The sequence below is a fragment of the Klebsiella grimontii genome (assembly GCF_900200035.1).
Taxonomy (GTDB): domain Bacteria; phylum Pseudomonadota; class Gammaproteobacteria; order Enterobacterales; family Enterobacteriaceae; genus Klebsiella; species Klebsiella grimontii.
This window is the reverse complement of the sequence record NZ_FZTC01000019.1, coordinates 624,933-737,074: the sequence shown is the minus strand read 5'-3', so window position 1 is coordinate 737,074 and position 112,142 is coordinate 624,933. Positions and strand designations below refer to the sequence as shown.

111 protein-coding genes, 3 tRNA genes and 1 pseudogene (1 of these 115 only partly in view) are annotated in these 112,142 nt (G+C 57.0%); 43 read left to right on the top strand and 72 right to left on the bottom strand.

Translation table 11 applies throughout. The annotated features are described in order from the left end of the window. Window positions 1–141, bottom strand: partial view of a TonB-dependent siderophore receptor gene (locus KOSB73_RS18305; RefSeq protein ID WP_165775016.1) — the beginning only. Its footprint begins 1,881 nt before the window's first position; 141 of the gene's 2,022 nt are visible here — the first part of the coding sequence; it begins with the start codon at window positions 139–141; its stop codon lies off the left edge, out of view. Between the two features lie 556 nt (window positions 142–697). Between KOSB73_RS18305 and KOSB73_RS18300 the strand changes: the two genes are divergently transcribed. The 8 genes and pseudogenes from KOSB73_RS18300 (at window position 698) to KOSB73_RS18265 (ending at window position 7,852) form a co-directional block, all read left to right on the top strand. Then, window positions 698–1,519, top strand: a complete 822-nt coding sequence (locus KOSB73_RS18300; protein WP_049088721.1) for an ABC transporter ATP-binding protein — start codon at window positions 698–700, stop codon at window positions 1,517–1,519. Further along, on the top strand, window positions 1,516–2,541 hold the full coding sequence (locus KOSB73_RS18295; RefSeq protein WP_064411018.1) for a FecCD family ABC transporter permease: 1,026 nt from the start codon (window positions 1,516–1,518) through the stop codon (window positions 2,539–2,541). Before KOSB73_RS18300 ends, KOSB73_RS18295 begins: the two co-directional genes overlap by 4 nt. After that, entirely contained in the window at window positions 2,538–3,590 is a 1,053-nt protein-coding gene (locus tag KOSB73_RS18290) for a FecCD family ABC transporter permease (RefSeq protein WP_098140773.1), read from the top strand. Before KOSB73_RS18295 ends, KOSB73_RS18290 begins: the two co-directional genes overlap by 4 nt. Further along, a pseudogene (locus KOSB73_RS18285) lies at window positions 3,581–4,554 on the top strand (ABC transporter substrate-binding protein); the annotation flags it as partial. The gene KOSB73_RS18290 and the pseudogene KOSB73_RS18285, both read left to right, overlap by 10 nt. Then, a complete protein-coding gene (locus KOSB73_RS18280; RefSeq protein WP_004139584.1) occupies window positions 4,551–5,450 on the top strand; it encodes a MurR/RpiR family transcriptional regulator in 900 nt (299 codons plus the stop codon). The pseudogene KOSB73_RS18285 and the gene KOSB73_RS18280, both read left to right, overlap by 4 nt. Window positions 5,451–5,545: 95 nt before the next feature. Then, the gene (locus KOSB73_RS18275; protein ID WP_004139585.1) at window positions 5,546–6,313 is read left to right on the top strand and encodes a basic amino acid ABC transporter substrate-binding protein; all 768 of its coding nucleotides are present in this window, start codon (window positions 5,546–5,548) and stop codon (window positions 6,311–6,313) included. A 65-nt stretch (window positions 6,314–6,378) separates the two neighbouring features. Then, window positions 6,379–7,143 carry an amino acid ABC transporter permease gene (locus KOSB73_RS18270; protein WP_004113535.1) on the top strand — a complete coding sequence of 255 codons (765 nt, stop codon included), beginning with the start codon at window positions 6,379–6,381 and terminating at the stop codon, window positions 7,141–7,143. Further along, window positions 7,130–7,852 (top strand): amino acid ABC transporter ATP-binding protein, encoded by a 723-nt coding sequence (locus KOSB73_RS18265; RefSeq protein ID WP_024357923.1) that lies wholly within the window; start codon window positions 7,130–7,132, stop codon window positions 7,850–7,852. The genes KOSB73_RS18270 and KOSB73_RS18265 overlap by 14 nt, the downstream gene beginning before the upstream one ends. 100 nt (window positions 7,853–7,952) lie before the next feature. Here the strand turns inward: KOSB73_RS18265 and KOSB73_RS18260 are convergent, their stop codons facing one another. Next, complete coding sequence (locus KOSB73_RS18260; RefSeq protein ID WP_004139588.1) at window positions 7,953–9,158, bottom strand: MFS transporter; 1,206 nt, start codon at window positions 9,156–9,158, stop codon at window positions 7,953–7,955. Window positions 9,159–9,441: 283 nt separating this feature from the next. On the opposite strand from KOSB73_RS18260, the gene KOSB73_RS18255 reads away from it, so the two are divergent. After that, window positions 9,442–10,593: a M20 aminoacylase family protein gene (locus KOSB73_RS18255; RefSeq protein ID WP_064342815.1), complete on the top strand. Its 1,152-nt coding sequence runs from the start codon at window positions 9,442–9,444 to the stop codon at window positions 10,591–10,593. 151 nt (window positions 10,594–10,744) lie between these two features. Here KOSB73_RS18255 and fdhF read toward each other — a convergent pair whose 3' ends face one another. After that, on the bottom strand, window positions 10,745–12,895 hold the full coding sequence (gene fdhF / locus KOSB73_RS18250; RefSeq protein WP_024357925.1) for a formate dehydrogenase subunit alpha: 2,151 nt from the start codon (window positions 12,893–12,895) through the stop codon (window positions 10,745–10,747). Window positions 12,896–13,132: 237 nt separating this feature from the next. After that, window positions 13,133–14,215, bottom strand: coding sequence for a malate/lactate/ureidoglycolate dehydrogenase (locus KOSB73_RS18245; protein ID WP_049087086.1), 1,083 nt, complete (start codon window positions 14,213–14,215; stop codon window positions 13,133–13,135). Window positions 14,216–14,712: 497 nt separating this feature from the next. Here KOSB73_RS18245 and KOSB73_RS18240 point away from each other — a divergent pair, with 497 nt between their 5' ends. From KOSB73_RS18240 to KOSB73_RS18230, 3 genes are all read left to right on the top strand, one after another. After that, window positions 14,713–15,801, top strand: a complete 1,089-nt coding sequence (locus KOSB73_RS18240; RefSeq protein ID WP_004136699.1) for an ABC transporter substrate-binding protein — start codon at window positions 14,713–14,715, stop codon at window positions 15,799–15,801. Between the two features lie 71 nt (window positions 15,802–15,872). Next, window positions 15,873–17,642: an ABC transporter permease gene (locus KOSB73_RS18235; protein ID WP_049099218.1), complete on the top strand. Its 1,770-nt coding sequence runs from the start codon at window positions 15,873–15,875 to the stop codon at window positions 17,640–17,642. Continuing rightward, window positions 17,635–18,705, top strand: coding sequence for an ABC transporter ATP-binding protein (locus KOSB73_RS18230; protein WP_049085105.1), 1,071 nt, complete (start codon window positions 17,635–17,637; stop codon window positions 18,703–18,705). Before KOSB73_RS18235 ends, KOSB73_RS18230 begins: the two co-directional genes overlap by 8 nt. Window positions 18,706–18,762: 57 nt before the next feature. Here the strand turns inward: KOSB73_RS18230 and KOSB73_RS18225 are convergent, their stop codons facing one another. The 3 genes from KOSB73_RS18225 to budA are packed head-to-tail and all read right to left on the bottom strand — an operon-like array spanning window position 18,763 to window position 22,026. Continuing rightward, window positions 18,763–19,533 (bottom strand): (S)-acetoin forming diacetyl reductase, encoded by a 771-nt coding sequence (locus tag KOSB73_RS18225; protein WP_049085106.1) that lies wholly within the window; start codon window positions 19,531–19,533, stop codon window positions 18,763–18,765. A 23-nt stretch (window positions 19,534–19,556) separates the two neighbouring features. Beyond that, complete coding sequence (alsS, locus tag KOSB73_RS18220) at window positions 19,557–21,275, bottom strand: acetolactate synthase AlsS (protein WP_155551938.1); 1,719 nt, start codon at window positions 21,273–21,275, stop codon at window positions 19,557–19,559. Beyond that, window positions 21,247–22,026 carry an acetolactate decarboxylase gene (gene budA, locus KOSB73_RS18215; protein WP_004136703.1) on the bottom strand — a complete coding sequence of 260 codons (780 nt, stop codon included), beginning with the start codon at window positions 22,024–22,026 and terminating at the stop codon, window positions 21,247–21,249. Before budA ends, alsS begins: the two co-directional genes overlap by 29 nt. Window positions 22,027–22,132: 106 nt before the next feature. On the opposite strand from budA, the gene KOSB73_RS18210 reads away from it, so the two are divergent. After that, on the top strand, window positions 22,133–23,005 hold the full coding sequence (locus tag KOSB73_RS18210; RefSeq protein WP_024357944.1) for a LysR family transcriptional regulator: 873 nt from the start codon (window positions 22,133–22,135) through the stop codon (window positions 23,003–23,005). 48 nt (window positions 23,006–23,053) lie between these two features. Here the strand turns inward: KOSB73_RS18210 and cspF are convergent, their stop codons facing one another. Both cspF and KOSB73_RS31170 read right to left on the bottom strand, forming a co-directional pair. After that, entirely contained in the window at window positions 23,054–23,266 is a 213-nt protein-coding gene (gene cspF, locus KOSB73_RS18205) for a cold shock-like protein CspF (RefSeq protein WP_004136705.1), read from the bottom strand. Window positions 23,267–23,436: 170 nt separating this feature from the next. After that, window positions 23,437–23,607, bottom strand: coding sequence for a YnfU family zinc-binding protein (locus KOSB73_RS31170; RefSeq protein WP_216356110.1), 171 nt, complete (start codon window positions 23,605–23,607; stop codon window positions 23,437–23,439). A gap of 467 nt (window positions 23,608–24,074) precedes the next feature. On the opposite strand from KOSB73_RS31170, the gene KOSB73_RS18200 reads away from it, so the two are divergent. Both KOSB73_RS18200 and KOSB73_RS18195 read left to right on the top strand, forming a co-directional pair. Beyond that, the gene (locus KOSB73_RS18200; protein ID WP_024357945.1) at window positions 24,075–25,262 is read left to right on the top strand and encodes a trans-sulfuration enzyme family protein; all 1,188 of its coding nucleotides are present in this window, start codon (window positions 24,075–24,077) and stop codon (window positions 25,260–25,262) included. Further along, a complete protein-coding gene (locus tag KOSB73_RS18195; protein ID WP_004136708.1) occupies window positions 25,255–26,673 on the top strand; it encodes a Na+/H+ antiporter NhaC family protein in 1,419 nt (472 codons plus the stop codon). The genes KOSB73_RS18200 and KOSB73_RS18195 overlap by 8 nt, the downstream gene beginning before the upstream one ends. A 92-nt stretch (window positions 26,674–26,765) precedes the next feature. Here the strand turns inward: KOSB73_RS18195 and KOSB73_RS18190 are convergent, their stop codons facing one another. Both KOSB73_RS18190 and KOSB73_RS18185 read right to left on the bottom strand, forming a co-directional pair. Further along, window positions 26,766–28,103, bottom strand: coding sequence for an L-cysteine desulfidase family protein (locus KOSB73_RS18190; protein WP_004136709.1), 1,338 nt, complete (start codon window positions 28,101–28,103; stop codon window positions 26,766–26,768). A 278-nt stretch (window positions 28,104–28,381) separates the two neighbouring features. Beyond that, window positions 28,382–28,522 carry a hypothetical protein gene (locus KOSB73_RS18185; RefSeq protein WP_004102786.1) on the bottom strand — a complete coding sequence of 47 codons (141 nt, stop codon included), beginning with the start codon at window positions 28,520–28,522 and terminating at the stop codon, window positions 28,382–28,384. Window positions 28,523–28,828: 306 nt separating this feature from the next. Between KOSB73_RS18185 and KOSB73_RS18180 the strand changes: the two genes are divergently transcribed. Continuing rightward, window positions 28,829–29,737: a DUF535 family protein gene (locus KOSB73_RS18180; protein WP_004136711.1), complete on the top strand. Its 909-nt coding sequence runs from the start codon at window positions 28,829–28,831 to the stop codon at window positions 29,735–29,737. Between the two features lie 793 nt (window positions 29,738–30,530). Continuing rightward, window positions 30,531–32,936 (top strand): membrane-bound PQQ-dependent dehydrogenase, glucose/quinate/shikimate family, encoded by a 2,406-nt coding sequence (locus KOSB73_RS18170; protein WP_098140771.1) that lies wholly within the window; start codon window positions 30,531–30,533, stop codon window positions 32,934–32,936. 74 nt (window positions 32,937–33,010) lie between these two features. Here KOSB73_RS18170 and KOSB73_RS18165 read toward each other — a convergent pair whose 3' ends face one another. The 11 genes from KOSB73_RS18165 to KOSB73_RS18115 form a co-directional block, all read right to left on the bottom strand. Beyond that, entirely contained in the window at window positions 33,011–33,976 is a 966-nt protein-coding gene (locus tag KOSB73_RS18165; protein WP_049103580.1) for an ABC transporter ATP-binding protein, read from the bottom strand. After that, a complete protein-coding gene (locus KOSB73_RS18160) occupies window positions 33,973–34,953 on the bottom strand; it encodes an ABC transporter ATP-binding protein (RefSeq protein WP_098140770.1) in 981 nt (326 codons plus the stop codon). Before KOSB73_RS18160 ends, KOSB73_RS18165 begins: the two co-directional genes overlap by 4 nt. Beyond that, window positions 34,950–35,897, bottom strand: a complete 948-nt coding sequence (gene opp4C / locus KOSB73_RS18155; protein WP_032711019.1) for an oligopeptide ABC transporter permease — start codon at window positions 35,895–35,897, stop codon at window positions 34,950–34,952. The genes KOSB73_RS18160 and opp4C overlap by 4 nt, the downstream gene beginning before the upstream one ends. Continuing rightward, on the bottom strand, window positions 35,897–36,856 hold the full coding sequence (locus tag KOSB73_RS18150) for an ABC transporter permease (protein ID WP_004136715.1): 960 nt from the start codon (window positions 36,854–36,856) through the stop codon (window positions 35,897–35,899). The genes opp4C and KOSB73_RS18150 overlap by 1 nt, the downstream gene beginning before the upstream one ends. A gap of 42 nt (window positions 36,857–36,898) precedes the next feature. Next, complete coding sequence (locus KOSB73_RS18145) at window positions 36,899–38,602, bottom strand: ABC transporter substrate-binding protein (protein WP_064411041.1); 1,704 nt, start codon at window positions 38,600–38,602, stop codon at window positions 36,899–36,901. 149 nt (window positions 38,603–38,751) lie between these two features. After that, window positions 38,752–39,798 (bottom strand): methionine ABC transporter ATP-binding protein, encoded by a 1,047-nt coding sequence (locus KOSB73_RS18140; protein ID WP_049088706.1) that lies wholly within the window; start codon window positions 39,796–39,798, stop codon window positions 38,752–38,754. Between the two features lie 62 nt (window positions 39,799–39,860). Continuing rightward, on the bottom strand, window positions 39,861–40,637 hold the full coding sequence (locus KOSB73_RS18135; protein ID WP_004136719.1) for a MetQ/NlpA family ABC transporter substrate-binding protein: 777 nt from the start codon (window positions 40,635–40,637) through the stop codon (window positions 39,861–39,863). Window positions 40,638–40,659: 22 nt separating this feature from the next. Further along, on the bottom strand, window positions 40,660–41,334 hold the full coding sequence (locus KOSB73_RS18130; RefSeq protein WP_004136721.1) for a methionine ABC transporter permease: 675 nt from the start codon (window positions 41,332–41,334) through the stop codon (window positions 40,660–40,662). A 1-nt stretch (window position 41,335) separates the two neighbouring features. Beyond that, the gene (locus KOSB73_RS18125; RefSeq protein ID WP_098140769.1) at window positions 41,336–42,559 is read right to left on the bottom strand and encodes an SfnB family sulfur acquisition oxidoreductase; all 1,224 of its coding nucleotides are present in this window, start codon (window positions 42,557–42,559) and stop codon (window positions 41,336–41,338) included. A 308-nt stretch (window positions 42,560–42,867) separates the two neighbouring features. After that, complete coding sequence (locus KOSB73_RS18120; RefSeq protein ID WP_024357953.1) at window positions 42,868–43,506, bottom strand: CatA-like O-acetyltransferase, family 1; 639 nt, start codon at window positions 43,504–43,506, stop codon at window positions 42,868–42,870. Window positions 43,507–43,536: 30 nt separating this feature from the next. Beyond that, a complete protein-coding gene (locus KOSB73_RS18115; protein WP_004136727.1) occupies window positions 43,537–43,920 on the bottom strand; it encodes a VOC family protein in 384 nt (127 codons plus the stop codon). Between the two features lie 93 nt (window positions 43,921–44,013). Here KOSB73_RS18115 and KOSB73_RS18110 point away from each other — a divergent pair, with 93 nt between their 5' ends. Next, complete coding sequence (locus KOSB73_RS18110; RefSeq protein ID WP_004136729.1) at window positions 44,014–44,784, top strand: DeoR/GlpR family DNA-binding transcription regulator; 771 nt, start codon at window positions 44,014–44,016, stop codon at window positions 44,782–44,784. A gap of 9 nt (window positions 44,785–44,793) precedes the next feature. Here the strand turns inward: KOSB73_RS18110 and KOSB73_RS18105 are convergent, their stop codons facing one another. Further along, a complete protein-coding gene (locus tag KOSB73_RS18105) occupies window positions 44,794–45,423 on the bottom strand; it encodes a LysE family translocator (RefSeq protein WP_049131263.1) in 630 nt (209 codons plus the stop codon). 225 nt (window positions 45,424–45,648) lie between these two features. On the opposite strand from KOSB73_RS18105, the gene KOSB73_RS18100 reads away from it, so the two are divergent. Together KOSB73_RS18100 and KOSB73_RS18095 are read left to right on the top strand one after the other, a co-directional pair. Beyond that, a complete protein-coding gene (locus tag KOSB73_RS18100; protein WP_004136733.1) occupies window positions 45,649–46,284 on the top strand; it encodes a carbonic anhydrase in 636 nt (211 codons plus the stop codon). Between the two features lie 88 nt (window positions 46,285–46,372). Continuing rightward, window positions 46,373–47,179: an MBL fold metallo-hydrolase gene (locus KOSB73_RS18095; protein WP_024357955.1), complete on the top strand. Its 807-nt coding sequence runs from the start codon at window positions 46,373–46,375 to the stop codon at window positions 47,177–47,179. A gap of 18 nt (window positions 47,180–47,197) precedes the next feature. Here the strand turns inward: KOSB73_RS18095 and KOSB73_RS18090 are convergent, their stop codons facing one another. Continuing rightward, entirely contained in the window at window positions 47,198–48,082 is an 885-nt protein-coding gene (locus tag KOSB73_RS18090; protein ID WP_004136738.1) for an SDR family oxidoreductase, read from the bottom strand. Between the two features lie 373 nt (window positions 48,083–48,455). On the opposite strand from KOSB73_RS18090, the gene KOSB73_RS18085 reads away from it, so the two are divergent. Then, the gene (locus KOSB73_RS18085) at window positions 48,456–48,848 is read left to right on the top strand and encodes a YdeI family stress tolerance OB fold protein (protein ID WP_004136740.1); all 393 of its coding nucleotides are present in this window, start codon (window positions 48,456–48,458) and stop codon (window positions 48,846–48,848) included. A 21-nt stretch (window positions 48,849–48,869) separates the two neighbouring features. Then, complete coding sequence (locus tag KOSB73_RS30875) at window positions 48,870–49,019, top strand: hypothetical protein (RefSeq protein ID WP_165775015.1); 150 nt, start codon at window positions 48,870–48,872, stop codon at window positions 49,017–49,019. Between the two features lie 27 nt (window positions 49,020–49,046). On the opposite strand, the gene KOSB73_RS18080 is transcribed toward KOSB73_RS30875, so the two are convergent. Further along, window positions 49,047–50,657, bottom strand: a complete 1,611-nt coding sequence (locus KOSB73_RS18080) for an FAD-NAD(P)-binding protein (protein ID WP_024357957.1) — start codon at window positions 50,655–50,657, stop codon at window positions 49,047–49,049. A 182-nt stretch (window positions 50,658–50,839) separates the two neighbouring features. Further along, entirely contained in the window at window positions 50,840–50,989 is a 150-nt protein-coding gene (locus KOSB73_RS18075) for a carbohydrate porin (RefSeq protein WP_223226848.1), read from the bottom strand. A 325-nt stretch (window positions 50,990–51,314) separates the two neighbouring features. Between KOSB73_RS18075 and KOSB73_RS18070 the strand changes: the two genes are divergently transcribed. Genes KOSB73_RS18070 through KOSB73_RS18055 form a run of 4 tightly spaced genes read left to right on the top strand, consistent with a single transcriptional unit; the run spans window position 51,315 to window position 53,819 of the window. Next, complete coding sequence (locus tag KOSB73_RS18070) at window positions 51,315–51,818, top strand: hypothetical protein (protein ID WP_024357958.1); 504 nt, start codon at window positions 51,315–51,317, stop codon at window positions 51,816–51,818. A gap of 9 nt (window positions 51,819–51,827) precedes the next feature. Beyond that, entirely contained in the window at window positions 51,828–52,274 is a 447-nt protein-coding gene (locus KOSB73_RS18065; protein ID WP_004136748.1) for a DUF421 domain-containing protein, read from the top strand. A gap of 12 nt (window positions 52,275–52,286) precedes the next feature. Next, window positions 52,287–52,805: a 2-oxo-tetronate isomerase gene (locus KOSB73_RS18060; protein ID WP_004136749.1), complete on the top strand. Its 519-nt coding sequence runs from the start codon at window positions 52,287–52,289 to the stop codon at window positions 52,803–52,805. Between the two features lie 24 nt (window positions 52,806–52,829). Beyond that, window positions 52,830–53,819 (top strand): SDR family oxidoreductase, encoded by a 990-nt coding sequence (locus tag KOSB73_RS18055; protein WP_049131260.1) that lies wholly within the window; start codon window positions 52,830–52,832, stop codon window positions 53,817–53,819. Here the strand turns inward: KOSB73_RS18055 and KOSB73_RS18050 are convergent. The 11 genes from KOSB73_RS18050 to mdtK all read right to left on the bottom strand — a co-directional run bounded on the left by KOSB73_RS18050 (window position 53,816) and on the right by mdtK (window position 62,391). After that, window positions 53,816–55,441, bottom strand: a complete 1,626-nt coding sequence (locus KOSB73_RS18050; protein WP_004136754.1) for an alpha-amylase family protein — start codon at window positions 55,439–55,441, stop codon at window positions 53,816–53,818. The genes KOSB73_RS18055 and KOSB73_RS18050 overlap by 4 nt on opposite strands. 8 nt (window positions 55,442–55,449) lie before the next feature. Then, the gene (gene cydB, locus KOSB73_RS18045; RefSeq protein WP_024357961.1) at window positions 55,450–56,460 is read right to left on the bottom strand and encodes a cytochrome d ubiquinol oxidase subunit II; all 1,011 of its coding nucleotides are present in this window, start codon (window positions 56,458–56,460) and stop codon (window positions 55,450–55,452) included. Next, the gene (locus tag KOSB73_RS18040) at window positions 56,460–57,863 is read right to left on the bottom strand and encodes a cytochrome ubiquinol oxidase subunit I (protein ID WP_098140768.1); all 1,404 of its coding nucleotides are present in this window, start codon (window positions 57,861–57,863) and stop codon (window positions 56,460–56,462) included. The genes cydB and KOSB73_RS18040 overlap by 1 nt, the downstream gene beginning before the upstream one ends. 71 nt (window positions 57,864–57,934) lie before the next feature. Continuing rightward, window positions 57,935–58,807 carry a manganese catalase family protein gene (locus tag KOSB73_RS18035; RefSeq protein ID WP_004136760.1) on the bottom strand — a complete coding sequence of 291 codons (873 nt, stop codon included), beginning with the start codon at window positions 58,805–58,807 and terminating at the stop codon, window positions 57,935–57,937. A gap of 19 nt (window positions 58,808–58,826) precedes the next feature. Next, on the bottom strand, window positions 58,827–59,333 hold the full coding sequence (locus KOSB73_RS18030; RefSeq protein ID WP_098140767.1) for a ferritin-like domain-containing protein: 507 nt from the start codon (window positions 59,331–59,333) through the stop codon (window positions 58,827–58,829). Window positions 59,334–59,365: 32 nt separating this feature from the next. Continuing rightward, window positions 59,366–59,863 carry a YciE/YciF ferroxidase family protein gene (locus tag KOSB73_RS18025; protein WP_004136765.1) on the bottom strand — a complete coding sequence of 166 codons (498 nt, stop codon included), beginning with the start codon at window positions 59,861–59,863 and terminating at the stop codon, window positions 59,366–59,368. Window positions 59,864–59,953: 90 nt separating this feature from the next. Beyond that, window positions 59,954–60,139, bottom strand: a complete 186-nt coding sequence (locus KOSB73_RS18020) for a con-10 family general stress protein (RefSeq protein ID WP_004136767.1) — start codon at window positions 60,137–60,139, stop codon at window positions 59,954–59,956. Between the two features lie 442 nt (window positions 60,140–60,581). Beyond that, a tRNA-Val gene (locus KOSB73_RS18015) sits at window positions 60,582–60,658 on the bottom strand. Window positions 60,659–60,662: 4 nt separating this feature from the next. Then, window positions 60,663–60,739: transfer RNA gene (locus KOSB73_RS18010), tRNA-Val, on the bottom strand. 4 nt (window positions 60,740–60,743) lie between these two features. Then, window positions 60,744–60,820 (bottom strand) — tRNA-Val (locus KOSB73_RS18005). A 197-nt stretch (window positions 60,821–61,017) separates the two neighbouring features. Further along, the gene (gene mdtK, locus KOSB73_RS18000; RefSeq protein ID WP_024357964.1) at window positions 61,018–62,391 is read right to left on the bottom strand and encodes an MdtK family multidrug efflux MATE transporter; all 1,374 of its coding nucleotides are present in this window, start codon (window positions 62,389–62,391) and stop codon (window positions 61,018–61,020) included. 230 nt (window positions 62,392–62,621) lie between these two features. On the opposite strand from mdtK, the gene KOSB73_RS17995 reads away from it, so the two are divergent. Next, complete coding sequence (locus tag KOSB73_RS17995; RefSeq protein WP_049086300.1) at window positions 62,622–63,263, top strand: riboflavin synthase subunit alpha; 642 nt, start codon at window positions 62,622–62,624, stop codon at window positions 63,261–63,263. A 31-nt stretch (window positions 63,264–63,294) separates the two neighbouring features. Here the strand turns inward: KOSB73_RS17995 and cfa are convergent, their stop codons facing one another. Together cfa and punC are read right to left on the bottom strand one after the other, a co-directional pair. Continuing rightward, complete coding sequence (gene cfa, locus KOSB73_RS17990; protein WP_098140766.1) at window positions 63,295–64,446, bottom strand: cyclopropane fatty acyl phospholipid synthase; 1,152 nt, start codon at window positions 64,444–64,446, stop codon at window positions 63,295–63,297. A gap of 298 nt (window positions 64,447–64,744) precedes the next feature. Beyond that, window positions 64,745–65,929: a purine nucleoside transporter PunC gene (punC, locus tag KOSB73_RS17985; RefSeq protein WP_024357966.1), complete on the bottom strand. Its 1,185-nt coding sequence runs from the start codon at window positions 65,927–65,929 to the stop codon at window positions 64,745–64,747. Between the two features lie 111 nt (window positions 65,930–66,040). Between punC and punR the strand changes: the two genes are divergently transcribed. Further along, entirely contained in the window at window positions 66,041–66,952 is a 912-nt protein-coding gene (gene punR, locus KOSB73_RS17980) for a DNA-binding transcriptional activator PunR (protein WP_004119464.1), read from the top strand. A gap of 18 nt (window positions 66,953–66,970) precedes the next feature. Here punR and purR read toward each other — a convergent pair whose 3' ends face one another. Next, on the bottom strand, window positions 66,971–67,996 hold the full coding sequence (gene purR, locus KOSB73_RS17975) for an HTH-type transcriptional repressor PurR (RefSeq protein ID WP_004119465.1): 1,026 nt from the start codon (window positions 67,994–67,996) through the stop codon (window positions 66,971–66,973). 296 nt (window positions 67,997–68,292) lie between these two features. On the opposite strand from purR, the gene cydH reads away from it, so the two are divergent. Together cydH and KOSB73_RS17965 are read left to right on the top strand one after the other, a co-directional pair. Next, window positions 68,293–68,382, top strand: coding sequence for a cytochrome bd-I oxidase subunit CydH (gene cydH / locus KOSB73_RS31355; protein WP_049250536.1), 90 nt, complete (start codon window positions 68,293–68,295; stop codon window positions 68,380–68,382). Window positions 68,383–68,547: 165 nt separating this feature from the next. Then, window positions 68,548–69,714 (top strand): MFS transporter, encoded by a 1,167-nt coding sequence (locus tag KOSB73_RS17965; RefSeq protein ID WP_098140765.1) that lies wholly within the window; start codon window positions 68,548–68,550, stop codon window positions 69,712–69,714. 56 nt (window positions 69,715–69,770) lie between these two features. Here the strand turns inward: KOSB73_RS17965 and sodB are convergent, their stop codons facing one another. Together sodB and KOSB73_RS17955 are read right to left on the bottom strand one after the other, a co-directional pair. After that, window positions 69,771–70,352: a superoxide dismutase [Fe] gene (sodB, locus tag KOSB73_RS17960; RefSeq protein WP_098140764.1), complete on the bottom strand. Its 582-nt coding sequence runs from the start codon at window positions 70,350–70,352 to the stop codon at window positions 69,771–69,773. Window positions 70,353–70,473: 121 nt separating this feature from the next. Beyond that, entirely contained in the window at window positions 70,474–71,328 is an 855-nt protein-coding gene (locus KOSB73_RS17955) for a C40 family peptidase (RefSeq protein ID WP_049086259.1), read from the bottom strand. Between the two features lie 339 nt (window positions 71,329–71,667). Between KOSB73_RS17955 and grxD the strand changes: the two genes are divergently transcribed. Next, window positions 71,668–72,015: a monothiol glutaredoxin 4 gene (gene grxD, locus KOSB73_RS17950; RefSeq protein WP_004119469.1), complete on the top strand. Its 348-nt coding sequence runs from the start codon at window positions 71,668–71,670 to the stop codon at window positions 72,013–72,015. Window positions 72,016–72,067: 52 nt separating this feature from the next. Here the strand turns inward: grxD and rnt are convergent, their stop codons facing one another. The 4 genes from rnt to KOSB73_RS17930 form a co-directional block, all read right to left on the bottom strand. Then, window positions 72,068–72,712: a ribonuclease T gene (gene rnt / locus KOSB73_RS17945; protein ID WP_004136784.1), complete on the bottom strand. Its 645-nt coding sequence runs from the start codon at window positions 72,710–72,712 to the stop codon at window positions 72,068–72,070. Between the two features lie 106 nt (window positions 72,713–72,818). Further along, a complete protein-coding gene (gene gloA / locus KOSB73_RS17940) occupies window positions 72,819–73,226 on the bottom strand; it encodes a lactoylglutathione lyase (protein WP_004119471.1) in 408 nt (135 codons plus the stop codon). Window positions 73,227–73,305: 79 nt separating this feature from the next. Continuing rightward, the gene (gene nemA / locus KOSB73_RS17935; RefSeq protein ID WP_024357970.1) at window positions 73,306–74,403 is read right to left on the bottom strand and encodes an alkene reductase; all 1,098 of its coding nucleotides are present in this window, start codon (window positions 74,401–74,403) and stop codon (window positions 73,306–73,308) included. 53 nt (window positions 74,404–74,456) lie between these two features. Further along, a complete protein-coding gene (locus KOSB73_RS17930) occupies window positions 74,457–75,056 on the bottom strand; it encodes a TetR/AcrR family transcriptional regulator (RefSeq protein WP_024357971.1) in 600 nt (199 codons plus the stop codon). A 121-nt stretch (window positions 75,057–75,177) separates the two neighbouring features. Between KOSB73_RS17930 and KOSB73_RS17925 the strand changes: the two genes are divergently transcribed. The 3 genes from KOSB73_RS17925 to sodC are packed head-to-tail and all read left to right on the top strand — an operon-like array spanning window position 75,178 to window position 76,964. Continuing rightward, window positions 75,178–75,438 carry a DUF1289 domain-containing protein gene (locus KOSB73_RS17925; protein WP_155551950.1) on the top strand — a complete coding sequence of 87 codons (261 nt, stop codon included), beginning with the start codon at window positions 75,178–75,180 and terminating at the stop codon, window positions 75,436–75,438. Window positions 75,439–75,486: 48 nt separating this feature from the next. After that, the gene (locus KOSB73_RS17920) at window positions 75,487–76,383 is read left to right on the top strand and encodes an aldo/keto reductase (protein WP_049130936.1); all 897 of its coding nucleotides are present in this window, start codon (window positions 75,487–75,489) and stop codon (window positions 76,381–76,383) included. Window positions 76,384–76,442: 59 nt separating this feature from the next. Continuing rightward, a complete protein-coding gene (gene sodC, locus KOSB73_RS17915) occupies window positions 76,443–76,964 on the top strand; it encodes a superoxide dismutase [Cu-Zn] SodC (RefSeq protein ID WP_049085879.1) in 522 nt (173 codons plus the stop codon). Here the strand turns inward: sodC and KOSB73_RS17910 are convergent. The 3 genes from KOSB73_RS17910 to KOSB73_RS17900 are packed head-to-tail and all read right to left on the bottom strand — an operon-like array spanning window position 76,957 to window position 80,124. Next, entirely contained in the window at window positions 76,957–78,981 is a 2,025-nt protein-coding gene (locus KOSB73_RS17910; protein ID WP_098140763.1) for an FUSC family protein, read from the bottom strand. The two genes, sodC and KOSB73_RS17910, sit on opposite strands and share 8 nt — an antisense overlap. Further along, complete coding sequence (locus KOSB73_RS17905; RefSeq protein ID WP_004136796.1) at window positions 78,981–79,877, bottom strand: efflux RND transporter periplasmic adaptor subunit; 897 nt, start codon at window positions 79,875–79,877, stop codon at window positions 78,981–78,983. Before KOSB73_RS17905 ends, KOSB73_RS17910 begins: the two co-directional genes overlap by 1 nt. A 10-nt stretch (window positions 79,878–79,887) precedes the next feature. Then, complete coding sequence (locus tag KOSB73_RS17900) at window positions 79,888–80,124, bottom strand: DUF1656 domain-containing protein (RefSeq protein ID WP_004119481.1); 237 nt, start codon at window positions 80,122–80,124, stop codon at window positions 79,888–79,890. 171 nt (window positions 80,125–80,295) lie between these two features. On the opposite strand from KOSB73_RS17900, the gene slyA reads away from it, so the two are divergent. Beyond that, the gene (gene slyA / locus KOSB73_RS17895) at window positions 80,296–80,736 is read left to right on the top strand and encodes a transcriptional regulator SlyA (protein WP_029669661.1); all 441 of its coding nucleotides are present in this window, start codon (window positions 80,296–80,298) and stop codon (window positions 80,734–80,736) included. 41 nt (window positions 80,737–80,777) lie between these two features. Here the strand turns inward: slyA and KOSB73_RS17890 are convergent, their stop codons facing one another. Together KOSB73_RS17890 and slyB are read right to left on the bottom strand one after the other, a co-directional pair. Further along, window positions 80,778–82,130, bottom strand: a complete 1,353-nt coding sequence (locus tag KOSB73_RS17890) for a sensor domain-containing diguanylate cyclase (RefSeq protein WP_098140762.1) — start codon at window positions 82,128–82,130, stop codon at window positions 80,778–80,780. Window positions 82,131–82,355: 225 nt separating this feature from the next. After that, window positions 82,356–82,823 (bottom strand): outer membrane lipoprotein SlyB, encoded by a 468-nt coding sequence (gene slyB / locus KOSB73_RS17885; RefSeq protein WP_004851450.1) that lies wholly within the window; start codon window positions 82,821–82,823, stop codon window positions 82,356–82,358. Between the two features lie 270 nt (window positions 82,824–83,093). Here slyB and anmK point away from each other — a divergent pair, with 270 nt between their 5' ends. The 5 genes from anmK to pdxY all read left to right on the top strand — a co-directional run bounded on the left by anmK (window position 83,094) and on the right by pdxY (window position 87,797). Beyond that, window positions 83,094–84,218, top strand: a complete 1,125-nt coding sequence (gene anmK / locus KOSB73_RS17880; RefSeq protein WP_004136807.1) for an anhydro-N-acetylmuramic acid kinase — start codon at window positions 83,094–83,096, stop codon at window positions 84,216–84,218. Between the two features lie 92 nt (window positions 84,219–84,310). Next, window positions 84,311–84,634, top strand: a complete 324-nt coding sequence (gene mliC, locus KOSB73_RS17875; RefSeq protein WP_004136809.1) for a C-type lysozyme inhibitor — start codon at window positions 84,311–84,313, stop codon at window positions 84,632–84,634. Window positions 84,635–84,691: 57 nt separating this feature from the next. Continuing rightward, window positions 84,692–85,348: a pyridoxamine 5'-phosphate oxidase gene (gene pdxH, locus KOSB73_RS17870; protein WP_004119519.1), complete on the top strand. Its 657-nt coding sequence runs from the start codon at window positions 84,692–84,694 to the stop codon at window positions 85,346–85,348. A gap of 252 nt (window positions 85,349–85,600) precedes the next feature. Beyond that, window positions 85,601–86,875 (top strand): tyrosine--tRNA ligase, encoded by a 1,275-nt coding sequence (tyrS, locus tag KOSB73_RS17865; protein ID WP_024357979.1) that lies wholly within the window; start codon window positions 85,601–85,603, stop codon window positions 86,873–86,875. Between the two features lie 61 nt (window positions 86,876–86,936). Then, a complete protein-coding gene (gene pdxY, locus KOSB73_RS17860) occupies window positions 86,937–87,797 on the top strand; it encodes a pyridoxal kinase PdxY (RefSeq protein WP_064342800.1) in 861 nt (286 codons plus the stop codon). 47 nt (window positions 87,798–87,844) lie between these two features. On the opposite strand, the gene gstA is transcribed toward pdxY, so the two are convergent. The 13 genes from gstA to blr form a co-directional block, all read right to left on the bottom strand. After that, window positions 87,845–88,450, bottom strand: a complete 606-nt coding sequence (gstA, locus tag KOSB73_RS17855) for a glutathione transferase GstA (RefSeq protein ID WP_004136813.1) — start codon at window positions 88,448–88,450, stop codon at window positions 87,845–87,847. Between the two features lie 108 nt (window positions 88,451–88,558). Continuing rightward, window positions 88,559–90,064, bottom strand: a complete 1,506-nt coding sequence (dtpA, locus tag KOSB73_RS17850) for a dipeptide/tripeptide permease DtpA (protein ID WP_024357981.1) — start codon at window positions 90,062–90,064, stop codon at window positions 88,559–88,561. A 596-nt stretch (window positions 90,065–90,660) separates the two neighbouring features. Next, entirely contained in the window at window positions 90,661–91,296 is a 636-nt protein-coding gene (gene nth, locus KOSB73_RS17845; protein WP_004132317.1) for an endonuclease III, read from the bottom strand. A gap of 1 nt (window position 91,297) precedes the next feature. After that, complete coding sequence (locus KOSB73_RS17840) at window positions 91,298–91,996, bottom strand: electron transport complex subunit E (protein ID WP_004132319.1); 699 nt, start codon at window positions 91,994–91,996, stop codon at window positions 91,298–91,300. A gap of 3 nt (window positions 91,997–91,999) precedes the next feature. After that, window positions 92,000–92,620 carry an electron transport complex subunit RsxG gene (gene rsxG / locus KOSB73_RS17835; RefSeq protein ID WP_004132321.1) on the bottom strand — a complete coding sequence of 207 codons (621 nt, stop codon included), beginning with the start codon at window positions 92,618–92,620 and terminating at the stop codon, window positions 92,000–92,002. 10 nt (window positions 92,621–92,630) lie between these two features. Next, window positions 92,631–93,683: an electron transport complex subunit RsxD gene (rsxD, locus tag KOSB73_RS17830; RefSeq protein ID WP_049086142.1), complete on the bottom strand. Its 1,053-nt coding sequence runs from the start codon at window positions 93,681–93,683 to the stop codon at window positions 92,631–92,633. Beyond that, on the bottom strand, window positions 93,684–95,855 hold the full coding sequence (rsxC, locus tag KOSB73_RS17825) for an electron transport complex subunit RsxC (RefSeq protein ID WP_098140761.1): 2,172 nt from the start codon (window positions 95,853–95,855) through the stop codon (window positions 93,684–93,686). Then, window positions 95,848–96,426 carry an electron transport complex subunit RsxB gene (rsxB, locus tag KOSB73_RS17820; RefSeq protein ID WP_024357985.1) on the bottom strand — a complete coding sequence of 193 codons (579 nt, stop codon included), beginning with the start codon at window positions 96,424–96,426 and terminating at the stop codon, window positions 95,848–95,850. Before rsxB ends, rsxC begins: the two co-directional genes overlap by 8 nt. Continuing rightward, window positions 96,426–97,007 (bottom strand): electron transport complex subunit RsxA, encoded by a 582-nt coding sequence (rsxA, locus tag KOSB73_RS17815; RefSeq protein WP_004102633.1) that lies wholly within the window; start codon window positions 97,005–97,007, stop codon window positions 96,426–96,428. The genes rsxB and rsxA overlap by 1 nt, the downstream gene beginning before the upstream one ends. A gap of 77 nt (window positions 97,008–97,084) precedes the next feature. Further along, on the bottom strand, window positions 97,085–97,525 hold the full coding sequence (locus KOSB73_RS17810; RefSeq protein ID WP_024357986.1) for a DUF2569 domain-containing protein: 441 nt from the start codon (window positions 97,523–97,525) through the stop codon (window positions 97,085–97,087). 79 nt (window positions 97,526–97,604) lie between these two features. Further along, window positions 97,605–97,820, bottom strand: coding sequence for a transcription modulator YdgT (gene ydgT, locus KOSB73_RS17805; protein WP_004134363.1), 216 nt, complete (start codon window positions 97,818–97,820; stop codon window positions 97,605–97,607). A gap of 220 nt (window positions 97,821–98,040) precedes the next feature. After that, the gene (locus KOSB73_RS17800) at window positions 98,041–99,411 is read right to left on the bottom strand and encodes a GH1 family beta-glucosidase (protein ID WP_024357987.1); all 1,371 of its coding nucleotides are present in this window, start codon (window positions 99,409–99,411) and stop codon (window positions 98,041–98,043) included. Between the two features lie 103 nt (window positions 99,412–99,514). Continuing rightward, on the bottom strand, window positions 99,515–99,664 hold the full coding sequence (blr, locus tag KOSB73_RS17795; RefSeq protein ID WP_004119556.1) for a division septum protein Blr: 150 nt from the start codon (window positions 99,662–99,664) through the stop codon (window positions 99,515–99,517). Window positions 99,665–99,841: 177 nt separating this feature from the next. On the opposite strand from blr, the gene KOSB73_RS17790 reads away from it, so the two are divergent. Beyond that, on the top strand, window positions 99,842–100,882 hold the full coding sequence (locus KOSB73_RS17790) for an oxidoreductase (protein ID WP_098140760.1): 1,041 nt from the start codon (window positions 99,842–99,844) through the stop codon (window positions 100,880–100,882). A 56-nt stretch (window positions 100,883–100,938) separates the two neighbouring features. Here KOSB73_RS17790 and add read toward each other — a convergent pair whose 3' ends face one another. Next, complete coding sequence (add, locus tag KOSB73_RS17785) at window positions 100,939–101,940, bottom strand: adenosine deaminase (protein WP_098140759.1); 1,002 nt, start codon at window positions 101,938–101,940, stop codon at window positions 100,939–100,941. 272 nt (window positions 101,941–102,212) lie between these two features. Between add and metQ the strand changes: the two genes are divergently transcribed. After that, window positions 102,213–103,025, top strand: a complete 813-nt coding sequence (gene metQ, locus KOSB73_RS17780) for a methionine ABC transporter substrate-binding lipoprotein MetQ (RefSeq protein WP_024357990.1) — start codon at window positions 102,213–102,215, stop codon at window positions 103,023–103,025. A 77-nt stretch (window positions 103,026–103,102) separates the two neighbouring features. Here metQ and yedF read toward each other — a convergent pair whose 3' ends face one another. The 5 genes from yedF to malX form a co-directional block, all read right to left on the bottom strand. Beyond that, window positions 103,103–103,336 (bottom strand): sulfurtransferase-like selenium metabolism protein YedF, encoded by a 234-nt coding sequence (yedF, locus tag KOSB73_RS17775; RefSeq protein ID WP_004134369.1) that lies wholly within the window; start codon window positions 103,334–103,336, stop codon window positions 103,103–103,105. After that, window positions 103,333–104,544 carry a selenium metabolism membrane protein YedE/FdhT gene (gene yedE / locus KOSB73_RS17770; protein WP_004134371.1) on the bottom strand — a complete coding sequence of 404 codons (1,212 nt, stop codon included), beginning with the start codon at window positions 104,542–104,544 and terminating at the stop codon, window positions 103,333–103,335. Before yedE ends, yedF begins: the two co-directional genes overlap by 4 nt. Window positions 104,545–104,732: 188 nt before the next feature. Then, complete coding sequence (ydfZ, locus tag KOSB73_RS17765) at window positions 104,733–104,936, bottom strand: putative selenium delivery protein YdfZ (RefSeq protein ID WP_004134374.1); 204 nt, start codon at window positions 104,934–104,936, stop codon at window positions 104,733–104,735. Between the two features lie 315 nt (window positions 104,937–105,251). Then, the gene (locus tag KOSB73_RS17760; RefSeq protein WP_098140758.1) at window positions 105,252–106,430 is read right to left on the bottom strand and encodes a MalY/PatB family protein; all 1,179 of its coding nucleotides are present in this window, start codon (window positions 106,428–106,430) and stop codon (window positions 105,252–105,254) included. A 48-nt stretch (window positions 106,431–106,478) separates the two neighbouring features. Further along, complete coding sequence (malX, locus tag KOSB73_RS17755; RefSeq protein WP_004134377.1) at window positions 106,479–108,071, bottom strand: maltose/glucose-specific PTS transporter subunit IIBC; 1,593 nt, start codon at window positions 108,069–108,071, stop codon at window positions 106,479–106,481. 174 nt (window positions 108,072–108,245) lie between these two features. On the opposite strand from malX, the gene KOSB73_RS17750 reads away from it, so the two are divergent. Continuing rightward, window positions 108,246–109,274, top strand: coding sequence for a Mal regulon transcriptional regulator MalI (locus KOSB73_RS17750; RefSeq protein WP_024357992.1), 1,029 nt, complete (start codon window positions 108,246–108,248; stop codon window positions 109,272–109,274). A 25-nt stretch (window positions 109,275–109,299) separates the two neighbouring features. Here the strand turns inward: KOSB73_RS17750 and KOSB73_RS17745 are convergent, their stop codons facing one another. Together KOSB73_RS17745 and manA are read right to left on the bottom strand one after the other, a co-directional pair. Then, window positions 109,300–110,862 carry a YdgA family protein gene (locus KOSB73_RS17745; RefSeq protein WP_098140757.1) on the bottom strand — a complete coding sequence of 521 codons (1,563 nt, stop codon included), beginning with the start codon at window positions 110,860–110,862 and terminating at the stop codon, window positions 109,300–109,302. Between the two features lie 98 nt (window positions 110,863–110,960). Then, window positions 110,961–112,139, bottom strand: coding sequence for a mannose-6-phosphate isomerase (gene manA, locus KOSB73_RS17740; protein ID WP_024357994.1), 1,179 nt, complete (start codon window positions 112,137–112,139; stop codon window positions 110,961–110,963). Window positions 112,140–112,142: the final 3 nt, after the last annotated feature.

Here is a 112,142-nt window from a genome sequence, read left to right as displayed (position 1 = left end):
CTCGAGCACCTGCTCGCTGACGGTGTTGACCACCTGCGGAATATCCAGCATCGGCATGGTGGTCAGCGTGGCGGTCGAGGTATTGACCGGCTGATAACCGTTGGTAGCGCTCTGCCGTGAACCGTCGGCGACGACCGTCATCGTTTCGTCAGTCGTTTTTTTTGTCTGAGTGGCGCTATTTTCCGCGGCCACTAATCCCGGTGAGGTAAAAAAAATCAGTGAAAAAAGCGCACGCCCTTTTAATGCCGAAAAAGGGACATTTAATGGAATCATTTTTGTGTCTCGTGAACGAACCTCGCCTTTGCGCAGAGGTAAAGCCAATAAAATCATTGCCCTGAAAAAGAAAGCTATCTGTTATTAACGCCAGAAGGCGTGCAGATATGTAATTGAGAATCATTCAATCACGAAGGAATGTAGTAGTAAACGTTATGTAAGATAAAAAAGTGCTGGCGTAAACAATCACGCAATCAGCGCTGAATAAGTAGAGTGGATATAAATTAATTTTTTGTTTTTATTGGTTATTAATTCATTTTCTGGAGGTGCGGTTGTCGGTAGTAGACCGCCGTTATCGATGCGGTCTCGGGGTATTGACTACTACATTCATCCGCCGCATGATCAAAAGAGAATGAGATTTATTTTTGTTTGAGTGCGGAACGAGCGGGCCTGGCGCCACGCCGTTGCGGCGCGGGAGCGAGTTATGCCACAGCGGGTGTTGCCTGCAGAGCAGGGGATCGTCCTCGATTCCCTGTCGGCCGGATATGGCCAGACGCTAATTGTCGATAATATTCATCTGACCATCCCCCACGGGAAAATGACGGTACTGGCCGGCGCCAACGGCTCGGGGAAATCGACGCTGCTGTCGACCATCGCCCGGATGCTCAAGCCGCTGGGCGGCTGCGTACGTCTGGACGGCGAGGTGATTCATCAGATGCCGACCCGTGAGGTCTCCCGGCGGCTGGGGATTCTGCCGCAATCGCCGCTAACGCCGGAAGGGTTGACGGTGTTTGAACTGGTTTCCCGCGGGCGCTACCCCTGGCAGGGTCTGATGCGTCAATGGTCCGAGGCCGATGAACGGGCGGTCGAAGAGGCGCTAATGCTCACCGGCACCGCCGAATTTGCCCATCTAGCGGTTGATAGCCTCTCCGGCGGCCAGCGTCAGCGCTGCTGGATCGCGATGGCCCTCGCTCAGCAAACGGCGACAATTCTGCTGGATGAACCCACTACCTGGCTCGATCTGCGCTATCAGGTCGACATTCTCGAACTGCTGCAAACCTTAACCCGCGATCACGGCCGCACGGTGGTCACCGTCCTGCACGACCTGAACTTCGCGGTGAACTACGCCGACCTGCTGGTGTTTCTTAAAAAAGGGCAGATCGCCGGGGTGATTAATGAACAGGAGATCTGTACGCCGGAACTGATCAAAACTGTTTTTGACGTGGACGTGCAGATGTCGCTCAACCCGCAGACCGGCAAGCCCTTTTTTATGCCGTTCCGCGCCCGTGAGGAGAAGGCGTTATGAGCGCCTCCGCGCTACTGCTGCCGCGCCGACAATCCCGGCCCCGGCTGGCGCTGGTACTGCTGAGTTTACTGCTGCTGGGCGGCTCGCTGGTACATCTCGGGCTCGGCGCGCGCTGGATTGCGCCGCAAACGGTGCTTCAGGCGCTGTTTCACTACGATCCGCGCAACTTTGACCACCGCATTATCGTTGATTTACGCCTGGTACGTCTCGCGGCGGCGCTGCTCACCGGCGCGGCGCTCGGCGTGGCGGGGCTGCTGCTGCAAACCGTGATCCGCAATCCGCTGGGCGAGCCGCATATTCTCGGCCTTAACGCTGGCGCTTCGCTGGCGGTGGTGGCGACGTCGGCGCTCGGAATCAGCCTCGGCGGCTTGGCGTTAGCCAGACCGCTCACCGCCGCCTGCGGCGCGGCGCTGCTGTTTGGCGGCGTGATGCTGCTGTCGTCATCCGGGCGCGGTGGCGTGACGCCGCTACGCATTACCCTCTGTGGGGTAGCGCTGTCGGCGTTTGCCTCGGCGGTCACGGCGGCGATTCTGATCCTCGATGAACAAACGCTACTGGCGATGCGTACCTGGCTGGCGGGCGATCTTGCCGGACTGAACTGGCAAACGCTGCGCGCGGCGCTGCTCCCGGCGCTGGCGGGAGTGACGGTCGCGCTGGCCATCGCGCCGCGTCTGAACGTGCTGGCGCTGGGCGATAAAGTCGCGCTGGGGCTGGGGGTGAAGATTGTTCAGACCCGCCTGCTGGGGCTGGCCGCCATTGCGCTATTGTGCGGCTCCGCGGTGGCGGTGGCCGGGCCGATCGGCTTTGTCGGGCTGGTGGTCCCCCACGCGGTGCGTCGGCTGATTAGCGAAGATATTCGCCTGGCGCTGCCGCTGGCCGCCCCGGTTGGCGCCCTGGTGCTGCTGCTGGCGGATATCGCCGCGCGTACCCTGGTCGCGCCCCAGGAGCTGGCAACCGGCGCGATGACCGCGCTGGTGGGGGCGCCGGTATTTATTTTTATCGCCGCGAGGTTTTTTAAATGAAAAGCGCCGCCCGTCGCGCCGGTTTTCAGCCGCTTGCCTGCGGCGGCCGGCATTTTTTGCTGCGGCCCGCGGCGTTAAAAATCGCAGCCGGCATGCTGCTCGTTATTCTGCTGCTGGCGCTGTTTGGCCTGACCCGCGGCAGTTTCCCGATGCCTTCCGGTACCCTGTTTCGCGCGCTGCTGGGCGTGGAAAACGTCGCCGAACAGCCGCGTTTTATCCTGTTTGATATCCGTCTGCCGAGGCTGTTGATGGCGCTGCTGTGCGGGGCGATGCTCGGCCTCGCCGGCGCGGCGATGCAGAGCATTACCCGCAACGGTCTGGCGGACCCCGGGCTTATCGGAGTGAAGGAGGGGGCCAGTATTGTGGTTCTGGCGCTGGTGCTGTTCTTTCCGGCAGTGGGCGTCATCTGGCGGCCGCTGGCGGGGATGCTCGGCGGCGTGCTGGTGGCGCTGCTGGTTCTGGCGCTGGCCCGCGACTGTTCGCGCCCGCGCTTTATTCTCATCGGCATCGGCGTCTCCTGGACGCTGGCGGCGGCGGTCGGCATTTTTATGACCACCGCCGACGTGCGCGATGTACAGACGGCGATGATCTGGCTGGCGGGCAGCCTGCACGCGGCGACCTGGCCGCTGTTGGCCGTCGCTTTCTGCTGGGCGCTACCCGGGGCGATGATCCTTTTTTTGACCGCCGGGGCCGCCGATGCGGCGCTGCTCGGCGACCGCACGGCCATCGGCCTCGGGGTACGTCTGCAGCAGCTCACCCTGCTGCGCTTTTTCGCGCCGGTGCTGCTCACCTCCGCCAGCGTCTCCTGCGTCGGTAGCCTTGGCTTCGTTGGCCTGATGGCGCCGCATATGGCGCGTTTTCTGCTGCGCGGCGGCCAGGTGGCGCTGCTCTGCGGCAGCGCGTTGATCGGCGCGCTGCTGGTGTTAGCCACCGATACCATTGGCCGGCTGGCGTTCGCGCCGCTGCAGATCCCTGCGGGGATCGTGATTGCTCTGGTCGGCTGTCCGTTTTTTATCGTTCTGCTCTGGCGTCGCCGTGACGCCCTGTAAATCAAAAAGGATCGCTATGCGTTGGTTCGTTTCTCTGCTGGTGCTGCTGGCGGGCGTCGCCTCGGCCGCCGATACGCAAACCTTCACCGACGACTTAGGTCGCACGGTGACCGTTCCGCTGCACCCGCAGCGCATTGTGTCGATGCACGACCTGGATATCACCATTCCCCTGATTGAGCTTGGCGTCCCGCCGGTCGCCAGCCACGGGAGGACCCGTCCGGACGGCAGCCACTTTTTACGCTCCAGCGCACAGCTGACCGGGATTGATTTCGATAACAGTGCGATTCAGTTTATCGGCACGGCGGATATCGACCTCGAAGCGGTGGCCGCCGCGAAACCGGACCTGATTATTACCGAACCGAGCCGCCACGTCTCGGTGGAGCAGCTGGAGAAGATTGCGCCAACGGTCAGCATCGACCATTTGCAGGGCAGCGCGCCGCGCATTTACCGCAAGCTGGCGCAGCTCACCGGTACCCAGCCGCGGCTCTTAATCCTCGAACGCCGCTATCAGGCGCAGATAGCCCAGCTAAAGGCGATGGTGGATACGCAAAACATCGTTGTCTCGGTGATTCAGGCCAACAACGGCAAGGTGACCGTGCATCACTCCTATCATGCGCTGGGCCGCGTGCTGCGCGATGCCGGATTCCGCTTCCCGCCGCTGATTGACAACATCCCCGAGGGCCAGCGCATTGACGTCAGCGCCGAGCAGCTACCGGAGCTGGATGCCGATTTTGTGTTTGCCACCTGGCGCTCCGATACCGGCGGTAAGCCGCAGGATGAGCTGCGGGCGATGGAGGGCGTGATGCCTGGCTGGTGCGACTTTATGCGCGCCTGCCGTACCGGGCGCTATATTCTGCTGCCGCGCGAGGAGGTTATCTCTAACTCCTACGCCGCGCTGTCGCTGATGGTCACCCAGGTGCAGTCGCACATCGCCGGGCGTCCTCTACCCGAGGGGCTGAAATGAAAATGGCGGTTAAGAGAGAGAAGGGGCGGGTTGACCTGTTCGGCGAACGTTTTCGCGCCCGCGCGCATCAGCTTTCGCCGCGTCTGCTGGCGGTGGCGAGCTATATCAACGATAACCGGGAAGCGGTGCTGGAGCGCACGGCCATGGAAATCGCGAGCGCGACCAACACCTCGGACGCCACGGTGGTACGCGCCATCCAGGCGCTCGGCTTCGCCGGACTGCGGGAACTAAAGCAGACCATGGAACGCTGGTTTGGCCCATCGGCGACCTCGTCGGAAAAGATGATTTCAACGGTGAGCGCGCTCTCCAGCGATGTCCATTCGAGCATTGATTTTGTCCTTGAGGGGCATCAGCGGGCCTGCGAAGTGCTGTCGCGACCTGACAACCGCGCGGCGGTGGCTCAGGCTGTGGCGCTGCTGACCGGCGCGCGCCAGGTGGGCATTTTCGGGATCGGCGCCTCGGGCATACTGGCGGAATATACCGCCAGGCTACTGAGCCGCATCGGCCTGCCTTCGTACGTGATGAACCGCACCGGCTTTAGCCTCGCCGAGCAGCTGATCGGCCTGCAGCGCGGCGATGTGCTGATTATGATGGGGCAAAAGTCGCCGCACCGGGAGGGGATGACTACCCTGCGCGAGGCCCGGCGCCTGGGGATCCCGACGATCTTGCTGACTCAGGCGCTGGACTCCCGCTTTAGCCAGCAGGCGCAGGTGGTGATTGAGGTGCCGCGCGGCGGCGATAACGGGCGGGTGCCGCTGCACGGGACGGTGCTGGTATGCCTGGAGATGATCGTGCTGTCGGTGGCCTCCACCGCGCCGCAGAAGACGGTGAAATCGATGAAGCGGATCAATGAATTGCATCGGGCCATCGGGAAATCCGGCGGTAAACGAAGCTAAACGGCAGATAATTTACTCTCGGCAAGGTTTCCGGTTGCATGCCATGCTGACTCTGTGTATTTTTATGCAAAATTAATGCATAAAACGGAGTTGTCATGGTTAAGAACTGGATGAAAGCATGCTGCCTGGTCGCGGCGATGATCGGCACCGCCCACGCGGCTCAGCAAACATACGTGGTGGGCTCCGGCGGCACCTATCGCCCGTTTGAGTTTGAGAACAGCCAGAAACAGCTGGAAGGTTTTGATATCGATATCATTAAAGCGATCGCCAAAGCGGAAGGCTTTGATATCAAACTGGTCAATACGCCGTGGGAAGGGATCTTCGCCACCCTGAGCACCGGCGATCGCGACATTATTATCTCCGGGATCACCATCACCGATAAGCGTAAGCAGATGGTGGATTTCTCCGCCCCTTATTTCCCGGCCGAGCAGTCCATCGTCGTGCCGGCGGATTCAAAAGTCACCTCCCTTGAGGCGCTGAAAAGTGAGAAAGTCGGGGTGGTGAACTCCAGCACCGGCGATATCGTGGTCTCCGACGTGCTGGGCAAGAACAGCACCTCGATCAAGCGTTTTGATAATACCCCGCTGATGCTGCAGGAGCTGTTTGAAGACGGCGTCAGCGCGGCGGTTGGCGACGTCGGCGTGGTGAAATACTACATCAAGCAGCACCCGGAGAAGCAGTTCAAGCTGGTGCCGGATGCCAAATTTGAGCGCCAGTATTTCGGTATCGCGGTGGCGAAAGGCAACAGCGAGCTGCAGGCGAAAATCAACGCCGGTTTACAGAAAATCATCGCTGACGGCACCTACGCCAAAATCTATAAAACCTGGTTCGACGACAACGTCCCGACGCTGCCAGCGCAATAATTCGCATATTTGTTTTCATCACGGCTATCGACTCTGGCGATAGCCGTATTTTTTAGGGAAGGGTTATGACGGGATTCCGTTGGGAGATCATTGAGGAGTACGGTCCGCTGTTTATGGACGGTGCCCTGATGACCATTAAATGTACCATTATCTGCGTGATCCTTGGCACCCTGTGGGGGCTGACTCTCGGGCTGGGGCGGATGGCGAAAGCTGAGCACGGGGTATGGAAATACGTTCTGCGTTATCTGGTGCAGTTTCCGGTGCGTTTTTACGTCAGCGCGTTTCGCGGCACGCCGCTGTTCGTGCAAATTATGGTGGTGCACTTCGCGCTGGTGCCGCTGTTTATCAACCCGCGCGACGGTCTGCTGGTGACCAGCGGCATGATGAGCGCCGATTTCGCCCGCGAGCTGCGCTCGAACTATGGCGCGTTTCTCTCCTGTATCGTGGCGATTACGCTGAACGCCGGGGCCTACGTCTCCGAAATATTCCGCGCCGGGATCCAGTCGATCGATAAGGGGCAGATGGAAGCCTCCCGGGCGCTGGGAATGCCGTGGTGGAAAACCATGCGTCAGGTGATTTTGCCGCAGGCGTTTCGCCGCATTCTGCCGCCGCTGGGCAACAACGCCATCGCCATCGTCAAGGACTCCTCGCTGGCGTCGGCCATCGGTCTGGCGGACCTGGCCTACGCCGCGCGCACCGTTTCCGGCGCCTACGCCACCTACTGGGAACCCTACCTGACCATCTCCCTGGTTTACTGGGTCATTACTTTCCTGCTGGCGCAGCTGGTTAACCGTCTGGAAAAGAGGTTTGGCAAAAGTGATTCACATTAACAATCTGCACAAGCGCTTCGGCGATAGCCACGTTCTGCGCGGCATCAGCTGCGATATCAAACCGCAGGAAGTGGTCTGTATTATCGGCCCGTCCGGCTCCGGGAAAAGCACCTTCCTGCGCTGCATGAACGCGCTGGAAACCGTCAGCGAAGGCGAGGTGGAGGTGAACGGCTTTGCCGCCCACGATCGCGCGACCGATCTGAATAAGATGCGGGAAAGCGTCGGCATGGTGTTTCAGCGTTTTAATCTGTTCCCGCACAAAACGGTGCTGGAAAACCTGATTATGGCCCCGATGAACCTGCGCGGCATGGCGCGCGCGGAGGCGGTGCGTCTGGCGGAAGAGCTGCTGGCGAAGGTCGGGCTGAGCGACAAGCGCGACGCCTGGCCCTCCAGCCTCTCCGGAGGGCAGCAGCAGCGGGTGGCCATCGCCCGCGCGCTGGCGATGAAGCCGTCGATTATGCTGTTCGATGAGCCCACCTCGGCGCTCGATCCTGAGCTGGTGGGCGACGTGCTGGAGGTGATGAAAAACCTCGCCAGCGAAGGGATGACCATGGTTATCGTGACCCACGAAATGGGCTTTGCCCGCGAAGTGGCCGACCGGGTTATCTTTATCGACCAGGGCATCATTCAGGAAGAGGGAAAACCGGCGCAGATCTTTAGCGCGCCGACTAACCCGCGCACCGCCGCGTTTTTAAGTAAAGTGCTGTAATCGATAACGACCCCGGCGCGCGGCTGCGCCGCCGGGGAGAAGATCTTGCGCGGGCGATGAGGGCGCTTTCGTTTTGTCGAACCGTGACGGCCCTTAAGCGCTACTGCGCCGCCTCGCTAATATCATCCATCTCTTCTTCGCGCTCGCGTTCGTCCGCCAGCAGCGCTTTTTCGCTTTTACCCAGGCACTGGATCAGCAGGAACAGCGCGCCGCTGACAAACAGCGTCATCAGCAGACCATCATAGCCCGCGACGCTGATTAACAATCCGCTGACTACCGGCCCGGCCACGCTGCCCGCGGACCAAAAGAATCCCAGCAGGGCGTTGATCATAATCAGCTTTTGCCCGGAGAAGGTTTTCCCGGCGCGGACCAGCGACAGGGTATAGAGCGCCCCCGCCGCGGCGCCGAGAAGCAGGCAGCCGACAATCAGCTGGATATGCGACGCCAGCAGAAACGGCAGGGCCAACAGGGCGAGGCAGAAGACCACCGCACAGGTCAGATGTACGCGGCGGATGCCGAAGCGGTCGGCAATCCAGCCCAGCGGCGCCTGGAATACGGCGTCGCCGGTCAATACCACCGTCACCAGCAGCACCGCCGTGACTTCACTTAGCCCTTTATCCATACCGTACAACGGCAGCAGCGCCAGAATGCTGGCATCAAAAAAGGCAAAACAGAATACGCCGGAAGCCAGTACCGGCAAAAAAGCGCCGAGGCTGCGCCAGCTGGCGCGTTCCGCCAGCCGTTCGCGGCTGCCGGAGGGCAGATGGCGGAGCATCAGCAGGCAGGCGAGGGTCACCAGTCCGACGAGCAGCAGCGTCCATGATTGATACGCTTCTCCGGCGGAGATCAGCAGCGGCCCCGCCAGCTGACAGCCGGTAAAGGCGGAGGCATAAATGCCGGTCAGGGTTGCCCGGTTTTTCCCCGCCGCGCCGCCGGTGATCCAGCTTTCGCCAATGACGATAATCACCCCCGACGCCAGGCCGGTAACCAGCCGCGGCAGCAGGAGATGAACCATATCAAACGACAGGCAGGAGGCGATGGTTGCCGCAGCCAGCGCCACCAGACTGACGGAGAGCAGAAGCCCCATCTCAAAGCGTCGGCACAGCGCGGGTGAGAGGAAGGAGGAGATCATCATCCCCGCTGGCGGTAGCGCGGCCAGCAGGCCGACGTAAACGGTATCAATCTGCTGCTGCGCCAGCTCCAGACTGATTAAGGGCACCGTGTATCCGGTGATAAATCCCACTAATGAAGCCGCCATGATCATCGCCAGCGTGGGGGCAAGGCGATTCTGCTCTGGGTTGAACATTTTATTTCCGGTTAAGGAGGTATGAAGAGTGAATTATTCGGTAAAACGCCAGTATAGCTGCATAATAATTAATCGCACGCCTTATGTCACCGTTGATATCACTACAAAAAAGGACGGCGCTGGCGAGGGGGCCGCGTAAAGGCGCGCCGGCGCAGGGTTTGGCGGAAGTTGTCAGCGAGCAGGCGAAAGGATATAACCAATAGGCTGGCGGACTACCTGTAGCCCCAATTTATTGAATAACACACTCGTTCAGCGCTGATGCTGTGCAGGAAAGGAGTATGACATGGCAGTATCCTCTTCACTGATCGCCGAGGCCATTCGCTGGCGACGTGATTTTCATGCTTGCCCTGAGCTGGGGTATCAGGAACAGGAAACCTCGCGTCGGGTGGCTGAACTGCTCGCGTCGTTTGGCCTCCAGGTGCATCGCGGGCTGGCGGGTACCGGCGTGGTCGCGACCCTGGAGAACGGCCCCGGTCCGGTGATTGGCCTGCGGGCCGATATGGACGCGCTGCCGATCGCCGAGCAGAGCGATGTCGGCTATAAATCGCGCAATCCTGGCGTGATGCACGCCTGCGGCCATGATGGTCATAGCGCGATGCTGCTGGCGACAGCGGCGCATCTGGCGCAGACCCGCCGCTTTCGCGGTACCGTGCACTTTGTTTTCCAGCCCGCCGAGGAGAACCTGGGCGGCGCGCGGAAAATGGTAGAGGAGGGGCTGTTTGAGCGCTTCCCGATGGATGCCATTTATGCGCTGCACAACTGGCCGGGTATGCCGCTGGGCCAGGTGGCGATCGGCAGCGGGGCGATGATGGCCTCTCTCGACGCGTTTGAAATTACCCTGACCGGCAAAAGCTGCCATGCGGCGATGCCGGAGCGCGGAGCGGACCCGATTGTCGCCGCGGCGCAGCTGATTATGGCGCTGCAAACCATTCCTTCGCGCCGCCTGTCGCCGCAGGAGTCGACGGTGGTGAGCATTACCCAGATTGCCGGCGGAGAGGCGATCAACGTGCTGCCGGATAAAGTGGTGCTGCGCGGGACCTTCCGCTGCCTGGACAACCAGGTGCGCGCGCGGGTCAGGGGGCTGATTGAGAGCTATGTCGCCGCCCAGCCGCAGGTGTCAGAGGTGGAAGGCGCAATCGCCTGGTATCCCGGTTATCCGGTGACCACTAACCATCCGGCCGAAGCGCAAAAGGTGCGCGAGGTAGCGACCGCGCTGCTGGGGGAGTCGGCGGTGAGCTGGAACGGGAACCCCTCCATGGCCTCGGAAGATTTTGCCTGCATGCTGGAGGCTTGTCCTGGCGCCTATTTTTGGATTGGCGCCGATGGCGAGACGGCGTCAAAGCCGTTGCATAACGCCGGCTATGATTTTAACGATGAGCTGCTCCCTCACGGCGTGGCGCTGTGGACGGCGCTGGTGGAGAAACTGCTGGCGTAAGAGGGCGATCCCGGAGGCGGCGCTGCGCATCTGTCCGGGCTACCGCTCCGCAGACGGCACTGAACCTGTAGCCCGGGCAAGGCGCGTTGAGCGCCGCCCCCGGGAACAAAAGTGGCTATGCAGGGAGACGCGCGCATCTCCCTGCGTTGTTTTACACGTTAACCGCCGCTTTCAGGCGGGCTTTCATCTCGCTATAGCTTGTCCAGGCATACTGTTCGGCCCAGCGCTGATCCGCGATAGCCTCCACCTTCACCGCGCAGTATTTGGTTTCCGGCGTTTTCGAGATTGGGTCGAGATTATCCTGCGTCAGCTCATTACAGGCGCCGACCCACCACTGATAGGTCATGTACACCGCGCCTTCATTAATGCGATCGCTGATGTCGGCGCGGGTAATCACCTTGCCGCGCCGCGAGCTGACCCACACCAGCTGCTGGTCGGCGATCCCGAGGCGCTGCGCGTCGGCGCGGTTGATTTGCACCCGTCCTGGCTCATCGGCAAGCGACTGCAGAGCCGCGCAGTTGCCGGTCATCGAACGACACGAGTAGTGGCCGACTTCGCGCACGGTACACAGCACCAGCGGATACGCTTCATCCGGCGTCTCGGCAGGCGCACGCCACGGGGCGGCGAACAGCTGACCTTTACCGGTCGGCGTATCGAAGAGGTTATCTTTATACAGCCACGGAGTACCGGGATGATCCAGCGTCGGGCACGGCCACTGGACGTGGTTCATATCGCCCATTTTCTCGTAAGTGACGCCGTAGAACAGCGGGCAGAGTTCGCGCATTTCGTCCCAGATCTGCTGGTTATTATCGTAATGCATCGGATAGCCCATTTCGCTGGCCAGCAGGCTGATGATTTCCCAGTCGCGCTTAACGTTACCGGTGGCGATAATCGCCTGCTCAAAGCGCTGGAAGCCGCGGTCGGCGCAGGTAAAGACGCCGCCGTGTTCCCCCCAGGAGGTGGCGGGCAGCAGCACATCGGCGATTTCGGCGGTTTTGGTCATAAAGATATCCTGCACCACCACAAAATCGAGCGCCTCAATCCCTTTACGCACCAGACCCAAATCGGCTTCGGTTTGCAGCGGATCTTCACCCATGATGTAGTAGGCTTTGATCTCGCCGGTCAGCGCTTTGTGCGGCACTTCGGTGATCCGGGTACCGACCTGGTCGTCCATGCTCGCCGGATCAATCCCCCAGGCGTTGGCGAATTTGGCGCGAACGCCGGCGTCGGTGACGTCCTGGTAGCCGGGGAACATATTCGGCAGGACGCCCATATCACAGGCGCCCTGGACGTTGTTTTGCCCGCGTACCGGCCCCACGCCGACGTTGGCGCGCCCGAGGTTGCCGGTTAACAGCGCGAGGCTCGCCAGCCCTCTGACAACGTCCACCGCCTGGCCGAACTGGGTGACGCCCATGCCCCACATAATGGTGGCGGAAGGCGCGGCGGCAAACATGCGCATCGCCTGGCGAATTTCAGCGGCCGGGACGCCGACGATGCCTTCGACGGCTTCAGGGGAATAGTCTTTCACCATCTCACGATAGGCATCCAGCCCCTCGGTAAAGCGGTCGACGTAGTCGTGGTTATACAGATCTTCTTCCAGCAGGACGTGAGCGAAGGCGTTGACCAGCGCCATGTTGCTGCCGTTATTGAGCTGCAGATGGCGATCGGCGATGCGGGCGGTTTCGATACGACGCGGGTCGCAGACGATGATTTTTGCCCCGTTTTCGCGGGCCTTAATCACCCGGCGGGCGACGATTGGGTGGGAGTCGGCGCAGTTATAGCCAAAGACCAGCAGGCATTTTGAGTTCTCAATATCGCTAATCGAGTTGCTCATCGCGCCGTTGCCGAGCGCCAGCTGCAGGCCGGCGACCGACGGGCCGTGGCAGACGCGGGCGCAGCAGTCGACGTTATTGGTGTTGAGCACCCCGCGGGCGAACTTCTGCATCACGTAGTTGGTTTCATTGCCGGTACCGCGCGATGAACCGGTCGTCATAATGGCGCGCGGGCCATGCTTCTCCTTTATTTCACGCAGTTTTTTCGCCGTATAGCGGATGGCTTCATCCCAGCTTACCGGGGTGAACTTGCCGCCTTTCTGGTAGCGAATCATCGGCTGCTGCAGACGCGGCGTCAGCAACTGGGTGTCGTTGAGAAAATCCCAGCCGTAATAGCCTTTCAGGCACAGCTGATTTTGGTTGGTAACGCCATCAGCGGCTTCGGCTCGGATAATCTTATTGTTTTCGACGACCAGCTTAAGTTTGCAACCGGCCCCGCAATAAGGGCAAACGCTCGTGATTTTTTTCATCAGTAACAGACCTGTTAACAGAGAATAAACAACAATGGACAGGCCGGGCCCGGCCCGCCCTTGTCAGGGCGTCATGCGCCAGCGTACCGGCAGATGACGGGAGCGTTATGCATAGGATGTGCCAAATTTTAACTTATTGAATTAATTTAGAATAATCGGGAGGTGCAGGCGGGGCGGCGGCGATGTCGACACTAATGACGATGACATGACGCCCGCTCGGGCGTCATCAAGGGACAATCAGGCTAGCTTCTGGCGTAGCTGCGCGAGGGTATCGGCGGGTACTCCTACCTCCTCGGCGGCGGCGCAAATCGCCTGCCAGCTTCCGGCGTCCAGCGGAATGCCCTGCGCCAGACGCTGCCGACGGTTCGCCTCTTCCCACTCCCCCGGCGCCAGAATGGGCGCGTCCGGCTCGTGCGGCGACTGTTTACACCAGTCGATAAACGCTTCGGTCTCGCGCTGCATATCCGGCGCATCGAACGCTTCTGGGCTGAGAATAATGGTGGTCATGCAGTTGAAGATGGCGTCCACGCTGCCCTGCAGCGTCTCCTGATGCGAGGTTTTGCCGCCGGATACCGCGCCGCCGATCGCTTCGCACAGCGTCGCCAGCGCGTAGCCTTTATGTTCGGCAAAGGTCAGCAGCGCCCCCAGCGGCGAGGTCTGCATCACCGCCGGGTCGGTGGTGGGGACGCCGCGAGCGTCGATCAGCGACCCTGCCGGTACCGGAACCCCTTTATGCCAGGCAACGCGGGTTTTACCGAAGGCGATGGCGCTGGTGGCGTAATCCAGCAGCAGCGGCGGATGGCCGACGCGCGGGAACACCACGCACAGCGGGTTGGTGCCGAAGCGGCTGTCTTTCCCACGGAACGGGGCGACCATCACGTTGCCAACGACGTTAACGAAATGGATAGAGATCATTCCGGCGGCCGCGCACTGTTCCGCCCAGTAGCCGATGCGGCCAATATGGTGCGCGTTGCGCAGCGCCACGGCGGCCAAACCGTGCTGTTTTGCCTTCTCAATACCGATCTGCATGGCTTCATGGGCCACCACCTGGCCGAATCCGCCGTTGCCGTCCAGCGTGACCACCGCGCCCGCGTCCTTCATCACGCTAGCGTGGCGGTTGAGCTGGAGATAGCCCTGCGCGTGGGAGCGTACGTAGCTTGGGATCATACCGACGCCGTGGGAATCGTGCCCGGCCAGGTTGGCGGCAATAAGGTGGTCGGCGATAAGCGACGCTTCGGTGGGGGAGCTTCCCATATGGGTGAAAAGGGTTTTAACAAATTGATGCAGATCCGTGGCCTGGAAGCGATGTCCTGTTTGCACTGATTCTCTCCTGTGAATGGGTTGCGGATTATTGTTTTAGCGTGTTTGCATTTCCATGCTGCGCTGAGCAACGGCGAAGATCAAGGTTTTGACTTTTGTATTAAAGGCTTTTCGCTGGCGGTTATTGCTGCGGAGAGGATGGAGACAAATCCTTGAAGCTGGTGATATATAAACCACGCCATGGCGGTCAAGCCCCTGTGTTAGCGGCAGAGTGAGACGCGTTATACCTTTCTTTGCAGGTAAAACGGAGCGTCACTTTTATTATTCTAGTTAATCAAAGCCAAAATTCGGCGAGCCATATATGCAAAAAAACTTAATGTTTTCTTAATATTCCCGCCGCAGAGCGTTAATCGCTTTCGCTTTATCCCGCGAATCTTCCTTTAAATTACGCCAGCGTCACAAAAGCCGTAAAAAAACAAAATCCGGCGTTGCAAGGCTCTGGCGTCCCGCTATATGTTAAAATTACGTTTAATAATTGATACCTAAAGGTTGATTTTATGTATATGAAAATTAGTGGGTTAATGATTTCACTGACGGCAATATTCTCCGGTCAGGTTCTTGCCACAGTCCCTGAGGGCTACCCGGCGGATTATCAAAAAGTGGTGGATGCCGGGATTAAAGAAGGCAAAGTGGTTATCTATTCAACGACCGATACCAAGGCCGCAGGCCCGTTAATTAAAGGCTTTGAGGCGCAATATCCCGGCATTAAAGTTGAATATAACGATATGAACAGTACCGAATTGTACAACCGTTATATCAGCGAACAGGCGGCGGGCGGCGGCAGCGGCGATGTGGTCTGGAGCTCTTCCATGGATACGGCGCTGAAGCTTGCCACCGAATACGCCGAAGAGTACGCCTCGCCGGAGCGGGATAAGCTGCCAAAATGGGCGGTCTGGCAACAAAAAGCTTACGGCACGACCTACGAGCCGGTGGTCTTTATCTATAATAAACGGCTGATCCCGCAGGGTGATGTTCCGGACTCGCATACCGCGCTGGCGAAGCTTATCTCCGCTCAGGCCGATAAATTCAAAGGCAAGGTCACCACGTACGATATTGAAAAATCAGGGCTGGGTTTTATGCTGGCGGTGCAGGACAGCAAAGCCGATGCTAACTACTTTAACGATCTGGCGGGCATTGCGAAAGGCGGCCTGACGGTGCAATCATCCACCGGTACGATGATGGAGCGCGTCTCCTCCGGTGAAAACCTGATTGGCTACAATATTCTCGGTTCCTACGCGGAAGCGCGGGCGAAAACCGACCCTTCGCTTGGCATCTCATATCCGAAAGATTACGTGCTGGTGCTCTCCCGGGTCTCCTTTATTACCGCAGAAGCCGAGCATCTTAATGCGGCGAAGCTGTGGTTTGACTACGTGCTGTCGGAAAAGGGGCAAAGCATCCTCGCGAACCAGGCCGATATTCCCTCCCTGCGCAATGATATCGAAGGTAAAAATGATATTGACGGCATGACCAAAATGCTTGGCAGCGCGCTGAAGCCGATTCCGGTCGATGAAACGCTGCTGGCGTATCTTGAGCCGAAGCAACGTCTGGAATTTATCAAACAGTGGCGTACCGCCGCGGCGAAATAACCCCCCGGCGCTGCGCCTCTTTTCCGGATGCGCAGCCCGCTTAATGCCCGCCAGATTTAAAGGGATCGCTTATGAATGTCTTACGTCGAAAATGGCAGGGTTTGCCGCGCGGTATCATCGTCGTGATGACGGCGCTGGCGATTTATGTCCCGCTGTTGTTTATCGTGGTGCAGAGCTTTCTCTCGGCGCCTTTTTTTGCCCGCTCGAAGTCGTTCAGCCTCGAAGCCTTCGCGTTTATCTTTAGCGACCCGGATTTTTATCTGGCGCTAAAATCCGGTTTTATTCTCGCCTTCGGTCTGGTGGCGATCGCCATCCCCCTCGGCGGGATCCTCGCTTTTTTAATGGTGCGCACCGATTTACCCGGGCGGCGGTTTATTGAGCCGCTGATTCTGGTGCCGATTTTCGTTTCGCCGATGGTGCTGGGCTTTGGTTACGTGGTGGCGGCCGGACCGGTAGGTTTCTTTTCGCAATGGGCGGAACAGCTGATCGGTTTCGTACCGTGGAATATTTACTCAATGTTCAGCATCGTGGTGATTGCCGGACTGACGCACGTTCCGCATGCCTATCTCTATATCTCATCCGCCCTGCGCAGCGTCGGGTCGGACGTGGAGGAGGCCGCGCGCACGGTGGGCGCATCGCCGCTGCAGGTGATGACGGCGGTGAGCTTGCCCATGGTGCGACCGTCGATACTCTACGCCTGCGTGCTGCTGTTTTTCCTTGGTCTGGAAGTGTTTGGCCTGATGTTGGTGCTGGGGGACCCGGAGGGCAACATGGTGCTGGCGACCTATCTTTATAAGCTGACCAACAAGCTCGGCACCCCTTCCTATCACCTGATGGCGGCGGTAGCGGTGGTGCTGATCTGCATCACCATTCCGCTGGTAATGCTCCAGCGCCGCCTGATGCGCACTGCCAACCGCTTTGTCACCATGAAGGGGAAAGCGTCCCAGGCCCGCGCGCTGCCGCTGGGGAAATGGCGCTGGGTCGCCGGGATTGTGGTGGTGGCCTGGCTGACGGTCACTATCGGCGTGCCGCTGCTCGGCGTGGCGCTGCGGGCCTTTATTTCAAACTGGGGCGTAGGCGTTTCGCTATGGGATGAGCTCTCGCTGGCGACGTTCCGTAGCATCTGGCAGCAGCCGAACCTGCTGCGCGCCATCGTTAACTCCATGGCGATTGGCGTGTTCGGCGGCGCGCTGGCGGTGGTCTGCTATCTGTTCGTGGGCATCGCCATGCACCGTAAACCGGATAACGTCACGCGCTTTCTTGACTACAGCGTGCTGGTACCGCGCGCCGTGCCGGGGCTGCTGGCCGGGCTGGCGTTTCTGTGGGTGTTTCTGTTTCTGCCGATGTGGCTCGATCAGTCGCTGAAAAACGGCTGGCTCTCGGCGCTGCCGGTGGCGGACTGGCTGCGCGAGCACCTGATCGTTCAGCTGCGCGCGCTGCGTAATACTATTTTTAGCGTCTGGCTGGCTTATACCGTGGTGTGGATGGCCTACGGCCTGCGGCTGATCTCCTCGACGCTGCTGCAGGTGGCGCCGGAGCTGGAAGAGGCCGCGCGCAGTACCGGCGCATCGCGCGGGCAGATTACCCGTCACGTCACGGTGCCGCTGTCGCGCTACGGCTTAATCGGCTCATGGCTGCTGATGTTTCTTATCTTCGAGCGCGAATACTCAACCGGGGTTTATCTGCTTTCGCCCGGAACCGAAACGATCGGTTCGATGCTGGTCTCGCTGTGGGCGGCGGGGGCTATCGATATTGTCGCCGCGCTCTCCTTCATCAATATCCTGCTGGTGGTCGTGGGGCTGGGTATCGCGCTGCGCTTTGGAGTGAAATTACATGATTGAATTATCGGTAGAAAACCTGCATCTGACCTACGGCGATAATCCGGTGCTTAAGGGCGTGTCCATGGAACTGAAGCGGGGAGAGGTGGTGTCGCTGCTAGGGCCATCGGGCAGCGGAAAAACCACGCTGCTGCGGGCGGTCGCCGGGCTGGAGAAGCCGACCGGCGGCATTATCACCATTGGAAAATCCCGCGTCTATGACGGCAACCCGCGTAGCGAAATTCCGGCCGAGGAGCGCAACCTGGGGCTGGTGTTTCAGTCCTACGCGCTGTGGCCGCATAAAACAGTGTTTGAAAACGTCGCTTACCCGCTGAAGCTGCGTAAGGTTGCCGCCGCGGAGATCAAGCAGCGGGTCCAGACCGTACTTGAACAGCTGGGGCTGGGGCATCTTGGCAATCGCCATCCGCATCAGCTCTCCGGAGGACAGCAGCAGCGCGTGGCCATCGGCAGGGCACTGGTTTACAACCCGCCGGTGATCCTGCTGGATGAACCGCTGTCGAATCTGGACGCCAAGCTGCGGGAAGAAGCGCGGGTCTTTTTGCGCGAGCTGATCGTCAAGCTGGGACTGTCGGCGCTGATGGTCACGCACGATCAGAATGAGGCGATGGCGATTTCCGATCGCATTCTGCTGCTTAATAACGGCGTGATCGAGCAGCAGGGCACCCCGCAGGAGATGTACGGCAGCCCGAAAACGCTGTTTGCCGCCGAGTTTATGGGCAGTAATAATCGCCTGCATGGCACCGTCAGCGCGCTGGAGAACGGTCGGGCGCGCATTGAGGGAGCCAGCTGGGCGCTCTGGGGAATGGCGGGGGAAGGGGTCAGCGTGGGGGAAGAGGCGACGGCGGTGATCCGCGTTGAGCGCCTGCGCATCGCTTCGGCGCCTGAAGAGAACATGCTGGCGTTGCCGCTGTTGACCAGCATGTACCTCGGCGACCGCTGGGAGTATCTGTTTCGCACCGAAGGCGATGATTTCGCCATACGCGCCTACGGCAGCGCGCTGCGCGATGCCGAGCGTTGCCATCTGGCGTTGCCCGTCAGCGACCTGTGGATCTTCCCGAAAGGTTGAGATAAAAAAAGCCCCGGCGGTGAAGCCGGGGCAAACCATGTCAGAGCTTATTTATTATTAGTTAAATACCATGCCGCCATCGATCAGCAGCGATTGGCCGGTCATATAGTTGGAGTCTGGACCGGCGAGATAAGAGACGCAGGCCGCGACGTCTTCCGGCTCGGATAGCCGTCCAAGGGTAATGCGTTTGGCGAACTCCTGGGTTCCGTAACCCAGCGGTTTACCCGCCGCTTCGGAAACCTGGCGGTCAATCTCCGCCCACATTGGGGTTTTGACGATCCCCGGGCAGTAGCCGTTAACGGTAATTCCCAGATGCGCCAGATCGCGGGCGGCGGTTTGCGTCAGGCCGCGCACGGCAAACTTACTGGAGCTATAGACCGCCAGCTCCGGGTTACCTACATGGCCCGCCTGGGAGCAGGCGTTGATGATTTTGCCGCCGTGGCCCTCTTGTTTAAACGCCTCGACCGCGGCCTGGATGCCCCAGATAACGCCTTTGACGTTGATATTGTAGACTTTATCGATCACGTCCTCGCGAATCTCCTCGATTGGCGTGGAGGGCGCAACCCCGGCGTTGTTGACGATCACGTCAAAACCGCCGAGGCCCTTGCGCGCCTGTTCGACGGCGGCAAAAACCTGATCGCGTTGAGACACATCCACCTTCACCGCCAGCGCCCGGCCGCCGCTGCGGTTAATTTCATCAGCGACCGCCTGTGCGGTGGCGTCGTTATAATCGGCGATAGCCACGGCAAAACCATCTTTCACCAGGCGAAGGGCGATAGCTTTACCGATACCCTGGCCCGCGCCGGTGACGAGTGCGACTTTTTTCATTGATAGATTCCTTCTGTAGTGACTCAAAGTATTTGACTGAGATGGAGCTGGCCCATCAGCAGCGGGTTATCGCGGTAATCCACGGGGATGGCCACGACGGCGGGGCCGTCAACGTCCATCGCCGCCCGCAGCGTCGGCTCAAGGGCTTCGGCGCTCTCTACCGCAAACCCTTTGGCGCCGAAGGCTTCGGCATAGACTTTAAAATCCACCGGGCCGAACTCAACGCCGGAGAGCCGCTGGTATTTTTTCTCCTCCTGAATCGCCACCATGTTGTAGCCGTTATCGACCCAGATGATATGCAGGACGTTCGCTTTCAGCCGTACGGCGGTCTCCAGCTCCATGCTGGACTGCAGGAAACCGCCGTCGCCGGAAACGGAAACCACTTTGCGCTGCGGATTGACCAGCCAGGCGCCAATCGCCCACGGCAGCGCCACCCCCATGGTCTGTTGACCGTTGGATATCATCACCTGACGGGCGCGGAAGCTGTAGAGATAGCGGGCGATCCAGATATGAAAGCTCCCCATATCGACGGTCAGGGTGACATCGCTATTGACGATGTCCTGCATGGCGCGAACGATGCGCAGCGGATGCAGGGCGAACTGGTTCAGCTGCGCGCCGCGGCGGTTGAGGAGCTCCCGCTGATGCTGGCGATCGACCAGGATCTCGGCGGCCTGCGGCGACAGCACCAGCTGGTGGTCGATGCGCTGAGACAGTTTGTTCAGGGTGGCGGCGATATTGCCGACCAGCTCGACGTCCGGGGTATAGTTACGCTCTTCGTAAGCGGGCAGCACGTCGATATGCACCAGCGTAGCGTTACCGTTATTCCACATGGCCGGCTCGTACTCCACCGGACTATAGCCGATGCAGATGACCAGGTCGGCGAGATGCAGGAGTCGATCCCCTGCCTGGTTGTTGAACAGCCCAACCCGCCCGGCGAAGCGAGTAAAGTGGTCCTGATTGACCGCGCCGGCGGCCTGATAGGTGCTGGTTACCGGGATATGGCTTTTTTTCAGTAATTCGCGCAGCGCCGCGCTGTTTTCCGTCTGGCTGGCCATCAGGCCGAGCAGAAATATCGGATTTTTCGCGCCGGCAATCATCTTCGCGACTCGCGCAATGGCTTCGTCCGGCGCCGCGCCGGTCTGCGGCGCATCGCCGGCGGGCAGAACCCTGGCGTGGACCGGCCCGTCGACCACGTCCTGCGGCAGGCTGACGAAGGCGCTGCCGGGGCGTCCCTGCTCGGCTGCGCGAAACGCGTTGGAGACAACCTCCGCCAGCGCTTCCGGCGCGGTGACTTCCACCGAGTATTTGGTCACCGGGCTAAACATCGCCACCGTATCCATACTCTGATGCACCTGTTTGGCCTTATCGGCGCGTTTTACCGCGCCGCCCAGCGCCACCACCGGGTCGCCCTCGCTATTGGCCGTTGCCATCCCGGTAATCAGGTTAGAGCAGCCCGGTCCGGACGTGACCAGCGCGACGCCCGCTTTGCCGGTGATGCGGCCAACCGCGGCGGCCATAAAGGCGGCGTTGGCTTCGTGGCGCACCGGGATAATGCGAATGGAGGAGTCGAGCAGCGAATCGAAGACTTTATCGATTTTGGCCCCCGGAATGCCGAACACCTGGCGTACTCCCTGGGCCTCAAGCTGGCTGACGATGAGGTCGGCGCCGTGCGCCCACTGGCGCGGTTGATGTTGATTATCCACGAGAATCTCCTTAGTTTTCGACTGAGCGAATGGCGGCATCAAGATTGTCTGGATGCAGATCCGCCTGCAGGAAGGCGCTATCGGCAGGAAGGTCAATCATCAATTTGTGGATCTCGCCAAAGGTCAGCACGCCGTGGTCGAGCTGATAATCGAGCAGATGGCCGCCGCCCTGGCGGTCATCGGTGATGAAGTGTTCGTGGTAGCCGGCCACGTTAATGCCCTGCATATGCTGCGGCGTTCTGAACCCAACCAGGACCCCCTCGCGCTGGTTGAAGCGAAAAACCGGCTGGTCGTCGAGTACGTCGGTCATCGCCCGGTAGGGCGGCGTCTGGCGCGGTACCGTGCGGGTATGGGCGTGGCGAAAATGGCCGTTAATACGCAGGGCGCAGAACAGATTGTCCGACGGGATTTGCTGGTCGATGATGTTGTGCAGCTGTTCGCGGCTGACCGGTTTATCGAACGTTTTGCGATACTGCGGCTGAAACCAGGTCATCACCGCGAACGGCGTACGCTGTTCCATACGGGCTTTGCGGGCGCTGCCGTCGGCGCGCAGCTGGTAAACTTCGCTGCTAAACGCGATCAGCTCGCCGTCCAGTTCATTAAAGGTCCCGAGGCCGAAATCACCGTGGGTGAGCAAATCGGCGATGGTCGTATTACCTTCATAAACGCCGCTAAGCAGCGCGCTCATCAGAGAGGTCTGGTAGATGACGCTATCGGGATGTTGCGCGGAAAATCCTCGTAGAGTTTCACACAGGCTCTCTTCACAAGAGCATTCAACAGAATGGTTCATTGCCCACTTCCTCGTTCAACGAATATCAGAAAGGTTAAATAAATGTTGACCCGATTCAGCTCACAGTTCCAATATAGAATCTATGATTGTTTGAGACGTTTTCGATATGGAACTTCGTTATCTGCGCTACTTCGTCGCCGTCGCCGAGGCGCGGCACTTCACTAAAGCGGCAAAAGAACTTGGCATCTCCCAGCCCCCGCTAAGCCAGCAAATTCAAAGGCTTGAAAGAGAAATTGGCACACCGCTTTTCCGCCGTTTAACGCGGGGCGTCGAGCTGACGGAAGCGGGGGAGTCGTTCTATGAGGATGCCTGCCAGATTCTGGCGTTAAGCGACGCGGCGCTGGAAAAAACCAAGGGAATTGCCCGCGGGCTGAACGGTCGCCTCTCGCTGGGCATTACCAGCTCCGACGCTTTTCATCCGCAAATCTTTAGCCTGTTACAGCAATTTCAGCAAAGTTACCCGGGGGTGACGTTACATCAGGTCGAGGGCAATATGGCGACGCTGATGGGGGCGCTTGGCGAAGCGGAGCTGGATATTGCTTTTGTGCGCCTGCCCTGTGAGAGCAGTAAAGCGTTCAATCTGCGGATTATCGATCAAGAACCGATGGTGATTGCCCTGGCGCGTTCGCACCCGCTATCGTCCCACCGCGAGCTGACGCTGGAGCAGTTGACGGACGTGGCGCCGATTCTTTTCCCGCGTGAAGTGGCTCCCGGACTCTACGAACTGGTGTATAACAGCTATCTGCGCGCCGGTATTGATATGCAAAGCGCCTATCAGTCATCGCAAATTTCATCGTCATTGAGCATGGTGGAGGCCGGATTCGGCTTTGCGCTGGTGCCGCAGTCGATGACCTGCATCACGCTGCCCAACGTGAGCTATCATCCGCTGATGGGGACGCCGCTGAAAACCGATATCGCTATCGCCTGGCGGCGCTACGAGCGCTCGCGCACGGTGAAGCGTTTTTTGGCCATGTTTTAACCGGCGGGGTGACGACGACAGGAAATATTTAACGCTTTTTAAAACTGTTTAAGAAAGGTAGACGTTGGCGGCGGTTGGGCCTCGCAGTCCGTTGACTCGACGAAATTCGACGCGGATTCCGGGGCTGATTGTGGTTGGTTCGCCGGGCGATAATGCGGAAATATGAACCTGAACATCTTTACGACCATCGGAGGGGATTATCAGGCCTTTGCCTGTTTTATTATCAAACGCTTTGACAATACCTGTCATTTTTTGGAACAAATAAATACCTTTTAAATATGAAAACCGGCACGACTATACCGTAAGCGCGCGGGAAGTCTATTCAAATCAAAATAAAACCCGCGCAGGCGGGCTTTTTTTGCCAAATGAGTTCGGCGCTGGCTGATTATTGCGCAATCACGCGCGGCAATCGGCATCTGGCAAGGGAATAATTATGCAGCGGATCGTGATGAGGACTGAAAGAGTTTATGGCAGTAGGGGCAAATGAGTTGCGCACCTTTTTGGACTCGGCTGAAGCTGTGTTCTGAGTCCTGAGAGCAGTTAGGGCAGGAGCATTTAACGAGATAATTACGGCGAGTTTTAGCGTCTTTGCGTTCTGACATATGATATTTCCTGATTTAAGAGTGTATGACCATACAGCATTTCGCGGCAAATAGCTCTAACTCATTCTGTGCAGCCAGCGGCGCGGGTGACGAGCGGAAGAGCGCGCAAACCCAGGCCTGGCCAGGCGCGCAAGAGAGGAATTTTCCCCTATTTTTTGTGATTACCATCACCCTCTAAAATTAAATCGTTTTATATCAATGCATTAAAAGATACGAGTTTTGGTTGCCAGAGAACGTTTTTCTCCATTTTTCCCTGATTAGAGGGAAAATAGGCAAAATTTTCTTTCGCGCCTGATATATATTTTAACGGTAGTCGGGCAACGCAAATCACGCTGTTAATGATGCGCTAGTCATATTTTTTAGGCTATTAAACGGAGTTTTGGCGGTTGTTTTATTCGCCAGCTGCGCTGACCATGACAATAAGAGCTCATGACATTTTATATCTGATAATAATTTGAGTGTACCCTATGAAAACCAGAACTAAAGATATTGCTACCCTGGCGGTTCATGCTGGAAATCAATCCGATCCGGTAACCCATGCTATATTTACCCCGATCGTCACGGCCAGCTCATTTATTCAACCTAATCTGTATGAAGGTGGCGATTTTTGTTATTCCCGGGTCTCTAATCCAACGCGTAAAGCTTATGAATCGGCTCTCGCCGAACTGGAAGGCGGCATTTACGCCACCGCCACCGCCTCGGGAATGGCGGCGACCAATATCGTTATGGAGCTCTTACCCAAAGACGCCCATATTATCGCGATGAAAGGCGTCTACGGCGGAACCTGGCGGCTGTTTGAAAAATTAAAAACGCATACCACCGGCGTCACGATTTCTTATATCGATCTGAATGATGAGCAATGCCTGATAAACACTATTCAGGAAAATACGGCGTTAATCTGGATTGAAACGCCGACGAATCCCTTACTGGAACTGGTCGATATTGCGAAGGTTTGTCGTATTGCCAAAGAACGCGCTATTACTACCTGCGTCGATAATACCTTTGCCAGCGCCTGGAACCATAAGCCGCTTGAAATGGGTGCGGATATGGTCATGCTCTCTACCAGTAAATATGTCGGCGGGCATTCAGATTTAATTGGCGGCGCGGTGATCACTAATAATGAAGCGCTGGCGTCCCGTCTTGATTTCATTAAAACCACACTCGGCTCTATTGCTTCGCCATTCGATGCCTATCTTGCCCTGCGCGGCATGAAAACGCTGGATCTGCGCATGGCGCGTCAGTGCGGCAATGCGCTACGGGTAGCGCAATATCTGGAAAATCATCCGGCGATAGCCAGCGTCTACTACCCGGGCCTGCCGTCGCATCCGCAGCATCAGCTTTGCAGGCAGCAAATGCGTTCGGGCGGCGCGGTGGTGACCGCGACGCTGAAGGGAGATATCCAGAGCCTGAAACGCTTTATTGGCGGTCTGCACTATTTTGTGCTGGCGGAATCGCTGGGCGGAGTGGAGAGCATGATCAACCATTCGGCTTCCATGTCCCACGGGGCGATGTCAAAAGAGGAGCGGGAAGCCATCGGGGTTTACGACACGACGCTGCGTTTCTCCGTCGGCATCGAACATATCGATGATTTGCTGCAAGACCTGGAGAGCGCTTTCGCCGCTATGGACATCACACAGGATAATCATCATGCATGACTACGGTATCTGGACGATTATTACCCCGCTGGTCACGATTATTCTGGCGATCCTGACCCGCCAGGTGATCCTCTCGCTGCTGACCGGTATTTTTGTCGGCTACGCGGTGATTAACCACAGTATTATTCAGGGGATTGGCGGCACCCTGAACGGGATTATCGAAACCTTCGCCTCCGCCGGTAACGCGCGAACGATTGTGTTTATGGTGATGATCGGCGGCATTATGCGGCTGATCGTGGTGACCGGCGGGGTGCGTAAACTGGTGCAGTTTCTCTCGGAAAAAAACGATTTTGTCACCAATAAAAAATCGGTACAGCTGCTGGCGATGCTGGTGACCTCGTTGATTTTTATCGAGAGCTCGATAAACCAGCTGATCGCCGGCGCTTCGACAAAAAACCTGGCCCGGCGCTATAAAGTCTCGCCGGAAAAGATGTCCTATATTATCCAGACCTCCTGCGTATCGGTCTGCTCGTCGGTGATGATCAACGGCTGGGGGGCGGCGATGATGGGCGTTATCGGGGTGCAGATTGCGCAGGGTTACCTGACCGGCGAGCCTTTTGAAGTCCTGGCAAGCTCGATGATCTGGAACACGATGGCCTGGTTTTCATTAGCCTCGGTGCTGTTTTATATTCTCTCCGGCTGCAGCTGGGGGCCGATGAAAAAGGCGGAGCTAAAGTTTGAAACCGCGCTGATGGAAATCGAGCAAGAGCAGGGGGCAGACGAAGCGGACCCGGTTATCGATCACCCGGCCTGTCACTCGCTGCTCAACTTCTTTATTCCGATTCTTTCCACCGTCTTAATGGTTCCGGTGGTGCTATATATCACCGGCGATGGACAGTTCTCCAAAGGCAGCGGTTCGATGTCGGTCTACTCCGGCGTCATGTTTGGTACCGTCGTCTCTTTTATCTGGTTCCGCGCGCGCGGTATTCTGAACGTTGAGAACTTTTTCAAAGAGCTGTATATCGGCTACGCCAGCATGGTGAAAATTAGCTCAATCATGATCCTGGCTTTCCTGATGGGGCATATTTCAGCGGAACTGAATACCGGGCAGTATATCGCTTCCATTACCTCCGGCGTGATCCCCTCCGGATTCTCGATCGGCTTTATCTTTCTGATTGCTGCGGTCATGTCGCTGGCGACGGGCACCTCATGGGGAACCTTCGCCATTATGATCCCGATCGGCGTTCAGCTGGGGGTCTCATTAGGCATCGATCCGCACTTTATGATTGGCGCCGCGATTTCCGGCTCAATTTTTGGCGATATGACGTCCCCGATCTCCAGCGATGCTATCGTCGCCTCGATGGCGACCAACTGCGACCATATTGAGCATATTCGTACCCAAATGCCCTATGCCCTGGTGACGGGGAGCCTGGCGCTCATGGTTTATTTAATCGTCGGTTTTACTCTTTAATTCATAGGGTTAAGAACGGGTTACGCCTAAAGTTATTGCTCCAAAAAATGCGCCGCGGTAAATAACGCCAGTGTAGAATATTTCACCCCGCGTTATGCTTCGTTCCCGGCGCTTACCGCCTGATAACGCTTGTGCGCCATAATTTCGATGATTTGCCGGTCGGTGTGCTGCATGGCCCGCCCGGCAATGGCGCAAAGATTAGCAATCGAGTTTTCCACATCGCGATCGACGATGCCGTCGTTGCCGGAAACGACGGAGTTATCCAGCGCCAGCAGAATCGCTTTCCAGGCGGAAGAGATGCTGGTGGAGACCTTCATGGCGCAGCTGCCGGAAGCGCCATCGCAAATGATGCCGCTGACGTCGCCGATCATGTTGTTGATCGCCATGGCGATGGTGTCAAAGCTGCCGTTCATTAACCAGATAATCCCCGCCGCCGCGCCCATCCCGGCGGTGGTGGTGGCGCACAGGGCCGACAGGCGCGGGAGTTTACAATGGATATAGATGGCGACCAGGTGCGAGAGCGCCAGCGCGCGGGCCAGCTGCTGCCGGCTGGCGTTAAGACGTTCGGCGGCCACCACCACCGGCATGGTCGCCGTAATGCCCTGGTTGCCGGAACCGGAGTTAGTCATCGCCGGTAGCGATGCGCCGCCCATCCGGGCATCCGACGCGGCGCTGGTACGGTAGAGGATCTCGGTAAACATATCGTCGGAAACCAGCCCGTTGTCGACCTGGCGCTTCAGAGTCGGGCCGATATGCAAACCCCACTCCTTAACCAGGCCCTTCTTTGACAGGGCGTCGTTCATCGCGCCCGCCTCGAGAATAAACGCGATCTCGTGCGGCGGAACCTCGCAAACGAAATCATAGATATCGCGCAGTGAGCTGCGGGCAACCAGCGTCAGCGGGTCGACGCCACGATCGCTGGCCGCGCTTTCGTGCTTGATAAACAGGGAGTGGCCCATTTTTTCAATGGCCACGACGTTGGTGTGGTCGCCGATGATGGTCACCGTCGCGTGCTCATCCCCCGCGTAGACCTTAGCGCGAACGTACAGAATCTCATCGCAGGGCTCCTGCAGTACCACGCGCACGGCGCCGGCCTCAAGCAGCGCCCTGGCGGCTTCCATTTCCCGCCGGGTGGCTCTCTTCAGCACCTCGAGCTTTGCCTGCGGATCGCCGGCGATGGCGCCGAGGGCCGCGGCGATAGGCAGGCCGGTCATTCCCGTCCCCGGGATAGTCACGCCCATGCCGTTTTTCATTAAATTCGGCGAAACCGCCGCTTCAATACGCACCACCGCGCCGGAGAGCTGCCGCGCGGCCACGGCGCAGGCGAGGGCGACGGAGACCGGTTCGGTACAGCCCAGCGCGGGTTTGACTTCCTGTTTCAGGGCGTGAATAAAGGCGTTCCATTGAGCATGATTTTCCCGGTATGACATGACTGAGCCTCTGGGTCGGTACAGAAAAATGTCCGTCGAGCGAAGACGTCCTTTCCCGACGTGGATTTACGCCTGTGGGCCGAGGGAGGGCAGTATGGCCGACAGGGACGATAGTCAGAATATTACCGCACCCGGCAGAGAAAAAAGTTGCAGGTTAAATTTGTAAAATGGCGTATCCGGAGAAAAATTTTCTTTGAAAGACGCGCTGAAGACGCTTTTAAGGCCGACGGGGGGCGGCGAGGCGGGCAAAAAAACCGGCAGGATTGCCGGTTTAGCGGTTAGATCTTACAGGCGTCGCCGCAGTCATCGTCGGCAACAATGGCCTGCGCTTTTTTATCGGCATCTTCAAGACGTTCAGCGTTGCGCTCTTGCGCTTCTTCCAGTCCGCTAAAGACCAGGTTATCGAGATCAATTTCCATGCGTTACCCACTTAAGTTCAGTTTTGACCGTGAGCAAGTATAGGCAAAACGGCTGGGGGATGCACCCGGCGCGCGCGCCGGCCGCACAGAGCGGTAAGTGCGGGTAGGTTCTGTTAAAGCAGGAAATAGCCGGCAACCTACCAATAATAATAGTTGAAAGACTATTTCAGAATCTGGCGGCGCTTATTTTAGCGCTGAGCAAATTATTTATTAAACGAATCGACAACGACCGGTAAGTTAAACATTGACTTGTATAAACTATGCTAATATTGGCGGGCTTATGGATGTATCTATGGATTATGGTCAATGGCTTCGACAACCGCAGTAGCCGCTATCAAAGAATGGCGGAAAAATAATAAATTTATTTGTCACGTTAAACTCAACTATAAAAAGGCATTGCGTAAATGCCGCGAGATATCGCTAATCGGAGGGAAATATAAGGAATATCAGACATTATGTGAAAACTACGCTTGCGCGAAATTAACCGGCGCAACCGAGGGGCTGGTTAACTTTGAAGATAAACCCTTCAAAGCCTATTTAAATAAAAAAATGTCAAAAAGAGCGAAACTCAATATTGCTCATGGCGCATTGAATTTTATAGAGAAAACCTTCCGTCCCGAGGCGTTGCCGCAGCTGTACGATATGGCGGCGTTCGGTCGTTCATTAATCGCTATTCCGCTGAAAAACGGTACCTGTATTGATGTGAAGCTTCTGGCATCGCCTTTTCAGGAGGAGGGGGAGCTGATGCTGTTAATGTTCCTCGGCGATAGGCGCGTCTACAGTATCTGTTTTTCCTGTACCGCAGATGGTCAGGCGTGGATTGGCGGGATCCAGGGGGGGAAAGACATTGATAATGAAGAAGTGAAGGCGCTGACCAAAGAGCTTTACGGCATCCGCCCTAAAAACTTAATTATCACGCTGCTGTACGGCTTTTTATCGCATTTCAATATCAAGGAGATCTATGCGATTGACAGCCATTATCATGTTAAAAGTGAGAGAGTAAAAACCAGTTATTCTGAGCTTTGGCTGGAAATTGGCGGCGAGAAGCATCGTCGCGGCTGGTATAAATTACCGCCGAGCGAGATAAAGAAAAGCCTGGAAGAGGTTAAAAGCAAGCACCGCAGCCAGTTTATCAAGCGAGAAGGCTTGAAAGAGCTCGCACAGCTGGATCTTGCCGCCGCGCTACGCGATATTTGCGTCAAGCGTAACGGCTAATTACCCTCGCTGCGTATTTGCCGGCGGGCGGGGGGCTGCCCACCGGCAATATCGGGGTAAACCTGCGCTGATGGACAATAATTTCATAACAGGAAAGCTGAGAAACCTTAAAGCAATGGGCATAGTTAAGAGAGATAAGGCCAATTGTAGAGATCTCCTGGGGGCGCAGATAATATGACGATAAAAACGCATCTGGCTATTCATGCCAAAAATGAAAGGATCCGTTTCAGCATTACTGACGCGTCCGTCGTTGTTGCGATTTAAAGACATGCTGCCTCTGAATATTGATGCATCCAGTCAGCGAATCGCCATTCGGCGTTTTAAATAACCGTTGCGCCGTACGGCACCGCGAGCCGTTGCTGTTGCGCTGATTCAACAGTCCCCATTTCCGGAGGCGGGTTTTCACCAGCACCATCGTTCAGGGTTTCGGTATTCAGCGAGAGATCGTTTTGCGATGGAGGCTGGGTTAGCTGGGTTTTACTCGCTCGCCATCGCAGGCACGGCTGATATCTCCGGCGCCAGGGAGGCTGAACGTCGGGCGCCACGCGGCCCTGCGGCAGTCGTTATAGCCTGGTATCCGCGCAACTTACTTTTATAAATTAAAAAATTTTAAACATTTCATGCGTGATAGTTTTACACTATTTTTACAAATGAATATAATTCCTTACGTTCTTCGCTCTGTCCGGGAGCGTCCAACCAACATGATATGTGGTCTGTGCTCTTATCTGTTCGATAAGGCGCTATTTATATTAGATGTTTTGGTTTTTTCGACTGAAGTCGTATGGAATGAACTATGGACGAACGACAAGGTAGCGGGAGAGGGGTTTTCTTCACCGTTTACCGATTACTTTTTGTATTACTCAGCTTTGGCATTGGACTCTTTTTCACTCTCTGGGGGGGCAAACTCCTCTCTCTCGGCGGCAGCGCCTGGTACCTGTTAGCCGGTCTCGCTTATCTGCTCATCGCCGTCGGTTATCTAATCCGCAGCCGCTATGTCCTGCCTTTTGCCATTCTGACTTTCCTGTTGACCCTTTGCTGGGCGCTGTATGAAGTGCAGTTCAGCTACTGGGGCCTGATCCCGCGGCTGGTGGTTCCCGCGCTGATGCTGATGCTGGCCCTGTGGCTGGCGGCGACGCTGCCGATGCGGCCTGCGCGGCGGCGCTACGCCAACTGGAGCGCCTCGGCGATTTTCCTCATGCTGCTGGCGACCCTCGTATCGGCGTTTTACCCGCACGGCGCCATTCATAACGGCGTAGTCAACGCGAGCGGCGACGCAACGCCGACCCTCGCGTCGAAAAGCGATAACTGGGCGTTTTTCGGTCGCGATGCCTCCGGCACCCGTTTTGCGCCGTACGATGAGATTACCCCGCAAAACGTCAAAAATCTGAAAGTCGCCTGGACGTACCACACCGGCCGCCGTCTTACCGGCGCCGGCATTGGCGTCGATGAAAATACCCCGCTACAAATTGGCGACACGCTCTACTCCTGTACGCCGCTGAACGTTGTCACCGCGCTGGATGCGGATACCGGTAAAGCGCGCTGGCGTTTTGACCCGCACGCAGGTACCGCCGAACACGTCACCTGCCGCGGCGTTGGCTATTACGATGTACAAAGCGATGATTCGCTGAGCGCGGAAGAGAAGGCCAGCCCGGCGCTGCTGCAGTGCCCGCAGCGTATCCTGGTGTCGACCGTCGACGCGCGGTTGATCGCCCTGAACGCCAAAACCGGCGAACCGTGCGACGACTTCGGCGATCACGGTAGCGTCGATCTGAAGCAGGGGATGGACAATACCGAAAACAGCAAGCGATACCACCCGACCTCGACGCCGGTGATTATGGGGCATATTGCGGTTCTCGGCGGCTGGGTGCGCGATATCGTGCACGGCGAACCTTCCGGCGTGGTACGGGCGTTTGACGTACGAAACGGAAACGTGGTGTGGGCGTGGGACGTCGGCCAGCCAGAAAACGTTACCGACCCGGTAAAAGGCCGCGTCTACACCCTTGAAACGCCGAACGTCTGGACGGTGCCGGGCTTTGATAAAGAGCTGAACCTGATTTATCTGCCGACCGGTAACGGTCCGCCGGACTACTGGGGCGGCGATCGCAACGCGGCCAAAGAGAAATACGGTTCTTCCGTGGTGGCGGTGGACGCCAGCACCGGCGAGACGAAGTGGGTCTTCCAGACCGTGCATCATGATATCTGGGATTACGACCTGCCGTCGCAGCCGGTGCTGTTCCATATGAAAAATGAGCGGGGCGAAGAGGTTCCGGTCCTGATCCAGACCACCAAAACCGGGCAAATCTACGTGCTTGACCGGCGCACCGGTAAGCCGGTGACCCGGGTAGAAGAACGGCCCGTCGCCCACGACGGCGCGGAAGGCGAACACCTCTCCGCCACCCAGCCGTTCTCCACCGGTATGCCGCAGCTGGGCGTCGAGCCGCTCACCGAGAAATCCATGTGGGGCGTGACGCCGTTCGATCAGCTGATGTGCCGTATCGATTTCAAAGAATCGACGTATCTGGGGATGTACACGCCGCCGTCAGAGAAGCCGTATATCGAATGGCCGAGCCTGCTGGGCGGCATGAACTGGGGCGGCATCACTATCGATGAGCGTACAGGAACGCTGTTCGTCAACGATATGCGTATGCCGCTGAGAATGTCGCTGGTGCGTAAAGAGGACATGGCGAAATATAAAGTCTCCACCGACGAGGTGCCGGGCTTTATGGGGACCGTGCGTCCGCAAATCGCCGGGCCATACGGCGGCGTGCGGATCGATATTTTGCAGTCGGCGCTGGGCGTCCCCTGTAATACCCCGCCGTTTGGCACCATGAGCGCCATCGATCTCAATACCCGTCAATTGATGTGGCAGGTACCGATGGGATCGGTGGAGGATACCGGGCCGCTGGGGCTGAAAACGCATATGCATATCCCGCTGGGGATGCCGACGCTGGGCGGCCCGACGTCAACCGCATCCGGCCTGGTGTTCTTCGCCGGAACCCAGGATAACTACCTGCGCGCGCTGGATTCCGCCACCGGTAAAGAGCTGTGGCGCGCCCGTCTGCCGGTAGGCGCCGTGGCGGCGCCGCTGATCTATAAATCACCGAAAACCGGTAAAGAGTACGTGGTGATCTCCGCCGGGGGCGCCAGCCACTCGCCGGACGTGGGCGATGATATTATCGCCTTCGCGCTGGAGGAGTAATTAACCCCGATTTGTGCTTACGAAGCAGCCGCCCCTTGTGGGCGGCTTTTTTATGGTCTGAAGCCTGGCCGACGCTAAACCGCATGGCAGGCGACGCGGTGGCCGTCGGCGACCTCCCTTAATAGCGGGATCTCGCGCCGGCAGCGGTCGCTGGCCTGCGGACAGCGGGAGGAAAAGCGGCAGCCGGCGGGCGGCCTCGACGGATCGGGTATTTCACCTTGCACCACCGCCAGCGGCTCGCTGTCCGGGTCGAGGGTCGGGACCGCCGCCAGCAGCGCCTGCGTATACGGATGCAAAGGTCGGCTGAATAGCGCATCGCGACCGGCGGTCTCCACCAGCTGGCCGAGGTACATCACCGCCACGTCATCGCACAGATGCTCTACCACGCCGAGGTCGTGGGAGATAAACAAAAACGTCACCCCGTGGTCGTCGCGCAGATCGGAAAACAGATTAATAATCTGCGCCTGAATCGATACATCGAGGGCCGAAATGGGCTCATCGGCAATAATAAAATCCGGGTTTAAGATCAGCGCCCGGGCAATGCCGATGCGCTGGCGCTGGCCGCCGGAAAACTCGTGCGGAAAGCGGTGGTAGTGCTGCGGCGCAAGACCGCAGATGCGCATGACGTCAATGGTTTTGTCATACAGCTCCTCCCGGCGACACAGCTTGTGCTCCAGCATCGCTTCACCGATGGCGTCACCGATGCGGATCCGCGGGTTTAACGAACTGTAGGGATCCTGAAACACCAGCTGGATTTTCGGGCGCAGCGCGCGCATCGCCCGCGGTGACAGTTCCGAAAGCTCCTGACCGCGAAACTTGACGCTACCGGCGGTCTTCTCATACAGCCCCAGCAGCGTACGGCCAACGGTGGTTTTCCCGCTGCCGGATTCGCCCACCAGGCCAAAAATCGTGCCCCGGCGAATCTTAAAGCTCACGCCATCCACCGCCCGCAGTTCGCCGGTCTGTTGACCGAATAGCCCATCGCGCAGCGGGAAGTGCTTTTTCAGCCCATCCACTTCAATTATGTATTCATGACTCATACCACGGACTCCGCGAGTTCACTGTAAAAGCAGGCCGCCTGTTGGGTTTGACCCACCAGCGGCGGAACGCCCTGGCGGCAGCGTACGGTCGCGTTGGCGCAGCGTTCGGCGAAGGCGCACCCGACGGGCAGGGCGGCGAGGTCCGGTACCTGACCGGGGATTGAGTAGAGGCGTCGCCGCCGCTCCCCCGGCACAGGGCGCGAGGCAATCAGCCCCTGGGTATAGGGATGCTGGGGGTTGCGCAGAATGTCGGCAGTCGCGCCCTGCTCAACAATACGCCCGGCGTACATCACCACCACGTGTTCGGCCATCTGCGCGATAACCCCGAGATCGTGAGTAATCAGCATCATCGCCATCCGGTTGGCCCGCGCCTGGTCGCGCAGCAGTCGCAGGATCTGCGCCTGCACGGTGACGTCCAGCGCGGTCGTCGGCTCATCGGCAATCAGCAGCTTCGGCTGGCAGCTCAGCGCCATGGCGATCATCACCCGCTGCAGCATGCCGCCGGAGAGCTGATGCGGATAGCTGGCCATCAGGCTATCCGCGCGCGCCAGTCCGACATCAGCCAGAAGCTGGATAGCGTGCTGCCATGCGAGCTTCGGCGACTCGCCGCGGTGGCGAATAAGCGGCTCGCACAGCTGCTCGCCGACGGTGAGTACCGGATTAAGGGCGCTCATCGGTTCCTGAAAAATCATCGCCAGCTGATTGCCGCGGAGATCGGCCATATGGGCGTTTTTCAGCCGCAGCAGGTCCTGTCCCGCGAAAAGTATCTCCCCGCCGTCAATGTGCGCCGCCTGCGGCGGCAGCAGGCCCATTAACGACAGGGCGGTGACGCTTTTACCGCAGCCGGATTCGCCAACGACGCCAACGGTCTGCCCGGCGCGGATAGTGAACGACACCTCCTGCACCGCGCGTACCCGGCCTTTGTCGGCGGCAAACGAGACCGAAAGCTGATTAAACGTAATTAACGGGCGACTCATTTCAGCCTCTGTTTCATTTTGGGATCCATCGCGTCGCGCAGGCCGTCGCCCAGCACGTTGATGGCAATAACGGTGATAAAAATGGCGATCCCCGGCGGCATCCACAGCCAGGGACGGCGCTGAAAGTCGATCAGGCTGTTGGCGGCGTCCATCATATTGCCCCACGACGGCGTTGGCGGCACCACGCCAAGCCCGAGGTAGCTAAGCGCCGACTCGCTGAGGATGGCGTTAGCCACCGCCATGGTCGCCATCACCACCAGAATCGGTACCGTATTCGGCAGCAGATGACCAAACAGGCGGCGTCGCGCCGACAGCCCCAGTACCTGGGTCGCCAGCATAAAGTCGCGCTCGCGCAGGGAGAGGCACTGTCCGCGCACCAGCCGCGCCAGCTTCGGCCACTCCAGCAGGCTCAGCATAATCACCACCATATAGATGCGTGAGTCCGGCGAGAAATCGAGTTCGGAGAGCATCGCGCCCGCGACAATCAGCAGCGGCAGGCCGGGGATGGTCATCACCAGGTCGGCAAAACGCATGATGAGTTTATCGGTCAGGCCGCCGGCGTAGCCCGACAGCGCGCCGAGCAGATAGCCAAGGGCCACCGACAGCAGCATGGTCAGCAGGCCAATAATCAGTGAAATGCGCCCGGCCAGCAGCAGGCGGGTATAGATATCGCGACCGAGAAAGTCGGTGCCCAGCCAGTGCGCCGCGCCGGGCGGCTTGTTGATCATCAGGGCGTCGGTGGCGTCGTCTTGCCACGGCGACCACAGTGGTCCCAGGACGCACCAGAGGGCCATAATCGTCAGCAGCAGCAGGCACAGCATCGCCAGCCGGTTGCGGCGCAGCGCCCGCCAGGCCTGACGCCAGGGGGACGGGGTCACCTGGGCCAGCGCCGGGATTTCCGCCTTGCGCAGGCGTCGGTTGGAAGAGAACAGAGAGCTAAGCATCATGACCTCACGCGAATGCGCGGGTCGGCCCACGCGTAGAGCACATCGGCAATCAGGTTGCCAAGAATGGTGAGCACCGCCAGAAACAGGGTGAAGCCCATTAATACCGGGTAGTCGCGGGCGGCCAGCGAATCGATGTGAATATGCCCGGCTCCCGGCCAGTTAAACACTTTTTCGGTGATGATCGCCCCGGAGAACAGTCCCGGAAGCTCGAAGCCGAGCAGGGTGATGATCGGCAGCAGGGCGTTACGCAGGGCGTGCTTGAGGATAACCGTGCGTTCACGCAGCCCTTTGGCGCGGGCGGTGCGGATAAAATCCATTTTCACCACCTCGAGCATGCTGGCGCGAAAATAGCGGGTCAGGCTGCCCGCCTGAAGCATCACCAGCGCCAGTACCGGCAGCGCCAGATGGGCGGCGACCTGCAGCACATACTCCCAGCCGCTGTCGTCGCTGCCGGTATTGGTCATGCCGCCCACCGGCAGCCAGTGCAGATCGACGGCGAACCATTTGATCAGCAGCAGGCAGAGGAAAAAGGTCGGGAACGACATGGCGGCGAAAACCGCGACGCTCACCAGATGATCGAACGCAGAATTGGGCTTCAGCGCCGAGATCACGCCCACCGTCAGGCCAATTCCCCAGTAGAACACTAGCGCCACGCTGGCCAGCAGGAAGGAGTTCCATATGTACTGGTTGAGCAACTGACTGACCGGGATCTGGTACTGCAGCGAGAACCCCAGATCGCCGCGCAGCAGTTGGCCGAGCCAATGGAGATAGCGGGTGAGCAGCGGCTGATCCAGGCCGTAAATGGCTTTCAGTTCGGCGGCGCGAGCGGCGGTGAGGGTGATATTGCCATCGATAAAATCGCCCGGCGTTTTGGCAAACAGCATAAAAATGATAAAGGAGGCCAGCAGCAGCATCGGCAGCGTTTGCAGCAGCCGTCTCAGGATGAAATTTCTCATGACATTCTCACGTCAGCCGCCGGGAGGCCCGGCGGCTCAGGATTACTTAACGATTTTGACATCCGGCAGGCTGCCGGTCAGGCCGTTGTAGATATCCGGTTTGAAGCCGCTAACCCGGGCGCTGCTCGCCGAGAGAATTTCGCGGTAGCCGAGAAGGATCACCGGCGGGTCCTGCGCCAGCACCTGATACAGCTGGTGGTAGATAGGCTTACGTTTTTCCACATCGAGCACCGAGTTGCCTTCGGTTATCAGCTTATCAACCTGCGGGTTGTTATAGCCGGACTCTTTCGCTTCCGCGCTGTAAAAATCCCAGACGCCATCGTGCGGGTCGTTAAGGGTGCTGGTGCTGAACGACGCCAGGTCGTAATTACCCGATTTACGCTGCGCCATCAGGGCGTTGAAATCGACCACCTGCGGTTTTAACAGCACGCCAATCTGCTGCCAGTTCTCTTTGGCGATGGGGATTAGCGCATCGTTGAGCACTTTTTTGCTGACCAGCAGGGTTAACTCGAGGCGTTTGCCCTCTTTAACGCGGATACCGTCCGCGCCCGGTTTCCAGCCGGCTTCGTCAAGCAGCTTTTTCGCCTGCGCCGGGTCGTAGTGATACGGGTTAACCCCGTCGGCGTTGTAAGCCCAGGAGATCGGCGCGATAGGCTCAATCGCCACTTTACCGTAGCCCTGGTAGACCACATCGATCAGCTTCTGGCGGTCAAGGCCGTAAATGAGCGCCTGGCGTACCTTGACGTCCTGTAAGGCCGGGCGGCGGACGTTAAATTCCACCTGGCTGTAGTCGCTGGAGCCGTAGAGGTTGATATTGGCAAAGCCGAGCATTTTTAGCTGTTCGATATCGTCAGGACGCGAGGTAAAGGCGTCGTAGTCGGTTTCGCCCGTCTGGAAGAGCTGGAAATTGGTCGACGGGTTGGTCACGCGATAGATAAAGCGCGGAGTCGGCGGGGTTCCGCGATAAAAATGGCTGTTGGCGTGGAAACGAATCTCCTGGCCGGGGATGTATTTGTCGTAAACGTAAGGACCGTTGCCCAGCGGTTTGCCGTGCAGGGTGCGCAGATAATCGAGATTGCCGCGCTGGTAGCCTTTGCCGTAATAGGCTTTGGAGAGGACCGGGCCGCCAATTTTTGCCAGCGTCGTCGCGCCCGGTTGGGTGGTGGTTACCTGGAGCGTTAAGGGGTCAACCACTTTCAGGCCGCTGACGCTATCGGCTTTGCCCGCCTTGTAGTCCGCGCCGCCGGCGATATTGGCGAGCGTAATATCGGTATCGCCATCGTATTTCGGGTCCAGCAGCACGGTGAGGGTAAAGGCGACATCCTCGGCGGTCAGCGGCGAACCGTCGCTAAAGGTCAGATTGGGACGCAGCTTGATGGTGTAGACCTTGTTATCCGGACTGACCGTCCAGCTTTCGGCGAGGCCCGGCACCAGCTTGCCGTGGCTGTCCCAGTCGATCAGGCGCGAGAAAATGACGTTGGTGACGTTCTCATCCCAGCCGTTGACGAAGAAGTAGGGGTTAAAAATACCCTGCGGCTCGGAGATGCCAGCCACGACGGTATCTTTGCGCAGCTTCGCGGCCGCGGGGATCTGGCTGGCATCGCTGGCCGGGGTGATCCCTTCTTTTAAAATGTCGTCGGCGATGGCGACAGAAGAAAATGCCACCGCGCCGCCGAGCAACGCTATCTTCAGAGCAAGCGCGAACCGCGTTTGTTTGGTTTGTAACCCGTGCAGTAGTCTGGACAAAAGTGCTCCCTCATCAATTGATTGCGTAGAGTATTTACAAATCATGACGAAAGATAAGAGGCGCACCGCGGCCTGTCTAACAACGAAAGGCTATGGCTTATAGCAATTTAGCATTAGCCATAATTTGGCATTAATCTGCCATTTTTGTGCTAAGCGCCAGCATTCTCTGCTGCCGTATCGCCGGAAAGGGTTAAGCGGTCCGCCACCCAGCCGGCATGCTGCTGTAAATGAGGATTTGCCAGCGGCTTCGCCAGGCGTATCCGCAGCTGCCCAATCACCCGTCCCTGAATCTGCTCGCAGCTGCCGTATAACAGGCGGGCATCGGCGCCCAGCAGCGCGGCGATGCGCTGTAAATCCGGTTCCTGCCCGCTGCTGCCGTCAAAATGCAGCGTGACCAGCTGCTGGTTTTCGCTCAGCGAGAGTCGTTCTTCCGCGCGGTCATGATGGAGCGTGCCGAGCAGGCTTCGCGTGACAGCATGTCCGGGATGACCAAATACTCGCCACACTTCGCCCTGTTCGATAATTTCTCCGTGCTCAAGCACCGCGACCCGGTCGCAGAGGGTGCGAATAACGTCCATCTCATGGGTGATCAGCACGATGGTCAAACCAAGGCGCTGGTTGATCTCTTTAAGCAGTTTCAGCACCGCATGGGTATTTTCCGGGTCGAGGGCCGATGTGGCTTCGTCGCACAGCAGGATCTCCGGCTGCGTGACCAGCGCGCGGGCGATACCGGTACGTTGCTTCTGGCCGCCGGAAAGCTTGGCCGGCCAGCTGTCGCGCAGGGCGCTGAGGCCGACCAGCGCCAGGATCTCATCAACCCGTTTCTGCCTTTCCGCGCGCGGTACGCCGGCCATTTTCAGCGGCAGCTCAACGTTCTGCGCCACCGTTTTGGTCGCCATTAAATTAAAGTGCTGAAAGATCATCGCGACCCGCCGGCGCAGGTCGCGCAGCTGGCTGCGGGAGTAGTGCCGCGTATGTTCGCCGTGAATGGTAATCTCACCGCTGTCGGCGTTTTCCAGACGGTTGAACAGGCGCAGCAGGGTTGATTTTCCGGCGCCGCTGCGGCCAATAATGCCGAAGATTTCTCCCTGAGCTATCTGCAGATTAATATCCCGCAGCGCCTGCACGCCGTTGGGGTAGGCTTTACTTATCTGGCTCAACTGAATATGCGTTGTGGGGTTGGGTTTTTGCGTCACGATGGCGGCTCTGTTAACGAAATTAAGCGGCAGCCCGCAGGCTGCCGATGAACATCCGGCGATTAAAAACCGGGCAGGATTTTGCCTTTATAGCGGGTGAGAATGAAGCTGCGCACGCGGTCTGAGTTCAGGGCTTTCGCCAGCTTCTGAATGCCGGGATCGTTGATGTTGTCGGGACGCGCCACCAGATACTCGACGTACAGATCGCTACCTTTTTCCACCAGCAGCGCCTTATCGGTATCAATTCCAGCCTCCAGCGCATAGTTGGCGAAGATAAATGCCAGATCGACCTGATTCACCGCCCGCGCCAGCATCGCGCCTTCCAGCTCGCGAATTTTAAAACGGTGCGGATTGGCGGTGATATCTTTGGTCGCCGACTGCGGATCGCGCGGATTTTTCAGGGTAATCAACCCGGCATTGCTGAGCATCACCAGCGCGCGCCCGGTATTCACCGGATCGTTCGGGATGGCAACGGTGGCGCCATCCGGTACCTCTTTGATAGTTTTATATTTGCTCGAATAAGCGCCAAACGGTTCAATATGCACGCCGACCACCGGCAGCAGATGGGTGTGGCGGGTCTGGTTGTAGTTATCGAGGAAAGGGCGGTACTGGTAGTAGTTGGCGTCCAGATTTTTCTCCGCCAGCTGCTGGTTGGGCTGGATAAAGTCGTTGAAGACTTTAATTTTCAAATCGACCCCCTGTTTCGCCAGCTCGGGCTTAACGAACTCCAGAATTTCGGCATGGGGGACCGGCGTCGCGCCCACGGTCAGCGTCTCGTTGGCGCTGGCGGATAAAGCGAAGAGGGCCAGGAGCCCGGCTGCGAGTGTTGTTTTTTTCATTGTCTTATTCCTGAAGCTATTGTTATTTGCGGCTCATCGCCTTCACCAGACGATCGCCGCTCATCTGTACTATCTGCACCAGAGCAATCAGCAGCAGAACGGTTATTACCATCACGTCCGTCTGGAAGCGCTGATAGCCAAAGCGGATGGCCAGGTCACCTAGCCCGCCGCCGCCGATGACCCCCGCCATGGAGGTATAATCGACCAGTAAAATCGCCGTCACGGTCACGGCGGCAATAAGCCCGGCGCGCGACTCCGGCAGCAGGGTGTGCCAGATTAGCTGCCAGGTGTTGCCGCCCATCGACCAGCTGGCCTCCACCAGACCGTGCTCCACCTCGCGCAGCGCGGTCTCAACCAGCCGGGCAAAGAAGGGCGCGCAGCCGACAACCAGCGGCGGAATGGTGCCTTCAACGCCCAGCGAGGTGCCGGTAATCAGCGTCGTCACCGGGATCATCACAATCAATAAAATGATGAAGGGCAGCGAGCGCAGAACGTTGACCCCCAGCGACAGCAGGCGATAGAGGCGCGGAGCATGGAGCAGGCGAGGCTGGCCGCTGAGATAGAGCACAATTCCCAGCGGTAGGCCAATCAGCACGGTAAAGCCCAGCGACCAGCCCAGCATGGTCAAGGTATCGAGGCTGGCCTGCGCCACGTCGCCCCAGTCGATAGCAGCGAAAAAAGCCAGCGCGCCGTTCATCTCAGTTCCAGTCATGGCGTTGTGGAGGAATGCCGTTCAGCACCCAGTTGCCCAGCAGCTGATATTTCCAGCGCACCGGATCGTGCAGGGTGTGGACGCGGCCGTTGCGCCAGTGGCGATCGAGATTGAGGGCGATGCTGGTTGAGCGGGTGCCGCTAAGCTCAAACAGGCGGCTGGCGGCTTCCAGCGCCGCTTCGGTGGTAAAGACCTTGGCGCGCGCCACGGCGATAGACGCCTGAGCAACGTTATCCTCGCTCAGTTCGTATTTATAGCGATCGAGCACTTTACCGGCCCGCTCCAGCAGCGCATCGGCGGCGGCCAGCCGGCTGTCAAGCTGGCCAATATGGTAGATAGTCAGCGGGTCTTCGCTGGCCCGCTCCACGCCGGCATCGATCCACGGGCGGGCGAACTGGCTGACAAAGTTCACCGTGTCGTTAAGCGCCGCGCGGGCAATTCCCAGGTCGATAGCGGCGGTGGTGAGCTGGGCAAACGGCCCGGCAAGGGTTGGCGTCGCGTAGGATTTCCACGTCGGGAACAGGTGGAAAGGCTCGACGACAAGATTCTCCGCCAGGACCGTTCCGCTGGCGGTGGTGCGCTGGCCGAGGCAGGCCCAGTCGTCGATGACCGTCAGCCCTGACGATTCGCGCGGCACAAACGCCAGCTGCGCGTTATTCTCTGCATCGAGCGCCAGAATGCCGATCCAGTGGGCGTAGAGCGAACCGGTGCAGTAGCCTTTTCGACCGGTAATGCGCAGACCGCGTTCGCTGGCCTCCAGGCGAGTGCGGATATCGAGTACCGTCTTGCCGCCGGTTTCAGAAAGGGCATTGGCAAAGCGATAGCCTTGCAGCACCTGATCGAAGAAAAATGCCTGCTGCTCTTCGCTTCCCTGGAGGCGGATATCCTCGAGAAGACAGTAATGGTTCTGGGGAATTTGCCCCAGCGACGGGTCAGCGGCGGAAATAATCGCTATCACCTGGGCCAGCGTGGCGGCGGATACCTCGGCTCCGCCCCATTGTCGCGGGACGGTGATACCCCACAGGCCGCTGTTGGAATAGGTGTCGATAATTTCCGCCGGTACGATGCCGCTGCGATCGCGTTGTGCAGCGTCGGGCTGCAGCACCGCGGCAATCTCATGGGCGATAGCGATAGCTTCGTCATCGCTGCGAATAACGTGCGCCTTTGGAAGCTCGCGGGTGTAGTGAATGATTGGTTTATCGTCGGGCATAGTCACTTCTCATGGTTAAACAAACGGCATATGCTAAAAATAGCTAAGTAAATACTTAATAATTCCTGTGGGTTATATGACAGCTAAAGCAAAGGCTATGCCAGAACGTTTTTGAGATTTAAAAGATTAATAATCAATGAGATGGATTTTTTTCTGGGCTTATGCACTGCTGCAATTGCAACCTGAATTCACCAGGGTGTTGGATTTGCAACAGTGTGGAAATCAGAGGGAGCGCATATCGCCCCGGAAGACCGCGGCAGGATGTGGATGAAAGAGGAAGTGATGCCGTGCTGGCGTAACCGGTTTGTCTAGCGCGAATGCCAGAGGATATCCGGTTCGGCAAACCCCTCTTCGACGCGGGCGAAAAAACGACTGGCGTGCAGGCCGTCGACGAAGGCGTGATTGAATCTGCCCGCGACCGGTATAATGCCGTTTTTCAGCTTGCCCCAGGTGAGGGCGGGCACCGCCGCGCCAACGTAATACTCGGCGTGAGTCATGGCGCTGAAATGCAGCCACGGCAGGCAGCTGGCGCAGAAGAAGTTCTCGCCGTTGACGATAAGCGGCGCCGGCGCGGTCCGTTTCGCCGCGTCAATCTTCGGCGTAGCGGCAGCGCTAAAGGCGGCAAAATCGGCGGCGTTATCGCACCAGACCTGGCGAAAACCTTCCTGCGCGGTCATTACCGGCGTCATCACCGCCAATTGGTCATATTCGATAATCTCGTCGTCCAGCAGCCGCTGTTTAAGCTGCGGCACGTCGTTTGCCGCGCGCACCAGCCCGTAGAGCGCCAGCTGGAAAAAAGAGACGCCGCGATCTTTCGCGCATTCGTATAGCCGCTGCGCCTCGACGGGAACGCAGAGATTAAAGCTGGGGTTGGCAAAACCGCGATAAAAATCAAAATGATCTTTTCGCGGCCAGCGTTGTTTGTCGATTATGCGATAGTTGGCCACGGGCCTCTCCTGTTGGCTGACTTTCCTTCACTATGCGACGATTTCGATCAGGTTGCCATCGGGGTCTTTGATCACCGCTTCGTAGTAGCCGTCACCGGTGGTTCGCGGCGGGGAAACCAGTATTCCCTGGGCGTCGGCGCGTTTCGCCAGCCTGTCGACATTTTCCGCGCCGCCAACGCTTATCGCCAGATGCACCCAGCCGGTATGGTTATTATCCGCCGTCAGTGCGACCAGTCCCGGCTTGGTCATCAGCTCGATAGCAATGTTGTCGCCAATCTTGACAAAAAAGGACTCAAAACCGGGGTTGGTTTGGCTGCAGTACTTCTCATTGATCTCGCCGTCGAAGAACGACACCCAAAAACGGGCCTGTTGCTCAAGCTGGCGGGTCCATAGGGCGATGTGGGCAATTTTCATAGCAAACCTCTTGATAGGGTGAGTTGACAGTCAGGGCCGTAATGCACGATTATGCACTTTGTTGCTCGATGAAGATTTAATCAGGAGTTATTTGTGCTCGATTATGCTGCTTTCCCCAAACAACGACAAGCGCTTATTTGCCAGATCCTGCAGGAGAACGGCAGAGTGGTTTGCGCCGAGCTTGCCGACCGCCTTAACGTCTCCGAGCATACTATTCGCCGTGATTTACATGAGCTTAGCCGGGAAGGGTACTGTAAAAAGGTTTACGGCGGCGCGGTGATGACCCTGCCGGAGGCGGGTGATTATAGCGAGCGCAAAGAGAAAAATACGGCGACAAAAAGCAGAATCGCGCAGAAGTGCGCAAAGCTGGTGAAACCCGGCGGCTGCATTTTTATCGATACCGGCACCACCAACCTGGCGATGGCGGAAGCGCTGCCGGCGGAGCTGGCGCTAACGGTGGTCACCAATTCTCCCGAGATCGCTGCCGTCCTGCTCAAGAAACCGCTGTACGATGTGGTGATGCTTGGCGGTCAGATCCAGCGGGCCAGCGGCGGCTGCGTGGGCGCCTCTGCCGTGGCGCAGATTCAGGGCATGCTGTTCGATCAGGGCTTTATCGGCGGCTGCGCTATGGCGCCCGAGTCCGGCCTGACGGGCTTCGACTACGCCGATTGCGAATTTAAAAAAGCGGTGATAAAGCAGTGCAGCGAAATCATCGTCGGCCTCACCTCCGATAAGATCCCGGCGGTGGCGCGCTTTGTGGTGGTCGAAAGCAGCGCCATTGACGTGCTGGTGGTCGAGGAGAACATCAGTCGCGAATATCGCGACGCGTTCAGCGAACATGATATCCGTATTTATACCGTTTAGCGCGGAGGCTTACTTCGACAGCGACGTGGCAATCAGGCGCAGGCCGAGGGCGCCCAGCACCGTGGCGGTGACGATATCGATCTTACGCTTCATGCGCAGGTAGACGCCGCGCGGCCTGGCGGAAGAGAGCACCAGGGCCACCAGCGAATACCAGCTGACGTCGATCACAAAGCTCATCAGCGGCACGATATAGTAAAAGGCCAGCGGGATGCGTTCCGGCAGCAGGGCGGTAAAAATAGAGGCGAACACCAGCGCCGTTTTTGGGTTGCTGAGCTGGGTATACAGACCATCGCGGAAGGTCTTCAGCAGCGAATGTTCCGCCGCCATGCCGCCTGCCGCAAAATCCATCGACTGCGCCGCGCCGCGGTAGATTTTATACCCCAGCCATAGCAGATAGAGGCCGCCCGCGACCTTCAGGCCAATAAACATTTCCGGCACCGCCGTCAGAACTTTTTGTAACCCCAACATGGCCATAATCGAAAAGATGGCGGCGCCCGCGCCGGTGCCCAGCGCGGTGACCAGACCGTGCGTTCTTGAGCGCGCAACGGCGTTGCGGGCAACGTAAATAAAGCTCGGACCGGGGCTAATCACGCCCATAATGAGGACGGCGGCAAGGGCCATCAGGCTGGATAAGAACATAAACGCTCCTGGTTGACGTTGAGCGCTAAAGTCGTATCTGGCTCCGGCTCATGATGGATTTCGCTCTCAAAAAATAAACAATCTTTACCCCGCTGTCACCCAACTTTACGGGGGGACGTTTAATCGCCCGTTCGAATAACGATTCCCATTTCGCGCGTCGGTGATAAACTGACTAAATGTGATCTTTGTCATATCGTCATTAAAACAGAGAAAAGAGACACTGCTATGCAACATATCATTGAGGGCTTCCTCAACTTCCAGAAAGAGATCTTCCCGCAACGTAAAGAGCTCTTCCGCAGCCTGGCCTCCAGCCAAAATCCTAAAGCGCTGTTTATCTCTTGTTCAGATAGCCGCCTGGTGCCGGAGCTGGTGACCCAGCAGGAACCGGGGCAACTGTTTGTGATCCGTAACGCCGGGAATATCGTGCCCTCTTTCGGTCCTGAGCCGGGCGGGGTTTCCGCAACTATCGAGTACGCCGTCGTTGCCCTGGGCGTGACCGATATCGTCATTTGCGGCCACTCCAACTGCGGCGCGATGAAAGCCATCGCCACCTGCCAGTGCCTGGACCCGATGCCTGCCGTCTCCCACTGGCTGCGCTACTCCGACGCGGCGAAAGCGGTCGTGGAGAAGAAAACCTGGGCCAACGAGACCGATAAAGTCAACGCAATGGTGCAGGAAAACGTCATCGCCCAGTTGAACAATATCAAAACCCACCCGTCGGTTGCCGTCGGCCTGCGCGATAGCACGCTGCGTCTGCACGGCTGGTTCTACGATATTGAAAGCGGCGATATTCGCGCGCTGGATAAAAACAGCAAAACCTTCGTGTCGCTGTCGGAAAACCCTGACGTCTATTTCGAATAAACCTCCCGCAGGGCACGGAAGCCCTCGTTCCCGCCTTATCTGCCATACTCATTACTCCTGCGTAGTCTGTTTTTTTTAAGGGGAAGTCATGATCAAGCTGTGCGCGACCTGCGGCACTTCTTACGACGACGGCGACAACACCCTGAGCCGGTGCCGTATCTGTGAGGATGAACGTCAGTACGTCCCGGCCAGCGGCCAGGCATGGATTGAATTAGAGACTCTGGTTCGCACCCATGTGAATAAGTGGCAGCAGCATTGCGGCGAGCTGTTGAGCATCAAGACGGTACCGAAATTTGCCATCGACCAGCGCGCGTTTCTGCTGCTCACCCCGCAGGGGAATATTCTGTGGGACTGCATCGCCAATCTGGACGCGGCGACAAAAACGCTGATAGCCGCGCTGGGCGGGATAAAAGCGATCGCCATTTCTCATCCTCATTACTACACCACGATGCAGACGTGGGCGGAAGCCTTCGATGCGCGAATCTACCTTCATGCCAGCGATCGCGAATGGATTATGCGCGATAGCCCGGCAATCACGCTGTGGGAAGGGGATGCGCTGGAGATCCTCCCTGCGGTGCGGCTGCTGCGGCTGGGCGGGCATTTCGCCGGTGGGACCGTTCTGCACTGGGCAAAAGATGACGGCATCATGCTGGCGGGCGATATTATCCAGGTGACGCCGGGGGCGCACGCCGTTTCGTTTATGTGGAGCTATCCCAATTTGCTGCCGCTGGCGGCAGCCAGCGTTGAGAAGATCGTTGAGCGTCTGGGCGATACGCCCTTTGAGGCGCTGTACGGCGCCTTCGAGGGGCAGAACGTCACGAAAAATGCCCGGCAGATCGTTTTAGATTCAGCGCAGAAATATCTCGCCTGCCTGAATACGACGGCGCACCGCTGAGGGCGCGCCGCCTGCGGCTTATACCACGCCGTCACCGCCGTCGGAGCACCACACCTGGCCGGAGGTGAAGGAGCAGGCGTCGGAAGCCAGGGTTACGTACAGCGGCGCAATCTCTACCGGTTGGCCGGGGCGGCCCAGCGGCGTATCGGCGCCGAACTGACGAACTTTCTCATCCGGCTGGCCGCCGCTTGACTGCAGCACTGTCCAGTAGGGGCCGGGGGCGACGGCGTTGACCCGAATGCCCTTCGGCCCCAGCTGTTTGGCCAGCGACTTGGTGAACGCCACCAGGCACGCTTTGGTTTGCGCATAGTCCAGCAGGATGGGGCTTGGCTTAAAGGCCTGGACTGATGAAGTATTAATGATCGCGCTGTGTTCTTTAAGGTGACGCAGGGCGGCTTTAGTGATCCAGAAGGCCGCATAAACGTTGGTTTTGAAGGTGGCGTCAAAGTCGGCGGTGGTTAATTCTTCCAGCGATTCGCAATATTGCTGGCGTCCGGCGTTATTGACCAGAATATCCAGCCCGCCGAGTTCGCTGGCGGCCTGTTCGACCAGGGTTTCGCAGAAGGACTCGTCGCGCACATCTCCCGGAATCGCGACGGCCTGACGTCCTTCGGCCTCAATGAGGGCAATCACGGTTTGCGCATCGGATTCCTCTTCCGGCAGATAGTTGATCGCCACATCGGCGCCCTCTCGGGCGAAGGCGATCGCGACCGCACGGCCAATCCCTGAATCGCCGCCGGTAATCAGGGCGCGTTTACCGGCGAGCCGACCGGAACCGACATAGCTCAGTTCGCCGTGGTCCGGCTGCGGCTTCATCTCTTCGGCAAGACCCGGCGGCGATTGCGGCTGGTCAACAAACGGGGGACGGGGATACTTCGCGGTATTATTAGCGTAATCGCTCATACTGACCTCCTCGTGTTAAAAGAGTAAGCGTAGTTGCCTGGTCAGCCTGCCGTGGAATATCGGGGAATATTTGAACGGCTTCGCTTTTATAATTGTTGCGCTTTTATTCATCTCCGAACGGTAATTTACTGATTGCCGGGAAACTTTTTAAAATGTGAAGCGACGGCAGCGTTGGCCATTTTAGGATTATTCTATGATAAGCCTGACGGTATATTTAGCGCAGATATATTGCTCCGCCTCGCTTATATTTACGCGCTTTGAGAAGGCGTCAAAAATATTTCTCGGATGATTCATAACATGTCCGGCTTGTGAAAATGAACAGCAGCAACCAGACTTATTAAGACAAAAGAACAATACGCTGGAGGTAGTGCTGATGAAAAAATTACTGGCTGTTATTTTCTGTTCGCTGATGGCGCAAGGCGTGTATGCCGCAGATGAAGGCGGATTTAAAAAAGATGCCGCACCGCCGCCGCCGCATAAAATTGATGACGGCTATCGCGGGACTGAAGATGGCCGGATCATGACCGTGCGCCAGGCGCTGGATATGCACGACGGGGCAACCATCTCATTACGCGGCAATCTTATCGAGCAGCACGGCGACGATCGCTACAGCTTTCGCGATAAAACCGACACCATTGCGCTGATTATTCCCGCCGCGGTTTTTGATGGCCGCGAAGTGAAACCCGATCAGATGATCAGCATCAACGGCAGCCTCGATAAAAAAATGACGCCGCCGGTGGTGCGGGTGGACCGGATCCAGAAATAATCGCGTAGCCAGGAGAAATGCATGTCCGTAAAAAATCCAGCCGACCCGGATAAGCGGGGCCGTCATCCGTCGAAAGAGGATCCGCGCGAACAGGGTGAAGTGCCAAGAAAAAGAGATGACAGCGAAGATCATAAAAAAGATCCCTGGCACCCGCAGCCCGGAAAGCGCTAGAACGGCCGCCCGCGAGGGCGGCCCGGGTTAAAGATCGATTGGCGACAAGCGGCGGCGGGAGCGGCTCGCCGGCGCGGATATGGCCTTCGCTATCGCCGCGCCGATTTCCGCGCAGGCGGTGATCCCCTGCACAAAAGGCTGGTCGTGCATCAGCCAGGGGATGGCGGCAAAGGCGATGCGTCCACGCACCTCGGAGGGCTCCAGTAACGTATAATCGTCTCCGACTTCCGGGATATCTTCGCCGGTCGCCAGCAGTTGCTCCCTTAAGTGCGGAAAGGGCAGGTCTTTATTTTTCAGCGCTTTTTGCCCTCTGGCATCAATAAACACATCAAACGTATAGCGATTTTGTTCGCTGGTAATCACCGTTTTTTCCTCCTCAACCGCCATCTCATAGTCATGCCCTAAGGCGAGAATACTGATGACGCCCGCTTCGCGCAGCGCCAGCAGCCGGCGAATAGACTCCGAAGGAATGGCGGCATAGCAGTCGATAAAGACCCGCGCAAGGCCATTTTTGAAACGCTCCCGGTCATGGTCATTAAGATGAGGGACCATCGCCTGCACGGCTTCATGCAGCCGCAGGATCGCGTAGCGCCAGGGAACCGTGTATCGCGCGCGTTTGTTGCGTTCGACTTCCTCAAGGTTTGCCTGCGCCCAGTTGAACGGGTTGTGCTGCTGGCGCTTTGCGAACCACGCCTCGCTGAAGCTGTCGGCATTCAGGCTGTGAAGGGCGATATTTTCGCTCCATAGGGGGTCGGCAAGCGCGATTTCCTGCGCTACCAGCTCAAAGACGCGATCGAGCAGACCGTCGCTGCCCGCGGCGATGGCGTGTTCCATCGCGCTTTCGCTGACGATGTTCAGCGGCTCCCAGGGAATGGGGCAGTAAAAATCCGCTTCCGGCAAAATGCCGGAGCGCGACATCAGCACGATTTTTAGCGCTTCGCTTGCCTCGTCCAGCCTGAAGGCGAGGGCGTCATCGTCGGACCCCATAAACCGGCCGTGCTGGACGGCGACGGCCATCGCGGCGTCAATCCCGCTGAGCGAGGTGCCCATAATCCCCACCCGGCAGGGGGGAATGCTGGCTTCCATGAGGCCAGACCACGGGCTGGGAAACCAGGTGCGGGTCGACTCTTCTTCATCGGGCCAGACGTGGCCGGTGGCAATCACCGCGAGGTCGAAGGCTTCGGCGACCGGCCCATCCTCGACCCACAGTCTGACCCCTTCAGTGGTCGCCTGCAGGTCGCTGACCCGGCAGGACTCATTGACCCGGATGTGAAAGCCCTGTTCCCTGGCCTCGACGACCAGGCCAAGGAACTGGTCGCGAAAGTATTCGCCCAGCAGGATGCGCGGCAAAAACTGGCGATCGTGCAACGCCTCATAATCGACGCCATAGCGCGCAAGGTGCGTCCGGCTCTGGGCCTTCAGCCAGTCGAGATAGGTGCTCTGCAGAGGCGGGATTTCAATACTGGCGATATTGGCCAGCATCATGCGCGAGTTTTCTTCATCGCTATAGGGCATGCCCACGCCCGCTTCCTCAGCCTGTTCGTAAATGGACACGTCCAGCGGTTCACCGCGTTTAAGGAGTGAAAACAGGGTATAAATCCCGGTTGGACCGGCGCCGATAATGGCAATTTTCTTCATATCACTGACCCGCCGTTGTTGTTATCACATTTGTTGTCGGTGGCCTTCCGCCAGTTGAAAAGCTCCACGATAGATCATTTCCGGGTAACGGAAATCTGGCAGGATAATTGTGGTTCAAAATAAGGAAGAGGGCCAATCGCTGGCGCGTCTCTTCCTTGTCATTAGCCGACGAGGCGCGGTTTTCAGAACCAGGTTTCGAGCTGGGCGCCGAAGAATAGCGTACCCGCGCTGTGGTATCCGGCGCTGCCGAAGGTGTCCGTTGCGCAGTAGTTATCCAGCGCGTGGTCCCAGCGCATCCAGGTGGCAAAAAAAGCGGATTTCCGGGCGCTCAAAGAAGTCCGTCACGTTCTGCAGCAATCTTATCGACTTAATGGGCTGGATAATGTTGATAACACATAGCGAATGGGGATTTTTCCCGCCAGGATTCAGAGGGTTGCTCGTCCCAGTGAAACCGGATGGCACCACCGGGTTTTGTATTCACCTGATATATACCCCCTCCGGTTGCAACCATGGCGGCCAAGTGACGAACCATGAATAACAAGCGGGCTGTACCATTTGCTATTAATCCGGGTTTACCGTGACGAACTTGACATATTAATCGGGCTTGCTATTCCTTAAACTGGCGCCCCGATAATAAGCGCAACGGCGAGGTGAAGAATGGCGAGTGAAAAAGAGAGGTTGCCCGGGATAAAAGAGAGTGAATTTTTTCTTAATTTTGAATGTGCTGCCCGCAAATATGGCCTCGGGATATTATTAGGGATAATTCTGGCGGCACTGTTGGGGATTTTTTCAGGTGGCTATTTCAGTACGGCTGAAAAAACAAACGCGCCGGGTAATTTAACGGTGACCTATGAGCGCTTTGGCCGTTTACAAACCGAGTTCAGGCTAAAAATTACCGCCCGGCCCCGCGTCGCCGATAAATATATTTTTAGCCTCGGCGGTGATTTTACCTCTTCCTTTGAACCAGGCAGCATCTGGCCCCGGCCGGATCGGATGTACAGCCAGAACGATCGGCTGTTTTTGGTGTATAATGATTTGAAAAGCATGAATAATTTTTCTATATGGCTTTACGTTACGCCGATCAGTCCGGGAAAATCGAACCACTCTTTACAGCTAAACGGCGAACCCGAAATCCGCTTCTGGCAATTTATTTACCCTTAGGAGGACGCGATGGAGATGGTCTTGCGAGCGTTAGCGATTTATTTAATTTTGCTGGTGGTATTTAAAATCGCCGGCCGCCGGGCGCTATTACAAATGACCAGCTTTGACCTGATTCTATTGCTTATTATCAGCGAGGCCACCCAGCAGGCGCTGCTGGGAAACGACTTTTCGGTGACCGGCGCGATGCTGACGATAATGACGCTGGTCGTGGTGGATATGCTTTTCGGATTAATGAAAAAATATACGGCGGGCGCGGAATCAGCGCTCGATGGTTGCCCGGTTATATTGGTCGAAAATGGCGTTCCGTTAATCGATAAGCTGAAAAAAGTGGACGTCTCCTGCGATGATATTTTGGTCGCCGCCCGGCAGAATCAGGGGATTACGGAATTAAGTAAAATCAAATATGCCATACTGGAACGGAATGGCCACATTTCTATTATTCCTGCTGAGAGTTAAAAAGGTCTTTTTATGTCAAATAACCCTTATAACCAGGCGAAAACCACCGGCGAGCTGACCAAACAGGTCGCCAGCGCGCTGATTGACCGTCGTTTACGCTTAACCACCGCGGAGTCTTGCACCGGCGGTAGCCTGGCGGCAGCGCTGTGCGCGGAAGCGGATACGGCCGCATTTTACGATATTGGCTTAATCACCTTTAGCGATCGGGCGAAGCAAAAACTTCTCGGCGTCAACGCATCGACGCTGGAAAAATATAGCGCCGTCAGCCGTCAGACCGTTGAAGAGATGTCGACGGGAGCGCTGGCGCGTTCCGGGGCGGATATCAGCATTGCTATTAGCGGATACGCGGGACCTGACGGCGGCGATGACGGGACGCCTGCGGGCACCGTGTGGTTCGCATGGAACTTTCGCGGCGAAATCGACGCGCATAAGACGCTGTTTTCCGGCGAGTGCCAGGACGTGGTGGAAAAAGCCGTGCGCTATTCGCTGGCGATGCTGATGGAAAAGCTGCCCGGCTGGCAGAGCGCATAACACACCCTTATTGCGGAGGTTTGTATGGCAGTCATGGCGATCACTGGCGGTACTGCGGGAGTCGGCAAAGCAACGGCCTTGCGCTTTGCGCAGGCAGGCTATGACGTCGGCATTATTGCCCGCGATGATCACGGCCTGGAAGCGACGAAACGGGAGCTCCTTCGCTATGGCGTTCGGGTTCATACCGTCGAGGCCGATGTGGCTCATGCCGATGCGCTGCTGGCGGCCGCCGGCGAAATTGAAAATCGGCTCGGGGCGATCGACGTGTGGGTCAATAACGCGATGTGCGCGGTGCTGGCGCCTTTCCGGGCGATGACGCACGACGAATTTTTGCGGGTCACGGAGGTCACCTATCTGGGCTACGTCAACGGGACTCGCGCCGCGCTGGAGCTCATGACGCCCCGCGATCGCGGGGTGATTATCCAGGTCGGCTCCGCGCTGGCCTATCGCTCAATTCCGCTACAATCCGCCTACTGCGGGGCGAAGGCTGCGATTCGCGGCTTTACCGATGCGGTTCGCACTGAACTAATGCATGAAAATAGCGGCGTGAGCATTGCCATGGTGCAGATGCCGGGGCTGAATACGCCGCAGTTTGAGTGGGCGCGCAATAAGTTCGCCTGGGCGATGCGCCCGGTGCCGCCGGTATTTCAGCCGGAAGTGGCCGCGCAGGCTATTTTCAACGTCGCGCGCAGGCCCGTACGTGAACTTTGGGTGGGGAGCAGCACGATCCAGTCCATTGTGGGGCAATTTCTTTTCCCCGGCTTGCTTGACCGGCTGATGGTCAAAAAAGCATGGGAAGGGCAAATGACACGCCATTTGAACGCTGATGACCGTCAGGACTACCTCGAACAACCGGTCAGGGGATTACATAAAACCCACGGGCGTTTCTCCTCCGAGGCGAAATATCGCGCCACCGCCATTACCTCCGGTGTGCCGGGAAAAACGCTGCTGGGCGGCGCGGCGGTGGCCGGATTGCTCCTGGCAAGATGGTTGACCTCGCGCAAACACCGCTAACGCAGCGCGCTGCTATTGGTCCAGAACCAGCGGTAACCATACGCGCTAATCTCCAGCTCAACGCGCTTACCGGGGATAAGCGCGTCAGCGTAGGTTTTGTCGGCCAGGCAGGGCGTCCAGACCGCCTCGTCGATCCCTTTCGCGGTAAAGCGCAGCGCTTTTTCACTGAAATTAAGAAAGGTGATGACGCTACGCTCATGGTTATCGTAGCAAATCGCCAGAATCGCCTGCCGATCGGTGCTAATGATACGAAAAGGGGCAACGGCGATTTCCGGGAACTCGGAACGCGTATTGGCGATATCCATTATGCGATGCAGGAGGGAATGGCGGTGCAGCAGTGAATCAGCCACGTTGACTTTCTGATAGCGAAACGGCCCCCGGTCAATCATGGGGGCAACAAAGGTATCGGGGTCGGCTGCGGAGAAGCCGCCGCCGGCTGAACCGGCCCACTGCATCGGCGTACGTACCGCGTACCGCTCTTCGAGCGCCAGATCGTCACCCATGCCGATTTCATCGCCATAACGCATAATCGGTACGCCGGGCAGCGAAAACAGCACGGCGTGACAGAACGCCAGCCGCTGCCGATTGCCGTTTAGCATTGGCGCGAGCCGACGGCGAATGCCGCGCTGATAAACGTTCATCTTTTCATCCGGCGCGAAGGCCTCCAGCACGGTCTGCTTGTTCTTGTTGCCGATACCCTCCAGATCCAGCTCATCATGATTACGCAACCAGTTAGCGAAGCAGCAGGCGTCGGGAGGGACGATGGTTTTCTTTATTGCGTTAATCAGCGGGCGCGCGTTCTGGCTGGCGAGACTGACGTAAAAGTATTTGTTCAACCAGAAGTTAAGCACCATGTTAAGCCGGTTATTATCACCGAAATAGTCGCGGTACTGCTCGACGTCAACGTCAACTTCGCCCAGCAGAATGGCCTGCGGGTTATGCCGCTCGACAAGTCGGCGCAGATGTTCCAGGATCCACAGCCCCCGTTTCTCCTCGCCGCGTCCGGCCTGCTTTGTGAGATGCGCAGCGGCATCCAGACGAAAGCCGGAAACCCCCAGCTTCAGCCAAAAGATAATGATATTTTCGACCTCTTTAATAACGGCAGGCGAGGCCAGGTTGAGATCGGGTTCGTGACGATAAAACATATGGCGAAAATATTGCCCGGCTTCTTCATCCCACGTCCAGATGCTCTCCTCGACGCCGGGAAACATCGGCGGCGTATCGTCATCATCGCTATCCGCCCATAGATAATAGTCGCGAAACGGCGAGCTGCGGCTGCGGCGCGCCCGTTGAAACCACGGATGAGCGTCGGAGGTGTGCTGAATCAGCAGTTCAATAATGACCTGCATCCCTAATTCGCGGGCCTGCTCGATAAAGGCGATGATATCCGCCAGTTGACCAAATCGCGGATCGACCTGCAGGTGGTCGCTGACATCGTAACCTTCGTCCAGAAATGGCGTCAGGTAGAAGGGGGTTATCCAGATTACCGTCGCGCCCATTCGGCGAATATAGCGCAGCTTGGCCGTAATCCCGGCGATGTCGCCGCAGCCATCGCTGTTGAAATCATAAAAGAGGGCGGAATCAATCTGGTAGATAATGGCCCGTGTATGCCAGTCAGCCATAGCGTACCTCAGTGATAGCCTTCATTTCCGGAAACTTTGCCGCGGAATACGTAGTAGCTCCATGCGGTGTATACCAAAATCACCGGAATGATGAGCAGGGTGCCTACCAGCATAAAGAGCTGGCTGGCTGGCGGCGCGGAAGCCTCCCACAGCGTGATATGCGGTGGAATGATATTGGGCCACAAACTGATGCCCAGACCGCTGAAGCCGAGAAAAATGAGCCCAAGCGTCAGGAGGAAAGGACGGGCATGGCTGTTGGGGTTAGCGCTCAGGCGCCAGATCCACAGGCTAAAGACGAGAACCAGAATGGGGACCGGCACAAACCAGTAAAAATTGGGCAGGGTAAACCAGCGTTCAGCAACGGAATGCCAGCCCAGCGGCGTCCAGACGCTGACCACGGCGATGACCGCCAGCAGCGCCAGCAGCGTACGGCGGGTCAGCTCGCGCATACGCTGCTGCAGCGCGCCTTCGCTTTTCATAATCAGCCAGGTCGTGCCAAGCAGCGTATAAGCCACCACCAGCCCTAAGCCGCAGAACAGGCTGAAGGGCGTCAACCAGTCCAGCGCGGAGCCGATGAACCTGCGGTCGGCAACGTCAAAGCCGCTGATGACCGCGCCCACGACGATCCCCTGGCTAAAGGTGGCCAACAACGATCCGCCGACAAACGAGTAATCCCAGAACTTTTGGTGGGAGGGGGTGGCCTTAAAACGAAACTCAAAGGCCACGCCGCGAAAGATCAGACCAATTAGCATGGCAGTAAGGGGAATCGTCAGCGCGTCGGCGATCACGGCGTAGGCCAGCGGAAAGGCGCCGAATAGCCCCGCGCCGCCCAGCACCAGCCAGGTCTCATTGCCGTCCCACACCGGGGCGACGCTGTTCATCATCACGTCACGCTCATTGGCGTTGGGGACAAAGCTGAAGACCATACCGATGCCCAGATCGAAGCCGTCCATCACGATATACATTAGGGTGGCAAACACAATGATGACAAACCAGATCACGGGAATATCGATGCCCATTAGCTTTTCTCCTCTTCAGGCACGGCTTCTGCGGCGGAAAGGGGGCGCGCCGGCGTGCCGGAGGTTGACGACGTTAATTCGCTGACGGGCTGCGGCCCTTTTTTAATCAGCCGGATAATATAGTAATAACCGACGCCGAAGACCGAACAGTACACCGCGATAAAGACCAGCAGGCTGACGACCATTTGCGCTGTGCTATGCAGGGAGACCGCGTCCCGGGTGCGTAAAAAACCATAGATAACCCAGGGCTGGCGGCCCGCTTCGGTCGTGATCCAGCCGGCCAACAGCGCCAGCAGTCCTGCCGGCCCCATCGCCAGGGCGCACCACTGGAAGGCGCGAGAGTGGAAAAGACGCTGCCGATAGCGCAGCCAGAGGCTCCAGACGCCGAGGGCAATCATCAGCACGCCCATACCCACCATGATGCGAAACGACCAGAAGACGATAAGGGAGTTTGGCCGATCCTCTTTCGGGAAATCTTTCAGGGCAGGGACCTGTTTATTCAGGCTATGGGTGAGGATCAGGCTGCCAAGCGCCGGGATTTCCAGACCGTATTTGGTGCGCTCTTCCGCCATGTCCGGCACGCCAAACAGCAGCAGCGGGGTGGCTTCGCCGGGTTTATTTTCCCAGTGGCCTTCAATGGCGGCGATTTTTGCCGGCTGATGCTGAAGCGTATTAAGGCCGTGCATATCGCCAACCATCGCCTGGATCGGCGCGACCAGCAGAGCCATCCACATCGCCATTGAGAACATTTTGCGTATCGCCGGCGTATCATTGCCGCGAAGAAGATGCCAGGCGGCGGAGGCGCCGACAAACATCGCGCTGCTGAGAAAAGCGGCGATCGCCATGTGCGACAGGCGATACGGGAAAGAGGGGTTGAAGATAATCGCCAGCCAGTCCTGGGGAATAATGTGACCGTTTTCAATGGTAAAACCCTGCGGCGTCTGCATCCAGCTATTGGACGCGAGGATCCAGAAAGTTGACATCAGCGTGCCCAGCGCCACCATGCAGGTGGTGAAAAAATGCAGTCCTGGGGGGACTTTGTTCCAGCCAAAAAGCATGACGCCCAGGAAGCCCGCTTCGAGGAAAAACGCGGTGAGGACTTCGTAAAGCAGCAGGGGACCGGTAATACTCCCGGCAAACTGAGAGAAACCGCTCCAGTTGGTACCGAACTGATAGGCCATCACCAGGCCTGAAACCACGCCCATGCCGAAATTAACGGCAAAAATTTTCAGCCAGAAATTATACAGCGAGCGCCAGACGTCGTCTTTTGTCCGCAGCCACATCCCCTCCAGCACCACCAGATAGCTGGCAAGCCCAATGGTAATTGCCGGGAAAAGAATATGAAAAGAGACGGTAAATGCGAACTGCAGCCGTGCCAGATTAAACGCGTCGAGTTCAAACATGATCCGGACCCCATCACATAACAACCCCCCGAACCGAGCAGGGGGGAGTGATTAACAACAGGTGCTGATGATTAAGGCTTTTTCTTACCTTCGCCGAGCTCAGCGCCGGTAAGAGGATCGCCCTCGGGGTCGGATTCGGTCCGTTCCGCCATGGCTTTAACCAGAGCCTTTTGCTCGGCTGTTAACCTGACGCTGACGCTCCCGTCTCCGCCGTCTACTGCAGGCTGCGGATCCGCGACATAGTCGAAGTGCCGATCGCTATTCCAGCTACCGCGTATGTCATCGCCCTCCGACATATTGTAGTAGGTGCTGGCGTATTCGGGGAGTGGCGGTAATTTACCGGGCGGATAGTTGTTTCTGATGGACTGAAGCGCTTTTTCAAAAGAGAGCTGGTGGGCGGCTTCCCGGGTCATCAAAAAGGCCAGCGCATCCTTTACTCCGGGGTCATCAGTGACGTTGATCAGGCGCTCATAGATGATTTTGGCTCGCGCCTCCGCCGCCACGTTGGAGCGTAAATCCGCGGTGGGCTCACCAATGGTGTCAATGTAGGCGGCGGTCCAGGGTACTCCGGCGGAGTTGGTCAGCGGCGTACCTCCACCATATAACAAAGAGGTAATATGGCTGTCGTTACCGTTGGCGGTGAGCGAACGGTACAGGTCGGCTTCGTTTTCGGTTCCCTCCGCAAGGGCACCCTTCGCCCCTTTATTGAGCATGCCAACCAGCGAGCCGATAATTTCAAGGTGGCTCAACTCCTCGGTAGCAATGTCCATCAGCATATCTTTACGACCCGGATCGTCATCGCTCAGACCCTGAGTAAAATAGCGGCATGCGGCGGCCAGTTCACCCTGAGGGCCGCCGAATTGTTCCAGAAGGAGGTTCGCCAGTCCCGGATTTGGCTCCGCGACCCTTACGGTATACTGAAGTTGCTTAACGTGTCGGAACATAGGCTCTTATCCTTATTGCTTATTTTTTAGCTTCAACGCCTTCGGCTTCAGATCGCAGAAGGAACTCCTCCGTCGTTTGCGGAATATGCTTCAGCAGCCAGTCGGCCATTGCCCGCTCCTCTGCCAGAATTGATTCGATGGCCGGGATCGATGCGATGTCGCCAGCTTTATTCGCAGCGGCAAGTAGGGAGGTATAACAAGCGATTTCAAACTGCTCAAAGACATAACCGCTAATTGACCCTTTAACAATTTCATCGGAAGGGAACATGCCGCCAATGGATTGCCCGAAGGCGGCCATTTTGCTCATTGAATCCTTCAGTACCGAACGCGATATATTATTACGGTCGAGAATTTCCTCCAGCACGGTAATTTGGCGTTTGGTTTCAGTTACGTGCTGTTCAATTCTGCTGCGCAGGTCCGGGTAGTTATCGATGCGGCCCGCCATGGATTCCAGCATGGATTCTGCTTGCTTTTCCATTGCATGCGCATCGCGTAGCCAGTCGTGATAATGTTCAAGGTGATTCATAATCAACTCCTTAATATCGGATTATTATCTGGCTATTTATTTTGTGCGTCTTTATTAATATTACCGACCGCCAGGTCAGTTAATTTAAGATCGGTTGATTTTTCTTCTTCTAACGTTTCCGCTAAAAGCTTAACCGCTTTTTTATAACCCAGCTGTTGTGCTAAGGTGGCGAGAGTGCCGTAGCTGGCAATTTCATAATGTTCAACCTTTTGCGCAGCGGCAATTAACGCAGCATCCCGCACTTCATTTTTCTCTGTGCTCTCAATCACTTCGTTAGCTTCTTCAATAAGTCCCTCCATCGCCACGCATTTCATACGTTTAATTTTGATGGCAGGTTCTTGCTCGACAATTTGATCGATACGCTCAATCTGCCCCTGGGTCTCTTCAAGGTGGGCCTTGAACGCGGCGCTGAGCTGTTCGCTTGACGCTGCTCTGGCCAATTTAGCCAGTCCGCGGGTTAATTGTTTTTCAGCGCTGTAAGTATCCGATAAAAGATGAATAAATACGTCTTCTATGCTCTTCATATTCATATGGAAATACCTTTTACACAGGAGAATAACTGCGAGTCCGCAGACCCGCAGGATACTCTTTTATTTACAAGAGAACGAGGCGATTAATAATCAGGAATTATCAGATTTACGTCCGCCACCATGACTATTTTGTCCGCCTTTTTTACCGGCTTCAGATGCACGTTGCGGATCGTTTTTAAAGTTCCCACCGCTGTGCTGACCGCCTTTACGTCCAGCTTCAGATGCTTTATCACGGTCTTCAGCGAAATTACCGGAACCACCACGATGTTCTGCCATATTTTCATACCTCTATTGAGTTTATGTCAGGAAGATACGATTTAGATACGTATCCGTTGTCGTTCAGGAATTAAATTTAGCTGTTATTTCCGAACAGTCAAACCGGTTACTGGTGATATTTTTTTGAAATATTCTGAATTATGCGGCGGTTACCGTTTCGCTTGTTTTTAATGAATATCAGCATAACGGGTTATGATCTAACGAAAGATTTTTATCCGCGAGGGAATATATCCGTGGCCGCTGCGTTAATAAATGCAGGGCAGGCCCGGCGCAGGGCTTTACGTCACTTTACATAACTGCGAAGAATAACTTAGCGGATACTGAACGTTATTAGCAGACGAGTTGAGAAAAATCAGAAAATAGTGAATTTACAGAGAAAGGGTGATTTTCGGATATTTCAATGCGGGAGATAAAACAGGCACCAGATCACGAGGCTGTGAAATGGTGCGTCCGAGTGGACTCGAACCACCGACCCCCACCATGTCAAGGTGGTGCTCTAACCAACTGAGCTACGGACGCATTATGGTGCGTTTAATTGGACTCGAACCAACGACCCCCACCATGTCAAGGTGGTGCTCTAACCAACTGAGCTATAAACGCATTATGGTGCGTTCAATTGGACTCGAACCAACGACCCCCACCATGTCAAGGTGGTGCTCTAACCAACTGAGCTATGAACGCAATGTTGCAGCGGCAACGGGGACGCATATTAGCGGGAGGGAGGGGTTGTGGCAAGAGGCAAACGTCACTTTTCTTCCAGTTTTCTCGCGATCGCAGAAGTTTTATCCATATTGCTGATATTTTACTGATGCAAAAGAATATTTCTTCATCAACAAGCGATAACGGCGCCGAATCAGCGCCGTTGGTTTCGCCGCGGGCTAGCGCGCCGCGCGCTGTAAAATGATGCTGGAAGGCTGACGCTGCAGGAAACGCATACGCAGCATCATCATCACGGCGGCGGAGGTGAGACCAATAATAAACCCGCACCAGAAACCGGCGGGGCCCATGCGCGGCACGACCAGATCGGTCAGGGCCAGCAGGTAGCCGCTCGGCAGACCCAATACCCAGTAGGCGGTAAAGGTAATAAAGAAGATGGAACGCGTGTCTTTATAGCCGCGCAGGATCCCGCTGCCGATCACCTGAACGGAGTCGGAAATCTGGTAGATGGCCGCGAGCAGCATTAGCTGGGACGCCAGGGCCACGACCTCGGGATTGTCGTTATACAGCAGGGCGATTTGCTTACGCATCAGAATGGTGAACACCGCTGTGAAAACGGCCATGCACACCCCAACGCCGACGCCGGTTCTGGCCGAGGTCTGCGCCTCCAGCGTTGACCCCTGCCCGAGACGGAAGCCGACGCGAATGGTCACCGCGGCCGCCAGCGAGAGCGGCAACACGAACATCAGCGAGCTGAAGTTAAGGGCAATCTGATGCCCGGCCACGTCAACGATCCCCAACGGCGAGACCAGCAGCGCGACGACGGCAAACAGCGTGACTTCGAAAAACAGCGCCAGCGCAATCGGCAGGCCCAGCTGTACCAGACGCTGGATGACGGCGAAATCCGGTTTGCTGAAGCGCTCCTGGAGATGAATATCGCGCATTGAACGCGCGCGGCGCACCCAGAACAGCATGCTGAAAAACATCACCCAGTAAACCGATGCCGTCGCCACGCCGCAGCCAATCCCGCCGAGTTCCGGCATACCGAAGTGACCGTAGATAAAAATGTAGTTCACCGGAATGTTGACCAGCAGGCCGATAAATCCCATGACCATTCCCGGCTTGGTTTTCGCCAGCCCTTCACACTGGTTACGGGCAACCTGAAAGAACAGATAGCCGGGCGCGCCCCACAGCAGCGCGCGCAGGTAGCCGACCGCTTTGTCAGCCATCGCCGGGTCGATGTTATGCATTGAGCTGATAATGTAACCGGCGTTCCACAGCACTACCATTACCAGGATGGAGACGAAGCCGGCCAGCCAGAATCCCTGGCGCACCTGATGGGCGATACGCTCGCGGCGACCAGAACCATTCAGCTGGGCAATAACGGGCGTCAGGGCCAGCAGCAGGCCGTGGCCAAAGAGGATCGCCGGTAGCCAGATGGAGGTGCCGATGGCAACGGCCGCCATGTCGGTGGCGCTATAGCCGCCCGCCATCACGGTATCGACAAAGCCCATGGCGGTTTGGGCGACCTGGGCAAGAATAACGGGTATAGCCAGTGCTAATAACTGACGCGCTTCAATAAAATACTTCTGCACGTGAACACCTATATATTGTTGTTATTGGGGGACTAAAAAAGCCGCCATCGAGGGCAGCAAGAAGAAAAAGCAGAGGGATTTGCCAGACTATTGTAGCGAGGATTAGCCATTTAGCCAGTGAAAAAATTCCTCTGCACGTTGTGCGCTGGCAACCTGTTTTGCCAGCTGTTATTGTTCGTCATAGCCTAAAACGGTACTGATACCGTCACGAATTTATACAGGAGCAAAATATGTTTACCGGTATTGTGCAGGGGACCGCCAAAGTGGTGGCTATTGATGAAAAACCCAACTTTCGCACCCACGTTGTGGAGCTGCCTGAGCATATGCTCGCGGGGCTCGAAACGGGCGCTTCGGTAGCGCACAACGGCTGCTGCTTGACGGTCACGGATATCAATGGCCCGCGAGTGAGTTTTGATCTGATGAAGGAGACCTTGCGGATAACCAATCTGGGCGCGATCCGCGAGGGCGACAGCGTCAACGTTGAGCGCGCGGCCAAATTCAGCGATGAAATTGGCGGCCACCTGATGTCAGGTCATATTATGACCACCGCGGAGGTGGTGAAAATTCTGACCTCGGAAAATAATCGCCAGATTTGGTTTAAGGTTCAGGACCCGACGTTGATGAAATATATCCTCTATAAAGGATATATCGGCGTAGATGGGATTAGCCTCACCGTCGGTGAAGTGACGCCAACTCGGTTCTGCGTGCATTTAATTCCGGAAACGCTGCAGCGCACCACGCTTGGGGTGAAAAAGCTGGGCGATCGGGTGAATATTGAAATCGATCCGCAGACGCAGGCGGTCATCGATACCGTTGAGCGCGTGCTGGCGGCGAAAGAAGCAGAAGCGGCGCTGAAAACGACGGCCGAATAATAAAATCCCCCCGCCGAAGCGGGGGATATTTTTAGCGGGCCACGCGCAGGCCGTGTTCGGCCCCGCGAGAAAAAACCACCTGCCACAGTTGGATATCGCGCGCGCGGAAAGCGCCGGCACAGGCATTCAGGTAATAGCTGAACATGCGTTTAAAGCGTTCTGAATAGTTGTCGGCAATATCCGGCCAGCTATTAAGAAAGCGTTCATACCAGGCCATAAGCGTCGTGTCGTAGTCGGCGCCGAAATTATGCCAGTCTTCCATAACAAAATGCGATTCGCTGGCTTCGGCAATATGGCGTACCGACGGCAGACAGCCGTTAGGGAAGATATATTTGTTGATCCAGGGATCAACGCTATGGTCGGTTTTTTTCGAGCCGATGGTGTGGAGCAGGAAACGACCGTCGGGCTTCAGATTACGATCGACCACATCAAAATAGGTGGCGTAATTTTTAGGCCCGACGTGTTCGAACATGCCGACTGAAACAATACGATCAAAGCTTTCGTGCAGGTCGCGATAGTCCTGGAGGAGGATGGTGACGTCGAGGTCCGCGCAGCGCTCCTGCGCCATTTTCTGCTGCTCTGCAGAGATGGTAACGCCCACCACGCTGACCTGGTAGTTTTTGGCCATGTAGTAAGCCAGCCCGCCCCAGCCGCAGCCGATATCCAGCACCCGCATACCGGGCTCAAGCTCAAGTTTACGGCAGATCAGATCCAGTTTAGCCTGCTGCGCGTCATCGAGAGTTTCCGCGTCTTTCCAGTACGCGCAGGAATACTGCATATAAGGGTCGAGCATGCGGCTGAACAGATCGTTGCCTAAATCATAATGCTCTTTGCCGACAATCCAGGACCGTTTTTTACTTTGCAGATTGAATAAGCGTGCGCTGGCGATACGCAAGGTATCTTTGAAATGATGGGGAAGCTGATTTTCCAGTCCGGCGCGTAAAACTTTATGGAAAAAAATATCCAGCCGTTCACAATCCCACCAGCCGTCCATATAGCTTTCGCCGAGCCCCAGCGACCCCTCCTGCAAAACGCGCTTAAAAAAGAGCGGGTTTTTAATCCGTACATCGGAGGGCGCAGGACCATTAATTTCGATGCCCGCACGGCCTAATAATTCAGCTGCAATTCGGTACCAATCATCATTTGGTACACTGACTACTTCTTCTATACACGATGAACTCATAGCTTCTCCATCACGCCCAAGTGATCAGAACCTTAAAACAGCGTAGACGCTTTTTTGGCTTTGTGAGAAATCTCACGGTTAATCCGTGAGGCTGCTATCCGACGTAGAACAGAGGAAGGGAGGTAACCCTTGCCGAAAGGCCTTCCATGGTGAAACGGGATGCATCCTGCTCCCGTTAAATCAATTAATCTTTCTATTTATGTGATGCCGGATCCAGTATAGGCCGCTAAAAACACGCTTTCAACAAAAATATCTTAGCAAGCTAATTACTGGATTCTATAACTATCAGTAGAATAGCTTACGCATGTGACGATTCTGTTGCCGGATGCGCGGCTTTATACTGCATGCGGTAGCCTATGCCGGCCAGCACGATGGAAACCAGCATCACGCTGGTGGTCGTTTGCAGCGGCGTGGCAATCAGCGTGGAGACCAGCAGGCTGGTCAGGAAACAGAGGCCAAGCTGCAGAGTGTTTTGCAGCGCCGCGGCACGGCCGGTCGCCTGCGGGAATGGCTTCAGGGCCTGCGCGACGACGATAGGATAAATACCGCCGTTCACCACCGCCATGGCGCAGAACGGAATCATCAACCCAACAAGCGTCGCGTTCTCCTGCAGGCCAACCAGCCAGGTGGCGGCGACGCTGACGGCGAAAATCGCCAGCAGCCAGGGAAGAATTTGCTGCCCCTGCCATTTTTGTAGCGCCGCGCGGCAACCATAACCGCCCACCAGAAACGCGATAGTCTGCGGAACATAGCTCAGGCCAATAACGGTCGGACCGTAGCCCATGTCATGGAGGATAAACGGCGAGCCCGTGAGCCAGGCGAAAAAGCTGGCGGAACAGGCGGCGTAGATCAGCACGTTACCGCTATATTCCCGCGAGCGCAGCAGGGCGAGGAAGGTGAGCTTCTGCTGGACGCTGACGATCGGTTTATTCGCTGGCTTCAGGCGCAGGGCCGGCAGCATCAGCAGCAGGGTAATGGCGAACAGAACGGCAAAAATGGCCTGCCATTCGAAGTGGACCAGCAGCCAACTGCCAAGCAGCGGCGCCAGCGCCGGCGACAAACCAACCAGCGGCATAATGGCGGCGAAAATACGGTTGGTTCTTTGCGCAGGGTAATAATCGGTTACCATTGCCTGCCAGGTCACCGCGGCGGCGCAAACCCCCAGAGCCTGGATAAAGCGCAGCGCCAGCATCAGGCCGGCATCGCGCACCCACAGCATCCCCAGGCAGCCGACAGCAAAGATAGCCAGACCGCTCAGCAGCACCGGCTTACGGCCATAGCGATCGGAAATGGGGCCCCAGAAGAGCTGCCCAAGCGCAAAGCCCGCCAGGAACAGGCTCAGGCTGGCGCTGACTGAGGCGGCGGAAGTATTCAGATCCTGTTGCATGGCGGCGAAAGCCGGAAGATACATATCGGTGGCCAGAAAGCCCAGTACGCTGAGGCCAGCCAGCCAGACTAAAAATCCTTTCCCAGGTTGTTGCATAACATTCTCTTTTTATTGTGCAGGTACGATGGCGCAGAGTGTAGGGAGTGCATTAAGGCTTGTGAAACGCTAATATTTGTCAGATGAGTTCAAAAATTTTGCAGGCAGAAAATGTGGTCTGAATACTCGCTTGAAGTTGTCGATGCTGTCGCCCGCAACGGCAGCTTTAGCGCCGCCGCCCAGGAACTGCACCGCGTACCCTCGGCCGTCAGCTATACCGTACGACAGCTGGAGGAGTGGCTGGCAGTACCGCTGTTCGAACGCCGCCATCGGGATGTGGAATTAACGCCGGCCGGCGTCTGGTTTTTACAGGAAGGGCGATCTGTTATCAAAAAAATGCAGATCACCCGCCAGCAGTGCCAGCAGATCGCCAACGGCTGGCGCGGGCAGCTCTCCATCGCGGTTGATAACATCGTTAAACCCACGCGTATGCGGCAGATGATCGTTGATTTTTATCGCCATTTTGATGACGTCGAGCTGATCGTCTTTCAGGAGGTGTTCAACGGCGTCTGGGATGCGCTCGCCGACGGTCGCGTGGAATTAGCCATCGGCGCGACCCGCTCCATTCCGGTAGGGGGACGCTACGCCTTCCGCGATATGGGGATGCTGAGCTGGGACTGCGTCGTTGCGAGCCACCATCCGCTGGCAAAAATGGCGGGGCCTTTGAGCGATGACGTGTTGCGCAACTGGCCGTCGCTGGTCAGAGAGGATACGTCACGCTCGCTGCCGAAGCGGACCACGTGGCTGCTCGATAACCAGAAGAGGGTAGTCGTGCCGGACTGGGATGCTTCTGAAACCTGCCTCTCCGCCGGACTGTGCGTCGGTATGGTGCCCGGGCATTTAGCGCGTCCGTGGCTGGATAGCGGCGAATGGACGGCGCTGGAGCTGGAGAACCCCTTCCCGGATGCCGCATGCTGCCTGACGTGGCAGCAAAGCGACGCTTCGCCGGCGCTGCTCTGGTTACTGGATTATCTTGGCGATAGCGAAACGCTAAACCGGGAGTGGCTGCGGGCGCCGGAATAACCGACGCCGCAAGCAGGGCTAACGGCGATAATCGACAAACGGACCATCGGCCACGGAACGGCGCTCGACAAGGCGCGGATGGACTTCAATCGACTGCGAGACTTCACGCTTATTGACGATACGGTCCAGCAGCATATTAAAGGCCGCTTCGCCAAGAGAGTCCTTAGGCTGATGAATGGTGGTCAGCGCCGGGCTAAAGTAGCGGGCGTTGCGCACGTTATCATAACCGATCAGCGAAATATCCTGCGGCACGCGCAGGCCCATTTCATCCGCCGCACAGATGGCGCCCATCGCCATAATATCCCCGCCGCAGAAGATGGCCGTTGGGCGAGGGTGCTGGGCGAGAATTTGCTGCATGGCGCGGTAGCCGGATTCCGGCTCGAAATCACCCTGCACAATCCAGTTCTCCGGGACGTTAATCTGCGCCTCTTCCATCGCTTTCATAAAACCCGCCAGCCGGCCTGCGCCGGTGTTACGCTCCAGCGGGCCGGGGATCACGCCGATGTCGCGATGGCCGCGTTCAACCAGGTAGCGTCCGGCGATATAGCCGCCCTCGAAGGCGTTATCGACGACCGAATCGGTAAAGTCGGCTTTTGCCTCGCCCCAGTCCATCACCACCATCGGGATATGGCGATACTCTTCCAGCATGCTTAACACCGATTCCGGATACTCGGAACACATCACCAGCAGGCCGTCGACGCGTTTCTGCGCCATCATTGACAAATAGGCGCGCTGTTTCTCCGGGTCGTTCCACGCGTTGCCGAGGATCAGGGTGTAGCCCTTCTGGAAACAGCTTTTCTCAACGGCTTCGATAATCTCAGCGAAATAGGCCGCTTCGCTGCTGGTCGCCAGCAGACCAATCGACTTGGTGTGATTGACCTTCAGGCTGCGGGCAACGGCGCTGGGGGAGTAATGCAGCTCTTTTATTGCTGCCCATACCGCATTGCGCGTCTCTTCCGCAACAAAACGGGTTTTGTTAATCACATGTGACACTGTTGTAGTGGAAACGTTTGCGCGCTTCGCTACATCTTTAATAGTTGCCATTACTTCTCACTCCAGACCTTGACCTGATCGTCTGTTTATCGGTACGTAAACGTTTGCCTGTACACACCCTGACGCCAAAATTGAGCATGGCATCACGTCGGGAAAACGACACAGAACGACAGGAAGGGGTCAATGGCCGATACGCTTTCAAATTAGCGTGGGATTTTGTCCGATCTTGGGGCAAAGGGGAAGAGCAAAAATGTGCATCACTCTAAATCTCGGAAGATTTTTACGCTATTCTGTGTAAAAATGAGTAAGCTCACTTTTCATGTGGGGATAATCAGGGGGAAAAATTGATGGATATAAATTTAAAGTTTTCGCTGACAACAACGATTATTGTTTTGGGTTTGATTGTTGCCGCAGGTTTGACCGCAGTACTGCACTAGTTCTGCGATAAGGGAGGGGCCGCTCTCCCTTTTACTCCACCTATTATTATCATTTTCGCAAAAATCTTTTGCCATTTCGTTCACTTTTGTTTTTCTGTGATTGATGTCATGCTTTTGACTTCTGATGAGATGCCGTCGCGGAAGGCGGCCTGATGGAGTCCCTGCATGAAAATCAACTTTCCCCTGCTCGCGCTGGCGATCGGTGCCTTTGGCATCGGCACGACCGAGTTCTCCCCGATGGGGCTATTACCGGTTATCGCTAAAGGCGTTGACGTTTCGATTCCGGCGGCGGGAATGCTGATTAGCGCCTATGCCATCGGCGTAATGGTTGGCGCGCCGCTGATGACGCTGCTGCTCTCCCACCGCGCGCGCAGAAACGCGCTGATCTTTCTGATGGCGATTTTTACCCTCGGCAACGTGCTCTCTTCCATTGCGCCGGATTACACCACGCTGCTGCTGTCGCGGATCATTACCAGCCTTAACCATGGCGCTTTCTTTGGCCTGGGCTCGGTGGTGGCGGCAAGCGTGGTGCCAAAACATAAGCAGGCCAGCGCGGTGGCGACGATGTTTATGGGGCTGACGATCGCCAACATCGGCGGCGTACCCGCAGCAACCTGGCTGGGTGAAACCATCGGCTGGCGAATGTCGTTCCTTGCAACAGCGGGGCTGGGCGTGGTGGCGATAATCGGCCTGTGGTTTTCCTTACCGAAGGGCAGCGCCGGCGAGCGCCCAAATGTGAAGCAGGAGCTTTCGGTGCTGATGCGCCCGCAGGTGCTGTCGGCGTTGCTGACTACCGTGCTGGGGGCAGGGGCGATGTTTACGCTCTATACCTATATTTCCCCGGTTCTGCATACCATTACCAACGCCTCTCCGCTGTTTGTCACCGCGATGCTGGTGCTGATCGGCGTGGGCTTTTCGCTGGGCAACTATCTTGGCGGTAAATTTGCTGACCGCTCCGTTTCCGGGACGCTGAAGGGCTTTCTGCTGCTGCTGATGGTTATCATGCTGGCGATCCCGCTGCTGGCGCAATCGCAGGTGAGCGCGGCAATCAGCATGGTGGTCTGGGGCGCGGCGACCTTTGCGGTGGTGCCGCCTTTGCAGATGCGGGTGATGCGCGTGGCCCACGAAGCGCCGGGGCTGTCGTCGTCGGTCAATATCGGGGCTTTCAACCTTGGAAACGCGCTGGGAGCGGCAGCGGGAGGCGCAGTCATTAGCGGCGGCCTCGGCTATGCGTTTGTCCCGGTGATGGGGGCGATTATCGCGGGCGTTGCGCTGCTGTTGGTGCTGTTCAGCGGGCGGGCGCAGCCGGAAGAGGCGTTCGCCAACCGTTAAGATCGCGTGCTGTGAGAGAATAACCGCAGAAGCCGAAAGGCATCTGCGGTTTGCTTTTATGCTGCCAGGTTAGCGGCAACAAACTTCCAGTTTACCAGCGCCCAGAAGTGTTCCAGATAGTTCGGACGGGCGTTACGGTAGTCGATGTAATAAGCGTGTTCCCAGACATCCACGGTCAGCAGCGGAGTCGCGTCGCTGGTCAGCGGCGTACCCGCGTTGCTGGTGGAGACAATGGCCAGGCTACCGTCGGTGTTTTTCACCAGCCAGGTCCAGCCTGCGCCGAAGTTTTTTGCCGCCGCGTCGGTGAATTTGGCTTTAAAATCAGCGAAGCTGCCGAAGGATTTAGCGATAGCGGCCGCCAGTTCGCCTTGCGGCTCGCCGCCGGCGTTTGGCGCGAGGCAGTTCCAGTAGAAGCTGTGATTCCAGACCTGCGCGGCGTTGTTGAAGACGCCGCCATCGGAAGAACGCACGATCTCTTCCAGGGTTTTCCCTTCAAACGCGGTGCCTTTGATCAGGTTATTCAGGTTGGTGACGTAGGCCTGGTGGTGTTTACCGTAGTGGTATTCCAGGGTTTCTGCGGAAATGTGCGGCGCCAGGGCGTCTTTTGCATATGGTAATGCAGGTAATTCGAACGACATTGCTACTCTCCTTTTTATAGTTTGTACGCGCAATAACCATGTATTACGCAGGGCAATAGTAGCAAATTAAAAGATGTGGCAAAAGAGAGAGTTACCCTGCCGCCCAAGCGGCAAGGCATATTTAGCGAATGGTTTTCGGCGTCATAACGCGACGGGCGCCGACGTAGTGGCGTACCCAGTAATCGTCGCTTAATGAGGTGATCTGAATATCGCGGCCGGTGCGCGGAGACTGGATAAATTTGCCGTTGCCAACGTAAACGCCGACGTGATCGGCAGTCCCGCGCCCGCGGGTGCGGAAAAAGACGAGATCCCCGCTCTGCAGCTCGCCGCGATCCACCGGACGGGCGTCGCGCAGGTGATACATCTCATTGGCGGTGCGTGGAATATGGATTTTAACCAGATCTTTATAGGCGTAATAGACCAGGCCGCTACAATCAAACCCGGTGCGCGGGGAAGTACCGCCCCAGCGATAGGGCTTACCAATCTGATCCATCAGCTTTGACATCGCGGTGCTTTGCGCTTTTTGTACCCGCGCCTTATGCGCATCGGCGATAGTCAACTGCGGCTCATCGGCGATGGGTTTGCAGCGGGTTTTATAGCCTTTACGCACCACGCACTTTTTCTGCACGCTCGCCGTTGCCATCTTGCTTTCCGCTATTGACCTTGTCGAGCTGGCGCACAGTTTTTTATAGCCTTTGCGCAGGACGCATTTTTTGGTGACGCTGGCGGTCTGGCGTGACGCGATTGATTTGCTGCGGCTGGCGGTCGACGTTTTCTTGCTGGGGGTTTTGGCGGCGGTTTTACTTTTGGAATTGACTGCTTTTTTCTTACGCTCCGCGGTCGTGCCCTTGGCCGGATGCGTTTTAGGCGCGGCCGAAGCGTGCGTATGCCCGGAAGCATGCGCCAGCGGCGTAAGTGAAATAGATGTGAAAAGTAATGCACAGAGCGAAATCGCGATTTTGTTAAGACGCGCCACTGAGCACTCCCCTGATTAAATTACAGACATATACAGATGCCTGACGATGAATGACAAACCGCATCGATTCTAAAGCATAAAATCGTGGAGAGTTACTACTCTTTTGTATCTAAAGTCTCGTTTGGTTAACATTTGCAAAAAAATGCTTCCGTCAGCGACCCTGACGCATGAAAAACGCGCAACGCGTTGCCGCGTATAGCAATAAAATGATATTTTTGAGGCAACTTTGGCCGACAGAAGATAAAATGTGGCAAGTGAAAAAAATGTTATTATCGGTCCTGCGTTCAGGGCGCTACAATGACAAATTACTGCCGTAGAGAAGTTTGAGGAAGCACGACAATGAGCACGACTTTAGAAAAAATCCAACATCAAATCGCTGAAAACCCGATCCTGCTGTACATGAAAGGATCACCGAAACTGCCAAGCTGCGGTTTCTCCGCGCAGGCCGTTCAGGCGCTCTCCGCCTGTGGCGAACGTTTTGCCTACGTCGATATCCTGCAAAACCCGGACATTCGCGCAGAGCTGCCAAAATACGCTAACTGGCCAACCTTCCCGCAGCTGTGGGTAGACGGCGAACTGGTCGGCGGCTGCGACATCGTGATTGAAATGTATCAGCGCGGCGAACTGCAGCAGCTGATCAAAGAAACGGCCGCTAAGTATAAAACTGACGAGCCGAAAGCGGAGTAATTCTGCTGCTATTAAAAAAGCGACTTCCGATGAAGTCGCTTTTTTTTATCGTTTATTCTTCGGCCACCGGTAATGGCCAGCCGCCGAGACGCTTCCAGCGGTTGACGATTTCGCAGAACAGCTGGGCGGTTTGTTCGGTATCGTATAGCGCGGAGTGCGCCTGGGTACCATCAAACGCCATCCCTGCGGCAATACAGGCTTTCGACAGCACCGTTTGCCCCAGCGCCAGGCCGCTCAGGGCCGCGGTATCAAAGGTGACGAACGGGTGGAACGGATTACGTTTCAGCCCTGCGCGCTCTGCCGCCGCCATGGTAAAGCTGTGATCGAACGTGGCGTTATGCGCAACCATGATCGCGCGGCTGCAGTCGCTCTCTTTCATCCCTTTACGGACCATTTTGAAAATCGCGTGCAGCGCATCGTATTCGCTCACCGCGCCGCGTTCGGGGTCGTGGGGGTTAATACCGTTAAAAGCCAGGGCTTCGGGCTGCAGGTTGGCGCCCTCAAAAGGTTCAACATGAAAATGCAGCGTTTCGTCCGGCATCAGCCAGCCTTCTTCATCCATTTTCAACGTAATAGCGGCGATCTCCAGCAGGGCGTCGGTTTTGGCATTAAATCCGGCGGTTTCAACATCGATTACCACAGGATAAAAACCGCGAAAACGGTCGCACAGACCATTAAGTTGAACGTTCTCGGACATCAGATTCTCTTAGCTGGAAAAAAGTAGCGCGCATTATGGCAAATTTTGCCGCGCCTTGCAGCAGGCAGGGGGATAAAACAGCGGGCACCTCGGGTGCCCGAGCAGATTAATTGCCGAGGCCTTTACCGGCGTCTTTCTCTTCGATCAGTTCGATTTTATAACCATCCGGATCTTCGACGAAGGCGATAACGGTGGTACCGCCTTTCACCGGACCGGCTTCACGCGTCACGTTGCCGCCGTTCTGGCGAATACGCTCGCAGGCTTCCGCCGCGTTTTCAACGCTCAGCGCGATATGGCCATAAGCGCTGCCGAGATCGTACTTATCAACGCCCCAGTTGTAGGTCAGCTCAATCACGGCGGTATCGCTCTCTTCGCCGTAACCCACGAATGCCAGCGAGTATTTATACTCCGTGTTTTCGCTGGTGCGCAGCAGTTTCATGCCCAGCACGTTGGTGTAAAACTCAATCGAACGTTGCAGGTCGCCAACGCGCAGCATGGTGTGAAGTAAGCGCATAATGTCCCCTATGCAGTTTATGTTGATACAGCAGAGCGTTGAGTATAGCGGCGATAACCCGCCGCTATCAATGGAGGGATTACAGGGTCGGGTAATCGGTATAGCCTTCCGCGCCGCCGCCGTAGAAGCTTTCCGGACGCTGTGGATTCAGAGCGGCCTTTTTCTGCAGGCGCGCGACCAGGTCCGGGTTGGCAATGTAGTCGCGACCGAAGGCCACGGCATCGATCAGACCTTTACCGATCAGATCGTTTGCCTTTTCGACCGTGTAGGCGCCAGCGCCGATAATGGCGCCGGGGAAACGGTCGCGCACTTTCTGACGGAACTCATCGCTGTACGGCTGGCCGCCGGCCCAGTCTGGCTCGGACATGTGCAGGTAAGCGATGCCGCGTTTGGCCAGCTCTTCGATCAGATAGAGCGCGTCGGCCTCTTCATTCGCACCGTTATCGACATTCTGGAAGCTGCCAATAGGCGAAACGCGAATACCGATACGGTCGGCGCTCCACTCTTTACTTGCCGCATCAACCACTTCCAGCACCAGGCGCGCGCGGTTTTCCACGCTGCCGCCGTACTGGTCAGTACGGTGGTTGGAAGAGGGGGAAAGGAACTGGTGCAGCAGGTAGCCGTGCGCGGAGTGCAGTTCGACAAGATCAAAACCGGCATCGCGGGCGTTGCCTACCGCCTGACGGAAATCATCAACGATCCCCGGGATCTCATCGGTGTTGAGCGCGCGCGGCATCGAGGTGTCGACGCGAATAGCATGGCCGTTTTCATCGCGCAGCGAGGTACGGGTACCCGCGCTAATGGCCGACGGCGCCACCGGGGCGGCGCCGCCAGGCTGGATGCTGCTGTGCGAAATGCGCCCGGTGTGCCACAGCTGAACGGCAATACGCCCGTTTTCGGCGTGTACGCCGGCGGTGATTTTTTTCCACGCGGCAATCTGTTCCGGGCTGTGCAGACCAGGCGCGCCCGCGTAGCCTTTAGCCTGAGCGGAGATCTGGGTGGCTTCGGAAATAATCAGGCCGGAGCTGGCGCGCTGACGGTAGTATTCACCCATTAGCGGGGTAGGGATATCGCCCGGTTCAATGCTGCGCAGACGCGTCAGCGGAGCCATAAATACGCGGTTGGGCGCGGTTACCGCACCTACTTTCAACGGGGTAAACAACTTTGATTCTGACATAGTGACTCCTGAGTAGACCGGTCGTCTTGAAACTGATGAAATAAAAACGCCTGTTAAACGCCAGGCGCAGCAATAATATTTTTAGCGTGGGCAAGGGCGCTTTCCAGCGGCGTTGCGCTACGCGTAATCTTGGCCTGCAGATTCGCCCCCAGCCACAGGGAGTAGAGCACCTGGGAAAGGGTGAACGCGTCGCCGTCAAACTCAAGGCTGCCTTCCTGACGGCCTTTCTCCAGCGCATCGCCCAGCAGGATAATGATTTGGCTGGCGCCTTTATCCATCGCGGCGCGCATATCTTCCGACAGATCGCAGACCTCCGCCGACAGCTTCACCGTCAGACAGCCGCTAATAATGCCCTGCTGGCAAAATTGCGTCAGCGTATGCTGATAATAGGCCAAAAGGCGATCGCGGTAGTTTCCCTGACCGTGGTCAAAATGCTCCACCAGGCGCTGAAGGTATCCGGCGTAATGATGCTCGAGCAGCGCAACGCCAAAGGCTTCTTTTGAGCGAAAGTAGTGATAGAAAGAGCCTTTCGGCACTTCCGCTGTTTTCAGCAGTTCACTCAGCCCCATGCCGGTAAATCCCCGATGCATGCAGAGCTGCTCGCCGGTGACCAGGATATGTTCGCGGGTGTTGCATTCACTGTGCTTGTTCATAGCGCTCACTGTAATAGACCGATTGGTCTAATGCAAGTCATAATTAAAAATGCCGCCTGGCGCAGAGGGCGATGAACAAAATTTGCGTACGGCGAATGAAACGTCTTCAATAAAGAAAGAGATGAGCGGCAGGAGAGGCGAAGTGGCTGAACAACTGGAGTTCTTCCCGGTGCAAAGTCCGTGCCGGGGGATTTGTCAGTCTGATGAACGTGGCTACTGCCGGGGGTGCATGCGCAGCCGCGACGAGCGTTTCAACTGGCAGAAAATGAGCGATGCGCAAAAGCAGGAGGTTCTGCGTCTGTGTCGCCAGCGGCGGCTGCGCAAATTACGCGCGGCTAAGCAGGATAGTGCGGAAGAACCGCAGCAACCCTCACTGTTTTAAGCATAAAATTGCGTATACTCAGGGCACATTTTTGTTGAGGAAGCTGTTATGGTTCAGCGTATTGCTATGGCTCCGCAGGGGCCGGAATTTTCTCGTTTTGTGATGGGCTACTGGCGTTTGATGGACTGGAATATGTCCGCGAAAGCGCTGGTGAGCTTTGTTGAGCAACACCTGGATCTGGGCGTCACCACTATCGATCACGCCGATATTTACGGCGACTATCGCTGTGAGGCGGCGTTTGGCGAAGCGCTAAAGCTGGCTCCGCATCTGCGCAGCCGGATGGAAATTGTCACCAAATGCGGGATAGCCACTAAAGCGCGGGCGGAAAACACCATCGGCCACTATATTACCGACCGCGACCATATCGTTCTCAGCGCCGAACAGTCGCTGCGTAATCTGGCAACCGACCATCTTGATCTGCTGCTAATCCATCGTCCGGACCCGCTGATGGATGCGGATGAAGTCGCGGAGGCGTTCCTTGCCCTCCACCATAGCGGCAAAGTTCGCCACTTCGGCGTATCTAACTTTACTCCCGCCCAGTTTACCCTGCTGCAGTCGCGCCTCCCGTTTACGCTCGCGACCAACCAGGTGGAAATTTCCCCGGTCCATCAGCCGCTGCTGCTGGACGGTACGCTGGATCAGCTTCAGCAGCTGCGTATCCGGCCGATGGCCTGGTCCTGCCTCGGCGGCGGACGTTTATTTAACGATGACAGCTTCCAGCCGCTGCGCGATGAGCTGGCGCGCGTTGCTCAGGAGCTAAATGCGGAGAGCATTGAGCAGGTGGTGTACGCCTGGATCCTGCGTCTGCCATCGCAGCCGTTGCCGATCATCGGCTCAGGCAAAATCGAGCGCGTGCGCTCCGCGGTGGTTGCTGAAAAGCTAAACATGAGCCGCCAGCAGTGGTTCCGCATTCGTAAAGCGGCGTTAGGCTACGACGTTCCGTAGACACCGACACCTCAGCAATGGCCTACACTTAGTAGCGATAGAGCCATTAAGGAGGTGTTATGCAACGATGTATTCTCGCCATACTTACCCTGGCCGCGTGCGCAGGCGCGCAGGCGGCCAGTGAAAGCGTCGATATCAATCTTGTTACCAGCCAGAGCGTCGGTCAGGCTATCGGTAGCGTTAAAATCAGCGAAACCGAGAAAGGTCTGGAGTTTACGCCAGACCTGAAGGCGCTGCCTCCCGGCGAGCACGGCTTCCATATCCACGCCAACGGCAGCTGCCAGCCCGCGATTAAAGAGGGCAAAGCCGTCGCCGCTGGCGCAGCCGGCGGGCACTACGATCCGCAAAAAACCGGAAAGCATGAAGGTCCTGACGGCGCCGGGCATCTCGGCGATCTGCCATTCCTGGTGGTCAACAACGACGGTAAAGCCACCCAGCCGGTAGTGGCACCGCGTTTAAAAACGCTGGATGAGGTGAAAGGCAAGGCGCTGATGATTCACGTGGGGGGCGACAATATGTCCGATAGCCCGCAGCCCCTTGGCGGCGGCGGCGAGCGGTTTGCCTGCGGCGTGATTAAGTAGTTCTTTCCGTCAGGGTTCCGGCAATCGGCGCCTGCTCCAGCTGCGACAGCGCGCACCACAGCCGCCAGATAACCGCCGCCAGCTCTTTGGCCGCCGGCTGGTGGTGGTGATTAAGCGCGTCGCAGATGCGCTGCAGCTCCTGGAGCGTAGAGGCGAGCGGACGCTGCTGTACCCCGCGCTCGCTCATTACATCCCGCAGCAGGCTGATACATAAATCACGCACCTGCGATAGCGGGTCGGAACGGGTTTCCCACTCGCGCAGCTGCCACACCACGTGGGAACAGTTGAGCAACACCACGCCCCAGCGCAGCAGCCAGCGGCGCGCCAGCGCATCCTGGCTATTGCTGAGCTGGCTAATATGGTGGTAAACCAGCGATTCAAATTCGTGCTCGCTGTGCTGCGGACGGCGGCTGAGCTGGTCAACAAAGTGACGCCGTAACGCACGGATATGGCGGCGGCTTTTACGCGCGTCCGAACCCGGGCTGATAATGGCGAACGCCAGCCAGGCGAGGCCTACGCCAATGATTTTCCCCAGATTATCGTTAAGAAACGACGCGTAGTCGTAGACCGGCGGGTTGGTGACCGAAATAAACGACCCCATAAAGACAATCAGCTGACCCCATAGTCCGGCGAGCTTAGGCATCTGTAGCTTCAGCAGCTGCATGGTCGCCAGCAGCGGAAACAGGAACAGCAGAAACTGCCATAAATCGGTGATCTGCACCATCAGGCCAAACTTCACAACAAAGCTAAAGAGCGAAAGCAGGATCAGGGTGCGCATCAACAGCGTTAAGGACTTAAACGGCGAAGGAGAGACCGAATAGAGGACGCAGCAGATAGCCGCCAGAGTCAGGGCAGCGGCGCAGGCCTGCCACTGGGTGCTAATTCCCCATGCGCCGACCATTACCAGCGCGCAGAAAGTGCGAACGCCGTTCCACAAGGCTTCGGCCTGGTCGGTATGGCGGGCCAGCGCTGGCGCGGAAGGCACGTTAAATTCAGTCACCGCGGTGGCGTTTTCGATGCGCGTGAGCCAGCGGCTGCTCACCAGGTAGAGACGACAAAAGTAGCGCAGACGCTTCCAGAAGGCGATATGCCGGTAATCAGCGTCCGCGGGCGGCGCCAGCGGGGCGATGATGCGGGCGACGCTCAAGGCATCGGCGTTTGTATACGCTAATTCGTTAAGCAGTGACTCCAGAATCTCGCGGGTGCGGGCGGGCGCGGTGGGCCAGTTGAGCAGCATCCGCCGCAGGCTCGAAATCACGCTGGTCATTCGCAGCTGCTGATGCAGCAGATAGTTCAGCAGCGGGTTTTGCCGACGAAAGCGATAGTGGCTCCAGAAGGCCTGGATACGCAGCAAATTCATGGTCAGGATTTGCCCAATCACGCTCTCGTGCGCGGTGCGGATCGCATCGGTGGTTTCCGGCACCCATAGCAGGCTGGCGTGTTCCAGCAGGCGCGCGTGCATGTTTTTCAGCGCCGTCAGCAGCGTAGCGCCATCGGACGTGCTCGGTAAAATCATCATCATCAGCCCGCCGCACAAAATACCGACGATAACCTCGCAGACGCGCGACTGGGCGATAGTCCACAGTTCGTTGGCGTCAGTGATATTGATAACCGGAAAAGCGATGATCGCGCAGGTATAGCCCGCGAGCTGGAAAGCGTAGGCGACGTTATTGGTGAACATCGCGCAGGCCCAGGTACAGAGGGCTATCCACGCTGAAATGCTGAAGAGAAACAGCCACGGATCGTTGAGCGTGTGCCCGGCCAGCAGCAGCGCCGCGCAGGCGCCGAGCAGGCTGCCGGCAATACGCCCGAAGCTTTTGCTGATCACGCCGCCGACGGTGGGAAAGCTGACCACCGCGGCGGAGGTCATTGCCCAGTAGGGTTCGTCAAGATTCAGCCAGTAGGCGACGCTCAGCGCCAGGCACATGGCAATCCCGTTGCGCAGGGCATAGCGCCACTGCGGACGGCTGGCCTTAATCCACGGGAGCGCGCGCCACGACAGGGCCTGCAGCTTCATTACTGCGCGCCGATGGCAACGGTACAGGTGGTACCGGAGACCAGGGTGGTATCCGGCGGCAGATGGTCAAACTCAATGCGTACCGGGACGCGCTGAGCAAGGCGGACCCAGGGAATATTCGGTTTAATATTCGCCACTAGCCCGCCGCTGCTCTCCACGCTCTGGTCGACTATCGCGCGTCCGATGCTGCCAACGTGACCCTGTAACTTTTGCTTGCTGCTATAAAGAATAATCTGCGCGCTATCGCCGGGACGAATATGACGCAGTTTCGTTTCTTCAAAATAACCCACCACGTAGAAGGAGTGGCTGTCGACGAGGGCGAAAACCGGGTGGCCAACGGCGGCGTAGTCGCCAACGCGGGTCGAGAGATTGGTGACCCAGCCGTCAACCGGCGCTTTGATTTCCGTCTGCGTGAGCTGCCATTGGGCATGATCGAGCGTGGCCTGCGCCACGCCAACCACCGCCTTAGCGGCTTCGAGGTTGGTCGTCGCGGTATTCAGCGCGGTATTGGCGTTTTCTAAATCTTCTGCTGAGATGAAATTCTGGGAAAGATGACGCCGGCGGTTAGCATCGCTGGCGGCTTTTTTCTGTTCCGCCTGCGCGCGGGCGACTTCTGCTTTGGCTTTAGCGAGCTGCGCGCGGGCGTTGAGCAGGGCAATTTTATACGGCGTGTCGTCGATTCTGAACAGCACCTCTCCGGCCTTCACCAGCTGGTTATCGCGCACGTTTAGCTGCAGGATGCTGCCGGAAACCTGCGGCGTAACGCCAACCTGTTCGGCGCGCACCTTGCCGTCGCGGGTCCACGGGGATTGCGTGTAGTAATTCCAGACCAGCCAGGCGGCAATAATGGCCAGCGCGGCGACCAGCAGCGTGGATAAGTATTTTAGTTTCTTCATGGAATGAACATTACCAGATAGTCAGTAAAACCAGCGCCAGACAGACGGAAAGCGCAAAGAAGGAGAGGTCCATTAACAGGGGATGCCAGATCTCGCCTGCGTACATCCAGTCCCGCAGCTGGCGATGGACAATCAGCCAGATAAAAAAGCCCAGCAGAACCGCTTTAAAGACAGGAGGGAAATAGACAGAAGCGCCGAACACCAGGTCCTGGAGTGACAATCCGGCAGTGTTAAGACTCAGTTTCACAAGCAAAAATCCTTTGCCGTTGCAGGAAGAATGTTCAGGTGATGCGATTATTCACATTGTAAATCATTGTTCTGATTCTAGTGAATCAGGTAATTCATTTGTTTTGGTAATTTAAATGCTGCACACTATTCTAAAATCAGTATAATAACTTAGCAAGCTAATTATAAGGAGATGAAATTGGAATCGCCACTTGGTTCTGATCTGGCACGTTTGGTACGCGTCTGGCGCGCGCTAATCGACCATCGCCTGAAACCTCTGGAGTTAACGCAGACGCACTGGGTCACGCTGCATAACATTCACCAGCTGCCGCCTGAACAGTCGCAGATTCAGCTGGCGAAAGCCATTGGTATTGAGCAGCCGTCGCTGGTTCGCACGCTCGACCAGCTGGAGGAGAAAGGGCTTATTTCTCGCCAGACCTGTGCAAACGATCGGCGGGCAAAACGTATCAAGCTTACGGAAAAGGCCGAGCCTCTGATCAATGAAATGGAAGAGGTTATTGGCAAAACGCGTGATGAGATTCTGGCAGGCGTTTCCAGAGAAGAAGTGGAAACGTTGCTTAATTTAATTCGTAAACTTGAACACAACATCCTCGATCTCCAGGCAAAAGATTGACCTTAACGGGGCCTTGAAGAAACTCAAGGCCTCTTTTTTATCTATTCATGCCAGACCACAACGCGGTTACGACCGCTGTTTTTCGCCTCGTACATCGCGGTATCCGCGCGCTTAACGCACTCTTCTGCCGAAACACGCGTATCCTGCGTCGTGAAAACCCCCATGCTGATAGTCATTCTTTCGGGTAATCCTTCCTGCTTCTCGCTGACGGAGAGGCGGATGCGTTCGGCGACAGCCAGCGCTTCCTTTGCGCCGATATTGACCAGCAGCAGGGCAAACTCTTCCCCGCCGATACGCGCGGCGGCGTCGTCCTGGCGCACGTTGTTCTGCAACACGCTGGCAGCAAATTGGATCACCTTATCGCCCTGCACGTGACCGTAGGTGTCGTTGATGCGCTTGAAGCGATCGAGGTCGCAGACGATCACCGATAGCGGTTGTGAAGCGGAAACCTTCGGCAATCGTTGATTCAGGGTGTCATAAAAATAGCTGCGGTTATACAGCCGGGTCAGGGGATCGCGAATCGAGTTCTGGTAAGAGCGGACGTATCTTTCGTTCGATTCGCGATAGAGCATAAAAACATCGCACAGCAGGACTAAAATCAGAAACAGGGTGCTAAGCGTTTCAAAGAATCGCGCCTGGTTCCAGGCGTGACTGCTATCACCTGCCGTTGAGAGTAGAACCATTAACGTAAATATATAGGCGGTACAAAAAAAGGCCCCGCTGTACCAGAATATATTACGCAATTGAGTCAGGCTAATCAGTAAAATCAGCGTTACTGACCATATGATAATTAATAACCAGCCAATACGATTATGCCACAGCGGCGTAAAAGTGTAGGTCAGATTGTCAAGGAATTCAATACTCAACAGCGGGGAGTTGCTGGAATGAATCCACGATAATATAAGCACTGCGGCAATAAAAACAAAGCAACCTGTCAGTACCGTTCGGTGAATTTTACCTGAGCTAAGGGTGATGTTGCGAAAACGGTATAAAACAATCGATGTTATTAATAAAATGGCCATCATCACGTTGCGGAAAAAATAAAAAATCAGCGCGTCATTTTGGTTAATGGCGCGACCCTGTCCGCAAATCAACCAGTCGGGATAGCTGCCTATCGTTCCCAGCATCAGCATGGCCGAGCAGGCAAAGGCGAAGGTAATCGGAACCAGGTACAGCCGTTTTTTATCGCACAGATATTTCATTCCCATAAAACAGGCAATCATAATATGAAAAGTCATCAGCGAAATCGTCAGTACAGGAAAAAGCATGGATGATGTTGTAGGTATACGATCAATTAACGAGTCGCTGAGGTAATTAAGCGTGGTAATCGCAAGGATACACACGGCAGCGTAAAGAAATATCCGTTGGGGTAAGCTTTTTATATTAGCGCGCATAGTCAACATCCCTGAAAAATGCGAGGGTAAACGACGAGGTTGTCGTAAATGATTTAAATAGTACTCATTGAAGATTACTTGATGGCAGCAGGGGGGATATTGCGCGGGCGCAAAGAGTTGAGGTGCGGCAGGAAAATATAAATATATTTATATCGTTTATTTATGTTGGTAAATGATACATCTTTTATATAAATAAGCGGCCCGTCAGGGCCGCAGGGATAAGGTTTAGCGTGGGGATACCGTAACCTGGCTGCCGCTGCCGGCAATGGCCACGCGCTGGCCAACCGAGAACGGCGTGCTGCCTTGCTTCTGCACCACCATGATGGTATTACCGTCATCTTTGCGGATTTCCAGCTCAACGCCCTGGGTTTTGTTCATCGCACCCTGTACGCCCTGACCGGCTACGCCGCCGGCGACAGCGCCTGCCGCCGTTGCCAGTGAGCGGCCCGTGCCGCCGCCAATGGTGTTACCCAGGAAGCCGCCGAGAACCGCGCCGCCGATGGCGCCGATAGCATTGCTGTCATCTCCGCCCTGAATCTGCACCGCGCGGGTATGGACAATAGTGCCGTAGGTCACGCTCTGGACCTGTTTGGCTTCGGATGCGGAGTAAACATCGCCGGACAGACCGCTGCTGCTGACGCAGCCTGCAAGCGTAAAACCAATCATCGAGACAGCCAAAACACGTAAAATCATTTATGAATCTCCTGTTCACCAAGAAGCGTTCTGTTGAACTTCCTTGTAGCCAATTATATGGCATTTAAGCGTCTGCTGGCATAGCAGATGCAGTGACTATACAAAAAATAATAATCAGAGTCGTCTCAACCTAAACTAAACACAAGTTCTTTACCCTACGAACGACAGCGCTGCTTGTATTGTTAAAAAGTATTATAGCAGCATAGCATTGCCCCCTCGTTTATGGTGGAGTGTGGGGATATACGAGAGTCATGGAATGAAGGAAAGCGTATGAAATCAGGCCGCTTTATCGGCGTAATGTCCGGCACCAGCCTTGATGGTGTTGATGTTGTCCTCGCAGCAATTAATGAAAATATGGTCGCCCAGCAGGCCAGCCTGACCTATCCCATCCCCATTGCTATTAAAGAAGACATTCTGGCCATCTGTCAGGGCCAGCAGCTTACGCTATCGCAGCTGGGGCGGCTTGATACGCGTCTGGGACGGCTGTTTGCCGATGCGGTTCAGGCGTTGATGACGCAGGAAAAGTTACAGGCGGCGGACATTATCGCCATCGGCTGCCATGGCCAAACGGTCTGGCATGAGCCTACGGGCGACGCGCCGCATACCCTACAGATTGGCGACAATAACCAGATTGCCGCGCGTACCGGCGTGACGGTCGTCGGCGACTTTCGTCGTCGCGATATGGCGCTCGGCGGGCAGGGCGCGCCGCTGGTTCCGGCGTTCCACCACGCGCTGCTGGCGCATCCGGTAGAGCGTCGAATGGTTCTTAATATTGGCGGTATCGCCAACCTCTCCCTGCTGGCGCCGGGGGTACCGGTGCGCGGCTACGACACCGGGCCTGGCAACATGCTGATGGACGCGTGGATCTGGCGACAGTGTGGTAAACCCTACGATAAAGACGCGCAGTGGGCCAGCGAGGGTAAAGTGGTGCTGCCGCTGCTGCAGGATATGCTAAGCGATCCGTGGTTTGCGCTACCGGCGCCGAAGAGTACCGGTCGCGAATACTTTAACTACGGCTGGCTATCGCAGCATCTGGCGCGTTATCCGGGGCTTCGCGCCCAGGACGTGCAGACCACCCTGGCGGAGCTGACCGCCGTCAGCATCAGTGAACAGGTGCTGCTCAGCGGGGGATGCGAACGTCTGCTGGTCTGCGGCGGCGGCGCGCGTAATCCGCTGCTGATGGCGCGTCTGGCGGCGCTGCTGCCGGGAACGGAAGTGTCGACCACCGATGAGGCGGGGATCAGCGGTGATGATATGGAGGCGCTGGCTTTCGCATGGCTGGCGTGGCGGACGCTTGCCGGATTACCCGGTAATCTCCCTTCGGTAACCGGCGCGTCGCAGGCTTCCGTGCTTGGCGCGATTTTCCCGGCAAATCCGCCGCAAAATCAGAGTTAACTGAAATCACCCGCGCCGGTTTCTTCGTAGACTGGACAGCGTTGAGGGAGGGCGTTATGCCTTCCCGGACCGGGAAAGTCGAAGGCAAATTAATGAAAAAAATACTTATTCTTGCGGTACCTTTTATGCTCGCGGGCTGTAGCTACTACAATCAGTTTGTCGAGCGGATGAATACGGACACTCTGGAGTACCAGTGCGACCAGAAGCCGTTGACCGTCCATCTTAATCATACTCGCCAGCAGGTCAGCTTTATCTACGATAACCAGCAGCTCAACTTGCAGCAGGGGTTATCCGCATCCGGAGCGCGCTATACCGACGGCGTTTACGTCTTCTGGTCGAAGGGTGATAACGCGACGGTCTATAAACGCGACCGTATCGTGCTGGAAAACTGTCAGCTGCAAACCGCCAAACGTTGAGATTTCGGTCATGGGGGCGCACAATGACGCTACCCTTTGATTATTTTCTCAATTGCCATGTCTGATAACGACGAATTGCAGCAAATCGCGCACCTGCGCCGCGAGTACACCCGTGGCGGCCTGCGTCGCCACGACCTTCCCGCCGAACCTCTGGCGCTATTTGAACGCTGGCTGCGTCAGGCCTGCGATGCGAAGCTCGCCGATCCAACGGCGATGGTGGTCGCCACCGTTGATGAAAACGCCCAGCCTTACCAGCGCATCGTTTTGCTTAAGCACTATGATGAAAAAGGCTTGGTGTTTTACACCAACCTTGGCAGCCGCAAAGCCCACCAGATTGAAAAAAATCCCCGCATCAGCCTGCTGTTCCCATGGCATATGCTGGAGCGCCAGGTGATGGTTATCGGCAAAGCAGAACGCCTTTCAACGCTGGAAGTGGTTAAATATTTCCACAGCCGTCCGCGCGATAGCCAGATTGGCGCCTGGGTGTCGCAGCAGTCCAGCCGTATCTCGGCGCGCGGCATCCTTGAGAGTAAGTTCCTCGAGCTTAAGCAAAAGTTCCAGCAGGGCGAAGTTCCGCTGCCGAGCTTCTGGGGCGGATTCCGCGTCAGCATCGAGCAGATGGAGTTCTGGCAGGGCGGCGAGCATCGTCTGCACGATCGTTTTCTCTACCAGCGGCAAAACGGCGGCTGGCAAATCGACCGACTGGCGCCATAAAGCACGCAAAAATGTTGTGTTAAGCGCTGGTGCATCGTGGCCCGGCGCTTTATTCTATACGCTTCATTTTTCAAGCTGCATCTTTGTTAGCCGCGCCTGTCTGGCTCTGTCGCTTACCTGAGTAAGTTCCCTGGGCTTTTACATGCTTGCCGCCGCGATGCAGCTTGAATAATTTTGCGTAGATGTTTTTTTCGCGTCTGGCGAAAAGTCGTGTACCGGCAGAGGTGCAGTCGTTTATAGATGGAGAATTTGATGGCAAGCAGTAACTTGATTAAACAATTGCAGGAGCGGGGGCTGGTAGCCCAGGTGACGGACGAGGAAGCGTTAGCAGAGCGACTGGCGCAAGGCCCGATCGCGCTCTATTGCGGCTTCGACCCTACCGCCGACAGCTTGCACTTGGGGCATCTTGTTCCATTGTTATGCCTGAAACGCTTCCAGCAGGCTGGCCACAAGCCGGTTGCGCTGGTGGGCGGCGCGACGGGGCTGATTGGCGACCCGAGCTTTAAAGCCGCTGAGCGTAAACTGAACACTGAAGATACCGTGCAGGAGTGGGTGGATAAAATCCGCAAACAGGTCGCGCCTTTCCTCGACTTTGATTGCGGGGATAACTCGGCCATTGCCGCGAATAACTACGACTGGTTTGGCAGCATGAACGTGCTGACCTTCCTGCGTGATATCGGCAAGCACTTCTCTGTAAACCAGATGATCAACAAAGAAGCGGTGAAGCAGCGTCTCAACCGCGACGACCAGGGCATCTCTTTTACCGAGTTCTCCTACAACCTGCTGCAGGGTTACGACTTTGCCTGCCTGAACAAGCTGCACGGCGTGGCGCTGCAAATCGGCGGTTCTGACCAGTGGGGCAACATTACCTCCGGTATCGACCTGACCCGTCGTTTGCACCAGAACCAGGTCTTTGGCCTGACCGTACCGCTGATCACCAAAGCCGACGGCACCAAATTTGGTAAAACTGAAGGCGGCGCGGTGTGGCTGGATCCGAAGAAAACCAGCCCGTACAAGTTCTACCAGTTCTGGATCAACACCGCGGATGCTGACGTTTATCGCTTCCTGAAGTTCTTCACCTTTATGGACATGGCTGAAATCAACGCCCTGGAAGAAGAAGACAAAAACAGCGGTAAAGCGCCGCGCGCCCAGTATGTGCTGGCCGAGCAGGTGACCCGTCTGGTGCACGGCGAAGAAGGACTGGTGGCGGCAAAACGCATTACCGAGAGCCTGTTCAACGGTAACCTGAGCGATCTGAGCGAAGCCGATTTCGAGCAGCTGGCGCAGGATGGCGTGCCGATGATCGAAATGGAAAAGGGTGCCGATCTGATGCAGGCGCTGGTGGATTCTGAGCTGCAGCCGTCCCGCGGCCAGGCGCGTAAAACCATCGCCTCCAACGCGGTGACCATTAACGGCGAAAAACAGTCCGACCCGGAATATGTGTTTGTCGATGGCGACCGTCTCTTCGGGCGCTACACCTTACTGCGCCGCGGTAAGAAAAATTACTGTCTGGTCTGCTGGAAGTAATTGCGTAAAGGCAGGGGCGTGGGAAACCGCGCCCCTTATTTTTTGCTCTCAGGTAATCAAGATGAAGAATATCCTCGCCATCCAGTCCCACGTTGTGTTTGGCCATGCGGGCAACAGCGCCGCTGAATTTCCGATGCGCCGCCTTGGCGCCAACGTCTGGCCGCTTAATACCGTACAATTCTCCAACCATACCCAATACGGAAAGTGGACCGGCTGCGTCATGCCGCCGGCGCATTTAACGGAGATTGTGCAGGGGATTGCCGACATTAACCAGCTGCAGCGCTGCGACGCGGTATTAAGCGGATACCTGGGGTCGGCGGAGCAGGGCGAACATATTCTTGGTATCGTGCGTCAGGTGAAAAGCGCCAATCCGGCCGCGAAATATTTCTGTGACCCGGTGATGGGGCATCCTGAAAAGGGCTGCATCGTGGCGCCTGGCGTCGCGGAGTTTCACGTGCGCTATGCGCTGCCGGCGAGCGATATTATTGCGCCAAACCTGGTTGAGCTGGAGATCCTCTGCGGGCACCCGGTGGCAAACGTTAACGAAGCGGTTTTGGCCGCCCGCGAGCTGATTGCTCAGGGGCCGGAAGTGGTGCTGGTGAAGCATCTCTCACGCGCCGGGCTGAGCCTGGATCGTTTTGAAATGCTGCTGGTCACCGGGCAAGAGGCCTGGCACATCAGCCGTCCACTGGTGGATTTTGGCATGCGCCAGCCGGTGGGCGTCGGCGATGTCACCAGCGGGCTGCTGCTGGTTAAGCTGCTGCAGGGCGCGAGTTTGCGCGATGCGCTGGAGCACGTCACCGCCGCGGTGTATGAAATCATGCTGGCGACAAAAAATATGCAGGAGTATGAGCTACAGGTTGTGGCGGCTCAGGATCGTATTGCCCAGCCGGAGCACTACTTCAGCGCCACGCAGCTTTAAGAGGCGTGAGAACAACTTGCCCGACCTGCGTCGGGCAAGGATCGGCGTTACTTCAGCCCTTCAGCCTCGAGGGCGGCGGCTACGGCAGGCCGCGCGGCAACGCGCTTCATCCAGACCGCAATATTGCTATAGCCTGCCATATCCAGCTTCACGGCGTACGCCCAGCGCAGCACGGTGAACAGGTAGCCATCGGCGATAGTGAAACGGTGCCCGTTAATCCACTCTTTATCTTCCAGGCATTCGTTAACGTACTGCATTTTTTTGTCCAGCAGCGCGCGAGCGACAGGTTTGTAATCCTCCGGCGTATCCGGACGAAACAGCGGGGTAAAACCTTTATGCAGTTCCGTCGCCACGTAGTTTAGCCACTCCAGCGTCTGATAGCGCGCGATGCTTCCCACCGGTGCCAGCAGCTGGCGATCCGGCACGCGATCGGCGATATATTGCATAATGGCCACGCCTTCCGTCAGCAGCACATCATCGTCCAGCAGCAGCGCCGGCACCTGACCTTTCGGGTTTACCAGCAGATAATCATCCCCGTTTTCGAGACGTTTTTTCATCACGTCAACGCCCTGCAGGGTGAAGTCCAGGCCGCTCTCGCGTAGCGCGATATGCGAAGCAAGAGAACAAGCGCCGGATTTGTAGAACAGTTTCATCGGTAACTCCTCGTGGCTGCGGTTTTCTGTATGTTAGTCCGCCCAGGGGCAAAAAAAAACCGCTAACAGCGCGTTAGCGGTTTAAATTTATGGGTTTTCCCGGGGAGCTTAGGCCGTAGCGGTATCGCGGGCTTTTGCCGTTTTATCATCGTCCTGGGTCATGCGGTTCAGCTTAGGCGCCGTCAGCAGCATCAGGATGGCGATAATGCCGGTGGCGACACCAATATGCAGGAATACGCGACCGTAAACTTCCAGCGACATCAGCGGGTCAGTCACGTTATCCGGCACCGCCATCATGTTCGCGACGTAGCCGCCGATTAGGTTGGCGCCAGCGGTAGTCAGGAACCAGCTGCCCATGATGAAGCCCATCAGGCGCTGAGGAACCAGTTGCGCAACCATCGCCAGACCCAGGCCGGAGATCATCAGTTCACCGATACTTTGCAGGCCGTAGCTGATAACCAGCCAACTGACGTTCACGATACCCGCGTCGCTGGCAAACTTAGCGCCCAGCGGCAGTACGAGGAAGGCGCCGGAACAGAGGACCATACCAATAGCAAACTTCATCGGCATCGGCAGGGTATCGCCCATTTTGTTGTAGATAGCGGCCAGAATCGGGCTACCGATAATGATCCAGAATGGGTTCAGCGCCTGGTACTGCTCAGGCTCGAAAGCGATGCCAAGCAGAGAGTGTTCAACGTTGCGAATCGCAAAGAAGTTAAGGGAGGTCGGCATCTGGCTGTACAGAACAAAGAAGATAATCGCCTGCAGCATCAGGATGAACGCGACGATCATTTTGCGCCGCGCGGCGCCCTGCATCGCGAAGGCTTCTTTAGCGAAGATAACGATAATACCCAGCGCAACCACGCCCAGCGCCATACGTGCAACACCCTGGTTGTGCAGCAGCCAGGTTGCAATCGCGATGAGAACCACCACGCCAACGATTGTCGCCAGCAGCTTGCCTACCTGCAGCGGGGCGAAGTCAGGCTTCGAGCCGTACTGTTTAACCCAGCGCTGGCAGAAAGTGAAGTTGACAATGGTGATCACCAGGCCGACAAAGCTCAGGGCGAAAGCGACGCTCCAGCCGAACTTCGCCGCCAGCCACGGCGTGGCCAGCATAGAGAAGAAGGAACCGATGTTGATGGACATATAGTACATGGTAAATGCACCGTCCAGACGCGGGTCGTTCTTTTCATAGCAGGTTGAGAGCAGGGAAGAGGGGTTAGCCTTAAACAGGCCGTTACCGACGGCAATCGTCGCCATACCTATATAGACGATGCCCGCATCGTGCCCGGACCACGCTACCAGGCCATAGCCGATGGCCAGAACAATGGCACCGAGCATAATGACGCGCTTGGTGCCCAGCACCTTGTCGCCCAGCCAGCCGCCAATCGCCACCAGGCCGTAGACCAGGGCGCTAAAGGAGGAGAACAGGGTGATAGAATCCGCTTCTGACATACCCAGCTGTTTAACCAGGTAAACGGCCATGATCCCTTGCAGGCCGTAGAAACCAAAACGCTCCCATAGCTCAATCGAGAAGATGAGATAGAACGATCGTGGTTGTTTGAAAGCGTTCAAGCTGACGCTTTCTGTTGGTTTATTGTTTGCAGTCGACACAAATACCTCTTTTTTTACATCCCATATTAACGGGGGGTGCTCGGGGCGCAATCTTCTCAGACCGCCGCCTTTATAGTTATTCTGGAGGGAAAACGGCAGGTAATGTTCACTATCCTGCCCCTTCAGGCAATAGCTTTGCAATAATCTGTTACACATATTTTGTGCGGAATAATACACCGCATACACAAATGTTATTCAGAGTTAAATTTCAAGCTTTGGTGAATGGGAGCGTTTTTATCTGCCGCAATGGAAAATTTTTCGTATAATGGCGATATGTTCTGCTGACTGCGCTTGCATCCAGTGATATAGCCCATAATCCTAAAAATTGATGGGTTATTGTGTTGGTATTTAAGTTGAGGGTATTTGAATCAGCAGGTTTAGGTACAATTACGTTAACAATTAACCAACAACAAAATGACCAGGTGATCCTGATCACAAATGTATAGAAATTTTGACTCTAAAAAAAATGAATACCCTGGATGATGATTATATAACCGCATAATCACCCGCAGCCGGGGCAAAACCATGGCGTGAATGTCGATAAAGCCGGGGGAGGCAGAGTCATCTCTTTGGGAGGACAATGACTCTGCGCGTCGTCAGGAATAGACCTTCTCTTTATACTCGCAAAGATCTTCTATCAGGCAGGAGCCGCAGCGCGGTTTACGGGCAATACACGTATAACGACCATGCAGGATTAACCAGTGATGGCAGTCGACTTTAAATTCCGCCGGAACCACCTTTAACAGCTTTTCTTCCACCTGTTCCACGTTTTTACCGGGCGCAAATTGTGTTCGATTACAAACGCGGAAGATATGCGTATCGACGGCGATTGTCGGCCAGCCGAAGGCGGTATTCAGCACCACGTTTGCCGTTTTGCGTCCCACGCCGGGAAGCGCCTCAAGGGCCGCCCGATCTTCCGGAACTTCGCCATTGTGCTGTTCAAGCAGGATCCGGCAGGTCTTGATAACGTTTTCGGCTTTACTGTTAAACAGACCGATGGTTTTGATATACGCCTTCACGCCCTCAACGCCCAGCGCCAGCATGGCTGCTGGCGTATTGGCGACCGGATAGAGTTTTGCCGTGGCTTTGTTGACGCTGACGTCGGTGGCCTGCGCCGAGAGCAGAACGGCGATCAGCAGTTCAAACGGCGAGTTAAAATGCAGCTCCGTGGTGGGGTGCGGGTCGTTATCCCTGAGCCTGGTGAGGATCTCCAGGCGTTTACTCTTATTCATCCTATGCTTTTCCCGTCACATCAGACGGCGCAATGAGATCGGCTTGCGCCGCTTTGGCTTTGCGCTGTTTACTACGTTCATCGATGAGGTATTTTACCGCCAACATCATGCCGAGGCCAATAAATGCGCCCGGTGGCAGCATCGCCAGCAGGAACGGCGTATCGGTATGGAATACTTCAATGCGCAGAACTTTAGCCCAGCCGCCGAGCAGGCTATCGGCACCGTCAAACAGGGTGCCGTTGCCGAGGATTTCGCGCATCGAACCGAGCACAAACATTGCGCATGTCGCCCCCATCCCGATGGAGAATCCATCCAGCGCCGAGAGCGCCGGGCCTTTTTTCGCCGCAAAGGCTTCCGCGCGGCCAACCACGATACAGTTGGTGACGATCAGCGGGATAAAAATCCCCAGAGACTGATAAAGTCCGAACGCGTAGGCGTTAATCAGCATCTGCACGACGCTCACTACCGACGCGATGATCATCACGTAAATCGGGATACGGATTTCCGCCGGCGTCCAGCGACGCAGGCTGGAAATGGTCAGGTTCGTCAGGGTCAAAACCAGCGTCGTCGCCAGCCCAAGACCGAGAGCGTTGGTGGCGGTAGAAGTCACGGCGAGCAGGGGACACATCCCCAGCAGCTGAACCAGCGCGGAGTTGTTTTTCCACAACCCCTGAACAATAACGTCTTTAACTTCGCTCATGGTCTAGTCTCCACAGGGAGTGAATGCGGAAATCTGCGCGGGCAGCGTTTGGGCGTACAGGCCCGCGCGTTTGACGGCGTTGACCACCGCGCGAGGGGTAATGGTGGCCCCGGTAAACTGGTCGAAATCGCCGCCGTCTTTTTTCACGGCCCAGTGGCTGTCGTCTTGCCCATGGATCGTTTTACCGGCAAAGAGGGTGATCCAGTCGGAAATTCGGAGCTCGATTTTGTCGCCCAGGCCCGGCGTCTCATGATGTTCGGTAACGCGGGTACCCAGCACGGTGCCTTTAAAATCGGCGGCTACCAGCAGCTGAATGGCGCCGGAATAGCCGTCCGGCGCGGTGGCTTCCATCACAGCAGCAACCGGCTTCTCGCCGTCCTGCGCGATCCATACCTTGTGCTGGCCCTTGCCCAGCTCCGGCGCGCTAACCTGATAACAGCTTTTCAGCAAATCGTTATTGTAGAGAGCGGCTGGCATCACCTGGTCGAATAGGGCTTTTTGCTGCTGGGCGGCCTGGTCTTCAATGGTACTTTTGGTCAGCTCGTTAATCGCCGCCGTCAGCCCGGTAGAACCTGCGGCGAAGAGTGCCAGCGTGATACCGTGTTTGCGCATGCTTTGTAACATGTTCGGGTCCTCAGCGGTGGCCGTACGCGCGCGGGCGCGTGTAGTAATCGATCAACGGAACGGTGATATTGGCCAGCAGGACGGCAAAGGCCACGCCATCCGGGTAGCCGCCAAAGCTGCGAATCAACCATACCAGTAATCCCGCCAGCGCGCCGAAGATCAGGCGTCCGCGATTGGTGGTGGAGGCGGTCACCGGGTCCGTCAGGATAAAGAAGGCGCCGAGCATGGTGGCGCCGGAAAGCAGATGCATCTGCGGCGAGGCGAGGCTTTCCGGGGAGAACAGCCATCCCAGGGTGGCGCAAACGGCGAGGCTCAGCAGGAAGCTCAGCGGAATATGCCAGCGGATAGCCTTCTGCCACAGCAGGAACAGACCGCCCGCGAGCCAGGCCACGTTCACCCACTGCCAGCCGAGACCGGCGAGCTCGCCGCCGTAGATTGGATACTGCAGGATCTCGCTAACCGGATGGCCGGCGTGAAGCGACGTTTTAAAGGTATCCAGCGGCGTGGCCTGACTGATACCGTCAATGCCAATTCGCAGGCTATTCATGTCCCCACCGGTCGCCGTATGGCCGGTGAAAATCATCCGCAGCGCGTCGCTAAAACCTGGAACATGGGCGGCTATTTCATGGGGCGGAAGCCAGGAGGTCATCTGCACCGGGAAAGAGATCAGTAGCACCACGTAGCCAATCATTGCCGGGTTAAAAGGATTGTGACCCAGTCCACCGTACAGCTGTTTGGCGATAATCACCGCAAACGCAGTGCCCAACACGACCATCCACCACGGGGCGAAAGGCGGGATACTGACGGCCAGCAGCAGGCCGGTGAGCAGCGCTGAGTTATCGGCGAGGATCGCGGGAATATTTTGTTTGCGCAGTCTAAGGATGGCCGCTTCGGCCCCCCACGCCGTGAGGGCGGCAAGGATAATCTGCAACACGGTACCCCAGCCGAAAAACCAGGTCTGCACCACGATGCCGGGTACCGCGGCGAGCAGCACCAGCAGCATAATCCGCGAAGTCTGGCGCTGATTGTGGGTATAAGGGGAACTTGCGATTCTGAAAACCATTTAATCCTCGTTAACTGCCTGCCGGGATGCTTTCCGGGCCTGAACGCGGGCGATTGCTTCAGCGACTGCCGCTTTGCGGGCGTCGTCATTGGCTGCCGACGGGGGAACTGCTTGTTGCTGTTGTTCTGCTTTGCGCGCTTTCGCTCGGGCGATAGCGGCCTCAACGGCGGCCCTGCGCGGATCGGCGGCTATCGGTTGTTCGGCGGCGGCATTTACTGCCGGAGCCGTCTGCTGTTCTGCTTTACGCGCTTTCGCTCGGGCGATAGCGGCCTCAACGGCGGCTTTGCGCGGATCGGCGGCTATCGGTTGTTCGGCGGCGGCATTTACTGCCGGAGCCGCCTGCTGTTCGGCTTTACGCGCTTTCGCTCGGGCGATAGCGGCTTCAACGGCGGCTTTGCGCGGATCGGCGGCTGCCGGTTGTTCGGCGGCGGCATCTACTGCCGGAGCCGTCTGCTGTTCGGCTTTACGCGCTTTCGCTCGGGCGATCGCGGCTTCAACGGCGGCTTTGCGCGGATCGGCGGCGGCATCTACCGCCGGAGCCGTCTGCTGTTCGGCTTTGCGCGCCCGCGCCTCGGCCTTGCGGGCTTCGCGGGCGGCAATGGCTTCGCTGTTATCCGGTTTGGCGCCGGAGAGCACGATAATCGGCTGCGCCGCGTCACGCTGTTTTTCACGCACCCGGGCAAGGGCGGCGTTAATGGCGTCCTGATCTTTCGCCGCAGGCTGGACCGCGGCCTGCTTATGACGTTCCAGACGCGCCGCTTTATCGCGCTCCAGGCGAGCCTGACGCGCCTCAAAGCGAACTTTGGCCTCCGCGGCGCGTTTCTCTTCTTGCGCGATCGCGGAGATCTCGGCTTTCTCCTGGCGGAAGTACTGCACCAGCGGAATATTGCTTGGGCAAACCCAGGCGCAGGCGCCGCACTCAATGCAATCTGCGAGATTATGGCTGGTGGCTTTGTCGTGCTGCTGGCCTTTGCTGAACCAATAAAGCTGCTGCGGCAGAAGATCGGCCGGGCAGGCGTCCGCACAGGCGCTGCAGCGGATGCAGCCTTTTTCCTCTTCCGGCTCGCCCATTTCGCTCGCCGACGGCGCCAGCAGGCAGTTGGTAATTTTCACGACCGGCACGTCGAGCCACGGCAGGGTGAAGCCCATCAACGGGCCGCCCATAATCACCATCGGGTCAGCGCTCGGGCAGAAACCGGCATCCTTTAGCAAATGGCTGACCGGGGTGCCGAGGCGCGCCCAGACGTTACCCGGACGCGAGACCGCTTCGCCGGTCAGGGTGACGACGCGCTCCGTCAGCGGCTCGCCGTCGATTACCGCGCGTTTCACCGCATAGGCGGTGCCGACGTTCTGCATCAGCACGCCGATGTCAGAGGAGCGTCCGCCGTGAGGCACCTGCTTGCCGGTGAGGATCTGCGTGAGCTGTTTCGCGCCGCCGGAGGGATATTTGGTGGGGATCACTCGCAGGGAAATACCGTGCGTGTCGGCTAATACCGCGCGCAGCATCGAAATCGCCTGCGGTTTATTATCCTCGATGCCGATCAGGACCTGACCCGGCTGCAGAATATGGGCAAGGATACGAATACCCTCAACGATCTGCGCCGCGCAATCCTGCATCAGACGGTCATCGGCGGTGATGTAGGGCTCGCACTCGGCGGCGTTGATAATGAGTGTGTCGATTTTGTCGCCGCCGCCGCGCAGCTTGGCGCCGGTCGGGAAACCCGCGCCGCCCAGTCCGGCCACGCCAAACTGGTGAATACGCTCAATCAGCGCTTCGCGGGATTTATTCTGATAATCGTACCAGCCATCGCGCTCAATCCAGCGGTCTTCGCCATCGGCATCAATAATGACGCTCATTTCCGCCAGCGCGGAAGGGTGGGCGGTAGAGTGGGGGGCGATGGCCGCCACGATCCCGGACGTTGGGGCGTGCACCGGCAACATTCGGCCCCAGCCGCGCGTCAACGGCTGGCCGCGCAGGACGCGATCGCCCGGCTGCACGCACAGCTCACCTTCCGCGCCGATATGCTGCTTTAGCGGGATGACGAAACGCTGCGGCAGCGACACCTGACGCAGCGGGGTACCGTTGGACTGGGTTTTCATCTCTGGCGGATGGATGCCGCCGTTGAAGTCCCAGACTTTATCTTTGCGAAAAGCGGAAAATAACTTAAACATGTTGTTCCACGGGAATAATGCGTACCGGGATGGTCTGAAGATCCCATTTCCAGGTTTCTGTCGTCGCCGCCACCGGGCGCAGTTCAATACATTGCGTTGGACAAGGCGCGACGCAGAGATTACAGCCGGTACAGAGATCGCTCATCACCGTATGCATGGCGCGGGTGGCGCCGATGATGGCGTCGACCGGGCAGGCCTGGATGCATTTTGTGCAGCCGATGCAGTTCGCTTCGTCGATCGTCGCCAGCATTCGTGCAGGTTCGGCTTCTTGCGCGTCGCCGTCTGTCGGCTGCGGATCGACGTTCAACAGCTCGGCGATTTTAAGCATTACCGCTTCGCCGCCGGGGGCGCAGCAGTTGATTTTCTCACCCTGGGTCCCGACCGCTTCCGCGTAGGGGCGACAGCCGGGGTAGCCGCACTGGCCGCACTGGCTCTGCGGAAGCAGGGCATCTATTTTTTCCACCACCGGGTCATCTTCTACCGCAAAGCGGCGGGAGGCGTACCCCAGAATTAAGCCGAAAATCAGCCCCAGCAGGCTAATGGCGACCACGGCTATCCAGACAGCGTTCATTACAACTTCACCAAACCACTAAAGCCCATAAAGGCAAGAGACATTAAACCTGCGGTGACCAGCGCAATGGCGTTACCGCGAAACGGCGCCGGCACATCCGCGACCACCAGGCGCTCGCGAATAGAAGCGAAAAGCACCATCACCAGCGAAAAACCGACCGCGGCGGCAAAACCGTACAGCGCCGATTGCAGGAAATTATGCCCAAGGTTAATGTTTAGCAGCGCCACGCCGAGCACCGCGCAGTTGGTGGTGATCAGCGGCAGGAAAATCCCCAGCAGGCGATACAGCGCCGGGCTGGTTTTACGCACGACCATCTCGGTAAACTGCACCACCACGGCGATGACCAGGATAAAGGCCAGCGTGCGCAAATAGACCAGATCCAGTGGGATAAGGATCCAGGTATCAATTAGCCAGGCGCAAATAGAGGCCAGCGTCATCACGAAGGTGGTGGCGAGCCCCATCCCCATAGCGGCTTCCAACTTTTTGGAAACCCCCATAAACGGGCACAGTCCTAGAAACTTCACCAGCACGAAGTTGTTAACAAGGACAGTGCCAACAAAGAGCAGTAAATAATCAGCCATCATTCGACCTGAAATAGAAAAAGCCGTCTATTATCGAATAAATCGATACCGGCGACAACAGGTTAACTGTGTGGTTATTACGGATTCACAAAGGTCCGTTTAACCCGAGCAGAACGCCTGAAATAGGGTGCAAGCAGCGCAGCGGCGAGAAGAGGGAAAAGCAGCTGGCGCAGCGCGAGCGCGTCAGAAATCGGGGAAAAGGCAAAGGCTTTCACCGCCAACAGCAGCGTGATCAGCAGCCAGATGATGTAGTGTTTCGGTACCCCTTTCCGCCGCTTAAAAAAGGCGATGGTCAACCACAGCGTGTAGTACCACATGGCGATAGCAAAAGCTAAGGAAGCAATCCACAGGGCGAGATGTTCGGCACTCATATTGCCCAGCAATGTATAAGTCTGGGAAGACATCAAAGCCTTAGCAAAAAACAGCAGCGACAATGAGGCGCTAAGCAGAGCCACCAGGAGCCATGCCAGCGGCGCCAAAAGCCATCCGCCAATACGTTCCACAGAGTCAGAGGACATTATTACTCCCAAATTCAACGCCAGTTATCAATAAAAGCAGGGCGGAAGTATAAGCAACTGGCGTGAATGATGACAGTCTTTATTGCACGTAGCGCCACACGGACTTGGGCACTTCGCCGATGTTGAACAATTTGCCGCCGGAAACCAGCTCCGCCCGGCGATGGTCGGCCGCGCGATACATGTTGACGATCTCTTCGTTATCGGTCAGAGAATAGTTAAGGTGATCAAAAAGTTTTTCCAGACTTTCCAGCGAACTGATTTTACGAAATTTTAATAAGTAGTCCTGAACGGTCATTTTGCGTATCCATTTTATAATCGGAATAAATTAAGTTGAATATACCCATATTGAGTAAACCTGTTCTCAACCGGCAGTTCCTTTTTAAGATAAACTGTATGGAGTTATTTCGGTTGTAAATACCTGTGACAAGAACAGACGATGTTTCCGGCCTGGTAAAAAGAAATTTAGGAGTATTCCAGAACTAAATCAGGCGCCGGAAGGCGCCTGGGAGAGAAGATTAACGCTGTTCGCCTCGGCTGGCAATAACGTTTTGATACCAGAAAAAGCTCTTTTTCCGTTTACGCGCCAGATTTTGCTGGTGATCGACATAAACGAACCCGTACTGTTTTTTATAACCGTTCAGCCAGCTCAGCAGATCAATAAAGGACCAGGGGTAGTAACCGCGCACGTCGGCACCCAGCTCCAGCGCTTTTTCCAGCGCCGTGATATGGCTGCTGAGGTAGTCAATTCGCGGGTCGTCGACGATTTCGCCATTGATAATCGGGTCTACCGCCCCCAGCCCGTTTTCGGTGATATAGATCGGAATATCACCGTAGCGCGCTTTAATCATCATGATCCCGTCGGTTAAGCCCTGAGGCCAAATTTCCCAGCCCCATTCGGTATAGGTGCTTTGCGGGTTGCGCACGAAGTAAAAGAGTCCGTCAACTCCCGGCTCGCCGCCGGTCGCGACTTCAGGAGGCTGCGCCGACACGGTTTCACGACGGTAGTAGTTCAGGCCGATAAAATCACAGCGGTTGTCACGCAGCAGCGCATCGTCACCCGGTTCAAAGGCCGGAACGCCCCACAGCGCCTGAGTTTTCTGCAGCAGCTCCGCAGGATAGCCGCCTTTTAATACCGGATCGTAGAGCCAGTGGGTATGGATAGCGTCCGCCATCTCCGTCGCTTGCTTATCTGCTTCGCTGTCGGTTAATGCAGTGTGCGGCTGCAGCACGTTGACAAACCCTATCTCTCCCGCGACGCCCATTTCACGAAACGCTTTAACCGCCAGCGCATGGGCGATAAAGACGTGGTGGCAGGCCTGAATGGCCCGCGCCGGGTCCCGCACCGCAGGGGGATGAATGCCGTTAATATAACCGTGGCCAATAAAAACGATCGTCTCGTTAAAGGTGGCCCACAGTTTGACGCGAGAGCCAAAGCGTTGATAGCAAAGACGCGCGTACTCAGCGAAGGCTTGCGCCGTACTGCGCGCCTCCCAGCCGCCTTCATCCTGTAGCGCCTGGGGGAGATCCCAGTGGTACAGGGTGATCATCGGTTCAATGTTATGCGCCAGCAGCTCGTCAATCAGGTCGCTGTAGAATTGCACCCCTGCTTCATTCACCTCGCCGCGGCCGGTGGGCAACAGGCGGGGCCAGGAAATAGAGAAGCGATAGCTTTGCAAACCCATTTCCGCCATCAGCGCCACGTCTTCGCGAAAACGATGGTAGTGGTCAACGGCGACGTCACCGGTCGTCCCCTGATAGGTAGTGCCAGGAAGATGGGAATAAGTATCCCAGATAGAAGGGCCTTTGCCGTCGGCATCGTGTCCGCCTTCAACCTGCCAGGCTGCGGTAGCGGCGCCCCATAAAAAGTGTTGCGGAAATCCGGACATGAAAAAACTCCTTATCGATTGATAAAGAGAGTGTAATCAATGCGTGTGCAACTATGCAACCGGTTTCAGAAACCGGTTGCATAGTTGCGAAGCGGGTCACTGTTTATTTCGACAGCGGCTTCGTCTGAACAACATCAACGGAAGGCGGGGACTGGTAGTTATCAATATGATGAGCGATAACTAAAAGCAGGGCCGAAACGCCCAAAACAATCCAGCCAATAAGTTCTACAATACGGTTAAAAACGTTTTCCATAACACTACTGCAAATTGTGAAACCAGACTGAAATGGTACTCAACGACTGAAGTAACGCAAGTGTTACATGATCTTAGCGACGCAAATGGCGTAAAGCTGAGCAACGTTGTGGGTTAAAAGAGTGAGCAAGCCGCGGCATCAACGCGGCCACCATCTTCTCGTTAAGAGGGCTGAAAAATGAGTGACGCTATCCGGGTAGGATTAATCGGTTACGGCTATGCGAGCAAAACCTTTCATGCGCCGCTCATCAGCGGTACGCCGGGGATGACGCTGGCGGCGGTGTCGAGCAGCGATGAAAAGAAAGTGCTGGCCGACTGGCCTGCGGTGCAGGTGGTGGCCGCGCCGCAAGCGCTCTTTAGCGATCCCAATATCGACCTGGTGGCGATCCCCACCCCAAACGACACCCATTTCCCGCTGGCCAAAGCCGCGCTGCAAGCGGGCAAGCATGTGGTGGTGGATAAACCTTTTACCGTGACGCTAGCGCAGGCGCGCGAGCTTGAAGCGATTGCCAAAAGCGAGGGGCGCTTGCTTTCGGTGTTTCACAACCGCCGCTGGGACAGCGATTTTCTGACGGTGAAATCGTTGATTAATGAAGGGCTGCTGGGAGAGGTAGTCTATTTTGAGTCACATTTCGACCGCTATCGACCGCAGGTGCGGCAACGCTGGCGCGAGCAGGGCGGGCCGGGCAGCGGCATCTGGTACGATCTTGCCCCGCATCTGCTGGACCAGGTGGTAAATCTCTTCGGACTTCCGGTTAGCATGCAGGTCGATCTGGCGCAATTACGTCCGGGCTCGCAGTCCACTGACTATTTTCACGCGGTATTAACCTGGCCGCAGCGCCGGGTGGTATTACACGGAACCCTGGTGGCCGCCGCGGAAACGGCGCGCTTTATCATCCACGGCTCGCGCGGAAGCTACGTGAAATACGGCCTTGATCCGCAGGAAGAACGGCTGAAAAGCGGCGAGCGCCTGCCGCAGGAGGACTGGGGATACGATATGCGCGACGGGCTGCTGACGCGGGCCGAAGGCGAGGAAATAACCGAAGCGTCGTGGCTGACGCTACCGGGCAACTATCCGGCCTATTATGCCGCCATTCGCGATGCGCTTAACGGGGTCGGCGTTAATCCGGTCCCGGCAAGCCAGGCGATTCAGATAATGGAACTGATTGAGCTGGGGCTGGAGTCGGCCAGGCATCGGGCGACGCTGTCTCTGAATTAGATCGCCCTGACGAAACGAGGCGGTAGCAGAACCCCGCGTTGCCGCGGGGGTAAACATTAAGCCTGCTGTACGCGCTGAATCAGCGCCGCTTTCTCCTGGGCGCTTAAAAAGGCGAGCTCCAGACCATTTTTCTGCGCCTGGCGAATTTGCTCCCGGCTTAAGCCGGCAGCCGGGGCGGCGAAGGTGTATTCGTGGATAATATCGACGCCCTGAACGGCGGGGTCGTCGGTGTTGATACAGGCCAGCACGCCGTGTTCGAGGAACGTTTTCAACGGATGCTCGGCCAGGGATGGCACGGTACTGGTCTGAATATTGGATGTCAGACAGGACTCAATACCGATTCGCTGCGCGGCGAGATAATCCATCAGCGCCGGATCCTGCACCGCCTTCACGCCGTGGCCGATACGCTCGGCACCCAGTTCGCGAATCGCCTGCCAGATGCTTTCCGGGCCAGCGGCTTCGCCCGCATGAACGGTGATGCGCCAGCCGGCATCGCGCGCGCGGCGGAAGTGATCCATAAACAGGTTTCCCGGGAAGCCCAGCTCATCCCCGGCGAGGTCGAGGGCGGTGATGCCGTCGCGGTGGGCGAGCAGAGCCTCAAGCTCTTCCTCACAGGCCGCCTCGCCGAAGGTGCGGCTCAGGATGCCGATCAGGCGGGCTTCGACGTTAAAGTCGCGGCTGCCTTCTTTCACTCCGGCGATCACCGCCTCGACAACGCCGGCAACGGGCAACTGGTGAGTCATCGCCATATAGCGTGGAGAGAAACGCAGTTCGACGTAGTGCAGGCCGTTGCGCGCGGCATCTTCGAGGTTTTCATAGGCGACGCGGCGGCAGGCCTCCAGCGAGGCCAGCACTTTTACCCCCCAGTCGAGCTTAGCGAGGAAGCTGACCAGGTTGGGCTCATTGCTGGTGACCTGCACATGAGGACGTAAAGTATCGAGGGTGTCTGCCGGGAGTGCGAGATTAAACTGACGGCCAAGATCGAGAATAGTTTGGGCCCGGATATTGCCATCGAGGTGGCGATGGATGTCGGTTAATGGCAAAATTAAATCAATCATGGTCGCACTCTTTTTTTAGTTAAAGTGCGCGTCATTGTACATCAGAACGATAAATGGTTTAAAGGGGAGAAAAATACCGAACAATCCAGGGGAAAACGTTGAGAGGAGGGAGGATTACCCTGTCAAATAGAGGAATGACCAAATCGCTCATAGCAAAACGCTATTAATCATAGTCAATCAGTATTTAATTTCGCCCGTGAGATTTTCTATAGTCTCTGGCGCTGATTTTCCTGCAATGAATGGCAGGCAATTTTTAAAAGGACCCTGGGAATATGGTTTTCACGTTAAAAAAAATCGCGGTACCGCTGATTGTCGCAAGTTCACTGCTGCTGGCCGCCTGCAAACCTGGCGAGGACCCCAACCACATCAAGGTGGGCATTAGCGCGGGCGTCGATCAGGAAGTGTGGGCGGTGGCGCAAAAAGTGGCGAAAGAGAAATACAACCTCGACGTTGAGGTGGTGACGTTTAATGATTTCGTTCTGCCTAACGAGGCGCTGAATAACGGCGATCTGGATGCCAATGCTTTCCAGCACAGGCCCTATCTGGACAAACAGATTCAGGAGCGCGGCTATAAGCTGGTTCAGGTTGGCACCACTTTCGTTTATCCGATAGCGGCCTATTCAAAGAAAATCACATCGGTCGCTCAGCTGCCCGATGGCGCGCAGGTGGCGGTCCCCAACGATCCAACTAACCTCGGTCGTTCTCTGCTGTTGTTACAAAAACAGGGGCTGATTACGCTGAAGGACGGCGTGGGTCTGCTGCCCACTTCGCTGGATATTATCAACAATCCGAAAAAGCTAAAAATCGTCGAAATTGAAGCGCCGCAGCTGACCCGCGCGCTGGACGACCAGCAGATAACCATGGCGATCATCAATACCACTTTCTCCAGCCAGGTTGGGCTGTCGCCGTCGCGCAACGGCCTGTTTGTGGAAAGCAAAGATTCGCCTTACGTTAATATCTTTGCCAGCCGTATCGAAAACAAAGACAGCGAGAAGGTGAAAAACCTGGTGAAGGCCTACCAGAGCGATGAGGTCGCCGCGGCGGCTGAACGGCTATACAAAGGCGATGCGGTGAAGGGCTGGTAGAGACGCTCGGCCAACTCTGATCGCGTGCAGTCACGATCATTGCAGCCGGTAGCGACCCACTACCGGCTTTTTTCTGGCTACTTTTGAATCAAATAGCGGATGGTTGGCCCATCCTGCTGAATGTCGAGCACGGTGTAGCCGTGGTTTTTGGCATCCAGCGGGATATTGTTAATCGACTGCGGACAGTCGCTGACCACTTCAAGTATCTCGCCTTTCTTCAGCGAAGGCATGGCTTCCAGCGTGGCGATGGCCGGATAGGGGCAGGGTTCGCCAACCATATCGAGGCGATAATCGGGAACGAAAGTTTTCATGCGCTTTCCTTAACGGTCGAGGCGGCGAGAGATTGACGGCGGAAGAAACGTTTTTCCCAGCCTATCACCAGAACCAGCGCGAGCAGCAGCAGGAGATAGGTCGCCAGCAGGCCGCCGAATGGCCCGAAGGTCGCCAGCAGGTTGATTTTATCCCAGCTTGTGGCCAGCGCCGGGGAGAGCCCGTCCCAGTAGTATGCGAGGATCGTTGAACCGATCACGTTGCCCAGCCCGACCCACCAGTAGTGCACCTGACCCTCCACCGCGCGGTACATCCAGCCGGTTTCGCAGCCGCCCGCCAGGACGATGCCAAAGCCAAACAGCAGGCCGCCGATAACCGCGTTAGGGCCCGCCCACATGATTTTCGGCTCCATACCCAGCTGCACGTAGCTGAAGATGCCAATGGCGCTGGCGGCCATACCGAAGATAATCGCCTTCGCCATATTGGTGCGTCCGGTTATCCACATATCGCGAAAGGCGGAGGTAAAGCAGATCTGCGCCCGTTCGATAAGCAGGCCAAACCCCACGCCAAACAGCAGCGCCAGGCCGAGCTTCGGCTGGTTCGCCGCGGTGAGCAGGCCCCAGGCGATCATGGCGAAAAAGACCACCATCCCGAGACGGAACCGGCGCCGCGCCTGGTCAGGTTTTTGCGTCAGCGGCGACGCCTGCGACACTTTCTGCATTTTTACCGGAATACGAAAGATGGGCAGTAAGGTAAAGCGCGCGCCGAACCAGGTGCCGATAGCAGTAGCGATGGCGAAGAACCAGGCGTGCAGAGAAAACTGCGGGATACCGGTAAAGAACGCGGCCAGATTGCAGCCCATCGCCAGGCGCGCACCGAAACCAGCAATAATTCCCCCGGCGACGGCCTGCAGAATGCGGATCCGGCTGCGAGGGAAGCGCAGCTTCACGTTATTCGCCCACAGCGCGGCGGCGAAACAGCCGCCGAACATGCCGATGATCATCATGCCGTCGATACGGGTGAGCGGGGTGCCCTCGAGATGAATGAGTTTATAGTAGCCCCACTCTTCGCTGTGCACGCCGACGAGCTGCAGTAATTGCCCGCCCCAGCGGGTGAATTCGCCGGTGACGGCCCAGAAAGTGCCGGTAATACCGAAGTAGTAGGTTGAGAGAATACCCGCGGCGATAACGGCGGGTACCGGCGACCAGAATTTAATCAGCCACGCCTGTTTGAACTGTTGCCATGTCATGAAGATGCCTCTGAACTCAGAAGGTATATTACCCGTAGCGGGTTAAAGAGCAGCGATAATACGCGGCTTATTCGCTGAAAACGCTCGATGGGATCAAATTGACCGATAAAGAGAATACAAAAGGCCACACCAGAGTGGCCTTTCACGCCCGCCGAACCGCGGTCAGCTCCCGGTGACGGTTTTGGCGATTAGTTAAAGCCCAGGCGAATAAGATTCAACGGGCAATATAATCCCTGATGGCCGTCTATTTCCACGCAATCGGCGCGACGGATCTGCTCCGCCGTTTTACCCTCGGCGTGGATGGCTTTGATGACGCCCGTCGCGCCGCTGTCGGCCACCATAACCATGCTGCCGGTAGAGATAGCGTTACGGTTACGATCGTAGGTGTTCATTTTTTTTCCTCCTGATGAATGCTTTGACGGGAATTAAAAACGGCATTTAAATACACCTTTGTGAAACGGTTTTTTTTGAGTCTCGTCAAAATATCGGCTAATTATGCCCGGAGGACGGATGAGCGAGCGGGGAGTCGGCAATTAAGCGAAGGCAGCGGCGGTAAATAATCCCGCGATGCCGCGCCGCCGTGTGCTAAATAGATCGTGTACTCCGGCGGCGCGGAAAAATAGCGCGGGATGATGATATTTCCGGCTTAATTTTTTAGCCGCGAAAAACCGGCGGCGATATTGACCTCTGAGCTAGCGGACAGGCCGCTAGCACGTTGGCGATCGGCGCAACGCGGCGATTAACCCCTGTACGCCTTTTTCCAGCTTCTCGCGCGGACAGCCGGCGTTCAGGCGGACAAAGCCTTTACCCGCTTCGCCGTAGGTATCGCCGGGCATAATGGCGATCTTTTGCTCCTCGATGAGCGCTTTTTGCAGGGCGCGATCGTCAATCGCCAGCGGCCGCAGATCAATCCATGCCAGGTAAGTCGCCTGCGGCGGCTGCCAGTTAAGCTCGGGAAACGCCTGGTTCAGCTCATCGGCGATGTAGCGCATATTCTCCTGCAGATAGCCGCGCAGGGCATCCAGCCAGGCCGCCCCCTCGCGATAGGCGGCGATATGCGCCACCAGCGCCGGCACGGAAGGGGAAGAGAGGCCATCGCGGCTCTTCAGAGCGTGCAGATAGCTTTCGCGTGCGGCGGCGTCGTCAATCAGCCCGTATGCGCCGGTAAACGCCGGAATGTTGAAGCTTTTCGAACCGGAGGTAAAGAGCGCCCAGGGGCTGCGCGCCACCTCGCACCACGGGATGTGCTGATGCCCATCCCACGCCATATCCATATGGATCTCGTCGCTGATCGCCTTCACGCCGTGTTTTTCACACAGCCGCGCCATGGTTTCCAGCTCTTCACGGGTCCAGACCTTGCCGGTGGGGTTATGCGGGCTGCATAGCAGCAAAACGGTATTGCGCGGCTCGGCCAGCGCCTGTTCCAGCTGCGCCATATCGCAGCGCCACTGGCCGCTGTCGAGGGTGAGCGGGACGGGGGCGACGCGCCGCTGATTGCCTTCGATAGTTTTATAAAAGGCGTCATAGGCCGGAGCGTGGACCACAATGCCGTCTCCCACTGCCGACCACTGGCGAATCATCTCCGCGACCATATAGATAACCGACGGGCCGTACACCAGCGCTTCGCGATCGATTGAGCTATGAAAACGGCTGGCGAACCAGTGGCTCACCGCGCCGAGGAACTCGTCGTTTTTCCAACGGCTATAGCCAAAAACGCCGTGTGTCAGGCGTTTGCTGACGGCATCAAGAATGCAGGGGGCGGTGGCGAAATCCATATCGGAGATAGTAAATGGCAGCAGGTCGGCTGCGCCAAAGCGGTCGGCGACGTAATCCCACTGGGTACACCAGGTGCCATGACGGTCGACCGGCGTTGAAAAATCAAACATCTGCACTTCCTTCATTATGAACCCCCTCCCGTAGGGAGGGGGCGGAGCTTATGCCTCGACGGTATTCATCAGGACAGCCATTTCATCTTTTACCGACTGCACCTGCGGGCCAATCACCACCTGCAGGTTGTGCTGGTTGAGCTGCACCACGCCGATGGCGCGATTCGCTTTCAGCGCGGCGCTGTCGACTTTGCTCATGTCGTTAACCGACAGACGCAGGCGGGTGATGCAGTTATCGAGCGAAACGATATTTTCGGCGCCGCCGAGCGCGGCCAGAATCGCCGGAACGTTATAGCCTGATTTTCCGGTCACGCCGGTGACGGCCTTTTCGAAAGCGCTATTAGTTTCAATATCGCGTCCCGGGGTTTTCAGGTTAAAACGGGTGATAGCGAAACGGAAGATGCCGTAGTAAACCGCGAACCAGATAGCCGCGACCACCGGCACCAGATACCACTTGGTGGACAGACCGTGCAGAATGCCGAACACCACAAAGTCGATAACGTTGCCGTCGGTGTTGCCGATAGTCACGCCGAGGATAGCCATCATGGTGAAGCCCAGCCCGGTCAGCAGCGCGTGGATAACGTACAGCACCGGTGCGACGAACAGGAACAAGAACTCCAGCGGTTCCGTGGTACCGCCCACCACGCAGGCGATAACGCCGGAAATCAGCAGTCCCTTAATTTTATGCCGGTTTTCCGGACGCGCGCAGTGGTACATCGCCAGCGCCGCGCCCGGCAGGCCGCCGAGAAATGCCGGCATTTTCCCCTGCGAAAGGAAACGGGTCGCGCTTTCGGAGAAGCCGTGGGTGGTCGGACAGCTGAGCTGGGCCTGGAAAATCGTCAGCGCGCCGCTAACGCTATGACCGCAAACGTCCATGGTGCCGCCCGCCTCGGTAAAGCGGATCAGCGCCACCAAAATATGGTGCAGGCCGAACGGCAGCAGCAGGCGTTCTCCGGTGCCGAAGATCATCGGTCCGAAATCCCCGGCGCTATTGATGACCTGGCCGAGGGCATTAATTCCCATGGCGAAAACAGGCCAGATCAACGGGATCACCAGACCGACCAGGCCGAGAACCACGGTAGTAATAATTGGAACAAAGCGGGTGCCGCCAAAAAAGGCCAGCGCGTCGGGCAGGCGGATATTGTGAAAACGCTCATGCAGCATCCAGACGATGATCCCGGCGATCACCGCGCCAAGGATCCCGGTATCGATAGACTGAATACCGATAATATTCTGAATGTTATTCGCTTTGAGGACGGCGGCATCGGTGGTCGGCAGAATGCCTTTGGCCGTCAGCCAGAAGTTAACCGCCAGATTCATCACGGCGTAGCCGACAAAACCGGCAAACGCGGCGACGCCCTTGTTTTCCCGGGCCAGGCCCAGCGGAATGGCGATACAAAACATCACCGGCAGAAAGCTGAAGGCAAAAGAGCCGACTTTGCCCATCCAGATGAAAACGGCCTGCAGCAGCGGCACGTCCAGCCACGGCAGAAGCGTCAGGACATCATGGCTGCTCAGAGAGCTGCCGATCCCCAGCATGATCCCGCAAAAGGAGAGCAACGCCACGGGTAACATGAAGGTTTTCCCTAACTGCTGGAAAAACTCCCATAAGGTAATTTTGCTTGCTGTTTTCGCCGTCATAACATGAATCCTGGTTCTTAAAGTTAGCGGTAGGATGAAGCGCAACGGAAAGATAAAACGTTTTACCTAATTTTAGTGCGATAAAAATCACATATTCCGGCGATAATAACGTTTATAAAGAGAGTATCTTGATAAAACGTTTTATCGACAGCCAAAGGGAGCCAGCCTGCAGTTATGGCTATCGCGAAAAAAATCACCATTAATGATGTCGCCCAGGCGGCGGGGGTATCGGTCAGTACGGTATCGCTGGTACTGAGCGGCAAGGGGCGTATTTCCTCGGCCACCGGCGAGCGCGTCAATCACGCTATTGAGCAACTGGGCTTCGTGCGTAACCGTCAGGCGGCGTCTCTGCGCGGCGGGCAGAGCGGGGTGATCGGTCTGATCGTCAGCGACCTATCGAAGCCTTTCTACGCCGAGATGACCGCCGGATTGACCGACGCGCTTGAGTCGCAGGGGCGAATGGTGTTCCTCACTCAGGGGGGACACAGCGGTGAAAAAATGCTTCAGCGTTTTGATACCCTGGTGGCGCAAGGGGTCGACGGCGTAGTGATTGCCGGAGCGATCGACCAGGGAGCGGAGCTGCGCGATCGCGCGGCGCAGGCCGGGATGCCGCTGGTGTTTGCTTCCCGCGCCAGCTATCTCGACGATGTTGACCTGATCCGCCCGGATAATATGCAGGCGGCGCAGATTGTCACCGAACACCTGATCCGCCGCGGCCATCAGCGCATTGCCTGGCTGGGAGGGCAGAGCTCGTCCCTGACGCGCGCCGAACGGGTGGGCGGCTACTGCGCCACCTTACTGAAGTATGGCCTGCCGTTTCATAGCGAGTGGGTGCTCGAATGCGAGTCGAGCCAGAAGCAGGCGGCGGAGGCGATGGCGGCGCTGCTGCGGCAAAACCCGACAATTAGCGCCGTGCTGTGCTACAACAGCGTGATCGCCACCGGGGCGTGGTTTGGGCTGATGCGCGCCGGGCGGCAGAGCGGCGAAGCTGGCGTCGAAAGCTATTTTGAACAGCGGATAGCGCTGGCGGCATTTGCGGAACTGCCCGAGGATGCGCTGGACGACCTGCCGCTGACCTGGGTGACGACACCCGCCCGGGAGCTGGGGCAAAGCCTGGCGGAGTGCATTTTACGCCGAATGGAAGAGGGCCAGGGCGCGGCGAGAAACCAGATCATTTCTCCGCGACTGATTACCCGAAAATAGCCCCTGGTAAGGGGCTATTTGTCGTTTACTGCTGTGGCGCTGCGGGTGGAACTACGTCTTGCGGCGCGTCATCTTGCGGCTGAGTTTCCTGCGGCGCTGCGGGTTCAGCGACGGCGGGAAGCGCTAAACCGAACATTCCGGCAAACTCATCCAGCGGCATTTTCTGCCCGTTCAGCGTGACCTGGCCGTCAGCGTACTGCAGGCTTGAGGTGATCGCGTTATCTTCCATGGTCGTGATGCGGAACATCTGGCCCATCGCCGCCAGGCCTTTCACCTGCTGATCCGCAAGCTTAGCGGCGTCGGCGGGCTGATAACCTTCCAGCCCGGCAATCTGGGTCATAAACGCCGTCGCCATATCGACCGGGATCACCAGCTTGCCGTCGAGAGATTTAACGCTACGATCCACTTCATCCGCCAGCGTCTGCGACGGGGTAGTGGTCAGCGACGGGTCTTTCAGCAGAATCGACAGGTTAAGGGTGGTTTCGCCTTTCGCATTGCGCCAGCTCAGCGGCGAAATGGTCAGGGACGGGCTGCCTTTCAGCATCATCGGCAGCGCGCTAAAGAAGGTCTGCGTCAGCGCCTGCTGATAGAGCTCAGGATTCTGCGCCAGCTGCGGATCCGCCATCAGCGCCTGCGCTTCGGCGTTGTATTTTTGACTGAACTGATGGAAGGCTGCGCCGTCAATGTTATCCAGTTTCAGGGTCAGCCGGCCGCTACCGATATCCTGATTTTGCAGCTTCAGGCTGTTGACGGTGTAGTCCAGCTGGCTGTTAATGCCTTTACCGTCGGCAGTCAGCGAGGAGTTACCGTCAATTTTCATCCCTTCGAACAGCGCCAGCTCTTTGCCTTCCACGCCAATCGCCAGTTTGTCCAGCGAGATAGCCTGTTTACCGATACGTTCGTTGAAGCTGGCCATTTCGGTGGAGCCATCGGTTTTCAGATTATTAAAGGTGAGCTGAACTTTCTGGTTGTACTCGTTGACGGCGTTAATCTGCCCGCTACCGGCTTCGCCGCTCAGGCTGAGGGTTTTCCCCTCGCGGTCGGCATTCAGCTGGAACTGCCCGCCGCTAAACGTCACTTTCTCATCGCCTTTCGCGTAATCAAGCGGGTTGAGCACGATAGCGGATTGGTTGTCGCCGCTATAAGCGATACGGGTATCAATGGTGAACGGCGTTTCGCCTTTAGCGATGTCGAACAACGCCTTGCTGGCGTCGTTATTGGTCAGCGTGGTTTTGACGGACGCCATCGCCGGAGCGAGGTTAAAGGATTTCAGCGAAGCCAGCGGGAAAGGACCGTGATCGACGACTTCATCAAACACCAGCGATTGCCCGGCGGCGAGCCAGCGGGGCTCTTTGCCGGCAATGGGCTTCAGCACCAGCTGTAAATGGCTGCGGAACAGTCCGCGCTGATAGCCCTGATATGTCAGCTCCACGCCAGCCTGCGGCGCGCTGCTTTGCAGCTGCGCATTAGCCTGCTGCACCATATCGGCAATGCGGCTTTCCAGCTGCTTCCCCGTATACCACGCGCCGCCAGACCAGACGACGCCCAGCGCGATGATAACTCCTGCTGCGACCAGCGATTTTTTCATAGCATTTGTCCATAAATGAAACCAGGCGGATCGGGCCGCCTGGTTGTGTTGTCATGATGGGTGAAAGTCTAGCAACTGTGGCTAAAAAGTTCAGTAACTTACTGGAGCTTATTAAACACGCGCGCGACGCGGCCATAGCCGCTGACCTGCACCGGAGATTCATTACAGCCGATAAACGCGGATTCACCCGGCTTCAGCGTCAGGCTGTGCTTGTCTTTGGTGATGACCGCTTCGCCCTCGACGCAGAACAGGATCGCCGCGCTATCCTGGGCGATGGTTGACGCCTGCGCCGACAGGTCGTGCAGAGAGAAGGCAAAATCATCAACTGGGATCGGGAAGTCCAGCTCCGCGCCGCGGCTGACCGGCTGGGTCAGCAGCTCGCCAGCGGGTTTGGGCGTAAATTTGACGTTCGCCACCAGTTCCGGAATATCGATGTACTTCGGCGTCAGACCCGCGCGGAGCACGTTGTCCGAGTTGGCCATCACCTCCAGCGCCACGCCCTGCAGGTAGGCGTGCGGCGTTTCCGCAAACAGGAACATCGCCTCGCCGGGATTCAGTTTGACCACGTTGAGCAGCAGCGGAGAGAAGAGTCCGCTATCGTCCGGGTAGAACTCGGCGATCAGGCGGATAGTCTGCCAGGGCTCACCCTGCTCGCTGTCCAGCGCCGCCTGCAGCACGCGCAGGGCGTGCGCTTTTTCTTCGCCCTTCATATTCAGCAGGCTGGCAAACAGCTGGCTCAGATGCTCGCCGTTCGGCTGCGCAAGGAACTGGGCAATCGCCGGATGGGCATCGGCGACCGGCTGCAGCAGATTGACGATATCGGAAAACTCACGGAAGGCGTTCATGGCGAGGAACGGCGTTAAGGCGAAAACCAGCTCAGGCTTGTGGTTCGGATCTTTATAGTTACGTTCGGCGGCATCAAGCGGGATCCCGGCGGCGTTCTCTTTGGCAAAACCGATTTCCGAGGCCTGCTTGTTCGGGTGCACCTGGATAGAGAGCGGCTGCGCGGCGCACAGGACTTTGAACAGGAACGGCAGTTCGCCGAAACGCCCGGCGACTTTCTCGCCAAGCAGGGTCGCTTTATCGCTGTCGATCGCGTCGCGCAGAGAACGCGGAGTTCCGCTATTGTCCAGAATCTGCGAGCTGCTCTTCGGATGCGCGCCCATCCACAGCTCCGCCATCGGCAGGTTGTTCGGATTAGCAATCCCATAAAGTTCGGTTAAGGCGGTATGGCTTCCCCAGGCGTAGTTTTGCACTGAGTTAATGAGCTTTTGCATTCT

Bases quoted from the DNA above. Each gene is read 5' to 3' on its own strand.
- KOSB73_RS18300 (WP_049088721.1), top strand. From the start codon at position 698: ATGCCACAGCGGGTGTTGCCTGCAGAGCAGGGGATCGTCCTCGATTCC.
- KOSB73_RS18295 (WP_064411018.1), top strand. From the start codon at position 1,516: ATGAGCGCCTCCGCGCTACTGCTGCCGCGCCGACAATCCCGGCCCCGG.
- KOSB73_RS18290 (WP_098140773.1), top strand. From the start codon at position 2,538: ATGAAAAGCGCCGCCCGTCGCGCCGGTTTTCAGCCGCTTGCCTGCGGC.
- KOSB73_RS18280 (WP_004139584.1), top strand. From the start codon at position 4,551: ATGAAAATGGCGGTTAAGAGAGAGAAGGGGCGGGTTGACCTGTTCGGC.
- KOSB73_RS18275 (WP_004139585.1), top strand. From the start codon at position 5,546: ATGGTTAAGAACTGGATGAAAGCATGCTGCCTGGTCGCGGCGATGATC.
- KOSB73_RS18270 (WP_004113535.1), top strand. From the start codon at position 6,379: ATGACGGGATTCCGTTGGGAGATCATTGAGGAGTACGGTCCGCTGTTT.
- KOSB73_RS18260 (WP_004139588.1), bottom strand. From the start codon at position 9,158: ATGTTCAACCCAGAGCAGAATCGCCTTGCCCCCACGCTGGCGATGATC.
- KOSB73_RS18255 (WP_064342815.1), top strand. From the start codon at position 9,442: ATGGCAGTATCCTCTTCACTGATCGCCGAGGCCATTCGCTGGCGACGT.
- fdhF (WP_024357925.1), bottom strand. From the start codon at position 12,895: ATGAAAAAAATCACGAGCGTTTGCCCTTATTGCGGGGCCGGTTGCAAA.
- KOSB73_RS18240 (WP_004136699.1), top strand. From the start codon at position 14,713: ATGTATATGAAAATTAGTGGGTTAATGATTTCACTGACGGCAATATTC.
- KOSB73_RS18235 (WP_049099218.1), top strand. From the start codon at position 15,873: ATGAATGTCTTACGTCGAAAATGGCAGGGTTTGCCGCGCGGTATCATC.
- KOSB73_RS18230 (WP_049085105.1), top strand. From the start codon at position 17,635: ATGATTGAATTATCGGTAGAAAACCTGCATCTGACCTACGGCGATAAT.
- KOSB73_RS18225 (WP_049085106.1), bottom strand. From the start codon at position 19,533: ATGAAAAAAGTCGCACTCGTCACCGGCGCGGGCCAGGGTATCGGTAAA.
- alsS (WP_155551938.1), bottom strand. From the start codon at position 21,275: ATGCCGCCATTCGCTCAGTCGAAAACTAAGGAGATTCTCGTGGATAAT.
- budA (WP_004136703.1), bottom strand. From the start codon at position 22,026: ATGAACCATTCTGTTGAATGCTCTTGTGAAGAGAGCCTGTGTGAAACT.
- KOSB73_RS18210 (WP_024357944.1), top strand. From the start codon at position 22,133: ATGGAACTTCGTTATCTGCGCTACTTCGTCGCCGTCGCCGAGGCGCGG.
- KOSB73_RS31170 (WP_216356110.1), bottom strand. From the start codon at position 23,607: ATGTCAGAACGCAAAGACGCTAAAACTCGCCGTAATTATCTCGTTAAA.
- KOSB73_RS18200 (WP_024357945.1), top strand. From the start codon at position 24,075: ATGAAAACCAGAACTAAAGATATTGCTACCCTGGCGGTTCATGCTGGA.
- KOSB73_RS18195 (WP_004136708.1), top strand. From the start codon at position 25,255: ATGCATGACTACGGTATCTGGACGATTATTACCCCGCTGGTCACGATT.
- KOSB73_RS18190 (WP_004136709.1), bottom strand. From the start codon at position 28,103: ATGTCATACCGGGAAAATCATGCTCAATGGAACGCCTTTATTCACGCC.
- KOSB73_RS18185 (WP_004102786.1), bottom strand. From the start codon at position 28,522: ATGGAAATTGATCTCGATAACCTGGTCTTTAGCGGACTGGAAGAAGCG.
- KOSB73_RS18180 (WP_004136711.1), top strand. From the start codon at position 28,829: ATGGCTTCGACAACCGCAGTAGCCGCTATCAAAGAATGGCGGAAAAAT.
- KOSB73_RS18170 (WP_098140771.1), top strand. From the start codon at position 30,531: ATGGACGAACGACAAGGTAGCGGGAGAGGGGTTTTCTTCACCGTTTAC.
- KOSB73_RS18165 (WP_049103580.1), bottom strand. From the start codon at position 33,976: ATGAGTCATGAATACATAATTGAAGTGGATGGGCTGAAAAAGCACTTC.
- KOSB73_RS18160 (WP_098140770.1), bottom strand. From the start codon at position 34,953: ATGAGTCGCCCGTTAATTACGTTTAATCAGCTTTCGGTCTCGTTTGCC.
- opp4C (WP_032711019.1), bottom strand. From the start codon at position 35,897: ATGCTTAGCTCTCTGTTCTCTTCCAACCGACGCCTGCGCAAGGCGGAA.
- KOSB73_RS18150 (WP_004136715.1), bottom strand. From the start codon at position 36,856: ATGAGAAATTTCATCCTGAGACGGCTGCTGCAAACGCTGCCGATGCTG.
- KOSB73_RS18135 (WP_004136719.1), bottom strand. From the start codon at position 40,637: ATGAAAAAAACAACACTCGCAGCCGGGCTCCTGGCCCTCTTCGCTTTA.
- KOSB73_RS18130 (WP_004136721.1), bottom strand. From the start codon at position 41,334: ATGAACGGCGCGCTGGCTTTTTTCGCTGCTATCGACTGGGGCGACGTG.
- KOSB73_RS18125 (WP_098140769.1), bottom strand. From the start codon at position 42,559: ATGCCCGACGATAAACCAATCATTCACTACACCCGCGAGCTTCCAAAG.
- KOSB73_RS18115 (WP_004136727.1), bottom strand. From the start codon at position 43,920: ATGAAAATTGCCCACATCGCCCTATGGACCCGCCAGCTTGAGCAACAG.
- KOSB73_RS18105 (WP_049131263.1), bottom strand. From the start codon at position 45,423: ATGTTCTTATCCAGCCTGATGGCCCTTGCCGCCGTCCTCATTATGGGC.
- KOSB73_RS18100 (WP_004136733.1), top strand. From the start codon at position 45,649: ATGCAACATATCATTGAGGGCTTCCTCAACTTCCAGAAAGAGATCTTC.
- KOSB73_RS18095 (WP_024357955.1), top strand. From the start codon at position 46,373: ATGATCAAGCTGTGCGCGACCTGCGGCACTTCTTACGACGACGGCGAC.
- KOSB73_RS18090 (WP_004136738.1), bottom strand. From the start codon at position 48,082: ATGAGCGATTACGCTAATAATACCGCGAAGTATCCCCGTCCCCCGTTT.
- KOSB73_RS18085 (WP_004136740.1), top strand. From the start codon at position 48,456: ATGAAAAAATTACTGGCTGTTATTTTCTGTTCGCTGATGGCGCAAGGC.
- KOSB73_RS30875 (WP_165775015.1), top strand. From the start codon at position 48,870: ATGTCCGTAAAAAATCCAGCCGACCCGGATAAGCGGGGCCGTCATCCG.
- KOSB73_RS18080 (WP_024357957.1), bottom strand. From the start codon at position 50,657: ATGAAGAAAATTGCCATTATCGGCGCCGGTCCAACCGGGATTTATACC.
- KOSB73_RS18070 (WP_024357958.1), top strand. From the start codon at position 51,315: ATGGCGAGTGAAAAAGAGAGGTTGCCCGGGATAAAAGAGAGTGAATTT.
- KOSB73_RS18065 (WP_004136748.1), top strand. From the start codon at position 51,828: ATGGAGATGGTCTTGCGAGCGTTAGCGATTTATTTAATTTTGCTGGTG.
- KOSB73_RS18060 (WP_004136749.1), top strand. From the start codon at position 52,287: ATGTCAAATAACCCTTATAACCAGGCGAAAACCACCGGCGAGCTGACC.
- KOSB73_RS18055 (WP_049131260.1), top strand. From the start codon at position 52,830: ATGGCAGTCATGGCGATCACTGGCGGTACTGCGGGAGTCGGCAAAGCA.
- KOSB73_RS18050 (WP_004136754.1), bottom strand. From the start codon at position 55,441: ATGGCTGACTGGCATACACGGGCCATTATCTACCAGATTGATTCCGCC.
- cydB (WP_024357961.1), bottom strand. From the start codon at position 56,460: ATGGGCATCGATATTCCCGTGATCTGGTTTGTCATCATTGTGTTTGCC.
- KOSB73_RS18040 (WP_098140768.1), bottom strand. From the start codon at position 57,863: ATGTTTGAACTCGACGCGTTTAATCTGGCACGGCTGCAGTTCGCATTT.
- KOSB73_RS18035 (WP_004136760.1), bottom strand. From the start codon at position 58,807: ATGTTCCGACACGTTAAGCAACTTCAGTATACCGTAAGGGTCGCGGAG.
- KOSB73_RS18030 (WP_098140767.1), bottom strand. From the start codon at position 59,333: ATGAATCACCTTGAACATTATCACGACTGGCTACGCGATGCGCATGCA.
- KOSB73_RS18025 (WP_004136765.1), bottom strand. From the start codon at position 59,863: ATGAATATGAAGAGCATAGAAGACGTATTTATTCATCTTTTATCGGAT.
- KOSB73_RS18020 (WP_004136767.1), bottom strand. From the start codon at position 60,139: ATGGCAGAACATCGTGGTGGTTCCGGTAATTTCGCTGAAGACCGTGAT.
- KOSB73_RS17995 (WP_049086300.1), top strand. From the start codon at position 62,622: ATGTTTACCGGTATTGTGCAGGGGACCGCCAAAGTGGTGGCTATTGAT.
- cfa (WP_098140766.1), bottom strand. From the start codon at position 64,446: ATGAGTTCATCGTGTATAGAAGAAGTAGTCAGTGTACCAAATGATGAT.
- punC (WP_024357966.1), bottom strand. From the start codon at position 65,929: ATGCAACAACCTGGGAAAGGATTTTTAGTCTGGCTGGCTGGCCTCAGC.
- punR (WP_004119464.1), top strand. From the start codon at position 66,041: ATGTGGTCTGAATACTCGCTTGAAGTTGTCGATGCTGTCGCCCGCAAC.
- purR (WP_004119465.1), bottom strand. From the start codon at position 67,996: ATGGCAACTATTAAAGATGTAGCGAAGCGCGCAAACGTTTCCACTACA.
- cydH (WP_049250536.1), top strand. From the start codon at position 68,293: ATGGATATAAATTTAAAGTTTTCGCTGACAACAACGATTATTGTTTTG.
- KOSB73_RS17965 (WP_098140765.1), top strand. From the start codon at position 68,548: ATGAAAATCAACTTTCCCCTGCTCGCGCTGGCGATCGGTGCCTTTGGC.
- sodB (WP_098140764.1), bottom strand. From the start codon at position 70,352: ATGTCGTTCGAATTACCTGCATTACCATATGCAAAAGACGCCCTGGCG.
- grxD (WP_004119469.1), top strand. From the start codon at position 71,668: ATGAGCACGACTTTAGAAAAAATCCAACATCAAATCGCTGAAAACCCG.
- rnt (WP_004136784.1), bottom strand. From the start codon at position 72,712: ATGTCCGAGAACGTTCAACTTAATGGTCTGTGCGACCGTTTTCGCGGT.
- gloA (WP_004119471.1), bottom strand. From the start codon at position 73,226: ATGCGCTTACTTCACACCATGCTGCGCGTTGGCGACCTGCAACGTTCG.
- nemA (WP_024357970.1), bottom strand. From the start codon at position 74,403: ATGTCAGAATCAAAGTTGTTTACCCCGTTGAAAGTAGGTGCGGTAACC.
- KOSB73_RS17930 (WP_024357971.1), bottom strand. From the start codon at position 75,056: ATGAACAAGCACAGTGAATGCAACACCCGCGAACATATCCTGGTCACC.
- KOSB73_RS17925 (WP_155551950.1), top strand. From the start codon at position 75,178: ATGAGCGGCAGGAGAGGCGAAGTGGCTGAACAACTGGAGTTCTTCCCG.
- KOSB73_RS17920 (WP_049130936.1), top strand. From the start codon at position 75,487: ATGGTTCAGCGTATTGCTATGGCTCCGCAGGGGCCGGAATTTTCTCGT.
- sodC (WP_049085879.1), top strand. From the start codon at position 76,443: ATGCAACGATGTATTCTCGCCATACTTACCCTGGCCGCGTGCGCAGGC.
- KOSB73_RS17910 (WP_098140763.1), bottom strand. From the start codon at position 78,981: ATGAAGCTGCAGGCCCTGTCGTGGCGCGCGCTCCCGTGGATTAAGGCC.
- KOSB73_RS17905 (WP_004136796.1), bottom strand. From the start codon at position 79,877: ATGAAGAAACTAAAATACTTATCCACGCTGCTGGTCGCCGCGCTGGCC.
- slyA (WP_029669661.1), top strand. From the start codon at position 80,296: ATGAAATTGGAATCGCCACTTGGTTCTGATCTGGCACGTTTGGTACGC.
- KOSB73_RS17890 (WP_098140762.1), bottom strand. From the start codon at position 82,130: ATGCGCGCTAATATAAAAAGCTTACCCCAACGGATATTTCTTTACGCT.
- slyB (WP_004851450.1), bottom strand. From the start codon at position 82,823: ATGATTTTACGTGTTTTGGCTGTCTCGATGATTGGTTTTACGCTTGCA.
- anmK (WP_004136807.1), top strand. From the start codon at position 83,094: ATGAAATCAGGCCGCTTTATCGGCGTAATGTCCGGCACCAGCCTTGAT.
- mliC (WP_004136809.1), top strand. From the start codon at position 84,311: ATGAAAAAAATACTTATTCTTGCGGTACCTTTTATGCTCGCGGGCTGT.
- pdxH (WP_004119519.1), top strand. From the start codon at position 84,692: ATGTCTGATAACGACGAATTGCAGCAAATCGCGCACCTGCGCCGCGAG.
- tyrS (WP_024357979.1), top strand. From the start codon at position 85,601: ATGGCAAGCAGTAACTTGATTAAACAATTGCAGGAGCGGGGGCTGGTA.
- pdxY (WP_064342800.1), top strand. From the start codon at position 86,937: ATGAAGAATATCCTCGCCATCCAGTCCCACGTTGTGTTTGGCCATGCG.
- gstA (WP_004136813.1), bottom strand. From the start codon at position 88,450: ATGAAACTGTTCTACAAATCCGGCGCTTGTTCTCTTGCTTCGCATATC.
- nth (WP_004132317.1), bottom strand. From the start codon at position 91,296: ATGAATAAGAGTAAACGCCTGGAGATCCTCACCAGGCTCAGGGATAAC.
- KOSB73_RS17840 (WP_004132319.1), bottom strand. From the start codon at position 91,996: ATGAGCGAAGTTAAAGACGTTATTGTTCAGGGGTTGTGGAAAAACAAC.
- rsxG (WP_004132321.1), bottom strand. From the start codon at position 92,620: ATGTTACAAAGCATGCGCAAACACGGTATCACGCTGGCACTCTTCGCC.
- rsxD (WP_049086142.1), bottom strand. From the start codon at position 93,683: ATGGTTTTCAGAATCGCAAGTTCCCCTTATACCCACAATCAGCGCCAG.
- rsxC (WP_098140761.1), bottom strand. From the start codon at position 95,855: ATGTTTAAGTTATTTTCCGCTTTTCGCAAAGATAAAGTCTGGGACTTC.
- rsxB (WP_024357985.1), bottom strand. From the start codon at position 96,426: ATGAACGCTGTCTGGATAGCCGTGGTCGCCATTAGCCTGCTGGGGCTG.
- rsxA (WP_004102633.1), bottom strand. From the start codon at position 97,007: ATGGCTGATTATTTACTGCTCTTTGTTGGCACTGTCCTTGTTAACAAC.
- KOSB73_RS17810 (WP_024357986.1), bottom strand. From the start codon at position 97,525: ATGTCCTCTGACTCTGTGGAACGTATTGGCGGATGGCTTTTGGCGCCG.
- ydgT (WP_004134363.1), bottom strand. From the start codon at position 97,820: ATGACCGTTCAGGACTACTTATTAAAATTTCGTAAAATCAGTTCGCTG.
- KOSB73_RS17800 (WP_024357987.1), bottom strand. From the start codon at position 99,411: ATGTCCGGATTTCCGCAACACTTTTTATGGGGCGCCGCTACCGCAGCC.
- blr (WP_004119556.1), bottom strand. From the start codon at position 99,664: ATGGAAAACGTTTTTAACCGTATTGTAGAACTTATTGGCTGGATTGTT.
- KOSB73_RS17790 (WP_098140760.1), top strand. From the start codon at position 99,842: ATGAGTGACGCTATCCGGGTAGGATTAATCGGTTACGGCTATGCGAGC.
- add (WP_098140759.1), bottom strand. From the start codon at position 101,940: ATGATTGATTTAATTTTGCCATTAACCGACATCCATCGCCACCTCGAT.
- metQ (WP_024357990.1), top strand. From the start codon at position 102,213: ATGGTTTTCACGTTAAAAAAAATCGCGGTACCGCTGATTGTCGCAAGT.
- yedF (WP_004134369.1), bottom strand. From the start codon at position 103,336: ATGAAAACTTTCGTTCCCGATTATCGCCTCGATATGGTTGGCGAACCC.
- yedE (WP_004134371.1), bottom strand. From the start codon at position 104,544: ATGACATGGCAACAGTTCAAACAGGCGTGGCTGATTAAATTCTGGTCG.
- ydfZ (WP_004134374.1), bottom strand. From the start codon at position 104,936: ATGAACACCTACGATCGTAACCGTAACGCTATCTCTACCGGCAGCATG.
- KOSB73_RS17760 (WP_098140758.1), bottom strand. From the start codon at position 106,430: ATGTTTGATTTTTCAACGCCGGTCGACCGTCATGGCACCTGGTGTACC.
- malX (WP_004134377.1), bottom strand. From the start codon at position 108,071: ATGACGGCGAAAACAGCAAGCAAAATTACCTTATGGGAGTTTTTCCAG.
- KOSB73_RS17750 (WP_024357992.1), top strand. From the start codon at position 108,246: ATGGCTATCGCGAAAAAAATCACCATTAATGATGTCGCCCAGGCGGCG.
- KOSB73_RS17745 (WP_098140757.1), bottom strand. From the start codon at position 110,862: ATGAAAAAATCGCTGGTCGCAGCAGGAGTTATCATCGCGCTGGGCGTC.
- manA (WP_024357994.1), bottom strand. From the start codon at position 112,139: ATGCAAAAGCTCATTAACTCAGTGCAAAACTACGCCTGGGGAAGCCAT.